Source organism: Streptomyces sp. NPDC005791 (genome assembly GCF_042871485.1).
Taxonomy (GTDB): domain Bacteria; phylum Actinomycetota; class Actinomycetes; order Streptomycetales; family Streptomycetaceae; genus Streptomyces.
Map to the genome: position 1 here is coordinate 227,212 of NZ_JBIAIP010000004.1, position 113,330 is coordinate 340,541.

105 protein-coding genes, 3 tRNA genes and 1 riboswitch (2 of these 109 only partly in view) are annotated in these 113,330 nt (G+C 68.6%); of the genes, 60 read left to right on the forward strand and 48 right to left on the reverse strand.

What is annotated here, in order from left to right; all coding sequences use genetic code 11:
- A protein-coding gene (locus tag ACFYSH_RS10575) for a metallophosphoesterase (RefSeq protein WP_388752006.1) crosses the window boundary here: on the forward strand, positions 1 to 383 show its 3' portion. The gene continues 691 nt to the left of window position 1, outside the view; the window shows 383 of its 1,074 coding nt (coding positions 692-1,074); the start codon falls outside the window, past its left edge; its stop codon occupies positions 381 to 383.
- A 178-nt stretch (positions 384 to 561) separates the two neighbouring features.
- A complete protein-coding gene (locus tag ACFYSH_RS10580; protein WP_388751856.1) occupies positions 562 to 1,386 on the forward strand; it encodes a hypothetical protein in 825 nt (274 codons plus the stop codon).
- Between the two features lie 90 nt (positions 1,387 to 1,476).
- Here ACFYSH_RS10580 and thiC read toward each other — a convergent pair whose 3' ends face one another.
- Entirely contained in the window at positions 1,477 to 3,261 is a 1,785-nt protein-coding gene (thiC, locus tag ACFYSH_RS10585) for a phosphomethylpyrimidine synthase ThiC (protein WP_388751858.1), read from the reverse strand.
- A riboswitch (TPP riboswitch) is annotated at positions 3,254 to 3,387 on the reverse strand. It overlaps the preceding gene by 8 nt.
- Before the next feature lie 71 nt (positions 3,388 to 3,458).
- On the opposite strand from thiC, the gene ACFYSH_RS10590 reads away from it, so the two are divergent.
- Entirely contained in the window at positions 3,459 to 4,814 is a 1,356-nt protein-coding gene (locus ACFYSH_RS10590; RefSeq protein ID WP_359463706.1) for a YibE/F family protein, read from the forward strand.
- 81 nt (positions 4,815 to 4,895) lie between these two features.
- Here ACFYSH_RS10590 and ACFYSH_RS10595 read toward each other — a convergent pair whose 3' ends face one another.
- From ACFYSH_RS10595 to ACFYSH_RS10610, 4 genes are all read right to left on the reverse strand, one after another.
- Positions 4,896 to 5,333, reverse strand: coding sequence for an SsgA family sporulation/cell division regulator (locus ACFYSH_RS10595; protein WP_073750747.1), 438 nt, complete (start codon positions 5,331 to 5,333; stop codon positions 4,896 to 4,898).
- A gap of 101 nt (positions 5,334 to 5,434) precedes the next feature.
- Positions 5,435 to 6,202 carry an IclR family transcriptional regulator gene (locus ACFYSH_RS10600; RefSeq protein ID WP_388751860.1) on the reverse strand — a complete coding sequence of 256 codons (768 nt, stop codon included), beginning with the start codon at positions 6,200 to 6,202 and terminating at the stop codon, positions 5,435 to 5,437.
- 277 nt (positions 6,203 to 6,479) lie between these two features.
- On the reverse strand, positions 6,480 to 6,689 hold the full coding sequence (locus tag ACFYSH_RS10605; protein ID WP_359464141.1) for a DUF5326 family protein: 210 nt from the start codon (positions 6,687 to 6,689) through the stop codon (positions 6,480 to 6,482).
- A 150-nt stretch (positions 6,690 to 6,839) separates the two neighbouring features.
- Positions 6,840 to 7,157, reverse strand: coding sequence for a cupin domain-containing protein (locus ACFYSH_RS10610; RefSeq protein ID WP_359463700.1), 318 nt, complete (start codon positions 7,155 to 7,157; stop codon positions 6,840 to 6,842).
- Positions 7,158 to 7,235: 78 nt separating this feature from the next.
- On the opposite strand from ACFYSH_RS10610, the gene ACFYSH_RS10615 reads away from it, so the two are divergent.
- The 4 genes from ACFYSH_RS10615 (at position 7,236) to ACFYSH_RS10630 (ending at position 10,510) form a co-directional block, all read left to right on the forward strand.
- A complete protein-coding gene (locus tag ACFYSH_RS10615) occupies positions 7,236 to 7,613 on the forward strand; it encodes a phage holin family protein (protein ID WP_359463698.1) in 378 nt (125 codons plus the stop codon).
- Positions 7,614 to 7,677: 64 nt separating this feature from the next.
- Positions 7,678 to 8,802: a cystathionine gamma-lyase gene (locus ACFYSH_RS10620; RefSeq protein WP_388751863.1), complete on the forward strand. Its 1,125-nt coding sequence runs from the start codon at positions 7,678 to 7,680 to the stop codon at positions 8,800 to 8,802.
- A 279-nt stretch (positions 8,803 to 9,081) separates the two neighbouring features.
- A complete protein-coding gene (locus tag ACFYSH_RS10625) occupies positions 9,082 to 9,978 on the forward strand; it encodes a LysR family transcriptional regulator (protein WP_359463692.1) in 897 nt (298 codons plus the stop codon).
- A 52-nt stretch (positions 9,979 to 10,030) separates the two neighbouring features.
- Entirely contained in the window at positions 10,031 to 10,510 is a 480-nt protein-coding gene (locus ACFYSH_RS10630; protein WP_359463689.1) for an NUDIX hydrolase, read from the forward strand.
- A 218-nt stretch (positions 10,511 to 10,728) separates the two neighbouring features.
- Here the strand turns inward: ACFYSH_RS10630 and ACFYSH_RS10635 are convergent, their stop codons facing one another.
- The gene (locus ACFYSH_RS10635; protein WP_359463686.1) at positions 10,729 to 11,973 is read right to left on the reverse strand and encodes an MFS transporter; all 1,245 of its coding nucleotides are present in this window, start codon (positions 11,971 to 11,973) and stop codon (positions 10,729 to 10,731) included.
- Between the two features lie 139 nt (positions 11,974 to 12,112).
- Here ACFYSH_RS10635 and ACFYSH_RS10640 point away from each other — a divergent pair, with 139 nt between their 5' ends.
- The gene (locus ACFYSH_RS10640; RefSeq protein ID WP_359463684.1) at positions 12,113 to 12,571 is read left to right on the forward strand and encodes a MarR family transcriptional regulator; all 459 of its coding nucleotides are present in this window, start codon (positions 12,113 to 12,115) and stop codon (positions 12,569 to 12,571) included.
- Between the two features lie 28 nt (positions 12,572 to 12,599).
- The gene (locus ACFYSH_RS10645) at positions 12,600 to 13,052 is read left to right on the forward strand and encodes a GNAT family N-acetyltransferase (RefSeq protein WP_359463682.1); all 453 of its coding nucleotides are present in this window, start codon (positions 12,600 to 12,602) and stop codon (positions 13,050 to 13,052) included.
- 120 nt (positions 13,053 to 13,172) lie between these two features.
- On the opposite strand, the gene ACFYSH_RS10650 is transcribed toward ACFYSH_RS10645, so the two are convergent.
- Both ACFYSH_RS10650 and dnaB read right to left on the reverse strand, forming a co-directional pair.
- The gene (locus ACFYSH_RS10650; protein WP_359463679.1) at positions 13,173 to 14,552 is read right to left on the reverse strand and encodes a serine hydrolase domain-containing protein; all 1,380 of its coding nucleotides are present in this window, start codon (positions 14,550 to 14,552) and stop codon (positions 13,173 to 13,175) included.
- A 209-nt stretch (positions 14,553 to 14,761) separates the two neighbouring features.
- Positions 14,762 to 16,219 carry a replicative DNA helicase gene (gene dnaB, locus ACFYSH_RS10655; protein ID WP_359464138.1) on the reverse strand — a complete coding sequence of 486 codons (1,458 nt, stop codon included), beginning with the start codon at positions 16,217 to 16,219 and terminating at the stop codon, positions 14,762 to 14,764.
- Positions 16,220 to 16,695: 476 nt separating this feature from the next.
- Between dnaB and ACFYSH_RS10660 the strand changes: the two genes are divergently transcribed.
- Entirely contained in the window at positions 16,696 to 18,033 is a 1,338-nt protein-coding gene (locus tag ACFYSH_RS10660; protein ID WP_388751866.1) for an MATE family efflux transporter, read from the forward strand.
- 115 nt (positions 18,034 to 18,148) lie between these two features.
- Here ACFYSH_RS10660 and rplI read toward each other — a convergent pair whose 3' ends face one another.
- The 4 genes from rplI to rpsF all read right to left on the reverse strand — a co-directional run bounded on the left by rplI (position 18,149) and on the right by rpsF (position 19,845).
- Positions 18,149 to 18,595, reverse strand: a complete 447-nt coding sequence (rplI, locus tag ACFYSH_RS10665; protein ID WP_014155197.1) for a 50S ribosomal protein L9 — start codon at positions 18,593 to 18,595, stop codon at positions 18,149 to 18,151.
- Positions 18,596 to 18,613: 18 nt separating this feature from the next.
- Positions 18,614 to 18,850, reverse strand: a complete 237-nt coding sequence (gene rpsR / locus ACFYSH_RS10670) for a 30S ribosomal protein S18 (protein WP_003967857.1) — start codon at positions 18,848 to 18,850, stop codon at positions 18,614 to 18,616.
- 42 nt (positions 18,851 to 18,892) lie between these two features.
- Entirely contained in the window at positions 18,893 to 19,483 is a 591-nt protein-coding gene (locus ACFYSH_RS10675; RefSeq protein ID WP_388751868.1) for a single-stranded DNA-binding protein, read from the reverse strand.
- 71 nt (positions 19,484 to 19,554) lie between these two features.
- Complete coding sequence (rpsF, locus tag ACFYSH_RS10680) at positions 19,555 to 19,845, reverse strand: 30S ribosomal protein S6 (protein ID WP_359463672.1); 291 nt, start codon at positions 19,843 to 19,845, stop codon at positions 19,555 to 19,557.
- A 287-nt stretch (positions 19,846 to 20,132) separates the two neighbouring features.
- Between rpsF and ACFYSH_RS10685 the strand changes: the two genes are divergently transcribed.
- The 3 genes from ACFYSH_RS10685 to ACFYSH_RS10695 all read left to right on the forward strand — a co-directional run bounded on the left by ACFYSH_RS10685 (position 20,133) and on the right by ACFYSH_RS10695 (position 22,913).
- Positions 20,133 to 20,489: a hypothetical protein gene (locus tag ACFYSH_RS10685; RefSeq protein ID WP_359463670.1), complete on the forward strand. Its 357-nt coding sequence runs from the start codon at positions 20,133 to 20,135 to the stop codon at positions 20,487 to 20,489.
- A 195-nt stretch (positions 20,490 to 20,684) separates the two neighbouring features.
- Complete coding sequence (locus tag ACFYSH_RS10690; protein WP_351273600.1) at positions 20,685 to 21,803, forward strand: peptidoglycan bridge formation glycyltransferase FemA/FemB family protein; 1,119 nt, start codon at positions 20,685 to 20,687, stop codon at positions 21,801 to 21,803.
- A gap of 78 nt (positions 21,804 to 21,881) precedes the next feature.
- A complete protein-coding gene (locus ACFYSH_RS10695) occupies positions 21,882 to 22,913 on the forward strand; it encodes an alanine racemase (RefSeq protein WP_359463666.1) in 1,032 nt (343 codons plus the stop codon).
- Between the two features lie 14 nt (positions 22,914 to 22,927).
- On the opposite strand, the gene ACFYSH_RS10700 is transcribed toward ACFYSH_RS10695, so the two are convergent.
- A complete protein-coding gene (locus ACFYSH_RS10700; RefSeq protein ID WP_388751871.1) occupies positions 22,928 to 24,433 on the reverse strand; it encodes a glycosyltransferase family 87 protein in 1,506 nt (501 codons plus the stop codon).
- Between the two features lie 128 nt (positions 24,434 to 24,561).
- Positions 24,562 to 26,889, reverse strand: a complete 2,328-nt coding sequence (locus ACFYSH_RS10705) for a transglycosylase domain-containing protein (RefSeq protein ID WP_388751873.1) — start codon at positions 26,887 to 26,889, stop codon at positions 24,562 to 24,564.
- A 756-nt stretch (positions 26,890 to 27,645) separates the two neighbouring features.
- Between ACFYSH_RS10705 and ACFYSH_RS10710 the strand changes: the two genes are divergently transcribed.
- From ACFYSH_RS10710 to ACFYSH_RS10720, 3 genes are all read left to right on the forward strand, one after another.
- The gene (locus ACFYSH_RS10710) at positions 27,646 to 28,347 is read left to right on the forward strand and encodes a helix-turn-helix transcriptional regulator (RefSeq protein ID WP_359463658.1); all 702 of its coding nucleotides are present in this window, start codon (positions 27,646 to 27,648) and stop codon (positions 28,345 to 28,347) included.
- A 62-nt stretch (positions 28,348 to 28,409) separates the two neighbouring features.
- Complete coding sequence (locus ACFYSH_RS10715; RefSeq protein WP_359463655.1) at positions 28,410 to 29,492, forward strand: inositol-3-phosphate synthase; 1,083 nt, start codon at positions 28,410 to 28,412, stop codon at positions 29,490 to 29,492.
- An 87-nt stretch (positions 29,493 to 29,579) separates the two neighbouring features.
- Positions 29,580 to 30,869, forward strand: a complete 1,290-nt coding sequence (locus tag ACFYSH_RS10720; protein WP_388751875.1) for an MFS transporter — start codon at positions 29,580 to 29,582, stop codon at positions 30,867 to 30,869.
- A gap of 105 nt (positions 30,870 to 30,974) precedes the next feature.
- Here ACFYSH_RS10720 and ACFYSH_RS10725 read toward each other — a convergent pair whose 3' ends face one another.
- Entirely contained in the window at positions 30,975 to 32,417 is a 1,443-nt protein-coding gene (locus tag ACFYSH_RS10725) for a CCA tRNA nucleotidyltransferase (RefSeq protein WP_359463649.1), read from the reverse strand.
- A 180-nt stretch (positions 32,418 to 32,597) separates the two neighbouring features.
- Between ACFYSH_RS10725 and ACFYSH_RS10730 the strand changes: the two genes are divergently transcribed.
- From ACFYSH_RS10730 to trxA, 7 genes are all read left to right on the forward strand, one after another.
- Positions 32,598 to 34,895 (forward strand): DUF6049 family protein, encoded by a 2,298-nt coding sequence (locus ACFYSH_RS10730; RefSeq protein ID WP_388751877.1) that lies wholly within the window; start codon positions 32,598 to 32,600, stop codon positions 34,893 to 34,895.
- 49 nt (positions 34,896 to 34,944) lie between these two features.
- Positions 34,945 to 37,104, forward strand: coding sequence for a murein biosynthesis integral membrane protein MurJ (gene murJ, locus ACFYSH_RS10735; protein WP_359463643.1), 2,160 nt, complete (start codon positions 34,945 to 34,947; stop codon positions 37,102 to 37,104).
- A gap of 129 nt (positions 37,105 to 37,233) precedes the next feature.
- Positions 37,234 to 38,949 (forward strand): serine/threonine protein kinase, encoded by a 1,716-nt coding sequence (locus ACFYSH_RS10740; RefSeq protein WP_359463640.1) that lies wholly within the window; start codon positions 37,234 to 37,236, stop codon positions 38,947 to 38,949.
- A 523-nt stretch (positions 38,950 to 39,472) separates the two neighbouring features.
- Complete coding sequence (gene sigM, locus ACFYSH_RS10745) at positions 39,473 to 40,171, forward strand: RNA polymerase sigma factor SigM (protein WP_359463638.1); 699 nt, start codon at positions 39,473 to 39,475, stop codon at positions 40,169 to 40,171.
- Positions 40,168 to 41,094 carry a hypothetical protein gene (locus tag ACFYSH_RS10750; protein WP_359463635.1) on the forward strand — a complete coding sequence of 309 codons (927 nt, stop codon included), beginning with the start codon at positions 40,168 to 40,170 and terminating at the stop codon, positions 41,092 to 41,094. The genes sigM and ACFYSH_RS10750 overlap by 4 nt, the downstream gene beginning before the upstream one ends.
- A 126-nt stretch (positions 41,095 to 41,220) precedes the next feature.
- The gene (gene trxB / locus ACFYSH_RS10755) at positions 41,221 to 42,192 is read left to right on the forward strand and encodes a thioredoxin-disulfide reductase (protein WP_359463632.1); all 972 of its coding nucleotides are present in this window, start codon (positions 41,221 to 41,223) and stop codon (positions 42,190 to 42,192) included.
- 41 nt (positions 42,193 to 42,233) lie between these two features.
- A complete protein-coding gene (gene trxA / locus ACFYSH_RS10760) occupies positions 42,234 to 42,569 on the forward strand; it encodes a thioredoxin (protein WP_359463629.1) in 336 nt (111 codons plus the stop codon).
- Between the two features lie 124 nt (positions 42,570 to 42,693).
- Here the strand turns inward: trxA and ACFYSH_RS10765 are convergent, their stop codons facing one another.
- The 9 genes from ACFYSH_RS10765 to rpmH all read right to left on the reverse strand — a co-directional run bounded on the left by ACFYSH_RS10765 (position 42,694) and on the right by rpmH (position 49,608).
- Entirely contained in the window at positions 42,694 to 43,311 is a 618-nt protein-coding gene (locus ACFYSH_RS10765) for a GNAT family N-acetyltransferase (RefSeq protein ID WP_359463626.1), read from the reverse strand.
- Positions 43,312 to 43,627: 316 nt separating this feature from the next.
- Complete coding sequence (locus ACFYSH_RS10770; RefSeq protein ID WP_359463623.1) at positions 43,628 to 44,728, reverse strand: ParB/RepB/Spo0J family partition protein; 1,101 nt, start codon at positions 44,726 to 44,728, stop codon at positions 43,628 to 43,630.
- A complete protein-coding gene (locus ACFYSH_RS10775) occupies positions 44,725 to 45,819 on the reverse strand; it encodes a ParA family protein (protein WP_359464135.1) in 1,095 nt (364 codons plus the stop codon). The genes ACFYSH_RS10770 and ACFYSH_RS10775 overlap by 4 nt, the downstream gene beginning before the upstream one ends.
- Before the next feature lie 293 nt (positions 45,820 to 46,112).
- On the reverse strand, positions 46,113 to 46,829 hold the full coding sequence (rsmG, locus tag ACFYSH_RS10780) for a 16S rRNA (guanine(527)-N(7))-methyltransferase RsmG (RefSeq protein ID WP_359463620.1): 717 nt from the start codon (positions 46,827 to 46,829) through the stop codon (positions 46,113 to 46,115).
- A 99-nt stretch (positions 46,830 to 46,928) separates the two neighbouring features.
- Entirely contained in the window at positions 46,929 to 47,438 is a 510-nt protein-coding gene (locus ACFYSH_RS10785; protein ID WP_359463618.1) for a R3H domain-containing nucleic acid-binding protein, read from the reverse strand.
- Between the two features lie 14 nt (positions 47,439 to 47,452).
- Positions 47,453 to 48,721 carry a membrane protein insertase YidC gene (gene yidC, locus ACFYSH_RS10790; protein WP_359463615.1) on the reverse strand — a complete coding sequence of 423 codons (1,269 nt, stop codon included), beginning with the start codon at positions 48,719 to 48,721 and terminating at the stop codon, positions 47,453 to 47,455.
- Between the two features lie 3 nt (positions 48,722 to 48,724).
- Complete coding sequence (gene yidD, locus ACFYSH_RS10795; protein ID WP_356430091.1) at positions 48,725 to 49,084, reverse strand: membrane protein insertion efficiency factor YidD; 360 nt, start codon at positions 49,082 to 49,084, stop codon at positions 48,725 to 48,727.
- Positions 49,081 to 49,452: a ribonuclease P protein component gene (gene rnpA / locus ACFYSH_RS10800; protein WP_359463612.1), complete on the reverse strand. Its 372-nt coding sequence runs from the start codon at positions 49,450 to 49,452 to the stop codon at positions 49,081 to 49,083. Before rnpA ends, yidD begins: the two co-directional genes overlap by 4 nt.
- A gap of 18 nt (positions 49,453 to 49,470) precedes the next feature.
- On the reverse strand, positions 49,471 to 49,608 hold the full coding sequence (rpmH, locus tag ACFYSH_RS10805) for a 50S ribosomal protein L34 (protein WP_014047156.1): 138 nt from the start codon (positions 49,606 to 49,608) through the stop codon (positions 49,471 to 49,473).
- 381 nt (positions 49,609 to 49,989) lie between these two features.
- On the opposite strand from rpmH, the gene dnaA reads away from it, so the two are divergent.
- The 9 genes from dnaA (at position 49,990) to ACFYSH_RS10850 (ending at position 62,634) form a co-directional block, all read left to right on the forward strand.
- Complete coding sequence (gene dnaA / locus ACFYSH_RS10810) at positions 49,990 to 51,762, forward strand: chromosomal replication initiator protein DnaA (RefSeq protein ID WP_388751883.1); 1,773 nt, start codon at positions 49,990 to 49,992, stop codon at positions 51,760 to 51,762.
- A gap of 966 nt (positions 51,763 to 52,728) precedes the next feature.
- On the forward strand, positions 52,729 to 53,859 hold the full coding sequence (gene dnaN, locus ACFYSH_RS10815; RefSeq protein ID WP_359464132.1) for a DNA polymerase III subunit beta: 1,131 nt from the start codon (positions 52,729 to 52,731) through the stop codon (positions 53,857 to 53,859).
- Between the two features lie 145 nt (positions 53,860 to 54,004).
- Positions 54,005 to 54,883 carry a phosphogluconate dehydrogenase (NAD(+)-dependent, decarboxylating) gene (gene gnd, locus ACFYSH_RS10820; protein ID WP_359463605.1) on the forward strand — a complete coding sequence of 293 codons (879 nt, stop codon included), beginning with the start codon at positions 54,005 to 54,007 and terminating at the stop codon, positions 54,881 to 54,883.
- Positions 54,884 to 54,962: 79 nt separating this feature from the next.
- Positions 54,963 to 56,093 carry a DNA replication/repair protein RecF gene (recF, locus tag ACFYSH_RS10825; RefSeq protein WP_359463602.1) on the forward strand — a complete coding sequence of 377 codons (1,131 nt, stop codon included), beginning with the start codon at positions 54,963 to 54,965 and terminating at the stop codon, positions 56,091 to 56,093.
- Positions 56,090 to 56,650 (forward strand): DciA family protein, encoded by a 561-nt coding sequence (locus ACFYSH_RS10830; RefSeq protein ID WP_359463600.1) that lies wholly within the window; start codon positions 56,090 to 56,092, stop codon positions 56,648 to 56,650. The genes recF and ACFYSH_RS10830 overlap by 4 nt, the downstream gene beginning before the upstream one ends.
- 402 nt (positions 56,651 to 57,052) lie before the next feature.
- Positions 57,053 to 59,122 carry a DNA topoisomerase (ATP-hydrolyzing) subunit B gene (gene gyrB / locus ACFYSH_RS10835; protein ID WP_359463598.1) on the forward strand — a complete coding sequence of 690 codons (2,070 nt, stop codon included), beginning with the start codon at positions 57,053 to 57,055 and terminating at the stop codon, positions 59,120 to 59,122.
- A gap of 46 nt (positions 59,123 to 59,168) precedes the next feature.
- The gene (gene gyrA / locus ACFYSH_RS10840; RefSeq protein ID WP_359463594.1) at positions 59,169 to 61,796 is read left to right on the forward strand and encodes a DNA gyrase subunit A; all 2,628 of its coding nucleotides are present in this window, start codon (positions 59,169 to 59,171) and stop codon (positions 61,794 to 61,796) included.
- A 93-nt stretch (positions 61,797 to 61,889) separates the two neighbouring features.
- Entirely contained in the window at positions 61,890 to 62,486 is a 597-nt protein-coding gene (locus ACFYSH_RS10845; RefSeq protein ID WP_359463591.1) for a DUF3566 domain-containing protein, read from the forward strand.
- A 71-nt stretch (positions 62,487 to 62,557) separates the two neighbouring features.
- Positions 62,558 to 62,634: transfer RNA gene (locus tag ACFYSH_RS10850), tRNA-Ile, on the forward strand.
- A 184-nt stretch (positions 62,635 to 62,818) separates the two neighbouring features.
- Here the strand turns inward: ACFYSH_RS10850 and ACFYSH_RS10855 are convergent.
- Positions 62,819 to 63,268 carry a hypothetical protein gene (locus ACFYSH_RS10855; RefSeq protein ID WP_359463588.1) on the reverse strand — a complete coding sequence of 150 codons (450 nt, stop codon included), beginning with the start codon at positions 63,266 to 63,268 and terminating at the stop codon, positions 62,819 to 62,821.
- A gap of 106 nt (positions 63,269 to 63,374) precedes the next feature.
- On the reverse strand, positions 63,375 to 63,734 hold the full coding sequence (locus ACFYSH_RS10860; RefSeq protein WP_388751887.1) for a DUF6344 domain-containing protein: 360 nt from the start codon (positions 63,732 to 63,734) through the stop codon (positions 63,375 to 63,377).
- 280 nt (positions 63,735 to 64,014) lie between these two features.
- Here ACFYSH_RS10860 and ACFYSH_RS10865 point away from each other — a divergent pair, with 280 nt between their 5' ends.
- Positions 64,015 to 64,149: a DLW-39 family protein gene (locus ACFYSH_RS10865; protein WP_003958712.1), complete on the forward strand. Its 135-nt coding sequence runs from the start codon at positions 64,015 to 64,017 to the stop codon at positions 64,147 to 64,149.
- Positions 64,150 to 64,469: 320 nt separating this feature from the next.
- The gene (locus ACFYSH_RS10870) at positions 64,470 to 65,807 is read left to right on the forward strand and encodes a hypothetical protein (protein WP_388751889.1); all 1,338 of its coding nucleotides are present in this window, start codon (positions 64,470 to 64,472) and stop codon (positions 65,805 to 65,807) included.
- Positions 65,808 to 65,813: 6 nt separating this feature from the next.
- On the opposite strand, the gene ACFYSH_RS10875 is transcribed toward ACFYSH_RS10870, so the two are convergent.
- Complete coding sequence (locus ACFYSH_RS10875) at positions 65,814 to 67,211, reverse strand: protein kinase (RefSeq protein ID WP_359463580.1); 1,398 nt, start codon at positions 67,209 to 67,211, stop codon at positions 65,814 to 65,816.
- A 99-nt stretch (positions 67,212 to 67,310) separates the two neighbouring features.
- Positions 67,311 to 67,859, reverse strand: a complete 549-nt coding sequence (locus tag ACFYSH_RS10880) for a DNA-binding protein (protein WP_103760647.1) — start codon at positions 67,857 to 67,859, stop codon at positions 67,311 to 67,313.
- 170 nt (positions 67,860 to 68,029) lie between these two features.
- Here ACFYSH_RS10880 and ACFYSH_RS10885 point away from each other — a divergent pair.
- Positions 68,030 to 68,102: transfer RNA gene (locus ACFYSH_RS10885), tRNA-Ala, on the forward strand.
- Between the two features lie 89 nt (positions 68,103 to 68,191).
- On the opposite strand, the gene ACFYSH_RS10890 is transcribed toward ACFYSH_RS10885, so the two are convergent.
- Both ACFYSH_RS10890 and ACFYSH_RS10895 read right to left on the reverse strand, forming a co-directional pair.
- Positions 68,192 to 69,097 (reverse strand): serine hydrolase, encoded by a 906-nt coding sequence (locus ACFYSH_RS10890; protein WP_388751891.1) that lies wholly within the window; start codon positions 69,095 to 69,097, stop codon positions 68,192 to 68,194.
- 2 nt (positions 69,098 to 69,099) lie between these two features.
- Positions 69,100 to 69,972, reverse strand: coding sequence for a LysR family transcriptional regulator (locus ACFYSH_RS10895; RefSeq protein ID WP_359463574.1), 873 nt, complete (start codon positions 69,970 to 69,972; stop codon positions 69,100 to 69,102).
- Between the two features lie 293 nt (positions 69,973 to 70,265).
- Here ACFYSH_RS10895 and ACFYSH_RS10900 point away from each other — a divergent pair, with 293 nt between their 5' ends.
- Positions 70,266 to 71,765, forward strand: coding sequence for a penicillin-binding transpeptidase domain-containing protein (locus ACFYSH_RS10900; RefSeq protein WP_359463572.1), 1,500 nt, complete (start codon positions 70,266 to 70,268; stop codon positions 71,763 to 71,765).
- A 54-nt stretch (positions 71,766 to 71,819) separates the two neighbouring features.
- Entirely contained in the window at positions 71,820 to 72,752 is a 933-nt protein-coding gene (gene bla / locus ACFYSH_RS10905; protein ID WP_359463569.1) for a class A beta-lactamase, read from the forward strand.
- A 135-nt stretch (positions 72,753 to 72,887) separates the two neighbouring features.
- Here bla and ACFYSH_RS10910 read toward each other — a convergent pair whose 3' ends face one another.
- On the reverse strand, positions 72,888 to 73,616 hold the full coding sequence (locus ACFYSH_RS10910) for a DUF5324 family protein (RefSeq protein WP_359463566.1): 729 nt from the start codon (positions 73,614 to 73,616) through the stop codon (positions 72,888 to 72,890).
- A gap of 358 nt (positions 73,617 to 73,974) precedes the next feature.
- Between ACFYSH_RS10910 and ACFYSH_RS10915 the strand changes: the two genes are divergently transcribed.
- Entirely contained in the window at positions 73,975 to 74,502 is a 528-nt protein-coding gene (locus ACFYSH_RS10915) for a peptidylprolyl isomerase (RefSeq protein ID WP_359463563.1), read from the forward strand.
- A 159-nt stretch (positions 74,503 to 74,661) separates the two neighbouring features.
- Positions 74,662 to 75,576, forward strand: coding sequence for a rhomboid family intramembrane serine protease (locus ACFYSH_RS10920; RefSeq protein WP_359463561.1), 915 nt, complete (start codon positions 74,662 to 74,664; stop codon positions 75,574 to 75,576).
- Between the two features lie 243 nt (positions 75,577 to 75,819).
- Here ACFYSH_RS10920 and crgA read toward each other — a convergent pair whose 3' ends face one another.
- Positions 75,820 to 76,074: a cell division protein CrgA gene (gene crgA, locus ACFYSH_RS10925; RefSeq protein ID WP_033296748.1), complete on the reverse strand. Its 255-nt coding sequence runs from the start codon at positions 76,072 to 76,074 to the stop codon at positions 75,820 to 75,822.
- Positions 76,075 to 76,252: 178 nt separating this feature from the next.
- Here crgA and ACFYSH_RS10930 point away from each other — a divergent pair, with 178 nt between their 5' ends.
- From ACFYSH_RS10930 to ACFYSH_RS10950, 5 genes are all read left to right on the forward strand, one after another.
- Complete coding sequence (locus tag ACFYSH_RS10930; protein WP_359464129.1) at positions 76,253 to 76,978, forward strand: DUF881 domain-containing protein; 726 nt, start codon at positions 76,253 to 76,255, stop codon at positions 76,976 to 76,978.
- A gap of 140 nt (positions 76,979 to 77,118) precedes the next feature.
- The gene (locus tag ACFYSH_RS10935) at positions 77,119 to 77,307 is read left to right on the forward strand and encodes a hypothetical protein (protein ID WP_124277875.1); all 189 of its coding nucleotides are present in this window, start codon (positions 77,119 to 77,121) and stop codon (positions 77,305 to 77,307) included.
- Positions 77,304 to 77,942 (forward strand): aminodeoxychorismate/anthranilate synthase component II, encoded by a 639-nt coding sequence (locus ACFYSH_RS10940; RefSeq protein ID WP_359463558.1) that lies wholly within the window; start codon positions 77,304 to 77,306, stop codon positions 77,940 to 77,942. The genes ACFYSH_RS10935 and ACFYSH_RS10940 overlap by 4 nt, the downstream gene beginning before the upstream one ends.
- Positions 77,939 to 79,303 (forward strand): class E sortase, encoded by a 1,365-nt coding sequence (locus ACFYSH_RS10945; RefSeq protein ID WP_388751896.1) that lies wholly within the window; start codon positions 77,939 to 77,941, stop codon positions 79,301 to 79,303. Before ACFYSH_RS10940 ends, ACFYSH_RS10945 begins: the two co-directional genes overlap by 4 nt.
- Positions 79,304 to 79,328: 25 nt before the next feature.
- Entirely contained in the window at positions 79,329 to 80,057 is a 729-nt protein-coding gene (locus tag ACFYSH_RS10950) for a class E sortase (RefSeq protein ID WP_359463554.1), read from the forward strand.
- A gap of 72 nt (positions 80,058 to 80,129) precedes the next feature.
- On the opposite strand, the gene pknB is transcribed toward ACFYSH_RS10950, so the two are convergent.
- From pknB to ACFYSH_RS10980, 6 genes are all read right to left on the reverse strand, one after another.
- Positions 80,130 to 82,136, reverse strand: coding sequence for a Stk1 family PASTA domain-containing Ser/Thr kinase (gene pknB / locus ACFYSH_RS10955; protein WP_359463552.1), 2,007 nt, complete (start codon positions 82,134 to 82,136; stop codon positions 80,130 to 80,132).
- Between the two features lie 172 nt (positions 82,137 to 82,308).
- Positions 82,309 to 83,763 carry a penicillin-binding transpeptidase domain-containing protein gene (locus tag ACFYSH_RS10960; RefSeq protein ID WP_359463550.1) on the reverse strand — a complete coding sequence of 485 codons (1,455 nt, stop codon included), beginning with the start codon at positions 83,761 to 83,763 and terminating at the stop codon, positions 82,309 to 82,311.
- Positions 83,760 to 85,160, reverse strand: coding sequence for an FtsW/RodA/SpoVE family cell cycle protein (locus ACFYSH_RS10965; protein ID WP_359463548.1), 1,401 nt, complete (start codon positions 85,158 to 85,160; stop codon positions 83,760 to 83,762). The genes ACFYSH_RS10960 and ACFYSH_RS10965 overlap by 4 nt, the downstream gene beginning before the upstream one ends.
- 21 nt (positions 85,161 to 85,181) lie before the next feature.
- Positions 85,182 to 86,669 carry a Stp1/IreP family PP2C-type Ser/Thr phosphatase gene (locus ACFYSH_RS10970; RefSeq protein WP_359463546.1) on the reverse strand — a complete coding sequence of 496 codons (1,488 nt, stop codon included), beginning with the start codon at positions 86,667 to 86,669 and terminating at the stop codon, positions 85,182 to 85,184.
- Positions 86,670 to 86,798: 129 nt separating this feature from the next.
- Entirely contained in the window at positions 86,799 to 87,317 is a 519-nt protein-coding gene (locus ACFYSH_RS10975; protein ID WP_359463544.1) for an FHA domain-containing protein, read from the reverse strand.
- Between the two features lie 10 nt (positions 87,318 to 87,327).
- Positions 87,328 to 88,185 carry a DUF3662 and FHA domain-containing protein gene (locus ACFYSH_RS10980; protein WP_359463541.1) on the reverse strand — a complete coding sequence of 286 codons (858 nt, stop codon included), beginning with the start codon at positions 88,183 to 88,185 and terminating at the stop codon, positions 87,328 to 87,330.
- Between the two features lie 315 nt (positions 88,186 to 88,500).
- On the opposite strand from ACFYSH_RS10980, the gene ACFYSH_RS10985 reads away from it, so the two are divergent.
- The 4 genes from ACFYSH_RS10985 to ACFYSH_RS11000 all read left to right on the forward strand — a co-directional run bounded on the left by ACFYSH_RS10985 (position 88,501) and on the right by ACFYSH_RS11000 (position 91,660).
- Positions 88,501 to 88,583: transfer RNA gene (locus ACFYSH_RS10985), tRNA-Leu, on the forward strand.
- 250 nt (positions 88,584 to 88,833) lie between these two features.
- On the forward strand, positions 88,834 to 90,291 hold the full coding sequence (locus ACFYSH_RS10990) for a DUF2252 domain-containing protein (RefSeq protein WP_359463538.1): 1,458 nt from the start codon (positions 88,834 to 88,836) through the stop codon (positions 90,289 to 90,291).
- 59 nt (positions 90,292 to 90,350) lie between these two features.
- Positions 90,351 to 91,271 carry a J domain-containing protein gene (locus tag ACFYSH_RS10995; protein WP_359463536.1) on the forward strand — a complete coding sequence of 307 codons (921 nt, stop codon included), beginning with the start codon at positions 90,351 to 90,353 and terminating at the stop codon, positions 91,269 to 91,271.
- 44 nt (positions 91,272 to 91,315) lie between these two features.
- Positions 91,316 to 91,660 carry a rhodanese-like domain-containing protein gene (locus ACFYSH_RS11000; RefSeq protein ID WP_359463534.1) on the forward strand — a complete coding sequence of 115 codons (345 nt, stop codon included), beginning with the start codon at positions 91,316 to 91,318 and terminating at the stop codon, positions 91,658 to 91,660.
- 79 nt (positions 91,661 to 91,739) lie between these two features.
- On the opposite strand, the gene ACFYSH_RS11005 is transcribed toward ACFYSH_RS11000, so the two are convergent.
- From ACFYSH_RS11005 to paaA, 5 genes are read right to left on the reverse strand one after another with little or no spacing between them, the layout of a single operon-like run.
- Complete coding sequence (locus tag ACFYSH_RS11005; RefSeq protein ID WP_359463531.1) at positions 91,740 to 92,798, reverse strand: 2Fe-2S iron-sulfur cluster-binding protein; 1,059 nt, start codon at positions 92,796 to 92,798, stop codon at positions 91,740 to 91,742.
- Positions 92,799 to 93,308 carry a 1,2-phenylacetyl-CoA epoxidase subunit PaaD gene (gene paaD / locus ACFYSH_RS11010; protein ID WP_388751900.1) on the reverse strand — a complete coding sequence of 170 codons (510 nt, stop codon included), beginning with the start codon at positions 93,306 to 93,308 and terminating at the stop codon, positions 92,799 to 92,801.
- Positions 93,302 to 94,003, reverse strand: coding sequence for a 1,2-phenylacetyl-CoA epoxidase subunit PaaC (gene paaC, locus ACFYSH_RS11015; protein WP_388751902.1), 702 nt, complete (start codon positions 94,001 to 94,003; stop codon positions 93,302 to 93,304). The genes paaD and paaC overlap by 7 nt, the downstream gene beginning before the upstream one ends.
- Complete coding sequence (gene paaB, locus ACFYSH_RS11020; protein WP_031090474.1) at positions 94,000 to 94,290, reverse strand: 1,2-phenylacetyl-CoA epoxidase subunit PaaB; 291 nt, start codon at positions 94,288 to 94,290, stop codon at positions 94,000 to 94,002. The genes paaC and paaB overlap by 4 nt, the downstream gene beginning before the upstream one ends.
- Positions 94,287 to 95,315 carry a 1,2-phenylacetyl-CoA epoxidase subunit PaaA gene (gene paaA, locus ACFYSH_RS11025; protein ID WP_388751904.1) on the reverse strand — a complete coding sequence of 343 codons (1,029 nt, stop codon included), beginning with the start codon at positions 95,313 to 95,315 and terminating at the stop codon, positions 94,287 to 94,289. The genes paaB and paaA overlap by 4 nt, the downstream gene beginning before the upstream one ends.
- A 115-nt stretch (positions 95,316 to 95,430) precedes the next feature.
- On the opposite strand from paaA, the gene ACFYSH_RS11030 reads away from it, so the two are divergent.
- From ACFYSH_RS11030 to ACFYSH_RS11040, 3 genes are read left to right on the forward strand one after another with little or no spacing between them, the layout of a single operon-like run.
- On the forward strand, positions 95,431 to 96,228 hold the full coding sequence (locus ACFYSH_RS11030) for a DUF5819 family protein (protein ID WP_388752009.1): 798 nt from the start codon (positions 95,431 to 95,433) through the stop codon (positions 96,226 to 96,228).
- Complete coding sequence (locus ACFYSH_RS11035; protein WP_359463525.1) at positions 96,225 to 97,508, forward strand: HTTM domain-containing protein; 1,284 nt, start codon at positions 96,225 to 96,227, stop codon at positions 97,506 to 97,508. Before ACFYSH_RS11030 ends, ACFYSH_RS11035 begins: the two co-directional genes overlap by 4 nt.
- The gene (locus tag ACFYSH_RS11040; protein WP_359463522.1) at positions 97,505 to 98,215 is read left to right on the forward strand and encodes a TrmH family RNA methyltransferase; all 711 of its coding nucleotides are present in this window, start codon (positions 97,505 to 97,507) and stop codon (positions 98,213 to 98,215) included. The genes ACFYSH_RS11035 and ACFYSH_RS11040 overlap by 4 nt, the downstream gene beginning before the upstream one ends.
- Before the next feature lie 39 nt (positions 98,216 to 98,254).
- Here the strand turns inward: ACFYSH_RS11040 and paaN are convergent, their stop codons facing one another.
- A complete protein-coding gene (gene paaN, locus ACFYSH_RS11045; RefSeq protein ID WP_359463519.1) occupies positions 98,255 to 99,955 on the reverse strand; it encodes a phenylacetic acid degradation protein PaaN in 1,701 nt (566 codons plus the stop codon).
- Between the two features lie 123 nt (positions 99,956 to 100,078).
- On the opposite strand from paaN, the gene ACFYSH_RS11050 reads away from it, so the two are divergent.
- Positions 100,079 to 100,669, forward strand: a complete 591-nt coding sequence (locus ACFYSH_RS11050) for a TetR/AcrR family transcriptional regulator (protein WP_359463517.1) — start codon at positions 100,079 to 100,081, stop codon at positions 100,667 to 100,669.
- Positions 100,670 to 100,685: 16 nt separating this feature from the next.
- Here the strand turns inward: ACFYSH_RS11050 and ACFYSH_RS11055 are convergent, their stop codons facing one another.
- Positions 100,686 to 101,207: an Lrp/AsnC family transcriptional regulator gene (locus ACFYSH_RS11055; RefSeq protein WP_359463514.1), complete on the reverse strand. Its 522-nt coding sequence runs from the start codon at positions 101,205 to 101,207 to the stop codon at positions 100,686 to 100,688.
- 209 nt (positions 101,208 to 101,416) lie between these two features.
- Here ACFYSH_RS11055 and pdhA point away from each other — a divergent pair, with 209 nt between their 5' ends.
- The 7 genes from pdhA to ACFYSH_RS11090 all read left to right on the forward strand — a co-directional run bounded on the left by pdhA (position 101,417) and on the right by ACFYSH_RS11090 (position 109,659).
- Complete coding sequence (gene pdhA, locus ACFYSH_RS11060; RefSeq protein WP_359463512.1) at positions 101,417 to 102,580, forward strand: pyruvate dehydrogenase (acetyl-transferring) E1 component subunit alpha; 1,164 nt, start codon at positions 101,417 to 101,419, stop codon at positions 102,578 to 102,580.
- Positions 102,577 to 103,608, forward strand: coding sequence for an alpha-ketoacid dehydrogenase subunit beta (locus ACFYSH_RS11065; RefSeq protein ID WP_359463509.1), 1,032 nt, complete (start codon positions 102,577 to 102,579; stop codon positions 103,606 to 103,608). Before pdhA ends, ACFYSH_RS11065 begins: the two co-directional genes overlap by 4 nt.
- Positions 103,608 to 104,939 (forward strand): dihydrolipoamide acetyltransferase family protein, encoded by a 1,332-nt coding sequence (locus tag ACFYSH_RS11070; RefSeq protein ID WP_388751907.1) that lies wholly within the window; start codon positions 103,608 to 103,610, stop codon positions 104,937 to 104,939. The genes ACFYSH_RS11065 and ACFYSH_RS11070 overlap by 1 nt, the downstream gene beginning before the upstream one ends.
- A 125-nt stretch (positions 104,940 to 105,064) precedes the next feature.
- The gene (locus ACFYSH_RS11075; protein ID WP_359463503.1) at positions 105,065 to 105,940 is read left to right on the forward strand and encodes an NTP transferase domain-containing protein; all 876 of its coding nucleotides are present in this window, start codon (positions 105,065 to 105,067) and stop codon (positions 105,938 to 105,940) included.
- The gene (locus ACFYSH_RS11080) at positions 105,937 to 107,454 is read left to right on the forward strand and encodes a molybdopterin molybdotransferase MoeA (RefSeq protein ID WP_359463500.1); all 1,518 of its coding nucleotides are present in this window, start codon (positions 105,937 to 105,939) and stop codon (positions 107,452 to 107,454) included. Before ACFYSH_RS11075 ends, ACFYSH_RS11080 begins: the two co-directional genes overlap by 4 nt.
- Positions 107,412 to 108,554 carry a potassium channel family protein gene (locus ACFYSH_RS11085; protein ID WP_388751910.1) on the forward strand — a complete coding sequence of 381 codons (1,143 nt, stop codon included), beginning with the start codon at positions 107,412 to 107,414 and terminating at the stop codon, positions 108,552 to 108,554. Before ACFYSH_RS11080 ends, ACFYSH_RS11085 begins: the two co-directional genes overlap by 43 nt.
- A gap of 118 nt (positions 108,555 to 108,672) precedes the next feature.
- The gene (locus ACFYSH_RS11090) at positions 108,673 to 109,659 is read left to right on the forward strand and encodes an NAD(P)H-quinone oxidoreductase (RefSeq protein ID WP_359463495.1); all 987 of its coding nucleotides are present in this window, start codon (positions 108,673 to 108,675) and stop codon (positions 109,657 to 109,659) included.
- 168 nt (positions 109,660 to 109,827) lie between these two features.
- On the opposite strand, the gene ACFYSH_RS11095 is transcribed toward ACFYSH_RS11090, so the two are convergent.
- The 3 genes from ACFYSH_RS11095 to ACFYSH_RS11105 form a co-directional block, all read right to left on the reverse strand.
- Entirely contained in the window at positions 109,828 to 110,382 is a 555-nt protein-coding gene (locus ACFYSH_RS11095) for a bacterial proteasome activator family protein (protein WP_359463492.1), read from the reverse strand.
- Positions 110,383 to 110,506: 124 nt separating this feature from the next.
- On the reverse strand, positions 110,507 to 110,749 hold the full coding sequence (locus ACFYSH_RS11100) for a hypothetical protein (protein WP_359463490.1): 243 nt from the start codon (positions 110,747 to 110,749) through the stop codon (positions 110,507 to 110,509).
- 398 nt (positions 110,750 to 111,147) lie between these two features.
- The gene (locus ACFYSH_RS11105) at positions 111,148 to 112,773 is read right to left on the reverse strand and encodes a protein kinase (protein ID WP_359463488.1); all 1,626 of its coding nucleotides are present in this window, start codon (positions 112,771 to 112,773) and stop codon (positions 111,148 to 111,150) included.
- 295 nt (positions 112,774 to 113,068) lie between these two features.
- Here ACFYSH_RS11105 and ACFYSH_RS11110 point away from each other — a divergent pair, with 295 nt between their 5' ends.
- Positions 113,069 to 113,330 carry the 5' end (the start) of a protein kinase gene (locus tag ACFYSH_RS11110; RefSeq protein WP_359463485.1) on the forward strand. The gene runs 1,346 nt beyond the window's last position, so the window shows 262 of its 1,608 coding nt (coding positions 1-262); the start codon lies at positions 113,069 to 113,071; its stop codon lies off the right edge, out of view.

The window sequence follows — 113,330 nt, forward strand, 5'->3', positions numbered from 1 at the left end:
ACTCCGACACGACCGCCTACCTCGATTACGGAACCACCATCGAGGACGTCAACGACACGGTGCACGCCATCCTCACGCGGAACGACGCCGATGAGTGCTGGGACCTCTTCCGGAAGCTCACCAAGCGGTTCGCCTTCCGCGACGAGGGCGGCACGGAAGCCGTCCGTGAACTGATGTCGACGTACGGTGGACGGCGCGTCGTCCACGGCCACAGCCCCATTCCGTACCTGCTCGGCGAGGTCGGACCGGATGAAGGCGAGGACGTGGCCCGGCCGGTGGTGGACGGCCCGCACGTCTACGCGGAAGGTCTGGCCGTCGCCATGGACGGTGGAGTGACCATGGCCGGAAAGCTGTTGGTCGCCCAACTTCCGCTGCGTGACTGACGGTCGTCGGGGAATGCGTCACGGCCCGGCACCGTCGGCGGCTGGGTCTATTTCCGGAAACCCCCTGTCACCCCATGCCGTAGGCGCTCTACCATCGGCGTATCAGTAGCAGGCTCTCCTCCGTTTCCGCCCGGTCGCCCGCCCCTACGGTCGATCAGGCCCTACGGAGCATCGGGGGATGCACATGAAAAGCGCTCCGCACCTGCTGGCCGAGGACCGCCCCGAGTACGAGCGGATCCTGGCCGACGCACTGCGCCATGCTCACGAACGACCGGATCTGGACGGCATCGGCGACCGTCTCAATCCGGAACAGCTCCGTACGATGGCGCTCGACGCCACGCCCCTGATCACGGCGGCGGCGGCCACCGAGTACGACCACTACGTGACGGTCCGCGGTGAGCTGCGCGGGCCGGGCGGCCCGGATGTCCAGGCCTCCGGCCCCGGGTCCGCCGCGGACGACTCCGACCCCACAGGCGCCGGCACACTCGCGGTGATCTCCGCCCTGGCGCCCGTCCTCGCGGGCACGGCCGCCCTCATATTCCTGCTGATCGGCTACTCCCTCCAGGCACTCAGCCCCGCCCCGGCCTTCGCCGGAACCATGGTCACCGCCGGGTGGTTCTTCGCAGCCGTCGCCGCCGCCGCCATCCTCGTCGCCGCCGTGGGCCTCCTCGTCACCGCCCTGCGCAACGGTGCCACCGCGCTGCCCGCCACGGACGAGGAGGAGGAACTGCCGGAGGACGTCGCGCGCGCCAGGGAGGCCTGGCGCCACGCCTTGCTGGAACGCGGCGTCCTGCCCTTCCTCCGGGACGCGCTGGCCGATCCGACCGCGGGCCCCGCCTCGCGGACCCCGCACCGTTCGGCCAACCGGATACCGAAGATCGGTTACAGCAGACCGGACTTCTCCGGGCCGGGGGGAGGCCCCTCGGCCGGCCCGCGCCCGACCTTCACCAGCCCCGACTTCACCAGCCCGGACTTCGGCGGCCCCGAACACCAGCCGGAGTGATCCGAGGGGCACGACAGGGCCCCGAGCCGGAACCCGGCGAGGCCCCGCGCCGGGCGCCACGGCGTGGCGCCCGGACCCGGCGTCCTGACGTCAGTCCACGACAGGCAGATAGACCCTGTTGCCCGCCGCTGCGAACTCCTTGGACTTCTCGGCCATCCCCGCCTCGATCTCGGCCTGTTCGTTCCCGTGCTCCCGACGGATGTCGTGGGAGATCTTCATCGAGCAGAACTTGGGGCCGCACATGGAGCAGAAGTGCGCCGTCTTCGCCGGTTCGGCCGGCAGCGTCTCGTCGTGGAACTCCCGCGCGGTGTCAGGATCGAGCGCCAGATTGAACTGGTCCTCCCAGCGGAATTCGAACCGGGCGTCCGAAAGGGCGTCGTCCCACGCCTGCGCTCCGGGGTGCCCCTTGGCGAGGTCCGCCGCATGAGCGGCGATCTTGTAGGTGATGACACCGGTCTTCACATCGTCACGGTTCGGCAGCCCCAAGTGCTCCTTGGGCGTGACGTAGCAGAGCATCGCGGTCCCCCACCAGGCGATCATCGCCGCACCGATGCCCGAGGTGATGTGGTCGTATGCGGGAGCGACGTCCGTGGTGAGGGGCCCCAGCGTGTAGAAGGGCGCCTCCTCGCAGATCTCCTGCTGCAGATCGATGTTCTCCTTGATCTTGTGCATCGGGACGTGTCCCGGGCCCTCGATCATCGTCTGGACGCCGCACCGCTTGGCGACGGTGTTGAGTTCGCCGAGCGTACGGAGTTCGGCGAACTGCGCCTCGTCGTTGGCGTCCGCGATGGAGCCGGGACGCAGCCCGTCACCGAGTGAGTACGTCACGTCGTAGGACGCGAGGATCTCGCAGAGCTCCTCGAAGTTCTCGTACAGGAACGACTCCTTGTGGTGTGCCAGGCACCAGGCAGCCATGATCGACCCGCCACGCGAGACGATGCCCGTCTTACGACGGGCTGTCAGCGGGACGTAGGGCAGCCGGACGCCCGCGTGCACCGTCATGTAGTCGACGCCCTGCTCCGCCTGCTCGATGACCGTGTCCCTGTAGATCTCCCACGTCAGCTCCTCGGCCCGTCCGTCGACCTTCTCGAGTGCCTGGTAGAGGGGGACGGTGCCGATCGGCACGGGGGAGTTGCGCAGCACCCACTCGCGGGTGGTGTGGATGTTGCGGCCGGTGGAGAGATCCATGACCGTGTCGGCGCCCCACTTGGTGGCCCAGGTCATCTTGTCCACCTCCTCCTCGATGGAGGAGGTGACCGCGGAGTTGCCGATGTTGGCGTTCACCTTCACCAGGAAGCGCTTACCGATGATCATCGGCTCGATCTCCGGGTGGTTCACGTTGGCGGGGAGGACCGCCCGGCCGGCCGCGATCTCCTCGCGCACGACCTCGGGTTCGGTGTTCTCCCGGATCGCGACGTACTCCATCTCCGGGGTGATCTCCCCCCGGCGGGCGTACGCGAGCTGCGTGACGGGCCGGCCGTCACGGCTGCGTCGGGGCTGGCGCGGGCGGCCCGGGAAGACCGCGTCGAGGTTGCGCAGCCCTCCGCGCGGCGAGGTGTGCCTGAGGCCGTCGTCCTCGGGGCGCGCGGGGCGGCCCGCGTACTCCTCGGTGTCCCCGCGGCCGATGATCCAGTTCTCCCGGAGCGGGGCGAGTCCTCGGCGTACGTCGGTTGCGGTGGTGGGATCGGTGTACGGCCCGGAGGTGTCGTACAGCGTCACGTCCTTGCCGTTGGTGAGGTGCACCTGACGGACCGGCACCCGGAGGTCCGGGCGCGAGCCCTGGACGTACCCCTTGTGCCAGCCGATGGACTTCCCGGCCTCGGCGTCCTGCTGGTTCCGCTTCGAGGCAGGCGTGCGTGCGTCCGCTGTGGTCATGAGACCTACTCCCTACGCCGGCATTACCCGGTAACAGGTTCGGCGGTCGGCGCAGCGTTTCCCGTAGGGATATACGGAGGTCAGCGCCCTCTCAGCCCGGTGCTCCGAGCTCCCGCGTGTACAGATGTCCCCCCACGCTAGCCTCCCTTCTGGCGTGCTGGCCAGAGGACCTCCCCTCTTCTTGGGATGATCGCCGGGTGACGTCTCCCGGAAGCGCCCCCGAATCCCCCGGCCCCGCATCAGGCAGCACGCAGAGTCATGCGCACGGCCACTCCCACAGTCACGGTCCTGCCGCGCCCGTGTCCAAGCACTTGCGTAAGGTCATCGCGGCCGTGCTGATCCCCTTCGCGACGGCCGTCCTGGTCGGCCTCGTGGCGTTCTGGCCCGGCGGTGCCCCGGCCCATGAGCGCACGGGTGTCGGCTTCGACCGGCAGACCCAGGACGGCCGGGTGACGAAGGTGGTGTCGGTCGACTGCGCGGACGTCAACGCCTCACAGGTACCGGCGACCGGCGACACCTCCACGGCCTCGGGGCGGGAAGCCGTCAACGAACAGACGGGGGAGTGCAAGAAGGCGACGGTCGAGGTGACGACCGGTGAGGACAAGGGCCGCACCTTCGTGGAGGTGGTCCAGCCCGATGCGCCCCGGCAGCTGCGGGAGGGTCAGGGAGTGGTCGTGGCGTACGCCCCTGACGCACCTCGGGACCTTCAGTACTCGGTGACCGATGTGGACCGCTCGTTCCCGATGGCGCTCCTCGCCGGGATCTTCGCCCTCGCGGTGGTCGTGGTGGGCCGACTGCGCGGGCTGATGGCGCTGATCGCGCTCGCCGTGTCCTTCGCCGTGCTGACCCTGTTCATCCTGCCGGCGATCCTGCAAGGTTCGAATCCGCTGGTCGTCGCGGTGATCGGGGCCAGCGCCATCATGCTGATCGCCCTGTACACCTGTCACGGGCTGACCGCCCGCACCTCGGTGGCGGTCGTCGGCACGCTCACCTCGCTGCTGCTGATCGGGCTGCTGGGATCGCTCTTCATCGGGTGGGCGAGCCTGTCCGGGAACACGGATGACAACACCGGCCTCATCCACGGCCTGTACCCGGACATCGACATGAGTGGCCTGCTGCTGGCCGGTGTGATCATCGGCTCGCTCGGCGTGCTCGACGATGTGACCGTCACCCAGACCTCAGCGGTCTGGGAACTGCACCAGGCCGACCCGACGATGGGCGTACGCGGTCTCTACCGGGCGGGCATCCGGATCGGGCGCGACCACATCGCCTCGGTCGTCAACACGCTCGTACTCGCCTACGCGGGCGCGGCGCTCCCCCTGTTGCTTCTCTTCTCCATCGCCCAGAGCGGCGTGAGCACGGTCGCCACCAGTGAACTGGTCGCGGTGGAGATCGTCCGGACACTCGTCGGATCGATCGGACTGGTCGCCTCGGTCCCGGTGACGACGGTGCTCGCGGCGCTGGTGGTCTCCGCGGACCGCACGGGGCTCGGCGCGGAAGCCGCAGCTCCTGCACCCGCACGGACCGGGAGGGGCCGACGCCGCAAGGCGTGAACCGGGCCACCGGGCACAGGGAACCGGGCCACCGGTGTTCGGTGTCGAGCAGGACCCATCTGTTCAGCAGGACCGATCTGTTCAGCCGGCGTTCTGTTCCTTGGCGAGGATGCGCCCCAGCGCCTCTTCGAGATTGCCGTCGAAGTCACCCAGCGTGTGCTCCTGCCCCAATGGCACCAGCTTGTCCGTCCGGTCGAGAAATGCCACAAGCGGCGCCGTACCGGCCCTGAAGAGCGCACGGTCCGCTCCGACCTGCAGGCGGATGTGCACATCCGACAGCCCTTCGGGCTCGGTCGGGCCGATGTGCACATCGCCGTCGCCGCTGGGGCTGTTGAGACCGTCGAGCAGCAGCTCCCGGCCGAATGCCCAGGTGACGGGGGCGTCACCTGGCAGGTGAAAGGTCATCCGGATCGCGTACGGATCACTGACCTCGTACCGGAGCTCCACCGGAATACGGAAGGAGAGCTCCTCGGAGACGAGGAAGCTCATCATGACCTCTGCTTGAACCGACTCGCGCATCGTTCAACCCCGCAGTAGATGAAACTGGCCAGGAATGATCCACCATGGCCCCATTGACGCCATCGTGGTGCACGCGATAGCAGATCACAAGGAGTGATTTTTCAGATACTGATAGAGAACACGAACGAGCGCAACAGGGCGGTTACTTCGCAGCGTAGTTGTTCGACTGCGGCGAGCAACCGTTCCTCTTGGTGTAGAGGGAGGGAAACAGCCATGGCCGCCACAGCGGAGCCGACAGTGATCGGAATAGCCCCACAGACCGTCCCCATGGCGTACTCCTGCCGCTCGATGACAGGTTCCGTACGCTTCAGCGATCCCAGCCGCTCCAGGAATGCCTGACGGTCCCTCACGGAGTAACGCGTCAGCGGCCGCACGGGGTGCCGGTCCAGGTGGTCCTCGCGCGCACGCTCGTCGAGTTGCCCGAGGAGGCATTGCCCGAGAGCGTGGGCATGCCCCGTCTCACGGAACGGGGCCCACTCGTGCACCGCGGGAGCCTCGGGAGTGTCGGCCACGGCGATCACCTCGATCTCCCCGTCCTTGTACAGGGCGCAGTACACAGGGGCACCGATGACGTCCGCCCAGTGCGCGAGCGAGTCGACGATGACGCCGGGCCGTGGAGTCGCGGGCCCTCCACCCAGTCTCTCGGCCGCCGCCCCGAACAGGAAGACACCGTTCTCCCTGCGCAGATATCCCTCATGGGTCAGGGTCCGCAGCAGGTGGTAGGCGGTGGGGAGGGGAAGCCCCGCCTCCCGGGCCAACTGCTTCGCCGGCGCCCCGTCCCGATGGGCGCCCACAGCCTCCATAAGCCTCAGCGCCCGCTGAACCGAACCGATCAACGTCGGGACAGCGGTACTCGATGCCGTGGTCACAGGTCACCCCCAGCCATGGTGACGGGCTCTCAGCCCTCCCGCGGGGGCCGCCCCCGCGGGCACGCCGCGAGCCTGGGGTCCGGAGACCGGATGGTCGCACGAACCACTGGGCAGGATGGTGGCGGACCGTCATTTCCCAGCCGGCGGCAGCGGTACGTCACTGTATCCGTACGTTCCGTCACGGGTGAGGTTTCGTCGTGGACTTAGCTCAGCTGGGCTAATCACCGGATCCGTGGCCTTCGCGCGTACCCCCGCCGCGCCCGCGCGCCCGGGTGCCTTACCAGTCCCTGCGCTCGGAAGAGGACATGAACTTCCGCACGACGAAGATCAGACCACCCACGAGCACGACGAACACCAGCACCTTGAACAGCAGCCCGATGACGAACCCGACCACGCTGGCGATCAGGCCGCCGAAGACGACTATCGCGATGAGAGGCACCGCGACCCACTTCACCCACCAGGGCATACCCGCGAACATCTCCCGCACCGCCATCGCCGTACCTCGTCTCTGTGAGTCCCTGCTTCGATGCTAGAGGCGTGCAGGGGGCCGACGGGGGCTCGGGAGCCCTTGAAGTCCCCTGAGCGATCCCCTAGGGAACATCGGGTCCGCACCCGCCGGTATCCCCGGTGGAGCCGCTCAGCCCTCCGGCGGAGAGAAGACCACCATCACCCGCAGGTCCTCGGTGATGTGGTGGAACTTGTGGACGGCACCCGCCGGTACGTACACGACGCTCCCCCGCCCCACCTGCGTGGTCTCCGTGCCGACCGTGATCGAGGCACGGCCGCTGACGACGAAGTACACCTCGTCCTGATGATGCGGCTGCTGTGGGTCGAGCGCACCGGCGTCCAGGGCGTACAGGCCGACGGACATGTTGCGTTCCCGGATGAACTGCAGGTAAGCACCGTCATTCGCAGCGCGCTCCGCCTCCAGCTCGTCCAGTCTGAATGCCTTCATCGTCCGTCCGCCCCTCGCATCTGTGCTGGTCCGTCCCGTCGGTGTCCGCCACCGATCATGTCTGCCACGATCAGACACATGAAGAATTTCGTAGTCAAGACGATCGCCAACGCGGGTGCGCTGGCAGTGGCCATCTGGCTGCTCCAGGACATCACGCTGACCGGTGACAACACCGGGCGCAAGATCCTCACGCTGATCCTGGTGGCGTTGCTGTTCGGCGTGGTGAACTTCGTCGTCAAACCTGTGGTGAAGCTGCTCACCCTGCCTCTGTTCATCCTGACGCTCGGACTGATCACGCTCGTGGTCAACGCCCTGATGCTGATGCTGACCTCCTGGCTGGCCGGTCTCGTCGATCTGAACTTCCATGTCGACGGCTTCTGGACCGCGGTACTGGGCGGTCTGATCATCTCGGTCGTGTCCTGGGCGCTCAACGTGGTACTCCCCGACGAGGACTGATCCACCCCTGATGACACAGTGCAGAGCGGACCGGTAGAGGCCGGGGAGAGACGAGGAAACGAACATGAGCACCACGGGCGACGGAACACGAGCTGTCCGGGCAGGCCTGCCCGAACCGGAGCAGTACGAGCCCACACTTCCCGGTCCGGTCTTCGCCGCGCACTTCCATCTGTCCGGCGACCCGGTGGGCCCCTACACCTACGGCCGGGAGACGAATCCGACCTGGACCCACCTGGAGCGTGCCATCGGGGAGCTGGAGGCTCCCGGGGAGCAGGTCGGCACCACGGTCTTCGCCTCCGGGATGGCAGCCATCTCGGCCGTACTGCTGTCCCAGGCGCGCACGGGAGACGTCGTGGTCCTGCCCGACGACGGCTATCAGGCACTTCCCCTGGTGCGGGAGCAGCTGGAGGCCTACGGCGTCGAGGTGCGGACCGCCCCGACCGGCGGCGACGCCCAGCTCGCGCTCCTCGACGGGGCGAGACTGCTGTGGATCGAGACGCCCTCCAACCCCGGGCTCGACGTCTGTGATGTACGCAGGCTCGTCGAGGCCGCGCACGCCGCGGGCGTCCTGGTCGCGGTCGACAACACCCTGGCGACCCCCCTCGGCCAGCGTCCCCTCGAGCTGGGCGCGGACTTCTCGGTGGCCAGTGACACCAAGGGCATGACCGGCCACGGGGACATCCTGCTGGGCCACGTGAGCTGCCGGGACCCACAGCTGACAGCCGGGGTACGACGCTGGCGCAAGGTCGTCGGCGCGATTCCCGGCCCCATGGAGGCCTGGCTCGCCCACCGTTCGCTGGCCACGCTGCAGTTGCGGGTCGACCGCCAGTGCTCCACCGCCCTGGCACTCGCCGAGGCCTTGGCCGAGCGCTCGGACGTGGCGGGACTCCGGTACCCGGGGCTGCCGGACGATCCTTCGTACCCGACGGCCGTCCGGCAGATGCGACGCTTCGGCTCCGTCGTCTCGTTCGTACTGGCGGACAAGGACACCGCGGAACGCTTCCTGACAGGGCTGCGCCTGGTCGACGACGCGACGAGCTTCGGCGGTGTACGCTCCACCGCCGAACGCCGGGCGCGCTGGGGCGGGGACGCGGTACCCGAGGGCTTCGTGCGGTTCTCCGTCGGCGCCGAGGACCCCGAGGATCTGCTGGCGGACGTGGCACGCGCGCTGGACGAAGCCGCGCGCTGAGCCGGGGCCCAGGGCCCTGGCAGGACCGGTCCGGGACGGGCGTCCCCGTCCACCGGGCCGGTCCTGCTCGGGACGAGCGGTCCGAGCCTCCCCCCTCATGACTCGGACCGCCCCGGTTCTTGCGCCGAGAACCGCTTGGACAAGGCTAGTTGACTCTGCGTCAGTGTCCAATCACAGTAGCGACAGCTACCTATCGACATATTTATAGTTGGGGCGGTTGCGAGAGACGGTGCGGGACGGCGCAGCGTCCGCCGAAGGGGAGGGGGGCAGGGGGCGGACATGGACCTGGCCCTGCTGCGCACGTTCGTCACGGTGCACCGGGCCGGATCATTCACCCGGGCCGCCGCCCTGCTGGGACTGTCCCAGCCCGCCGTCACCTCACAGATACGCACCCTGGAACGGCAGCTGGGCCGCCCGCTCTTCCTGCGCAAGGCCCGTGGGGTGACCCCGACCACCGTCGGCGACGAACTCGCTCACCGCGCCGCTCCCCATCTGGACGCGCTGGTCGACCTCGTCGAGGTGGGGCTCGACGAGGAATCGGGGGCAAGGACACTGCACCTGGCCGGGCCTCCCGAGTTCACCTCCGTACGGGCACTTCCCGCACTCACCCCACTGATCTCCCAGGGCCTCGCGCTACGCAGCACTTTTGTGGCGAACACCGAGGACACACTGGAAGGACTGGCCGCCGGACATCATGATCTGGCCATCACCACCGCCCGTCCGCGCGGTGGGCTGGTGACATCGACCACCCTCTGCGACGAAGAACACGTCCTGCTCGCCGCGCCCCGTTGGGCAGGACGCCTGGGGCCCGGTGCGCTCCGCCACAAGGGCTCCGTGCTGCTGGAACAGCTGCCGGTGGTCGAGGTGCACGAGAGCCTCCCCCTGGTCTCCCGCTACTGGGCGACGGTCTTCGACAGCCGCCCTGCGCCTTCCGCCGCCGTCATCGCACCGGATCTCCGCGCGGTGCTGGAGTGTGCGGCAGCGGGCGCCGGCCTGGCCGTGCTGCCGCGCTATCTCTGCGAGGACGCGCTGGAGCGCGGCGAAGTCGTGGCACTGCTCGATCCTCCGGTGCCGCCTCTGCGCACGTACTTCCTCCTCGCGAGGACCGGCACGCTCGGCCTGCCGCACATCGCCCGGGCACACGAGTGGCTGGTGCGCGCCGCCGTGGACTGGTGACCGGTCGGCCGACAGGAGTTTCAGATCGGGCTTCTCGGGCCACTCTCTTGCCATGACCGAACGTCCTGTGGTCAAGCGCACGGCACGCGCCGTCCTGCTCGACGGTGATGACCTCATCCTGATCAAGCGCACCAAACCAGGTGTCGACCCGTACTGGCTCACGCCCGGCGGTGGCGTCGAGCCGGAGGACGCCACCGTCGTCGACGCGCTGCACCGCGAGGTCGACGAGGAGCTCGGCGCCAAGATCATCGACGTGGTGCCCTGTTTCGTCGATACCGTCGAGCACATCGCCGGCGGGGGTGTCAAAGGCGTGAAGGTGCAGCATTTCTTCGTCTGCCGACTGGCTTCGATGGACCTGTCGCGAAGGCACGGGCCGGAGATCGACGAACCCTGCGGGGAGTACGAGGTCGTTCGCGTGCCCTTCAGCCGCGTGGGAATCGCGGCTGTACACCTCGTACCCCTGTCGCTCCGGCACTATCTGGACGCCAATATCGAGGGCGTTCGGGCGATGCACTCACCCGATCTGGGCTGAGGCCCGGAGCCCGGTGCGAGGCGTACGAGGAGCAGGGCCAGGCGCTCCGTACGCCGAGGCCGGTAGCGATGGGCGCTCCCGCTGCCGGACGACCGCGTGACGCTCGCTTGCCACGGTGTTTCACGTGAAACCTCTGCAGCGTCCTGTGCGCCCAAGCGTTCTGGTCGCGCAGACATCGTTCTGGTCATCGAGCTTTCGGTGACCGTGGCCCGTACCCGTCACCGCGATATCGGTGCTGAAGCGGTAGGGACCGACTCGTCGGCGCCGGGGGTTGCAGAAGGACCGGGAGAGTGCGCGGCCACCGGTCGGCCACCCGCGACCGCCCGGCGCTCCAGCGCACCGGAGAGCACCGCCAGAAGCAACGCCGAGGCGGCTAGTACGGCGCCGACCCAGTTGGGTGCGGTGTATCCGAACCCAGCCGAGATGACCATGCCGCCGAGCCACGCCGCGAGCGCGTTCCCGAGGTTGAAGGCCCCGATGTTCACGGCCGAGGCCAGGGTGGGCGCTCCGGCAGCATGGTCGAGAACGCGCTTCTGCAGCGGCGGTACGGTCGCGAAGCCGAGAGCCCCGATGAGGACGATGGTCACCGCGGCGGCGATCTTGTTGTGTGCGGTCAGCGTGAAGAGGGACAGGACCACGGCGAGCGCACCGAGGGACACGTACAGCATCGGCATCAGACGGCGGTCGGCGAACTTCCCGCCGAGCAGGTTCCCGCCGACCATGCCGAGCCCGAAGAGGACCAGCAGCCAGGTGACGGATGACGTCGCGAAGCCGGCGGTCTCCGTCATCATCGGGGTGATGTAGGTGATCGCCGCGAAGACGCCACCGAAGCCCAGAACCGTCATCGCCATGGCGAGCAGCACCTGGACATTGCGGAATGCGGCCAGTTCGTGACGGATACGCACCCCCTGAGGCTTCGGCTGCTCGGGCACGAGCTTCGCGACACCGAGCAGGCCCAGGACGCCCAGCCCCGCGACGACGAAGAACGTGACGCGCCAACCGATGTTCTGACCGATGAAGGTCCCCATGGGCACCCCGACGACATTGGCCACGGTGAGACCGGTGAACATCATGGCGATGGCACCGGCCTTCTTCTCCGGAGCGACCAGACCTGCGGCCACGACTGATCCGATACCAAAGAAAGCTCCATGGGCGAGTGAGGCGATCACCCGTCCGGCCAGCATCACGCCGAAGACGGGGGCGAGTGCGGAGACCACGTTCCCCACGATGAAGAGCCCCATCAGGAGCATCAGCATCCGTTTTCTGGTCACCCTGGTGCCCAGGACGGTCATCAACGGAGCCCCCAGGACCACGCCCAGGGCGTAGCCCGTCACCAGGAACCCCGCGGTCGGGATCGATACCTGGAAGTCGGCCGCGACATCGGGGAGCAACCCCATGATCACGAACTCGGTGGTGCCGATTCCGAATGCCCCGATGGCCAGGGCGAGAAGGGCGAGCGGCATGAAGGCCACCTTCCTACAACGTTGCGTCTGCACCTTACGAGCGTCCACAATAATTGCAGACGCTTGTTAATTGCAAGCGCGGGCTATTGCGTACGTGCCCTATCCTGGAGACAAGCAGCTCCCGTACGGAGGAGAGACCATGACAGCGACAGATCCCGCACTGACGGCCCTCGCCCAGAGCTGGTGCGCCCTCTCCTTGCTCCACGGGAAGATCGAGGCCCGCATCGAACGGGCCCTGCAGACCCACCACAGCCTCAGTGCGCGCGAGTTCTCCCTGCTCGACGTACTGAGCCGCCAGCACAGCGGCACGGGTGGTCATCTGCAGATGAAGCAGGTGGCCGATGCCGTGGTGCTGAGCCAGAGCGCCACCACCCGGCTGGTCACCCGGCTCGAGGACCGCGGGCTGCTCACGCGGTACCTGTGCGACACCGACCGTCGGGGCATCTACACGGACGTCACCGAGGCAGGTCTGGCGTTGCTGAGCGAGGCCAGGCCGACCAACGACACCGCGCTCCGCGCCGCTCTCGATGAGGCCGCCGAGAACCCGGAGCTCGCCCCGCTGGTCCGGACGGTCGAGGCGCTGAAGGTCCCCGCCTGAACCGGTGGGCTTGCGTAGTCTGCCGATCATGAGCGATCTCGACATACGTCCCGCTGCACTCATCGACGTTCCCGCCATCGTCGCCATGCTCGCCGACGACCCGCTGGGTGCGCTGCGCGAGTCTCCGGACGACCTCGCCCCGTATCACGCCGCCTACCGGCGGCTTGCCGACGACCCCAATCAGCACCTGGTCGTGGCCGTGCGAGGAGCCGACGTCGTGGGGACACTCCAGCTCACGGTCGTTCCCGGCCTGTCCCGGCGTGGCGCGACCCGTTCCGTCGTCGAGGGTGTCCGCGTCCATGCGGAGGAGCGCGGCAGCGGTCTCGGCACCCGATTGATCCAGTGGGCGGTCGATGAATCCAGGCGCCAGGGATGCCAGTTGGTCCAGCTGACCTCGGACGCCGCCCGTACCGACGCCCACCGTTTCTACGAGCGGCTGGGCTTCACCGCAAGCCACGTGGGCTTCAAGCTCGCGCTCTGACCCGCGGAGCCCATCCGTCGCCGCACCATGGCGATCCGGCTGGCTCCGCACTCAGGGCTGCCGCCGAGGTATCCGGTCGTACGGAGTCGGCGTTTCACGTGAAACGCCGACCCGCACTTCTCAGGTGGTGAGCCCTCGCCAACCGCCCTCGTCCACGCCACCGGGAATGGCCGCACTCCGGTCGTACGGCTCCCGCGTGAAGACGAATGAACCCAGGTCGAGGTGATCCACCGTGCCGTCCTCGGCCCGCACGACCCGGAGCGTCTCCCCCGCGTAGTAGCCGTTGAGCCCCCTCCAGGTCCCGTCAGGGCAAGCCTGGAACCGGGCGGCGCGACCCGCACCTCGCAACGGCTGCACCTCGAGACCCCTGTCCGCGAGCAGCTTCACGGCATGGACCTGAGTTCCCCAGTACCAGAGGCCGGTCAGCGCGAGCAGTTCCTCGTCGACCTCAGGCAGTGGGCGCCAGGGCTCCGGGATCCTCGGCTCCGCGTCGGCGACCAGCAGCAGGAGCTCCGCGGCGACCGTCCCGGTCAGCGGGCCGGAGGTGGCATTCGCGAGCACCACGGCTGCCACGTCGTCCTCGACGCTGAACCACAGCGTGGCCAGGAAACCGGGCAGCGAGCCTCCGTGGCCCAGCAGCGTGCGCTCCCCGCACCGTACGGCTTGGAGACCGAGGCCGTACGTGCCCGCCCAGTCGCCTGCCTCGGGCGGAGCAGCGGGAACCCGCATCTCCGCGACCGAGGACGCACACAGCACGCGGTCATCGCCCTGTCCCAGGAAGGCCGCGAAACGGAGCAGGTCGGTGGTGGTCGACCAGAGCTGACCCGCGGACGCCATCAGCCCCAGATCCTCGGCCGGCTCAGGCAGCATGACGTCGGCCCATGGGTGCACCGCCCAACCACCCGCATGCGGGGCACGCGCCTGGGGAGTCGTACGGTCCATCCCCAGAGGTTCCAAGATCTCACGGCGCAGCACCTCGGCCCAGGAGTCACCACGCAGTCTCTCGACGAGGGAGCCGAGCAGTGTGTAACCGGGGTTCGAGTAGTGATGGCGGTGGCCGGGCGGATGGATCAACGGCTTGTCCCCGAGCACATCCGCCAGTTCCGGGCGGGTGGTACCCGGCGTCCTCTCCCACCAGGGTGCGGGCGTCTCCGCCCCCAGCCCCCCGCTGTGACTGAGCAGTTGGTGCACGGTCACCTGTCCCACACCGGCGCCCGGCAGATGCTTCTCCAGGGGATCGCACAGATCCAGGAGCCCCTCGTCACGCAGGCGCATCACCAGCACAGCGGTGAACGTCTTGGTGATGGAGCCGATCCTGTACTGCGTGTCCCCATCGGGTTCGTGGCCGTCCACACAGCTGCGTGCACCGGTCCAGGCGATCTGCCCGTCCCGCTGCACCGCGGCGACAAGGGAAGGGGCCCGGCCCTGGGACTGTGCGGTGGCGACGCGGTGCAACAGCGCCCGTCGGGTGCTGGGAAGCAGGATTTCGGAAGAGGTCATGCCCAAGGATGTCCCGCACCGTACCGCCTGACGAACCCGTTTCTCGTCGACCTGGTAGATCGGCTCCCCTGTCGGCCGGGAGCCACCGCGGAGCCAGTCGTCCAGCTCACAGTAACTGCGCCCCGAGCTTCCTGATACGGCCGACCAGGTCCTCCGAGATGATCTCGGCATGCGGATCGGGAGACCGCCTGAGGCCGCACACGTCTGCGTCAGGTCTGGGCCATGTCCACGAAACGGGAGTAGTGGCCCTGGAACGCGACGGTGATCGTCGCCGTCGGACCGTTACGGTGCTTGGCCACGATCAGGTCCGCCTCACCCGCGCGCGGCGACTCCTTCTCGTACGCGTCCTCGCGGTGCAACAGGATGACCATGTCGGCGTCCTGCTCGATGGAGCCGGACTCACGCAGGTCGGAGACCATCGGCTTCTTGTCCGTGCGCTGCTCGGGACCACGGTTCAGCTGTGACAGGGCGATGACGGGAAGCTCAAGCTCCTTGGCAAGGAGCTTGAGGTTTCGCGACATGTCCGAGACCTCCTGTTGCCGGCTCTCGGCCCGTTTGGCTCCGCCGGACTGCATCAGCTGCAGGTAGTCGATGACCACCAGTTTGAGGTCGTTGCGCTGCTTGAGGCGACGGCACTTCGCACGGATCTCCATCATCGAGAGGTTCGGGGAGTCGTCGATGTAGAGCGGAGCGGCCGACACGTCCGGCATCCGCCGGGCGAGCCGCGTCCAGTCCTCGTCGGTCATGGTGCCGGAGCGCATGTGGTGGAGGGCCACCCGGGCCTCGGCGGACAGCAGACGCATCGCGATCTCGTTGCGCCCCATCTCCAGCGAGAAGATCACGCTCGGGAGGTTGCTCTTGATCGAGCAGGCGCGGGCGAAGTCCAGGGCGAGCGTGGACTTACCCATGGCGGGACGGGCCGCGATGACGATCATCTGGCCGGGGTGCAGCCCGTTGGTCAGGGCGTCGAGGTCCGTGAAGCCGGTCGGCACACCGGTCATCTCTCCGCTGCGGGAGCCGATGGCCTCGATCTCGTCGAGAGCGCCTTCCATGATGTCGCCGAGCGGGAGGTAGTCCTCGCTGGTGCGCTGTTCCGTGACGGCGTAGATCTCCGCCTGCGCCGAGTTGACGATCTCGTCGACGTCGCCGTCGGCCGCGTATCCCATCTGGGTGATCTTCGTGCCGGCTTCGACGAGACGTCGGAGAACAGCCCGCTCGTGAACGATCTCCGCGTAGTACGAAGCGTTGGCCGCGGTCGGTACGGACTGCACCAGCGTGTGCAGATACGGGGCTCCGCCGACCTTGGTGATCTCGCCGCGTTTGACCAGCTCGGCCGCCACCGTGATCGGGTCGGCCGGCTCACCCTTCGCGTAGAGGTCGAGGATGGCCGTGTAGACCGTCTCGTGGGCCGGTCGGTAGAAGTCGTGCCCCTTGATGATCTCCACGACGTCCGCGATGGCGTCCTTGGAGAGCAGCATGCCGCCGAGTACGGACTGCTCGGCATCGAGGTCCTGCGGAGGCACCCGCTCGAAGCCGGACGCGCCGCCGTCCCAGCCGCTCTCCCGGCCCCGCTCGTGCTGCTCTTCACGCCCCTTGCCCTCGCCGCGGCGCTGACGGGAAACGGGCAGACGGTCACTGGGACCGACATCGACCCAGGGATCGTCCAAAGGCTCGGGAATGCTCACCGGGCCACCTCCTCCCGTCCGCTTCGCGGACCTAGCCGTGCGACTCTTTCCTACGCCACGGCACCGACAATCAAGACGCCCGACTCCGGTTCCGGCGCGTCAAGTTCTGCGGTCTTCCTGGCCGGAACGGAGTGCGGGCGCCGCACCACGGTAGGCCGGTCCGCACCGTCAGCCAATCTGGTTATCCACAGGGCATGTGGACGACGGACCGGATGCTGTGGAGAACTCATCGGATCCTGTGCACGGACCAGGGGACAGCACTGTGGACAAACTCATACGCAGCCAGTCAGGACTCCTCTGACCTGGCCTTATGCAATCCACTGGCTGTGGGGGAGAAAAACTTTTTCCCGCAGCTCAAGATCACCGGAAACGACCTTCCACTGCACACGAAAACCCGCAGACAGTAAGGGTCCCAAGTCAATTGCATCTATTACCTGTGGAAGATTAGATTGGTCCCCATGATCCAGGCGTCCACGACCCAGCCGCCCTCCCGTCGCCGGCACGACCGCGAGATCGTCGCGCTCGCCGTACCGGCCTTCGGCGCGCTCGTCGCCGAGCCGCTTTTCGTCATGGTCGACAGTGCCATCGTCGGCCACCTCGGCACTCCCCAACTGGCCGGTCTCGCGGTGGCTGCGGCGCTGCTGACGACCGCGGTGAGCGTCTTCGTCTTCCTCGCCTACGCCACGACAGCCGCAGTCGCCCGCCAGGTGGGTGCAGGAGATCTGGCGTCCGCCATCCGCCAGGGAATGGACGGCATCTGGCTCGCTCTGCTGATCGGTGCGGCTGTCATCGCCGTCACCCTCCCGCTGGCGCCGTGGCTGGTCGACGCCTTCGGGACGTCGGACACTGCGGCCCCGTACGCCGTCACCTATCTGCGGATCTCCAGCCTCGGTATTCCCGCGATGCTGGTGGTGCTCGCAGCCACGGGAGTGCTGCGTGGACTGCAGGACACCCGGACACCGCTCTACGTCGCAATCGGCGGATTCGCAGCCAACGGCGCCCTCAACGTCGGACTTGTCTACGGCGCCGGGCTGGGGATCGCAGGGTCCGCATGGGGAACCGTCATCGCCCAGGTCGGGATGGCCGTCGTCTACCTGATCGTCGTCGTCCGCGGGGCCCAGCGGCACGGAGCATCCCTTCGTCCTGACGCCACGGGCATCCGGGCCAGCGCCCAGGCGGGCGTGCCCCTGCTGGTCCGCACGTTGTCGCTGCGGGCGGTCCTGATGATCGCCACCGCCGTCGCCGCCCGCCTCGGTGACACGGACATCGCCGCACACCAGATCATCCTGTCGCTCTGGAGCCTCACAGCCTTCGCACTCGACGCGATCGCCATCGCGGGGCAAGCCATCATCGGCCGCTACCTGGGGGCGAACGACGCCAAGGGCGCCCGCGAGGCATGCCGGCGGATGGTGCAGTGGGGAATCGTCTCGGGGGTGGCCCTCGGCGTGGTGATCGTGCTCGCCAGGCCCCTCTTCGTGCCGCTGTTCACGGGCGACACCTCCGTGAAGGACGCCCTGCTGCCGGCGCTCCTGGTCGTGGCGCTCTCGCAACCGATCTCCGGGGTGGTCTTCGTGCTCGACGGAGTACTGATGGGAGCAGGGGACGGCCGCTATCTCGCTTGGGCCATGGTCCTGACCCTGGCTGTCTTCGCCCCGGTCGCTCTCCTCGTCCCCACTTTCGGAGGAGGCCTCACGGCTCTCTGGGGGGCGATGACACTGATGATGACAGTCCGCCTGGTGACGTTGTGGATGCGCATGCGGTCCGGCCGATGGATCGTCACCGGCGCCACGCGCTGAAGCTCACACGACCGACCGTCACCCCCGAAGATCGATCACAGCAGGTTTCACGTGAAACGACGAAGGGCCGCACCCGGAGGTGCGGCCCTTCACCTAGCTCTGCTGAGCTGTGCCCTTAGGCAGCAACGACCTCGATACCGAGCTTCGCGGCAACCTCGGGGTGCAGCCGGACGGACACCTGGTGTCCGCCGAGCGTCTTGATCGGCGAGCCGAGCTCGACGCGACGCTTGTCGACGTCCGGACCGCCGGCGGACTTGATCGCCGAGGCGATGTCAGCCGGGGTGACGGAACCGAAGAGGCGGCCGGCGTCGCCGGAGCGAACAGCCAGACGGACCTTCACGGCCTCGAGCTTGGCCTTGATCTCGTTGGCCTGCTCGATCGTCGCGATCTCGTGGATCTTGCGGGCGCGGCGGATCTGCGCCACGTCCTTCTCGCCGCCCTTGGTCCAGCGGATGGCGAAGCCACGCGGAACCAGGTAGTTACGGGCGTACCCGTCCTTGACGTCCACGACGTCGCCGGCGGCACCGAGGCCAGTGACCTCGTGGGTGAGGATGATCTTCATGATTCGGTCACCCTTCCCTTATCGCGCGGTGGACGTGTAGGGCAGCAGCGCCATCTCACGGCTGTTCTTGACTGCCGTGGCGACGTCACGCTGGTGCTGCGTGCAGTTGCCGGTGACGCGGCGGGCACGGATCTTGCCGCGGTCGGAAATGAACTTCCGCAGCATGTTCGTGTCCTTGTAGTCCACGTACTGGGTCTTGTCCTTGCAGAACGCGCAGACCTTCTTCTTAGGCTTGCGCACAGGCGGCTTCGCCATGGTGTTTCTCCTGTGTGATCAAGAAGTGGGGTACGAGCAGCCCTAGAAGGGAGGCTCGTCCGAGTAGCCGCCGCCGGAACCGCCGGAGCCGCCGGAGCCGCCGGAGCTTCCGCCCCAGCCACCCCCGCCGCCCTGCTGGCCCCCGCCCTGCTGGCCGCCGGACGGAGCGTTCGTGGCCCACGGGTCGTCGGCGGGAGCACCGCCGCCACCCTGCTGGCCACCGCCACCGGGACCGCCGCCCCAGTTGCCGCCGCCCTGACCACCGCGACCTGTGGTCTTGGTGACCTTGGCCGTGGCGTTCTTCAGGCTGGGGCCGACTTCCTCGACATCCAGCTCGTAGACCGTGCGCTTGACGCCCTCACGGTCCTCGTAGGACCGCTGCTTCAGCCGGCCCTGCACGACGACGCGCATGCCTCGCTGGAGCGACTCCGCGACGTTCTCCGCCGCCTGACGCCAGACCGAGCAGGTGAGGAACAGGCCTTCGCCGTCCTTCCACTCATTGGTCTGCCGGTCGAAGATGCGGGGAGTGGACGCGACACGGAACTTCGCGACCGCCGCACCGGACGGGGTGAAGCGCAGCTCGGGGTCGTCGACGAGATTGCCGACGACCGTGATGACGGTCTCGCCTGCCATGGGTGAACCTCTCGGCGGGGATTGCTTCTGGCTGCTTGCTACTCGAACCCGATGACCACTGAGCTAGACGCTCAGTGGTTCTCGGGACGGAGGACCTTGGTCCGGAGGACCGACTCGTTCAGGTTCATCTGTCGGTCGAGCTCCTTGACGACCGCAGGCTCGGCCTGCAGGTCGATGACCGAGTAGATGCCCTCAGGCTTCTTCTTGATCTCGTAAGAGAGACGACGACGGCCCCAGGTGTCGACCTTCTCGACCTTTCCGTTGCCCTCACGGACGACGGAGAGGAAGTTCTCGATCAGCGGGGAGACTGCTCGCTCCTCGAGATCGGGGTCGAGGATGACCATCACCTCGTAGTGACGCATGTGGAACCCACCTCCTTTGGACTCAGCGGCCACGGTCGTTCCGTGGCAGGAGGGTCGTGATGCGTTGAGCATCAGTGTCTCCGAGTAAAACAGCCGCCACTGACAACGCCCGTCTTCGATGGTCGAGGGGAGCTGCAGTGCTGGCTCAGGGCAGACACCGGTGCAGACCGTACAGACTACCCGCAGACCGGCGTCCGGTTGAAATCCGGTGTTCAGGGGGCACAATCGAGACAGATGCGGTGTGAGTGGCACTACGCTCCACCGACCTTCCCGCCAGGAGGTACTCCATGGCACAGACAGTCCGCCCTGCCGGCGGCGGGACCGCACCCCGCCGGACGGCCAGGACCCGCCGAGCCACCGGTTCACTCTTCGCGACGGACGGCAAGCCGCATCCGCGGCAGGAAGCGCTGATGGTGGTGACCGGGGTCCTGGGTGTCCTCGCGTTCGTGACGGCGATGTTCCACAACCTGCATCTGCTCAGCTCCTGGGCCGGTCTGATCGGCATCCTGACCGGCGCGTACGGGCAGTACATCTCCAGGACCACCTGGGAGCGGTTCGGCCTGATCATGGGGATCGGGGCGTCCGCCGTCGGCTTCTACCTCGGCATGGCTCACGGCGGCCTGTTCGGCGGCGTCGTCACCTGACCGGCACAGTGGGGTGCCGGGCCCGGAGGACCGGGCCCGGCACCCCACGGAACGCACAGCCGGGTGATCCCGCGCGGGCGGCGTACCGGTCCGGTCCGGACGGGCCAGACCGGGCGCCCCTCGGTCACAGTAGGCTTCGGCGCGAGAGCCGGAGCCCCTGACCGATGGGGACACACCTGCCGAGGAGCGCCCCGCATGAGCCTGACCCTGAGGACCATCAGCCGAGAGCAGCATCTGGCGTACATCCAGAACCTGCCTTCGGCCAGTCACTGCCAGGTCCCGGCGTGGGCTGATGTGAAGACGGAATGGCGTTCGGAGAACCTGGGATGGTTCGACAAGAACGGCGAGATGGTCGGTGCCGGTCTGGTGCTGTACCGCCAACTGCCCAAGATCAAGCGCTATCTGGCGTACCTGCCCGAGGGGCCGGTCATCAACTGGTACGCCCCGAATCTGGACGAGTGGCTCCAGCCGATGCTCGCGCACCTCAAGCAGCAGGGCGCCTTCTCGGTGAAGATGGGCCCCCCCGTGGTGATCCGCCGCTGGGACTCGACCGCCATCAAGTCGGGGATCCAGGACCCCGACGTGAAGCGACTGCGTGACGTCGAGGCCAGTCACATCGAGCCGCGCGCCTTCGAGGTCTCGGACCGGCTGCGGAAGATGGGCTGGCAGCAGGGCGAGGACGGCGGCGCCGGTTTCGGCGACGTACAGCCCCGCTACGTCTTCCAGGTCCCGCTGGCCAACCGCTCCCTGGAGGACGTCCTCAAGGGCTTCAACCAGCTCTGGCGGCGCAACATCAAGAAGGCCGACAAGGCCGGTGTCGAGGTGGTGCAGGGCGGCTACGAGGACCTCGCCGAATGGCAGCGGCTGTACGAGATCACCGCGGTACGCGACCACTTCCGGCCGCGCCCCCTCTCGTACTTCCAGCGCATGTGGTCGGTCCTCAACTCCGAGGATCCCAACCGCATGCGGCTGTACTTCGCCCGGCACAACGGCGTGAACCTGTCGGCTGCCACGATGCTCGTCGTCGGCGGGCACGTCTGGTACTCCTACGGCGCCTCGGACAACATCGGACGCGAGGTCCGGCCGTCCAACGCCATGCAGTGGCGGATGCTCCGTGACTCGTACGCGATGGGCGCGACCGTCTACGACCTCCGCGGCATCAGTGACTCGCTGGACGAGACGGACCACCTCTTCGGCCTGATCCAGTTCAAGGTCGGCACCGGCGGGGAAGCCGTCGAGTACGTCGGCGAATGGGACTTCCCCCTCAACAAGCTGCTGCACAAGGCGCTCGACATGTACATGTCGCGCCGCTGACCTCGTTCCCACCCCCGTCCATCAGTCCCTCCCCTCGATCACTCACACCGCAGCCACCAGAAAGGTTCCGGGCCGGCCATGGCGCTCTCCCTCTACGTCGACACCGCGCGCTGGCGGGCGCACCAGAAGTCCGTGCTGGACCAGTTCCCCGGTCTCGTCCCCGTCTGCAAGGGCAACGGATACGGCTTCGGACACGAGCGGCTGGCCGATGAGGCGATCCGTGCCGGGTCCGACACGCTGGCCGTCGGGACCACGTACGAGGCCGCTCGCATCAAGGACTGGTTCAGCGGCGACCTGCTCGTGCTCACGCCATTCCGCCGGGGCGAGGAGCCGGTACCGCTGCCCGACCGCGTCATCCGCTCCGTCTCCTCCGTGGACGGTGTGCACGCCCTGGTGGGCGCGCGCGTGGTCATCGAGTGCATGAGCTCGATGAAGCGCCACGGTGTGAAGGAGGAGGAGCTCGGCCAGCTGCACGCGGCCATCGAGGACGTACGACTCGAGGGTTTCGCGCTGCACCTGCCGCTCGACCGCACGGACGGTTCGGACGCGGTCGAGGAGGTCATCGCCTGGATGGACCGTCTGCGCGCCGCCCGGCTGCCCCTGCACACCATGTTCGTCAGCCATCTGCGGGCCGAGGAACTGGCGCGGCTGCGGCAGCAGTTCCCGCAGACCCTCTTCCGCGCACGCATCGGGACGCGGCTCTGGCTCGGTGACCACGAGGCGACGGAGTACCGCGGCGCGGTGCTCGACGTCACGCGCGTCTCCAAGGGGGATCGTTTCGGCTACCGCCAGCAGAAGGCCGCGTCCGACGGGTGGCTGGTGGTCGTCGCCGGGGGGACCTCCCACGGTGTCGGCCTGGAGGCGCCCAAGGCCCTGCACGGGGTCATGCCTCGCGCCAAGGGCGTGGCGCGCGCCGGGCTGGCCACGGTCAACCGCAACCTGTCACCGTTCGTCTGGGCGGGCAAGCAGCGCTGGTTCGCCGAGCCGCCGCACATGCAGGTGTCGATCCTCTTCGTGCCCTCGGACGCCCAGGAGCCGAGGGTCGGCGACGAACTGGTGGCCCATCTGCGCCACACCACCACCCAGTTCGACCGCCTCGTGGACCGGTAGGACCACCCCTCCGCTCAGTCGGAGGCCGTCCTGTCCGCCGTACCCCACTCCACCCGCGGTCCGTCGGCCGCGGGTGTGTCATGCCGGGCCGGACCATGGTGCACCTGCAGGAGTGCCACCCGGTCCGGCGCCCCGTCGAGCACCCCGCCCGAAGGGTCGTCGGACCCGTCACGCCGGACGGGATCCCGGTCCGGCCGCAGGACGTCCCTGACGATCACGGCGCAGAGGTAGAGCGTGCCGAGCAGGTGCAGGATGACCGCGACCTGGTAGCCCTCCTGCGGCAGCCCTTGGTGCTTGTCGCCGCTCGTCGTGTACGCGAGGTAGAACCAGATCCCCAGGAAGTACATGACCTCGCAGGCCTGCCAGACGAGGAAGTCCCGCCAGCGGGGCCTGGCCAGCGCGGCCAGAGGGATCAGCCAGAGCACGTACTGCGGTGAGTAGACCTTGTTGGTCAGGATGAAGGCGGCCACCACCAGGAACGCGAGCTGGGCGAAGCGCGGCCGGTACCGGGCGGTCAGCGCCAGCCCGGCGATTCCCGCACACAGCACGACCATCAGCAGCACCGAGGCGGTGTTCACCGTGCTCACGTCGATGGGCCGGCCCGTGCGCTGGGTGATGACCAGCCAGAACGAGCCGTAGTCGATCTGCCGTTCCTGGCTGAACGTGTAGAACTTCTTCCACCCCTCCGGGGCGTACGCCATCACCGGAAGGTTCACCAGCAGCCAGGCCGCTGCCGCACCGAGGAGCGCCACCCCGTACTGCCGCCACTTCCCGGCACGCCAGCACAACACCAGCAGGGGGCCGAGGATCAGCACGGGATAGAGCTTGGCGGCGGTGGCGAGGCCGACGAGGATGCCGAAGGCGAGGTTCCTGCCGCGGGACCACATGAGCATCGCCGCGGTGGTCAGGGCGACGGCGAGCAGATCCCAGTTGATCGTCGCGGTGAGCGCGGCCGCCGGGGCGAGGGCGACCAGGAGACCGTCCCAGGGGCGGCGCCGGTGCGTACGGGCGACACACACCGCGATGATCACGGCGCAGATCATCAGCAGGCCGGCGTTGACCATCCAGTACATCTGTTCGCGCTGCTGCACGGGGTCCGAGGACGGGGTCAGCGTCAGCCAGGACGCGATCTGCATGAAGGCGCCGGTCAGGACCGGGTACTCGAGGTACGCCATGTCACCGCTGAGCCGGTCGACGTACGGCACGAGGCCGTCGGCGAAACCGCGCCCCACATAGAGGTGCGGGATGTCGGAGTAGCACGCGTGCGTGTACTGCGAACTGGTGCCGCGGAACCACGCCCAGTCGTAGCAGGGAATCTTCTGCACCATGCCGAGCGCGAACATCCCGATCGCCACCAGCACGATGACACGCACCGGTGTGAGCGGCCCCGACCCCACCCATGCCCAGCGGCCCACGGGACCGCCGATCAGCTCGCTGCCCGCTGCGGCGATCTCGTCCTGTCGCGTGGGCGGTACGACGGACGGCTCCTGGTGCACGCTCGTGTCTTCTGCGCTTGGCATGCCGCACATCCTGCCGTACGGCGCTGTGTGCGGGCGTGGCCCGTGTCCGGGACACACGAGAGGGCCGTCGGCACCTGTCAGGTGCCGACGGCCCTCGTCACGCGTGTCCGGGAGGCCCTGGGGCGGGGTCAGCCGCCACCGCCGAAGATCCCGCCGCGGCCGTTCTCCTCACCCTCGGTCGCGCCTTCGTCCGTTCCCTCGGTCGTCCCGGTGTCCGTCCCGCCCTCCGTGGTCCCGGTCCCGGCGTCGGTCCCGCCTTCGGTGGAACCTTCCGTGGTCCCCCCGTTGTCGTTGCCGTCGGTCGTCCCGCCGCCGTTCTGGTTGCCGTTCTTACACTCCCAGTCGAGCGGCGCACACGACGTCATGCTCGGCGAGGGGGTGATGGTCGACGGAGTCGGGGACGGCGACTTCGACTCCTCGGGCGACTCGGACTCCTCAGGGGTCGGGCTCGGCGACGGGGTGGGGCTGACCGCGCCGCCACCGAAGACCGTCTCGCCGTACGGCTCCGCCTTCGGGAACCTCACGACCTTCTTGCCCTTCATCGCTTCGGTCATGTAGTCGTGCCAGATCTGCGCGGGGAAGGAGGCACCGTGGATCGACGTCTCGCCACCGGTGCCGTACATCTCCAGGAACTCGCGGTCCTTGTTCTTCTCGTCGTCGTCCATCCGGAACATGCTGACCGCGGTCGACAACTGCGGGGTGTAGCCGACGAACCAGGCCGACTTGTTGCCGTCCGTGGTACCCGTCTTGCCGGCCGCATCACGGCCCGGGAGTCGGGCGGGCCTGCCCGTGCCGTTCTCGACGACGTTCTTCAGCACATCGGTGACGTTGTCCGCGATGATGCTCGGGAACGCCGGCTTCGTCTTCGTCTCGTGCTTGTAGATGACCTCACCCTTGTGCTTGACCTCGGTGACCGAGAAGGGCTCGCTCTGCTGTCCGCTGGTGGCGAAGGTGGCGTACGAACCGGCCATCCGGATGGCGCTGGGCGAGGACGTACCGATGGAGAACGAGGGAACGGTCGAGTTCGCCATGTAGTCGTCGTCACGCAGGCCCGCGTCGATGGCGGCCTGCTTCACCTTGTCGGTGCCGACGTCCATCCCGAGCTGTACGAAGGGGGAGTTGGCGGACTCCTGCATGGCGTAACGGAGGCTGATGTCTCCGTAGCTCTTGTCGCCGTCGTTGGTCTGGAGCCACTCCTCGCCCTCTTCGTTCTGCCAGACCGTACCGTCGTATTTGTTGATCCTCAGCTCGTTGTCGCCGTTGTAGGTGCTCTTCGGCGAGACAAGAACACGCTCCGACTCGCTCTGCTCGGGGCCGAGCTCGGGGTTGCGCTTCCCGTACTGCATGGCCGCTGCGAGCACGAACGGCTTGAACGTCGAACCGACCTGCGCACCGGTCGCGTCGGCGTTGTTGGTGTAGTGCTTCGTCGCGTCCTGACCGCCGTACGTGGCGACGATGGCTCCCGTGGCGGTGTCCACCGACGCACCGCCGAACTCGACGTGCGTGTCCTTGTCGGGACGCGCCTTTTCGTCGATCTCGGCCTCGTACACCTCCGTGATCGACTTCTCGAGCGCGGCGACCTTCTTCTTGTCGAAGGTCGTGTGGATCTCGTAACCGCCCCGGGCCAGTTCCTTCTCGGTGACGCCTTCCTCGTTGTGCGCGAGGAAGTACTTCGTGGCGAGGTCGACCAGGTACCCGGTCTGGCCACCGAGCTTGGCGTCCTTCCTCGGCGCGTCCGGCTCGGGGAATTCCTTGTACCCGGCGCGCTCCGCCGCGCTCATCCTGCCGTCCTTCACCTCTTCGTCGAGGATCCAGCTCCAGCGCGCCTTGGCCCGCTCGGTGTTCTTCTCGGCCGTGGCATTCACCGGGTCGACGTCGGGAGCGCCCGCGGGGTCGTAGTAGCTCGCGCCCTTGAGCAGCGTGGCCAGGAAGGCGCACTCGCTCGGAGTCAGCGCCGTCGCGTCCTTGTTGTAGTACGCACGTGCCGCCGCCTGGAGCCCCGAGGCGCCCCGCCCGTAGTAGGAGACGTTGAGGTACCCCTCCATGACCTTCTTCTTGGGCACGTTCTCACCGACCTTGAGCGTGATGAAGAGCTCCTTGACCTTCCGGCTCAGTGTCTGCTCCTGGGTGAGCATGGAGTTCTTCACGTACTGCTGGGTGATGGTCGAACCGCCCTGGGTGTCACCTCCCCTCGCCATGTTCCAGAAGGCGCGGGCGATACCCATGGGGTCGATGCCCCTGTCGTCCTCGAACGACTTGTTCTCGGCCGAGATGACGGCGTTCCGCATCGCTACGGGGATCTGGGCGTACTCGAGCGACTGACGGTTGACGGACCCACCGGTGGCGACCATCTGTGTGTCGTCGGCCCAGTAGTAGACGTTGTTCTGTGCCGTGGCGACGTCCTTGACCTCGGGCGGCACCACCAGGGCGTACGCGATGCCGGCCGCACCCATCATGAGACCCAGGAAGCCCAGGCACAGACCGGAGACCAGCCGCCACGACGGGACCCAGCGGCGGAAGCCGTACTTGCCGGCCCGCGGGTAGTCGACGAAGCGCTTCTTCCCGGAGTCGGCCCGACCTCGGTCGGATCCTTCGTGACCGCTGCCGTCGCCACCTCCCCGCCGCCGGCCTCCGCCGCGCTGCGCGGCGCGACGGGCTTCGGCGCGGCTGCCGTAGACCGGCTCCTCACCATGCGCGTCGGACGGTGATACTGAGGTAGCTCTGCGTGACGCATCGGTGCGGCGTCCAGCAGGCTGTTGGGCGGCTCGTCTGGCCGCTGCGCGCCCGCCACCTTGCGGTTGCGGCGTTTTGCGACGGTGCTCGCTCATCGAACGACTACTCCTCGGGCAGGCGAGAGCGCCTGGAAGCGGCAGTTGAGATCCGGTCCCCCCGAATTGCGGACAAGGCCCTGCGGAAGGCTTACCCGCAGTTCCGGCAGTCCGCGATTACTGACGCTCAGCGGCGTCTCACGGTTCCCGGTGGTCTGCATGCCGCACAGACTACGCACGGTCAAAAACCTCTGGGGACCGAACTTCACCTCAAATTACGCAAGTCGCTCCCTATGAATCGGGGATGTGACGCCGCTCACGAACCGCCCCCTTGTCGAACATCACGAGTCGATCTATCGTGCTGATGTATCGAGTCGATACATCAGCACGGCATAAGGTGGTCCCAGCGGCCTGCGGAAGCACCAGGCGGAGGAGGAGGCGAAGATGAGCAGACGCTCCGGCATCCTCGAATTCGCCGTACTCGGCCTGCTCCGCGAGTCCCCCATGCACGGCTACGAGCTGCGCAAGCGCCTCAACACATCGCTGGGGATCTTCCGTGCCTTCAGCTACGGCACCCTCTACCCCTGCCTCAAGACGCTGGTCGCCAACGGCTGGTTGATCGAGGAACCGGGAAGTGTTCCGGCTTCGCCACCCGCCGCGGGTCGTGGGGCAGCCCCCACGTCCTCGCTGGCCGGGCGGCGCGCCAAGATCGTCTACCGGTTGACGGCAGAAGGTAAGGAGCACTTCGAGGAGCTGCTCTCGCACACCGGTCCGGACTCCTGGGAGGACGAGCACTTCGCGGCTCGTTTCGCCTTCTTCGGGCAGACGGAGCGCGAGGTGCGGATGCGTGTGCTCGAAGGCCGCCGGAGCAGGCTGGAGGAGCGCCTCGAGAAGATGCGCGCCTCACTCGCCCGCACCCGCGAACGGCTCGACGACTACACGCTCGAGCTGCAGCGACACGGCATGGAGTCCGTGGAGCGCGAAGTGCGCTGGCTGAACGAGCTCATCGAGAGCGAGCGGTCGGGACGGGATCAGCGCCGATCCTCGCCCGGGAGCTCCAACCAGCACGACACATCAGGAGAAACGGGCGGCCTGCCCCGGCACCGGGACGACACCCGGCCGGATCCGTCCGACGACACGAAGTGACATCCCCGCGGATCCGCAAGGCGTCACCGGGGAACACCGAGAACACACAGGGAGCAATCGGCATGGGTTCGGTTCGCGTAGCCATCGTCGGCGTGGGCAACTGCGCCGCCTCGCTGGTGCAGGGCGTCGAGTACTACAAGGACGCCGATCCGGCCGGCAAGGTGCCCGGCCTGATGCACGTCCAGTTCGGCGAGTACCACGTGAGTGACGTCGAGTTCGTCGCCGCCTTCGACGTCGACGCCAAGAAGGTCGGCCTCGACCTCGCGGACGCGATCGGCGCCAGCGAGAACAACACGATCAAGATCGCCGACGTGCCGAACACCGGTGTGACCGTACAGCGCGGCCACACCCACGACGGTCTGGGCAAGTACTACCGCGAGACGATCGAGGAGTCCTCCGACGCCCCGGTCGACATCGTCCAGATCCTCAAGGACAAGCAGGTCGACGTTCTCGTCTGCTACCTGCCCGTCGGTTCCGAGGTGGCTGCGAAGTTCTACGCGCAGTGCGCCATCGACGCCAAGGTCGCGTTCGTCAACGCCCTCCCGGTGTTCATCGCCGGCACCAAGGAGTGGGCCGACAAGTTCACCGAGGCCGGTGTCCCGATCGTCGGCGACGACATCAAGTCCCAGGTGGGCGCCACCATCACGCACCGTGTGATGGCGAAGCTCTTCGAGGACCGGGGCGTCATCCTGGACCGCACGATGCAGCTGAACGTCGGCGGCAACATGGACTTCAAGAACATGCTCGAGCGTGAGCGCCTGGAGTCGAAGAAGATCTCGAAGACCCAGGCCGTCACCTCGCAGATCCGCGACCGCGACCTCGGCGCGGACAACGTCCACATCGGCCCGTCGGACTACGTGGCCTGGCTGGACGACCGCAAGTGGGCGTACGTGCGCCTCGAGGGCCGTGCCTTCGGTGACGTTCCTCTGAACCTGGAGTACAAGCTCGAGGTCTGGGACTCCCCGAACTCCGCCGGTGTCATCATCGATGCCGTGCGCGCTGCGAAGATCGCCAAGGACCGTGGCATCGGCGGCCCGATCCTCTCGGCTTCGTCGTACTTCATGAAGTCCCCGCCGGTCCAGTACTTCGACGACGAGGCCCGCGAGAACGTCGAGAAGTTCATCAGCGGCGACGTCGAGCGCTGATCCAGCCGCTCACGGCTGTTGCTGCACCCTGTGGGGGTCCTCGGGCAATCCGCCCGGAGGGCCCCCATGTGTGTGACCCTTGCACACATGCCTGTCGTACGTGATCTGGGCGTACTCCTGCGCCTTCGGAACTTCCGTCGCCTGCTCGCCGTACGACTTCTCTCCCAGTCGGCCGATGGCGTCTACCAGGTCGCGCTCGCCACCTATGTCGTCTTCTCACCGGAGAAGCAGGCAACGCCGGGTGCCATCGCGTCCGCCATGGCTGTGCTGCTCCTCCCGTACTCGCTGATCGGCCCGTTCGCCGGAGTCCTGCTCGACCGCTGGCTCCGGCGCCAGGTATTCCTGTACGGGAACCTGCTGCGGGCGGCGCTGGCCTGCTGCACGGCCCTGCTGCTCCTGAGTTCCGTTCCGGACTGGCTGTTCTACGCCTCCGCCCTCTGTGTCACCGCCGTCAACCGTTTCGTACTGGCGGGCCTGTCGGCAGCTCTGCCGCGCGTCGTCGACACCGAACGGCTCGTCCTGGCCAACTCCCTCTCCCCGACCGCCGGCACGCTGGCTGCCACCGCGGGCGGGGGAGTCGCGCTGGCCATCCGCCTGCTGACCGACGGGTCCGATGCCGCCGTGGTCCTGCTCGGCGCGGTCCTCTACCTTCTTTCGGCCCTGGCCTCCCTGACCCTGGCCCGCACGCTCCTCGGCCCCGATCGGGGCCTGCACCATGTGCCGCTGCGCGAGGCGCTCACCACTACCGCGCAAGGGCTCGTCGCAGGGTTGCGCCATCTGGCCGACCGACGGGACGCGGCCCACGCACTGGCTGCCATGTCTGTCATGCGCTTCTGCTACGGGGCGTTGACCGTGATGGTGCTGATGCTGTGCCGTTACGCCTGGTCCGACAACGAGTCCGACGGACTGGCCCTTCTCGGCCTCGCGCTCGGCGCTTCCGCTGGTGGGTTCTTCGTGGCGGCCGTGATGTCCCCGTGGGCGGTCGGACGCTTCGGGCGATACGGCTGGCTGGCGGGCTGCGCCGGGGCGGCCGCCCTCCTGGAACCGGCGCTGGGGCTCCCGTTCGCCCTTACTCCGATGCTGGCGGCAGCCTTCGTGCTCGGCCTCGTGACCCAGGGAGCGAAGATCGCTACGGACACCGAGGTGCAGACCTCCGTGGACGACGCCTATCGCGGCCGGGTCTTCTCGCTCTATGACGTGCTGTTCAACGTCGCCTTCGTCGCCGCTGCCGGGATGTCCGCGTTGGTGCTTCCGCCTGACGGGCGGTCCGTCGTCGTGGTGCTCACCGTGGCCGCGCTCTACGCCGTTGTCTCGGTGGCCGTGCTGCGTCGGCGGCGGGTGAGCCGCGCACTCCGGCACACCGGCATCAATGAGTGAGGGGGGCGTTGTTTCACGTGAAACAACGCCCCTCATCGCCTGCCTCCTGGTTCGCTTCCCGCGCCCTCGTGTTTCACGTGAAACGAAGCGGCTTGGCGGGAGGTCTCAGTCCTGCCGGGCCCACCATTCCTTGAGAGCAGCCACCGCGGCGGCGTGTTCCATCGGGCCGTTCTCCAGTCGCAGCTCCAGCAGGAACGAGTAAGCCTTGCCGATCACGGGCCCGGGCTCCACACCCAGGATCTGCATGATCTCGTTGCCGTCCAGGTCGGGCCGGATCGCCTCCAGCTCCTCCTGCTCCTGCAGCTGTGCGATGCGCTCCTCGAGGCCGTCATAGGTACGGGACAACGCGTTCGCCTTGCGCTTGTTACGCGTCGTGCAGTCGGAGCGCGTCAGCTTGTGCAGCCGGCTCAGCAGCGGCCCCGCGTCCCGCACGTACCTGCGCACGGCGGAGTCGGTCCATTCCCCGTCGCCGTATCCGTGGAAGCGCAGATGCAGCTCCACCAGCTTCGAGACGTCCTTGACCATGTCGTTGGAGTACTTGAGCTCGGTCATCCGCTTCTTGGCCATCTTGGCTCCCACCACTTCGTGGTGGTGGAAGGAGACGCGGCCGTCCGTCTCGAAGCGTCGAGTCCTCGGCTTCCCGATGTCGTGGAGCAGAGCCGCGAGACGCAGCACGAGGTCCGCACCGCCCTCCTCGAGGTCGATGGCCTGCTCCAGGACCGTCAGCGAGTGCTCATAGACGTCCTTGTGACGGTGATGCTCATCACTTTCCAGGCGGAGCGCGGGAAGCTCGGGCAGCACCCGGTCCGCCAGGCCTGTGTCCACGAGGAGCCCCAGCCCCTTGCGGGGGTGACCGGAGAGCAGCAGTTTGTTGAGCTCCTCCCGGACCCGCTCGGCCGAGACGATCTCGATGCGTCCCGCCATGTCCGTCATGGCCTTCACGACGGCGGGGGCCACCTCGAAGTCCAGCTGCGCGGCAAAGCGTGCGGCGCGCAGCATGCGCAGCGGGTCGTCGGAGAAGGACGCTTCGGGTGTGCCCGGCGTGCGCAGTACGCGCTGCGCCAGGTCGTCGAGGCCGCCGTGCGGGTCGATGAACTCCTTCTGCGGCAGCGCGACGGCCATGGCGTTGACCGTGAAGTCGCGGCGCACGAGGTCGTCCTCGATCGAGTCCCCGTAGGAGACCTCAGGCTTGCGCGAAGTCCTGTCGTACGCCTCCGACCGGTAGGTCGTGACCTCGATCTGGTAGCCGTCCTTCTGCGAGCCGACGGTGCCGAACGCGATTCCGACCTCCCAGACCGAGTCTGCCCAGGGGCGGACGATCTTCAGGACTTCCTCCGGGCGGGCATCGGTCGTGAAGTCGAGGTCGTTTCCGAGCCTGCCGAGCAACGCATCGCGGACCGACCCACCCACCAGGGCGAGACCGAATCCGGCCTCCTGGAATCGGAGAGCGAGGTCGTCGGCGACGGGGGACACCCGCAGCAGTTCGCTGACTGCGCGGTGCTGCACCTGACTCAGTGCACGGGGGCTGTCTTCGTTGGCGTTCGGCACAACAGAAAAGGGTACGTGCACCGACCGGCCCGGGCGTCATCGTTTCTCGCGGCCCTGCGAGACTCTCACGATCATGTGGCACGGTCCCCGGCACGCAGGCGTCCGGCACATCGTTACCATGCGGGGACGCAGAGACCGGCAGAGCCGGCACGAGCTGACGACGACGAGGGACGGATACGCGTGGCCGAGGCGGCAGACTTTCAGGGGATGAATCCCTCCCCTGCCCGCCGGTGGCTCCGGCGCACAGCCTCCTTGATCATCGGGGCACCGCTGATCGCCGGCCTCCTGGCCGGTCCCACGACACCCTCGGCGCAAGCTCAGGAAGCGACGAAGACCCCGACCGGCGCACGCACGGTCGATGTGTCCCTGGACACGCTCGCTCCCAGCGCACCGGTCGAAGGCGACACCCTCACCGTCTCCGGCACCCTGACCAACAAGGGCAGGAAGACGGTCACGGACGCCGAGGTGGACCTGCGCGTCGGCCCGCAGCTCTCGGGCAGAGGGGCTGTCGACGAGGCCGCCCAGCGCACCGGGTACCTGCCCGGCAGCGACCCGGCCAAGCTCGGTGGCACGTACACCCTGAAGGTTCCCGAGCTCATGTCCGGGGTCAGTCAGGACTTCACCCTCTCCGTCCCGGTGGACAAGCTGGACCTGGACACCGAGGGCGTCTACCAACTCGGGGTGTCCCTGACCGGCCGGACCACCGACAACGCCTACGACCAGGTGCTCGGCATCCAGCGGACCTTCCTGCCGTGGCAGCCGGAGGACACCAAGAGCAGGACGAAGCTCACTTTCCTCTGGCCGCTGATCGCATCGGCACACGTCACCGCCGAGACAGGCTCCGACGAACAGCAGACTCCCGTGTTCGCCGATGACGACCTGGCCCTCGAGCTCGCCCCCGGCGGCCGATTGGAGCAGTTGGTCTCCCTGGGGCGGCAGCTCCCTGTGACGTGGGTGATCGATCCCGATCTGCTGGCCTCGGTCGACGCGATGACGAAGAACTACCGCGTCAAAGTCGGTGACACCACCGTCGCCGGGAAGAACCAGGCCATCGCGAAGAAGTGGCTCTCGGATCTGCAGGCGGCCGTCAAGGACGGGAAGGTGGTGGCCCTGCCGTTCGCCGATCCCGATCTCGCGTCCATCGCCCATCGCGGCAAGAACGTCTCGGGTGCCCTCAGCCATCTTCAGACGGCGACCGAGGTCGCGGGGACGACGGTGGAAACCGTCCTTCATGTGAAGCCGTCCACCGACTTCGCCTGGCCGGTGGACGGTGCGATCGATCCCTCGGTCGTCGACGTCGCCACCTCGGCCGGTGCACACAAGGTGATCACACGCAGCGACAGTCTCAAGGAGACCGGCGGGCTGCCCTACACACCGACCTCGGCCAGGCCGATCGGCGGTGGCACCACCGCCGTCGTCGCCGACCACCGGCTCTCCACCACGTTCACCGGCGACATGTCCAAGGCCGGCGCCTCGACACTCGCCGTCCAGAGGTTCCTGGCCCAGACGCTGACCTTGACGGAGCAGGCGCCCGACAAGGAGCGCAGCATCGTCGTCGCCCCGCAGCGGACTCCCACCGCCGCCCAGGCACAGACCATGGCGCGCGCGCTGCAGGCCCTCACCACGGAACGCTGGACGCAACCCCTCGACCTGACGGCCGCAGCCGAGCAGCAACCCGACACACAGGCCACCACCAAGGTGCCCCGGGCCTCTCAGTACCCGAAGAAGCTGCGAAGTCAGGAACTCCCCACCCAGGCGTTCCAGGACATCAGGACGACACAGAACTCGCTCAACAGCTTCCAGGTCATCCTTACTCAGCCCGACCGGGTGGTCACCCCCTTCGGGAACGCGATCAACCGCTCCGTGTCGACGTCCTGGCGCGGGAAGTCGCTGGAGGCGCAGCGGTACCGTGATGCGGTCCGCACCTATCTGCAGGGCCTCACCAACGAGGTCCAGCTGATCGCGAAGTCGGATGTGACCCTGTCCGGGCGCAGCGCCACGATCCCGGTGACCGTGCAGAACAAACTGGTTCAGGGCGTCGATCACCTCGTTCTCCGTCTGACGTCGGGCAACGCCACTCGGCTCAAGCTCGACGACGGCGGAGCGGCCGCCCAGCGGCCCGTCGCCATCTCGGGCGGACACAGCCAGTCCGTGAAGTTCGACGCTTCGGCCAATGCCAACGGCCAGGCACAGGTCACCGCACGGCTGTTCACCACGGACGGTGCTCCGTACGGCGAAGCGATGACCTTCACGGTGAAGGCCTCGGAAGTCACCCCGACCGTGCTCCTGGTGATCGCCGGCGGGCTGCTGCTCCTGGTCCTGGCAGGCATCAGGATGTACACCCACCGCAAGCGCACCGTCGCCGGGAACGCAGCGGAGAACGGCGACGGCGAACCCGAGCAGCCGAGTGACCCCACGCCGGACACCGGTCCGGAAAGCGGGAAGCCGTCGGGCCCGGGTGAGAAAGTGGACCGTTGAGCGATGTCTGTCATGGCCTGTCGGCCGGGGACAATAAGGTGGGGTTTCGATGAACGCGCCGTACGACGGTGACCGCGGCCAGGGCGCGGGCGGAGCCGGTTCTTCCGACGGACCGCCGGTGCCGCCGGGCTTCGACCGGGGCGGGGAGGCACCCGACCCCTATCTGCAGCACGCGTACGACCACGACCCGTACCGTGCCCAGGACCTCGCCGCGCAGGATCCGGTGGCAGAGGCGCTGTACGACCGCGCTTCGCATCCTCCGCCGCCTCCGGGCACCTACCAGGAGCCGCCGGCCCTCTACCAGCAGCCTCCCGCTGCCCAGTACGCCCCCGACCCCCGGATCTGGGCCCAGACGCCGCCACCGGAGCCTGCAGGCCCCTCCCGGCACCTTCCCTACGGCGACCACGCCGCGACCACCCAGTACGTAGGGGTGGACGACCTGGTCACCCAGGCCTCCGGCGACCGTGGGGAGCAGGACGCCTTCGCTCACCTCTTCCGCGATCAGGAGGGCTCCGGCCGTCCTCCCGGCCCCCCTGCCGAGCCTGCGCCGGCTCCCGCTCCTGTGCCTCCGAAGTCCGGTGGCCGGGCCGCCGGGATACTGAAGTCCAGTGCGCTGATGGCGGCGGGCACCATGGTGTCCCGGCTCACCGGCTTCGTCCGCAGCCTCGTGATCACCGCGGCGCTGGGTGCGGCCCTGCTCGGTGACAGCTTCACCATCGCGTACACCCTGCCGACGATGATCTACATCCTCACCGTGGGCGGCGGGCTGAACTCGGTCTTCGTTCCCCAGCTCGTCCGGTCCATGAAGGACGACGAGGACGGCGGCGAGGCCTTCGCCAACCGGCTGCTGACGCTCGTCATGGTCGCCCTCGCTGTGATCGTCGCCCTGGCCGTCTTCGCTGCACCATGGCTCATCCACACGATGTCACCGACCATCGCGAACGATGCTGCGGCGAACAGCGTGGCTGTCACCTTCGCCCGCTACTGCCTGCCGACCATCTTCTTCATGGGCATCCATGTGGTGATGGGCCAGATCCTCAACGCCCGCGGAAAGTTCGGGGCGATGATGTGGACCCCGGTCCTGAACAACATCGTCATGATCTTCACCTTCGGCCTGTTCATCTGGGTCTACGGCACCTCGGCCGAGTCCCGGATGGGCGTGGAGACGATCCCGCCTGAGGGCGTCCAGCTCCTGGGTGTCGGCACACTGCTCGGCCTGGTGGTCCAGGCCCTGGCCATGATCCCGTACCTCCGCGAGGCCGGGTTCCGCTTCCGTCCCCGCTTCGACTGGAAGGGCCATGGGCTCGGCAAGACGATCAAGCTCGCCAAGTGGACCGTCCTGTTCGTGCTGGCCAACCAGGCCGGTGTCATCGTCGTCACGCAGCTGGCGACCTCGGCCGGAAAGCTGTCAGGCCAAGACGGCGCGGGCTTCCTCGCCTACTCCAACGCCCAGCTGATCTGGGGCATGCCGCAGGCCATCATCACCGTCTCGGTCATGGCGGCCCTGCTTCCCCGCATCTCACGCGCCGCGCATGACAACGACCCCGGGGCCGTCCGCGACGACATCTCGCAAGGTCTGCGCAACTCGGCGGTGGCCATCGTGCCGGTCGCCTTCACCTTCCTCGCGCTCGGCCTGCCGATGTGCACCCTGCTCTACGCGTCCAGCGGCACCGAGGCCGCACGGTCCATGGGCTTCATCCTGATGGCGTTCGGCCTCGGCCTCATCCCGTACTCCGTGCAGTACGTCGTGCTGCGCGGCTTCTACGCGTACGAGGACACCCGCACCCCCTTCTACAACACGGTCATCGTCGCAGCGGTCAATGCCGCGGCCTCCGCCCTCTGCTACGTGATTCTTCCGGCCCAGTGGGCAGTCGTAGGGATGGCGGCCTCCTACGGGCTGGCCTACGCGGTCGGCGTCGGCATCGCTTGGCGACGACTGAGCAACCGGCTCGGTGGCGACCTCGACGGTGCCCGTGTGGTGCGCACCTACGCCCGTCTCTGCCTGGCCGCGATCCCCGCGGCAGCCATCGGCGGCGGCGTGGGCTTCGCTCTCCTGACGACCCTGGGTGACGGAGCCGGCGGGTCGGTGGTGGCACTGGTCTGTGGCAGCGTCGTCCTGCTCGGCGTCTTCTTCGCCGCCGCGAAGAAGATGCGTATCGAGGAACTCAACGGCATGGTCGGCATGGTCCGGGGACGGCTCGGCCGCTGAATGCGCTCCGATCCGCACAACCATCGCTGGACACCGCGTGTCGTGCATAGCACCGGAGTGTGGGCACAATTGGCGTGACTGTGCAGAGCTGGCTGGCATCGCGCAACGGATGGGGAGGCAGGAACGACGGTGGCGGAACGTAGCACGGCTGCTGTCGACGTGGCCGACAACAGCGGCGACGAGCCGCTGACCGCCAAGGCGGACGCGGCCACGACCGACGGGACGGCACAAACCCAGGACGCAGAAGGCGCAAGGCAGCAGGACGCGACGAGCGGGCAGGGCAGCTCGGAGGCCGTACCGGCGTCGCCCGACCTGCACAGCGGGCACAAACTCGCCAGGCGCTACCGCCTCGAGGAGTGCGTCACCCGACTGGACGGATTCAGCAGCTGGCGCGCTGTGGACGAGAAGCTGCGGCGCGCGGTCGGTGTGCACCTGCTGCCTGCCGATCACCCGCGCGCGCGGTCGGTGCTGGCCGCGGCCCGCTCCTCCGCGCTCCTCGGTGACCCACGCTTCGTCCAGGTCCTGGACGCCGTGGAGGAGGACGACCTCGTCTACGTCGTCCACGAATGGCTGCCCGACGCCACTGAGCTCACAGCTCTGCTGGCCGGGGGGCCGCTGGAGGCCCATGACGCGTACCAGCTCGTGAGCCAGATCTCGCAGGCCATGGCCGCCGCACACCGCGAAGGACTCGCGCACCTGTGCCTCACACCCGGCGCCGTCCTGCGCACGTCGACCGGCCAGTACCGGATCCGCGGTCTGGCGGTGAACGCGGCGTTGCGCGGTATCACCGCCGAGCAGCCCCTGCGCACGGACACCGAGGCAATCGGCGCCCTCCTCTACGCCGCCTTGACCCGCCGCTGGCCCTACGAGAGCGACGCGTACGGCCTCTCCGGGCTCCCCAAGGACCTGGGCCTGATCCCCCCGGACCAGGTACGGGCAGGCGTCCACCGCGGTCTGTCCGAACTGGCCATGCGCGCGCTCGCCAACGACGGCGCCACGGCGTCGCGCCAGGAGCAGCCGTGCACCACCCCGGACGAGCTGGCGAAGGCCGTCGCGGCCATGCCGCGCGTCCTGCCCCCGGAGCCTGCGTTCACCGCGCCGCCCGAGTACCAGCGCACGACATACCAGCAGGGCACGTACGGGCGCCCATCGGCGCGCCCCAGCTCCGCCGCCCAGCCTGTCATCGCAGTGCCTCCGCCCCCTCTCCAGAGCCGTACGGGCAAGGCGCTCAAGTGGGCGGTGTCCGCGCTGCTCATCGCGGCGCTGGGCCTCGGTAGCTGGCAGCTGGCGGAGACCGTCATCAACCGGGGCAACGACTCCGGAGAGCCGGCCCCGACACCGACCGCCGACGACGGGGCCGACAAGAAGGCACCGGTCCAGCTCAAGGACCTTGATATCGCCGGAGCGAGGGAGTTCACACCCAACGGTTCGGGAATCAAGCAGCAGGAAGTGACGAACACCATCGACGGCCAGTCGGACACCGCCTGGATCACGCCGAGGTACATGGGTTACGCCAACTTCGGCAACTTGGCGAACCGCAAGGAGGGCAGCGGCATAATCGTCGACCTCGGGAGCGCGCAGGACGTCGCCGGCCTGGACATCACCATGTATCGAGGGCAGCAGAAGGCCGAGGTGCTCGCAGCCGACGAGGACGCTTCCGACCCCTCGTCCCTGTCCGACTTCCCCCACCGCCTCACGGACCTGGGGACGGTGGGAGGCACCGTGGAGAAGACTCTGTCCGAGCCGGTTCGGACTCGCTACATCCTGGTCCGCATCACGGAGCTGCCCTCCGACGGCTCATCGGGCTTCCGTGGCGGCATCTCGGAGATTTCCGTACTCGGCTGAACGAACGGGCCGGTGAGGAGCATGCTCACCGGCCCGTTCGGTGCCCCCGCCGCGGGATATCGCAGGTCCTTGCTGACTGACCGCGGAGACCGTGGTCGGACACCTGGGTGCCGCCGTTCACCGCGATGAGGAACCCGTCCGAAGCTTGACGCCAGGGTTTCTGGGAACAGCTACGGCACAGCTGGAACCGCCGCTCGGCTGAGGATCGAACCTGCAGGTGTCGACGCTCAGCTCCTCGATCCTGCCGCCAGGACACCACGCAGCCGCACGTGCCGTATCTGCTCCTCCGACAACGCCCACACCTGCAGGCGTCGCGGCTGAGATACTCATGGCCGCAGATCTCTTGCAGCCAGGCTTCTTCGTCTCCATGCTCTCTCGCTCGAACCGTGATAGACAGACCGGCACCCTGACCGGGCCGGCCCGACCAAGATCCAGAACCCGCGGTCAGACCATCCGCAGCAAGATCACGCAAGAGTGCTACTGATCGCCTGCAGGCAGGGGCTCAGGAGCAGGGAGGGGGACCGTGCAGCAATCAGACCCGCCCAGCGACCAGGACCTCCTGGCCCAGCACGTCGCCGGGGTCCCGGACGCCTTCGGTGAGCTCGTGCGGCGGCACCGTGACCGACTCTGGGCCGTGGCCCTGCGTACCCTCGGAGATCGTGAGGAGGCCGCTGACGCCGTGCAGGACGCTCTTGTCTCCGCGTTCCGCGCCGCCCACACCTTCCGTGGCCAGTCCGCCGTCACCACGTGGCTTCACAGGATCACCGTCAACGCCTGCCTGGACCGTGCCCGTAAGACGGCTTCGCGTAGGACGGCGCCGGTCGACGACACCGATCGACTCGATCAGCTCATGGAACCGCACGAATCCGCTGAGGCTCCCGCTGAGCGGCAGGACCTGCACCGCGAGCTTCTGGCCGCACTGGCCACTCTGCCTGCCGAACAGCGCGCCGCTCTCGTGCTCGTGGACATGCAGGCCTACCCCGTTGCCGAAGCCGCTCGCATTCTCGACGTACCGACCGGCACCGTGAAGAGCCGCTGTGCACGAGGACGGGCCAGACTGCTTCCCTTGCTGACTCATCTACGCAGCAACAGAGGTGCCGACGAGGACGGCCGCATGGAAAGGAACCGGACCCACGGGCCATCCGTCCCACCGGCGTCAGGACCGAAAGACTCAGGCAACAGCGACACTGCAGCGGTGAAGGGTGGAGGTGGGATCGCATGACATCCACAACCGACACGGCTCAGCACCCGGACGTCTCGGAGATCTCGGACCTCGCCGAAGGCCTCCTTCCCCCGGCCCGCGAGACGGTACTCCGCCGCCACATCGACGCTTGTGAAGACTGCGGCGACATCTACACCTCTCTCGAAGCGGTGCGCTCACTGCTGGGGACGGCGTCGCCCTTGAGCGAACCCATGCCCGAAGATGTCGCCGCCCGAATCGATGCGGCGCTGGCATCGGAGGCAGCGTCCGCAGCCAAGGTGGCCGGCACGGCGATTCCTGTTTCACGTGAAACATACGATCTGCCGACGGACGTCCCGGCCGCGCCCAAGCCTGTCGGCCACCCACGCGGAGCCACCGGCCCCGGCCGGAGCTCATCCCGCCGTCGGCGCCGCGCAATGATCCTCGGCACCGCTTTCGGGGCTGCGGCCATAGGCATGAGCGTCTTCCTGCTCCAGTCTCTGCAGCCGTCCCAGGATTCGGCCGACGCGACGGCCGACCGTGGAGTCAGCGCTGCGAAGAAGAGCCAAGGGGACTTCTCGCATGGCCCTCTGGAGGGCCATGTCCGGACGCTGCTGAGTGAGGCAACGGGTTCCGAGGAGACGTCCGACCACCCCCCGGCTCCGTCCCTGGACACCAAGTCGTCTCCCGGGAACCCGTCGCCCGACGTCATGTCCCCCCGCACTCCCCTCCGCAGCCCGATCGTGGATGTTCCCCCCTGCGTCACACAGGGAATCGGACGGAACGCGCCCGCCCTGGCCGTGGAAGAGGGGACCTATGAGGGGACAGCCGCGTTCCTGGTCGTACTGCCCCACGCGACCGACCCCACTCGTGTTCAGGCCTACGTCGTCGACGCGGCCTGCGTGCATTCCACACCTGCGGCAAAGGGACAGCTCCTGCTCACGCAGTCCTATACGCGCCCCTGAGGTCCATGCTGCTAGCTGGACCGGCACAGCGGGAATGCATGCCCCTTAGGATCCGTTGGGTGGGGTGAGAGTCATGGAACCGGCCCCAGTAGGCAGTAGGCAGTCCGCAGAGACGAGGAAGAACCCGTGAGCGACGTCCGTAATGTGATCATCATCGGCTCCGGGCCGGCTGGTTACACCGCCGCCCTGTACACCGCTCGCGCGTCGCTGAAGCCGCTGGTGTTCGAAGGTGCCGTCACCGCCGGCGGTGCGCTGATGAACACCACCGACGTGGAGAACTTCCCGGGTTTCCAGGACGGCATCATGGGCCCCGAGCTCATGGACAACATGCGCGCCCAGGCTGAGCGCTTCGGTGCCGAACTCATCCCCGACGACGTGGTCTCCGTCGACCTCTCCGGAGAAATCAAGACCGTCACGGACACCGCAGGCACGGTGCACCGCGCCAAGGCCGTCATCGTCACCACGGGATCCCAGCACCGCAAGCTCGGCCTGCCCAACGAGGACGCGCTGTCCGGACGCGGTGTCTCCTGGTGTGCCACCTGCGACGGCTTCTTCTTCAAGGACCAGGACATCGCCGTGATCGGTGGTGGGGACACGGCCATGGAAGAGGCGACCTTCCTCTCCCGGTTCGCCAAGTCCGTCACGATCGTTCACCGCCGTGACTCCCTGCGGGCCTCCAAGGCGATGCAGGAGCGCGCCTTCGCCGACCCGAAGATCAGGTTCGCGTGGGACAGCGAGGTTGCCGTGGTCCACGGCGACCAGAAGCTCTCCAGCCTCACCCTCCGGAACACCAAGACGGGCGAGACCTCCGAGCTCCCCGTGACCGGCCTGTTCATCGCCGTCGGCCACGACCCCCGCACGGAGCTCTTCAAGGGCCAGCTCGACCTGGATGACGAGGGCTATCTCAAGGTCGAGGCTCCCTCGACTCGTACCAACCTGAAGGGGGTGTTCGGCGCAGGCGACGTCGTCGACCACACCTACCGTCAGGCCATCACCGCTGCCGGCACCGGCTGCTCGGCAGCTCTCGACGCCGAGCGATACCTGGCCGCGCTCTCCGACGAGCAGCTCGCCGAACCGGAGAAGACCCCGGCAGTCTGACTGCTCCCCCAACCCACCCCCGCTAAGTTAAGGAGGTCGCCGTGGCCGGCGCCCTGAAGAACGTGACCGACGACTCCTTCGATGAGGACGTCCTCAAGAACGACAAGCCCGTGCTGGTGGACTTCTGGGCCGCCTGGTGCGGCCCGTGCCGCCAGATCGCGCCTTCGCTGGAAGCCATCGCGGCTGAGTACGGCGACGACATCGAGATCGTCAAACTGAACATCGACGAGAACCCGGCCACCGCGGCGAAGTACGGCGTGATGTCGATCCCCACGCTCAACGTGTACCAGGGCGGCGAGGTCGCCAAGACGATCGTGGGCGCCAAGCCCAAGGCCGCCATTCTCCGCGACCTCGAGAACTTCATCGTGCAGAAGTAGCGACTGGTTGTTTCACGTGAAACGGGCTCGCCCTTCGGGGCGGGCCCGTTGTGCATGTCCTGTCTTGCCTGCTGACGTCTTGCCGCTCTCGTTCTGCGTGCTTCCTCGATCATCGGCGCGACCGTCAGAGAGGCCGCAGCACCGGCTCCTTCTGGACGGCGCCCAGCAGTCGGTCCAATGCCAGCTCGACGTCTTCCTTCCAGGAGAGCGTCGTACGCAGCTCAAGCCTCAGCCGCGGGTACACGGGGTGAGGGCGCACGGTCTTGAAGCCGACCGCGAGCAAGTGATCCGCCGGCAGGACGCAGGCCGGTTCCTTCCAACGTGCGTCACCAAAAGCCTCGATCGCCTTGAAGTTGCGTCGCAGCAGGTCCTTGGCCACTGTCTGCACCATCACACGGCCCAGTCCCTGCCCCTGGAATCCTGGCGCAATCAACGAGGTCATCAGCTGCACGGCATCGGGGGAGACGGGGCTGGTGGGAAAAGCCGTGGCCCTGGGAACGTACGCAGGCGGAGCATAAAGAACGTACCCGGCTGGGACATCGTCCACGTAGACGATCCGCCCGCAGGAGCCCCACTCCAGCAGCACAGCGGAGATCCAGGCCTCCTTCTCGAATTCGGGCCTGCCCGCCTTTACCGCAGCTTCCCCGCTGACCGGGTCAAGTTCCCAGAAGACACACGAGCGGCAGCGTCTGGGGAGATCCGGAAGGTTGTCCAGTGTGAGCGGTACGAGCCGACGCCCCATGTAGGCGGTTCCTCACTTCCTTCGCCCGCCGCATCCCGCGCGGCTGCCAGCGCATTCCGTTCTCGGAACAGGCTGCCGACGAACCCCCCGACAGCGCCAAGCCCCAACCCGACTGATACCAGGTGGCTGCGATTCACTGATCGCACGGCCCCCGCCTCCTCTGCGGTGGATCACGATGATGGACCAAGGTGGTGGATACGCCATACAAGAACGCATCGTATCCACCTGCATGTGAAGGGGACACCGAGAGACGGCAAAGGGCGGGCCGCGTCTCGGAGAATCCCCGGACTCGGCCCGCCCACGCCGTCCGCCAGGGTCAGGCCTCGTCGGCCCCGGCCTGCTCCTCCTCGACGGCCCGTTCCAGCACGCGTCCCTCACCAGGGGCAAGACTGCCGAGAATGCGGTCCAGATCCTCCATCGAGGCGAACTCGACGACGATCTTTCCCTTCTTCTGTCCGAGGTCGACCTTCACCCGCGTCTCGAACCGGTCGGAGAGACGCGAAGCAAGATCAGTCAGAGCCGGTGCGACCCTGCCGCCGGCCCTGGGTCCACGTGGTTTCGCGGAGCTCGTGGGCTCGGATCCGAGAAGGCTCACGATCTCCTCGACCGCACGCACCGACAGCCCCTCGGCCACGATGCGGTGTGCCAGCCGGTCCTGTTCCTCGGAGTCGTCCACCGACAGCAGGGCCCTCGCGTGCCCGGCTGAAAGAACTCCTGCCGCCACCCTGCGCTGCACCGGCGGCGACAGCCGCAGCAGACGCAGCGTGTTCGACACCTGGGGGCGGGACCGTCCGATCCGGTCAGCCAGCTGATCGTGCGTGCACTTGAAGTCCTTCAGCAGCTGGTCGTACGCCGCTGCCTCCTCCAGTGGGTTCAGCTGAGCCCGGTGCAGGTTCTCCAGGAGAGCGTCGAGGAGCAGCTTCTCGTCATCGGTCGCGCGGACGATGGCTGGGATGCGCTCCAGACCGGCTTCGCCGCACGCCCTCCAACGGCGCTCACCCATGATGAGCTCGAAGCGGTCCTCGGCGACCTGGCGTACGACGACGGGCTGGAGGAGACCGACCTCCTTGATGGAGGTGACCAGCTCTGCCAGAGCATCCTCGTCGAAGACCTCGCGAGGCTGCCTGGGGTTGGGCGTGATCGAAGCGAGGGGAAGCTCAGCGAAGTACGCCCCGGCCACATCGGTCTGCCCTGCCGTGGTCTCCCTCTCTCCCACTGGCGGACTCGGCTCCGGAACCACCGCTCCGGAGGAGATCCCGGCCAGTTTCGCAGCGGCCACCCCCCGCGCGGAGGTCATGACGGGTGCCGAGCCCACGGCATGCGTACCGGATGCGGGGCCCGCGATCTGCTTCTCCTGTGGAGCTGTGGGAATCAGTGCACCGAGTCCACGCCCCAGCCCTCTACGACGCTCACTCACTGCATGCCCTCCGAATGGCTCTGCTGACTGTTCTGGACGCCTCTGTGGGCCGGCCCGCCCGTGGGAGCGTGCTGGGCCTCGTCATGCACTCCGACGCCTCTCAGCGCGATCTCACGGGCCGCCTCAAGGTAGGACAGGGACCCGCTGGAGCCCGGATCGTACGTCAGGACGGTCTGCCTGTAGCTCGGCGCCTCCGAGATACGCACGGAGCGCGGGATGCTGGTCCGCAGCACCTCCTTGCCGAAGTGGCTGCGCACCTCCTCTGCCACCTGTGAAGCGAGCCTGGTTCGGCCGTCGTACATGGTGAGCAGGATCGTCGAAACGTGAAGGTCCGGATTCAGGTGTCCTCGGACCAGGTCGACGTTGCGAAGCAGCTGGCCCAGGCCCTCCAGTGCGTAGTACTCGCACTGGATCGGGATGAGTACCTCCGCTCCAGCCACGAGGGCGTTGACCGTCAGCAGTCCGAGCGAGGGCGGGCAATCGATGAGGATGTAATCCAGCGGCTGGTCATACGCCTGGATAGCCCGCTGCAGTCGGCTCTCCCGCGCCACCAGCGACACCAGCTCGATCTCCGCACCGGCGAGGTCGATGGTCGCCGGCGCGCAGAAGAGACCTTCGACGTCCGGGACCGGCTGGACCACCTCGGAGAGCGGCATGCTCTCCACCAGGACGTCGTAGATGGAGGGAACCTCTGCGTGGTGGTCGATGCCCAGAGCCGTGGAGGCATTCCCCTGGGGGTCGAGGTCCACCACCAGGACACGCGCACCGTGCAGAGCGAGCGAGGCGGCAAGGTTGACCGTGGAGGTCGTCTTGCCCACGCCGCCTTTCTGGTTGGCAACGATCATGACGCGTGTCCGGTCGGGGCGCGGGAGCCCCTCACCGGCGCGACCCAGGGCTTCGACCGCCAGCTGAGCGGCACGGCCAATAGGTGTGTCGTCCATGGGTGGCGGTGTTTCACGTGAAACACCGTCCCCCAGGGACTCGGTACGGGGACCGGGGACCGGGTCGGTCATCGGTCCCGCGATGTTGGCGTCGGACCGCAAGGATTCACTCTCCTCGACTTCAGGCTCGCAATGAACAGAGCCTGCCATGCTTTCAGGGTCGTGAACCAGCGAGGCCGACTGTTCTGTGGATGAATCCGGTTCTGTGGACAACTCGGCAGCCCGTACGGGCTCGCGGTCGCGCGGCGCGGCGGCCACACGACCGCGACCGATGATTCCCTGCAGCAGAGAGCGACGTTTCACGTGAAACACGATGCCCTTGCAGCACAGCGGCGGTCTCTCGACACTCCGCAGGCGGAACATATCGCTGCTTGCATGGAGCATCGGCGCAAAGAGCTGCATGTACGCTGAAAACGCGCGGAACGGGCGTGTTCAGCTCCCGCTCATCGGCGGCGTCGCGTCCGGCCCACCCGTGCGGCCTTGGCTCGCTTTGCGGCGAACCTCACACCGCCCGGGCTCTCCCCGACCACCACACGCACCACTGTGGACGCGGGATCGACCAGACCTTCACCCACGTGCAGCACCTCGGTCTCCACCACTCCCAGCTTGCTCAGAGCGGCACGAGCTCCGTGGATCTCCTCCTCGGCCGTGCCCCCCTTGAGGGCCAGCATCTCTCCGTACGGGCGGAGTAGAGGCACTCCCCATCCGGCCAGCCGATCGAGCGGGGCCACCGCCCTGGCCGTCACCACGTGGACGGGCTGCAGGGTCCCCAGCACCTCTTCGGCCCGGCCGCGGACGACCGTCACATGATCCAGCCCCAGAAGTTCGACGACCTCCTGGAGGAAGTTCGTGCGACGCAGTAGCGGCTCCAGCAGCGTGATCTTCAGATCGGGGCGTACCAGCGCCAACGGGATACCGGGAAGACCCGCCCCCGAACCCACATCGCACACCGTGACGCCGGCGGGAACCACCTCGGAGAGCACCGCACAGTTCAGCAGGTGGCGCTCCCACAGGCGGGGCACCTCACGAGGACCGATCAGCCCCCGCTTTACGCCGGCGTCCGCGAGCAGTTCCGCGTACCTGACAGCCTCTGGAAAGAACTCACCGAATACCGCCTGCGCCTCCTTGGGCGCCTGAGGGAGCTCTGCTTCCTCCGTCACGGGGACCGTCCTTCCGTACCGCACTAGCACGCTGACTATCAGGCTGACAAAGATCGGCCCCGCCTGCGAACAGACGGGGCCGATCGTACAAGGATCCGGTCAGGCCGGGAGAACGACGACGAAGCGCTGCGGCTCCTCGCCCTCGGACTCGCTGCGCAGACCTGCTGCAGCGATCGCGTCGTGCACGACCTTGCGCTCGAACGGCGTCATCGGCTCCAGCTTCACCGGCTCGCCCGAGCTCTTGACCTCATCCGCGGCCTTGGCGCCCAGCGCGGCCAGGACCTCACGCTTCTTGGCACGGAAACCGGCGATGTCCAGCATCAGACGACTGCGGTCACCGGTCTCACGGTGCACGGCCAGGCGCGTCAGCTCCTGCAGCGCCTCCAGCACCTCACCGTCGCGTCCCACAAGCTTCTGCAGCTCACGCGCCGATTCACTGATGATCGAGACCGCGGCCCGGTCCGCCTCCACATCCATGTCGATATCGCCGTCGAGGTCGGCGATGTCGAGCAGGCCTTCGAGGTAGTCAGCCGCGATCTCCCCCTCCTGTTCGAGGCGGGTCAGAGTGTCGCTGCCCTCAGCGGCCGTGGTGGTGGTGCCTTCCGTCACGGATGGACTCCTTCTTACTTCTTGGACGGGTGCTTGGGCCGCTGCGGGCCCTTGCGCTGTCCGGACTTGGCTTGGCGTGAGGAGCCGGACGCGGCGGACTTGCCCGCCGGCTTCGGCTTGTCGTCCTGCGATGCGTCCCGCTTCTCCAGTGACGTCTTGGATTCCGCACCGGTGGAGCCGGAGTCCTTCGCCGTGCCGGGATGCGTGGCTGCGGTGTGACGCTTCGCCTTGGTCTGGCGCTTGGGCTGCTGTCGCTTGGCCGCTGCACCGCCTTCGGCCTCGAGGACCGCGGCTTCGCTCTTCGCGACCGTCCCGTCCTCCTGGGCGGCGAGACCCAGCTTGGCCAGGCCGGTGATGAACTTGCGCTCGATGTCGTTGCGGTCGGGGCCCTTGGCGACGATCCTCTTGACGGTGTTGCGCCGCGTCCTGCCCCGCACCTCGCCATGAGAGGTCACGCTCTTCAGCAGGCGGCCCAGGTACTGGTCCTGCGCCTTGCTGCCCGGCGTCGGGTTCTGGTTGATCACGTACATCTGCTGACCCATGGTCCAGACGTTCGTGGTCAGCCAGTACACGAGGACACCGACGGGGAAGTTGATGCCCATGACGGCGAAGATGACCGGGAAGATGTACATCAGCATCTTCTGCTGCTGCATGTACGGAGTCTTGACCGTGAGGTCGACGTTCTTCGTCATCAGCTGGCGCTGCGTGAAGAACTGCGAGGCCGACATCATCACGATCATGATCGCGGTCACGACACGGACATCGGTGAGGGAGGCGCCGAGCGCCTGGACCTTCTCTTCGCTGTCCATGAACTTCGCGGCCAGCGGAGCGCCGAAGATGTGCGCCTGACGGGCGCTGTCCAGCAGCGGCTGGTCGATGACGCCGATCGTCTTGCCCGAGGCGATGGCCGATAGCACGTGGTACAGGGCGAAGAAGAACGGGGACTGCGCCAGGATGGGAAGGCACGAGGAGAGCGGGTTGGTACCCGTCTCCTTGTACAGCTTCATCATCTCTTCGGACTGACGCTGTTTGTCGTTCTTGTAGCGCTCCTGGATCGCCTTCATCTTCGGCTGGAGCACCTGCATGTTCCGGGTCGACTTGATCTGCTTGACGAACAGCGGGATCAGGCAGATCCGGATCAGGATGACCAGGGACACGATGGACAGGCCCCAGGCCCACCCCGTGTCATCGCCGAAGAGAGCTCCGTACAGCTTGTGGAACTGGACGATGACCCACGAAACAGGTGTGGTGATAAAGCTGAACAGACTGGCAATCGTGTCCACTAATCAGGCTCCTTGAGCTTTGGGCGAGGTCTCTGTGGCCGGGCTCAGGGGTTCGGAGACCGACCCCCCGGAAGGCACATCGGCGGCGGAGTCCCCGCCCTTGCCGCCACGCACACAGCTGCGCAGCAGTTCGTGCCAACGCGGACGTTTGCGTGGCGGTACGTGATCCACGCCGCCGGGTGACCACGGATTGCATCGCAGGATGCGCCAGGCGGTCAGCGCTGTTCCCTTGATCGCACCGTGCCGGTCGATCGCCGTATATCCATAGTGGGAACACGACGGGTAGTAGCGGCAGACGGGCCCGAGGAGCGGGCTGATCGTCCACTGGTACAGCTTGATCAGAGCCAGCAGCGGGTACTTCATCGCGCACCCCCTCCCAGCAGCCGCTGAAGAGCGGCGTCCAGGTCTCGGGCCAGCTGTGCATGGTCGGCGTCACCCGCTCCGGGCAACGCTCGTACGACAACAAGGCTACCGGGGGGCAGCTGAGCCAGCCGATCACGGACCAGATGGCGAAGCTTGCGCTTCACCGCGGTGCGAACGACCGCTCCACCCACTGCCTTGCTGACAACGAAACCCGCACGTGGCGGGGGAACACTCTCCCCTGTCACGTGCGGGTCCGTAACACCGCTGCGTAGATGTACGACGAGTAGCGGGCGTCCGGCCCGACGTCCCCGGCGTACAGCGGCTGCGAAGTCCTCGCGCCGCCTCAGCCGATTCTCGGTAGGCAGCACGTCATGACCTGGCCGCGATCAGGCGGACAGGTTGGCGCGACCCTTGCCACGGCGGTTCGCGAGAATCGCGCGGCCGGCACGGGTACGCATGCGCAGGCGGAAGCCATGGGTCTTGGCGCGACGACGATTGTTCGGCTGGAAGGTGCGCTTGCTCACTCGGGGGCTCCAGAAATGATTCGTGTGTTGGCGGGACATCGCCTGGCTGTCACCGTGCGCCCACGAGGAACTCGCGTAAACGCCTTAGTGCACCGCTTCACAATCACAGATCGTGATGTTTGCCCATCGGAGGCAGGCGGCAGCAGCCATCGACAACTCGACCTGGTCACGGTACGCGCGGCTACGCCATCCGGTCAAACCGGGTCCTCGGCACCCCCTGCTGTACACAGCCTGTGGACAACAACTTGAACCGCGCGGGTCGGCCTGACTACCGTGGCTGAACTCCGGTTCTTTTCCTTCCCCCCTGCCGGGCCTCACCCGACCCGACCCATCCCGTCCCGGGAAGTACACATTCGTGGGACATGCGAGAGAGCGTGCCTTGTGGCTGACGTACCTGCCGATCTTGCCGCAGTGTGGCCGCGAGTGCTGGAACAACTCCTCGGGGAGGGCCAGCAGGGCATCGAGCCGAAGGACAAGCAGTGGATCGAGCGCTGCCAGCCCCTGGCCCTCGTCGCCGACACCGCACTGCTGGCCGTCCCCAACGAGTGGGGCAAGCGCGTCCTCGAGGGCCGGCTCGCACCGCTGATCAGCGAGACGCTCACCCGTGAGTGCGGGCGCCCGATCCGGATCGCGATCACCGTCGACGACTCCGCCGGCGAGCCTCCCGCGCCCCCGATGCACCAGCCCCGCCAGGGGCAGCAGGCCCACCGCTACCAGGGGCCGCAGCACGACGAGCCCTCGCGCAACGACGGCTACGACAGCTACGGCTCCAGGCCCTCCGACGACGGCATGCCTACGGCCCGTCCCGCCTACCCGGACTACCAACAGCACCGCCCCGAGCCCGGCGCCTGGCCCCGCACCCAGGAGGACCTCTCCTGGCAGCCGCGGCACGGCGGCTACCAGGACCGTGACCCGTACGCGAGCCCGCGCCCCCAGCAGCCGCAGCACGACTACCGTCCGCAGCCGCCCGAGCACCAGGGGTACGAGCCGCGTGACAGCCGCGACCGCCACGATCTGCAGGACCAGCAGCCCCAGCACCGCCAGGGCGGCCCGGGGACCGGAAGGAACGGCGGCGGCCCCATGGGCACGCAGTCAGCGCCTCCGCCCGGCACCGGTGAGCCGCACGCCCGGCTGAATCCGAAGTACCTCTTCGACACCTTTGTGATCGGGGCCTCCAACCGCTTCGCGCACGCGGCTGCGGTCGCCGTCGCCGAGGCCCCCGCGAAGGCGTACAACCCTCTCTTCATCTACGGGGAGTCGGGGCTCGGCAAGACCCACCTGCTGCACGCCATCGGGCACTACGCGCGCAGCCTCTACCCGGGCACCCGGGTGCGGTACGTGAGTTCCGAGGAGTTCACGAACGAGTTCATCAACTCGATCCGCGACGGCAAGGGCGACACCTTCCGCAAGCGCTACCGCGACGTGGACATCCTGCTGGTCGACGACATCCAGTTCCTGGCGAGCAAGGAGTCGACGCAGGAGGAGTTCTTCCACACCTTCAACACACTCCACAACGCCAACAAGCAGATCGTTCTGTCCTCGGACCGTCCGCCCAAACAGCTGGTGACCCTCGAGGACCGGCTGCGCAACCGGTTCGAGTGGGGCCTCACCACCGATGTGCAGCCGCCGGAACTGGAGACGCGCATCGCGATCCTCCGCAAGAAGGCGGTCCAGGAGCAGCTCAACGCCCCGCCCGAGGTGCTCGAGTTCATCGCCTCCCGCATCTCGCGCAACATCCGGGAGCTGGAGGGTGCTCTCATCCGCGTGACCGCCTTCGCGAGCCTGAACCGCCAGCCGGTGGACCTCGGCCTGACCGAGATCGTGCTCAAGGACCTGATCCCGGGCGGCGAGGACTCGGCTCCCGAGATCACCGCGCCGGCCATCATGGCGGCGACCGCGGACTACTTCGGGCTGACGGTGGAGGATCTCTGCGGGTCCTCGCGCAGCCGTGTCCTGGTGACGGCCCGCCAGATCGCCATGTATCTGTGCCGCGAGCTGACGGACCTGTCCCTGCCCAAGATCGGCGCCCAGTTCGGCGGACGTGACCACACCACGGTGATGCACGCCGACCGGAAGATCCGCGCCCTGATGGCTGAGCGGCGCTCCATCTACAACCAGGTCACCGAGCTCACCAACCGCATCAAGAACGGCTGAGGCAACCACAAGCGCACAGAGCTCCCCGGGCGCCCCGGGAGGACCGTACGACGTCCTCCCGGGGCGCCCTTCTGTGCCCGGGGCCGCTGAGAACGGGGCCGGAAAACCCACGGGAAGCGCCTCTGGAGGGCTCCGGGGGCCACTCCACGCACCCGGTCACGCTCAGATCCACGGCTTGCGGAAGGGCTGAGACCCTGCGCGGTGTTCGAATACGACCCTCGGACCAGCCCTTCTCCACAGAAGAACGGGGAATCCGGCGTCCACAGCCTGGGGACTGCGAAGTTGTCCAGATTGCGTCCACAGGCACGACTGCCGATACTCCATCAGGCCAGGTCACATGCCTGGGGATTTGTGGTCAACGAACATCCACAGCCTGTGGACAGAGATACCGTCCACAGGGTCACGATGCCGTTGTCCACCGTCGGCCCACAGGCGCGCCTGTGTTGTCCCCAGCTTCTCCACACCCCTGTCCACTGTTCGGCAACACAACACCCGCTTTCACCGCCGAGAGTGAAAGGCGTCACATAGGGACCCTCGGTTGAGCTGTGGGGAACCTGGGTAAAGCTGGGGACAGCCCTGGGGAGAAGTCACCCTGCCCTGTGCATCGGGTGTGCAGAACTTTCGCGTGTCCACAGAATCGCCTGGTTGTCCACCGGTGCCACCCACAGGGTCGGTGGACAAAAAACGGCGTCTGACCTGCGCAAATGACGTTATCCACGGTTTCCACAGGGCCTACTACTACTACCACTCAGAGTTAGCCAGGAATCCGCTTCGAAGTGGGGCCTGTGCACAACTCGAGCGGCGAGCTCGGCGAACCTCTTGGTGCGACTTGACCCCGAGCAGCAACGGCTGTCGGCGCCGTACGTCAGACTGGACCCCGGCGGCCTCCCCAGCCCATCGGCAGGGAGCCCCGGTCAGACGACGAAGGCCAGCAGGGCGAGCGAGCAACAGCAGGAGGCGGTTCCGGTGAAGATCCGGGTGGAGCGCGATGTACTCGCGGAGGCAGTGGCCTGGGTGGCCCGCAGCCTCCCGGCCCGTCCGCCGGCGCCCGTTCTTGCGGGCCTTCTGCTGAAGGCTGAGGACGGCGCCCTCAGCTTCTCGAGCTTCGACTACGAGGTCTCGGCCAAGGTCTCCGTGGACGCGGAGGTCGAGGAGGACGGCACGGTGCTCGTCTCCGGACGACTCCTCGCCGACATCTGCCGCGCCCTGCCGAACCGGCCGGTGGAGATCTCCACCGACGGTGTGCGGGCCACGGTGGTCTGCGGCTCCTCGCGGTTCACACTCCACACCCTTCCTGTGGAGGAGTACCCGGCGCTGCCGCAGATGCCGACCGCCACGGGCACCGTCCCGGGTGAGGTCTTCGCCTCCGCGGCGGCCCAGGTCGCCATCGCGGCCGGGCGTGACGACACCCTCCCGGTCCTGACCGGTGTCCGGATCGAGATCGAGGGCGAGACCGTCACCCTCGCTTCGACCGACCGCTACCGCTTCGCGGTCCGTGAGTTCCTGTGGAAGCCGGAGAACCCCGACGCCTCGGCCGTGGCCCTGGTGCCCGCCAAGACACTGCTCGACACCGCCAAGGCACTGACCAGCGGCGACACGGTGACTCTGGCGCTGTCCGGCTCGGGTGCCGGCGAAGGGCTCATCGGTTTCGAGGGCGCCGGCCGCCGTACGACCACGCGGCTGCTCGAGGGCGACCTCCCGAAGTACCGGACGCTCTTCCCCACCGAGTTCAACTCGGTCGCGGTCATCGAGACCGCCCCGTTCGTCGAGGCCGTCAAGCGTGTGGCCCTCGTTGCCGAGCGGAACACCCCTGTGCGGCTCAGCTTCGAGCAGGGCGTGCTGATCCTGGAGGCCGGTTCCAGTGACGACGCACAGGCTGTGGAGCGTGTCGACGCCGTGCTCGAGGGCGACGACATCTCGATCGCCTTCAACCCGACCTTCCTGCTCGACGGACTCAGCGCGATCGACTCCCCGGTCGCCCAGCTCTCCTTCACGACGTCGACCAAGCCGGCTCTGCTCAGCGGCCGGGCGGCCGTCGACGCCGAGGCGAACGACTCGTACAAGTACCTGATCATGCCGGTCCGCCTCTCCGGCTGATCCGGCGGTCGTTCCTGTCATGGCAGTTTCCGGCGGGCAGGCTCAGCGCAGAGCGGGCCCATCGTGCTGCACCCCGCCGTGCTGTCCCGGCCGGGCGTAGGCTCGGTCCTGGGTACGAATCGGCACAACGCGTAAGGAATCTCTGATGGAGCTCGGTCTCGTCGGCCTCGGCAAGATGGGCGGCAACATGCGCGAGCGCATTCGCCGCGCAGGGCACACGGTCATCGGTTACGACCGCAACCCGGACGTCGCCGATGTCCACAGCCTCGAAGAGCTTGTGGGCAAGCTCAAGGGTCCGCGCGTCGTGTGGGTGATGGTCCCGGCGGGTGCCGCGACCCAGTCCACCATCGACGAGCTGGCCGAGTTGCTCTCCCCGGGCGACGTCGTCGTGGACGGCGGGAACTCCCGCTGGACCGACGACGAGAAGCACGCCGTCGAGCTGGGTCTCAAGGGCATCGGCTTCGTCGACTGCGGCGTCTCCGGTGGAGTCTGGGGCCTGGAGAACGGCTACGCCCTGATGTACGGCGGAACCGAGGAGAACGTCGCCAAGGTCCAGCCCGTCTTCGACGCGCTCAAGCCCGAGGGTGACTTCGGTTCGGTCCACGCGGGCAAGGTCGGCGCCGGCCACTTCGCCAAGATGGTCCACAACGGCATCGAGTACGCGATGATGCAGGCCTACGCCGAGGGCTGGGAGCTCCTGGAGAAGGTCGACTCCGTCACCGACGTGCGCGAGGTCTTCCGTTCCTGGCAGGAGGGCACGGTCATCCGTTCCTGGCTGCTCGACCTGGCGGTCAACGCGCTGGACGACGACGAGCACCTCGACCAGCTCCGTGGCTTCGCCGCGGACTCCGGTGAGGGCCGGTGGACGGTCGAGGCCGCCATCGACAACGCCGTGCCGCTGCCCGCGATCACCGCGTCCCTGTTCGCGCGCTTCGCCTCGCGCCAGGACGACTCGCCGCAGATGAAGATGATCGCCGCGCTGCGCAACCAGTTCGGCGGCCACGCGGTCGAGAACAAGAAGTAGGACCCCGCAGGCCGCGGGAGCACACAGTCCGTGGCACAGCGGCACACAGCAGAGCACGCAGTCGGAAGGGTCGGCGACCATGCACGTCACGCATCTCTCGCTGGCCGACTTCCGCTCGTACGCCCGGGTCGAGGTTCCTCTCGACCCGGGCGTCACCGCGTTCGTGGGGGCCAACGGCCAGGGCAAGACCAATCTGGTGGAGGCGGTCGGTTATCTCGCCTCACTCGGCAGCCACCGGGTGTCGTCCGACGCACCCCTGGTGCGGATGGGCGCGGAGCGCGCCGTCGTACGCGCCGCGGTCACCCAGGGCGAGCGCTCACAGCTGATCGAGCTGGAGCTCAACCCGGGCCGCGCCAATCGGGCTCGTATCAACAGGTCCGCGCAGGTCAGACCGCGCGACGTCCTGGGGATAGTGCGGACGGTGCTCTTCGCCCCGGAGGATCTGGCCCTCGTGAAGGGTGACCCGGGCGAGCGCCGGCGCTTTCTGGATGAGCTGATCACGGCACGTTCCCCGCGGATGGCCGGTGTCCGCTCCGACTACGAGCGGGTGCTGAAGCAGCGCAACACTCTGCTGAAGTCCGCCGCCATGGCCCGCAGACACGGCGGCCGGTCGATGGATCTGTCCACGCTGGACGTGTGGGACCAGCACCTGGGCCGGGTGGGGGCGGAGCTGCTGGCGCAGCGGCTCGACCTGATCGCGACCCTCCAGCCGCTGGCGGACAAGGCGTACGCGGACGTCGCCCCCGGCGGTGGACCGCTGACCCTGGAGTACCGCAGCTCGGTCGGTCCCGATGTGGAGCCCGCGCGTCATCGCGAGGAGCTGTACGAGCAGGTGATGGCCGCGCTGGTGCAGGCACGTAAACAGGAGATCGAGCGGGGCGTGACCCTGGTCGGCCCGCACCGCGACGACCTGGTGCTGGGCCTGCGCGGAATGCCGGCGAAGGGGTACGCGAGCCACGGGGAGTCCTGGTCGTACGCCCTGGCGCTCAGGCTGGCCTCGTACGACCTGCTCCGGACCGAGGGCAACGAGCCGGTGCTGGTGCTCGACGACGTGTTCGCCGAGCTGGACGCGCGCCGTCGCGAGCGGCTCGCGGAGCTGGTGGCCCCCGGCGAGCAGGTGCTGGTGACGGCCGCTGTGGACGACGACGTACCAGGTGTGCTGGCCGGGGCGCGGTATGCGGTGTCCGCCGGGGCGGTGGAGCGGCTGTGAGCGGTTCGGACGAGCGGGGCGGGTCCACTCCGGGGCCGGTGAAGCAGCCCGAGGCGTCGGGCGTGGACCTGGCGCGCGTCGCCCTGCGTGCGGCGAAGGAGCAGGCCCGGGCCCGGGGCGCCGCGGCGCAGCAGAAGAAGCAGGCGAGACGAGGTGGCGGTCTGCGGTCGGGCGCCCGGTCCGACGGACGTGACCCGCTGCCGCTGGGTTCGGCGATCAACCGGCTGATCACCGAGCGGGGCTGGGAGACCCCGGCGGCTGTCGGCGGTGTGATGGGCCGCTGGCCGCAGATCGTCGGGGACGACCTGGCCAACCACTGTGTACCGGTGCGGTACGACGAGGACCCGGCCGAGCGGGTGCTGACCGTGCAGTGCGATTCGACGGCGTGGGCGACGCAGCTGCGGCTGCTGGCACCCCAGCTGGTGGCCCGCCTGAACACGGATCTGGGCCACGGCACCGTACGGATGATCAAAGTGCTGGGCCCTGGCGGCCCGCAGCGCAGATTCGGCCCGCTCCGGACGCCGGGGAGCAAGGGGCCCGGCGACACCTACGGCTGAGCAGGCCTTTTCCTTTTCCGGGGGCCTTGAGCACCAGCTGCGGCCGAAGACGGCACGGGGGCGGTTCACTCCCCTCTGTCCTGATTCGCCGACGCCCACGTGTTTCCGGTTTGCTCGAATATCTGACGATTTGGTCCGCGCGTGGGCTGTGTAGCGTCCCTCACCGTAGCGGGAGGTTGACAGGCCGAAGCGCGCAAAGCCCTCGTGAGCCTCCCGGGGGCCCGTCCCGAATATGGGGAGTCGTCAGCCGCTCGTCCAGGGCGGCACATGCGTACTCAGGCACCGGCAAACCCCCATTCATGTCAGCGCTACCGGTAGACTGATGGACAATCCCGCTTCCTCGCGGGAGTCGTCGATACAAGCCGAACGACGCAGCCGCTCCCGCCTGCCGGAGAACGGCCTGTGCTGTGCCAGAAAGGGCGCTTCGTGGCCGATTCCGGCAACCCCAACGAGAACATCCCGTCCACAGCCGGTGAGCCCGGCGAGGTCAACGCCTCGTACGACGCCAGCGCGATCACCGTGCTCGAAGGCCTGGACGCGGTCCGCAAGCGACCCGGTATGTACATCGGGTCGACCGGTGAGCGCGGTCTCCACCACCTCGTGCAAGAGGTTGTCGACAACTCGGTCGACGAGGCGATGGCCGGGCACGCGGACACCATCGACGTCACGATCCTCGCCGACGGCGGGGTGCGCGTGATCGACAACGGCCGCGGCATCCCGGTCGGCATCGTGCCGTCCGAAGGCAAACCGGCCGTCGAGGTCGTGCTCACCGTCCTGCACGCGGGCGGAAAGTTCGGCGGCGGCGGTTATGCCGTCTCCGGCGGTCTGCACGGCGTCGGTGTCTCCGTCGTCAACGCCCTGTCCACCCGGGTGGCCGTCGAGGTCAGGACGGACGGCTACCGCTGGACCCAGGACTACAAGCTCGGCGTCCCGACCGCTCCGCTGGCCCGTCACGAGGCCACGGAGGAGACGGGGACGACCGTCACCTTCTGGGCCGACGGTGACGTCTTCGAGACCACCGACTACTCCTTCGAGACGCTTTCGCGCCGCTTCCAGGAGATGGCGTTCCTCAACAAGGGCCTCACCCTCAAGCTCACCGACGAGCGCGAGGCGGCGAAGGCCACGGCGGGCGCGGACAGCGCCGAGGTGGTCGACGTACCCGACGAGGAGCCGACCCGCACGGTCACGTACCACTACGAGAACGGCATCGTCGACTTCGTCAAGTACCTCAACTCCCGCAAGGGCGAGCTCATTCACCAGTCGGTGATCGACATCGAGGCCGAGGACAAGGACCGGCTCCTCTCGGCCGAGATCGCCATGCAGTGGAACACGCAGTACTCGGAGGGGGTCCACTCCTTCGCCAACGCGATCCACACGCACGAGGGCGGTACGCACGAGGAGGGCTTCCGCGCGGCGCTGACCTCGCTGGTCAACCGCTACGCGCGCGACAAGAAGCTGCTGCGCGAGAAGGATGACAACCTCACCGGTGAGGACGTCCGCGAGGGTCTGACGGCGATCATCTCGGTCAAGCTGGGCGAGCCCCAGTTCGAGGGCCAGACGAAGACCAAGCTGGGCAACACCGAGGCGAAGACCTTCGTCCAGAAGGTCGTCCACGAGCAGCTGACGGACTGGTTCGACCGGAACCCCAACGAGGCCGCCGACATCATCCGTAAGGGCATCGCGGCCTCCACGGCCCGTGTCGCGGCCCGCAAGGCGCGCGACCTCACCCGGCGCAAGGGGCTCCTGGAGAGCGCCTCGCTGCCCGGCAAGCTGAGCGACTGCCAGTCCAACGACCCGACGAAGTGCGAGATCTTCATCGTCGAGGGTGACTCCGCCGGTGGTTCGGCGAAGTCCGGCCGTAACCCGATGTACCAGGCCATCCTGCCGATCCGCGGCAAGATCCTGAACGTCGAGAAGGCGCGGATCGACAAGATCCTGCAGAACACCGAGGTCCAGGCGCTGATCTCGGCCTTCGGTACGGGGGTCCACGAGGACTTCGACATCGAGAAGCTCCGCTATCACAAGATCATCTTGATGGCGGACGCCGACGTCGACGGTCAGCACATCAACACCCTGCTGCTGACGTTCCTGTTCCGCTTCATGCGGCCGCTGGTCGAGTCCGGGCACGTGTATCTCTCCCGCCCGCCGCTCTACAAGATCAAGTGGGGCCGTGACGACTTCGAGTACGCGTACTCGGACCGTGAGCGCGACGCCCTGGTGGCGCTCGGCAAGCAGAACGGCAAGCGGATCAAGGAAGACTCGATCCAGCGCTTCAAGGGTCTCGGCGAGATGAACGCCGAGGAACTGCGCGTGACCACGATGGACGTCGACCACCGTGTGCTCGGCCAGGTCACGCTGGACGACGCGGCGCAGGCCGACGACCTGTTCTCGGTGCTGATGGGTGAGGACGTAGAGGCCCGGCGTTCGTTCATCCAGCGCAACGCCAAGGACGTCCGCTTCCTCGACATCTGAGTCGGCCTCGAAAGCAAGCCGCAGCGCGAAAGGACTTTGACCAGCAATGGCCGACGAGAACACCCCTGTGATGCCCGAAGAGGAGCCCGCCGTCCCGGGCGTGGGCATGCGTGTCGAGCCCGTGGGGCTCGAGACGGAGATGCAGCGCTCCTACCTCGACTACGCGATGTCCGTCATCGTGTCGCGTGCGCTGCCCGACGTGAGGGACGGTCTGAAGCCGGTCCACCGCCGGGTGCTGTACGCGATGTACGACGGTGGCTACCGGCCCGAGAAGGGCTTCTACAAGTGCGCCCGCGTCGTCGGTGACGTCATGGGTACGTACCACCCGCACGGCGACTCCTCGATCTACGACGCGCTCGTGCGACTGGCGCAGCACTGGTCGATGCGCATGCCGCTGGTGGACTCCAACGGCAACTTCGGTTCCCCGGGCAACGACCCGGCCGCGGCCATGCGGTACACCGAGTGCAAGATGATGCCGCTGTCCATGGAGATGGTCCGGGACATCGACGAGGAGACCGTCGACTTCCAGGACAACTACGACGGCCGCAACCAGGAGCCGACGGTTCTGCCGGCGCGTTTCCCGAACCTCCTGGTGAACGGCTCCGCGGGCATCGCGGTCGGCATGGCGACCAACATCCCGCCGCACAACCTGCGTGAGGTCGCCGCCGGCGCGCAGTGGTACCTGGAGCACCCGGAGGCTTCGCACGAGGAGCTCCTGGACGCTCTCATCGAGCGGATCAAGGGCCCGGACTTCCCGACCGGCGCGCTGGTCGTGGGCCGCAAGGGCATCGAGGAGGCGTACCGCACGGGCCGTGGCTCGATCACGATGCGGGCGGTCGTCGCGGTCGAGGAGATCCAGAACAGGCAGTGCCTGGTCGTCACGGAGCTCCCGTACCAGACCAACCCCGACAACCTCGCGCAGAAGATCGCCGACCTGGTGAAGGACGGCAAGGTCGGCGGCATCGCTGACGTCCGTGACGAGACGTCCTCGCGCACGGGCCAGCGGCTGGTCGTGGTGCTGAAGCGCGACGCGGTCGCCAAGGTCGTTCTGAACAACCTCTACAAGCACACCGATCTGCAGTCGAACTTCGGCGCGAACATGCTGGCGCTCGTCGACGGGGTGCCGCGCACGCTGTCGATCGACGCCTTCATCCGGCACTGGGTGGCCCACCAGATCGAGGTCATCGTCCGGCGTACGCAGTTCCGGCTGCGCAAGGCCGAGGAGCGGGCGCACATCCTGCGCGGCCTGCTCAAGGCGCTGGACGCGATCGACGAGGTCATCGCACTCATCCGGCGCAGCAACACCGTGGAGATCGCGCGCGAGGGCCTGATGGGCCTGCTGGAGATCGACGAGCTCCAGGCGAACGCGATCCTGGAGATGCAGCTGCGCCGCCTGGCCGCGCTGGAGCACCAGAAGATCACCGCCGAGCACGACGAACTCCAGGCGAAGATCAACGAGTACAACGAGATCCTTGCCTCGCCGGCGCGCCAGCGTCAGATCGTCAGTGAGGAACTGGCGGCGATCGTCGACAAGTTCGGCGACGACCGGCGCTCCAAGCTGGTGCCCTTCGACGGCGACATGTCGATCGAGGACCTCATCGCCGAGGAAGACATCGTCGTCACCATCTCGCGTGGCGGCTACGTCAAGCGCACCAAGACGGACGACTACCGCTCGCAGAAGCGCGGTGGCAAGGGCGTGCGCGGCACGAAGCTCAGGGAAGACGACATCGTCGACCACTTCTTCGTGTCGACGACGCACCACTGGCTGCTGTTCTTCACCAACAAGGGCCGGGTCTACCGGGCCAAGGCGTACGAGCTGCCGGACGCCGGCCGGGACGCGCGTGGCCAGCACGTGGCCAATCTGCTCGCCTTCCAGCCGGACGAGCAGATCGCGCAGATCCTCGCGATCCGCGACTACGAGGCCGCGCCCTATCTGATCCTGGCCACGAAGGGCGGTCTGGTGAAGAAGACCGCGCTGAAGGACTACGACTCCCCTCGCTCGGGCGGTGTCATCGCGATCAACCTGCGCGAGACGCAGGACGGCAGTGACGACGAGCTGATCGGTGCCGAACTGGTCTCGGCCGAGGACGACCTGCTGCTCGTCAGCAGGAAGGCCCAGTCGATCAGGTTCACCGCGACGGACGACGCGCTGCGCCCGATGGGCCGTGCCACCTCGGGCGTGAAGGGCATGAGTTTCCGCGAGGGCGACGAACTGCTCTCGATGAATGTCGTCCGGCCCGGTACGTTCGTGTTCACTGCCACCGACGGCGGGTACGCGAAGCGGACCGCGGTCGACGAGTACCGCGTCCAGGGTCGTGGTGGTCTGGGCATCAAGGCCGCCAAGATCGTCGAGGACCGAGGATCGCTGGTCGGCGCGCTGGTGGTGGAGGAAGCGGACGAGATCCTCGCCATCACGCTCGGCGGTGGCGTGATTCGTACGCGAGTCAATGAAGTCAGGGAGACGGGCCGTGACACCATGGGCGTCCAACTGATCAATCTGGGCAAGCGCGATGCCGTCGTCGGTATCGCGCGCAACGCCGAGGCCGGTCGTGAGGCCGAAGAGGTCGACGGGACCGATGAGGCCGAAGGCGCCACGGTCGAGGCCCATGCCGAGAACGTGGTCGAGGGCACAGTCGAGGGCACGGAGCCCTCGGCCGGGGAGCACGAGGAGTAGAGCGTGAGTGGAGCCACGGGCGCCGGTTCGGCCGCTTCCGGAGCTGGAGCGAACGGTGCCCGTGGCCCTGCCACGGACTCCCAAGGGGGCACTGTGACGGACACTCGGGGACCGCAGCCGCAGTACGAGGGGTACGCGACCGGGCCGTTGCCCGGTGAGCGGGAGCCCTCAGCGGCCAAGGCGGGGCCCTACCACCCGCCCCAGGCGTACCAGTCGCCTGCGGGCGGTACGCAGGGCGGAGGCACACAGGGCGGTGAACAGGGCGCAGGCGGCACGCAGGCGGCCCGGCTGCCCCGGACAGGAGCGCGGACCACTCCGCGTACGCGTAAGGCGCGTCTGCGGGTGGCGAAGGCCGATCCGTGGTCGGTGATGAAGGTCAGTTTCCTTCTCTCCATCGCGCTCGGGATCTGCACGGTGGTCGCGGCCGCCGTGCTGTGGATGGTGATGGACGCGATGGGCGTCTTCGAGACCGTGGGCGGCACCATCAGCGAGGCCACCGGCTCGAACGAGAGCAACGGCTTCGATCTGCAGTCGTTCCTGTCGCTGCCGCGGGTCCTCATCTTCACGTCGGTCATCGCGGTGATCGACGTGGTGCTGGCGACCGCGCTGGCGACGCTGGGCGCGTTCATCTACAACCTGTCGGCAGGCTTCGTGGGTGGCGTGGAGCTCACTCTCGCCGAGGACGAGTAGGACGCCGGCTATCGATTTTGGGACTGGCCCCGACGTGCGCTAATCTTCAGAAGTCAGCGCAACAGCGCGGCGGGGCTATAGCTCAGTTGGTTAGAGCGCATCCCTGATAAGGATGAGGCCACAGGTTCAAATCCTGTTAGCCCCACCAGCACGAAGGCCCCCCACCGGAAACGGTGGGGGGCCTTCGGCGTCTGCGGGGGACCTCAGCCGATCAAGTGGACCTTCCAGCAGCTCGGCGAGCATCGTCACGCTTCCCGATGCGCAGCCCTGGAACCTGGACGGCGGTTGTCGGCCATCGTTCGTACGGCCCATGAGGTGACCGGGAGGAACTGTCATTCCATGCGGGCCACGCGCCACGCATCGTCCTGCCGGTCCACCAGGAATGTGGTGTAGCCGAAGGGATTGGCGCCCAGACGTACGGTGTGCCGGGTTCCCCGCTTCTCGGCTCGGGTGTCGTCATCGGTCAGTTTCATGGCTGCCACGGCTTCGCGTTCCGCGGCGGTCAGTGGGTCGGCCAGGTCCCGTACGGCGGAGGGGCAGTCGTCCTTCCCCTGCTGGGCGGTCAGGGCCGTGGCAGCGGGTTTCGTCAGGAGGCCACAGGCCTCAGCTCCGTCTCCTCGGCCAAGCGCCTGCAGCAGTGTGTCGGCGGCACTGGTGGCTGCGTCCTCGTCCGCCCGGGCTTCCCGGCCCGACGGTATGACGAACACCGCGAAGGTGATGCCGAACATGACGGCCAGGACACCGAGGAGGATGAACGTTGCTGCATGATCGCGTCTGCTCATGGCGCGGAGCCTATGAGGTGGGTGCAGGCCGTGGGTGCCGGGGCGCACGGAAAAGGCCCCCGCCGGTGAGACCGGATCAGGGGCCTGGGTGGCGTCAGCGGCGCCCTCAGGGTGGCAGCGGGGCCGAGTCCCCGCCAGGCGTGGCGCCCTGGGCGGGGCGGGTGCTGCTCGCCGACTGGGCGGCGTCCGGGGAGTCGGCCGACAGTTGGCGGACGGCCGGCGAGGAGCCGTGGGCCTCGGCGCGGATGCGCTGTTTCATCGTGGGGGGCAGCGCGCTGTCACGCGGAAGGGCCCATCGCACCGACGGGGTGGTCGCGGTTGCCGGTGCGGAACCCGTGTGCTTCTGGTTCGTGACCGTCGGCTCCGCGGCCGCGGCCTGAGCGGTGGCGAGGCCCAGCGACGCGAGAAGTGCGAAGAAGGCGGTGACGAAGGCGGTCCAGATGCTCTTGACCCTGAAGGTGCTCATGGCCCCTCGCTTTCAGGTGGTCCGGTTTGCTTACCTTTCCGATGATGTGGATCCGGCCCCGGGAAAGCGGGATCGACGCCCCCTGAGTGCCGATCTTCCGATGAACACCACTCTTATGGTTCAACCGGCTCGAAATGGTTGTCCGAGGGGTGGCGGGCTGTCCGGAGGGGGCCCGGAAGGGGCGCCGAGCGGGTTCCGGGGAGGTCACCGATCGGTATCGGTCGGTGTGTATAGTCGGGCGGCAGAAGTCCCTTACGTCAAGGAAAGACGAGGTCGCGCGGTGAAGAAGCTTCTCCTGGTCGCACTGGCCGCCATCGGCGGGCTCCTCGTGTACCGCCAGATCCAGGCGGATCGCGCCGAGCAGGATCTGTGGACGGAGGCGACCGACTCCGTGCCCGCAGGTTCAGGTGTGTGAGACGGAACAGTCTGATAGGAGCCCCGGCCGCCGAGCGGCCGGGGCTTTCTGCTGTCCACGGCCCGCTGTCGCGTGATCGTGCTCGCCGCGCCCTTGTGTTCACTTGAGCAAATCATGTGGTTGCTGGAGTGAAGTGATGGGGAGAAGCGGGCCCCTGGGGCGTGGCGGCCGTACGACCGGGGTCGCAGACAGCAGTGGTACGGGCAGGGGAGGATGGACCGGCATCGCGACGGCTGCCGGAGCGGGCGCCGCGGTCTCTGTGCTCGCCGGGCTCCTTCTCGTACACGGCGGGCAGACACGCAGACGACGAGGGGAAACGCGTGAACAGGCAGCGCAACAGGGGCCGGGTGACGCTCGCGACGATTGCGGCGGTGTGCGCGGTGGGGGCGCTGCCGGGGCAGGCGCACGCGGCCGACGGCCCTGCGACGTACACCTTCGATCCCGCGGCGGAAGCGGTCCGGGGGGCGGAGACGAACGCCGACGCGGCGGAGCTGAAGCCCGGGTCGGTCTACAAGAGCTCCATCGGGCGGGGCCAGAAGCTCTATTACCGTGTGGAGCTCGACGACACGACCGATGCGTACGTCTCCGCCGTCGCGGTGCCGAAGGCAGGCACCAAGGTCGCCTACGGGGACGGCATCACGATCAGCATCAGGGACCTGGACGACACCCGGTGCAGTTCCGAGGACGCGGACTTCGAGTCGGCGGAGTTCCCGCGCCCCATCACCGCGTACGCCCACCGGACGGTGGAGAAGGGCAGCAGCCTCTGTGAGGCGGGCGGCACGTACAACGTCCTGATCGAGCGGGAGAGCAAGGCGACGTCGTCCCCCGACGCCTGGGGCCTGGAGCTTCGCTTCGAGGCGGAGCCGGCGCTGAAGGACGCCGAGTCGCTGCCGACCGAGGCGCCGGAGGACTGGCCCTCCGCCTCACCGGTACCGCCGTCCGGCAAGCAGGAGCGGCCCGGGGGTAGCAGCTTCTACGAGGCCACCGGCCTGGAGTCCGGGGAGTGGGGGGACTCCATCGTGCCCGGGCAGACCCGCTTCTACCGGGTACCCGTGGACTGGGGCCAGCAGATCTTCGCCACAGCCGTGCTCAGCAACAGCAAGAAGTCCACGGAGTACCTCGGCAACGCCTTGGTGATGGCGCTGGACAACCCGGCGCACGGTCATGTGGACAACGCGATGCTGTCGTACTCCGGGGGGTCCAGCTCCGTGGCTCTGGACCCGCTGCCCCCCGTGGCGTACGAGAACCGCCACGCGGCGGGCACGGACACCAGCGCCATGCGGTTCGCCGGCTGGTACTACCTGTCGGTGACGCTGTCGCCCGAGGTCGCGGAGCACTACGGGGACGAGCCCATCGGGCTGACGCTCAAGGTGAAGGTCGTCAACGAGAGCAAGCAGTCGCCCTACCGGGGGGACGCGGGGATCTTCGGGGTCACCGACGACGACAGGGACATGGCCAGGAGCGGGGAGAGCGCGCCCGAGGCCGTCGAGAGCGCCACGATGACGATGGTGGGCGCGGCGGGCATCGGCACGGGGTCCGTGCTGGTGCTCGGCCTCGGTGTCTGGACGGTGCTGGCCAGGCGCCGGGCGACTCCCGCCGCTGTGCCGCCGGGTGCGGGCGGGCAGCCGCCGTACGGCGGCCCGCCGCAGGCCTGGTAGGACCGCTCAGGCCTGGGTGAGCGCCCAGATCCCCACCGCGAAGCAGAGCAACGCCACCACCAGCACCGGGACCGCCACCTTCAGGGGCGGTCCCGGCCGCCTGACGGAGGGCTGCGGCGGTGCGACGTCCGAGGGAGCCTGCGGGTTCTGGGCCGTGTAGGCGCGGGTGGACGCCGCCCCGTACGACACGGGGGCCGTGGCGGCCTGAGCGAGGTGCGGGTCGGGGGCGTAGGGGGACGCCGGATGCCCCGGCAGCGGGGCGGACGGGTTCTGCGGCGGCGCCGGGTGAGGTGCGGGGTGCTGCGGTGGCGGCGCGAGATGGAAGCTGCCCGTCTCCGACATCGACGAGGGTGGCGCGTACGGCTGTTGGCCCGGCGCGCCCGGCGGCTGTGCGTACGGCTGTTGCCCGGCGCCCTGCTGCGGGGCGTGCGGCTGCGGCGCGGGCGTGATGGAGCCGCCGACGGCCTGTGCGGGTGGCTGAGGCCGCTCGTCAGGCGCGGCGGGAGTGTCGGGAGCTCCGGGGTTGACAGGCCCGTCGGGGCCGTATCCCTCCGGCAGCGGGCCGATCTGGTCGAACACCTCCACCGGCTCGTCGCCGGGCCCGGCTTCCGGCAGCATGTCGACCGCTGCCGACAGCGCCTTGCGCGCGCCCGTGGCCGTACGGAAACGGGCGTGCGGGTCCGGTTGCAGCAGTCCGGCGAGTACCTGCCACAGAGGCTCCGGCACCCCCTGGGGCGCGCTCGGGGTGCCGTGTGTGGCGAAGTACTCGATCAGCGCCTTGGAGTCCGGCTTCTTGCCCTGGAGCAGGTAGAGCGCGACCAGACCGACGGCGAACAGATCCGCCGGGAAATCAGGTTCCGCTCCCATCATCTGCTCGGGTGCGAAGTAACCAGGTGTACCCACGACGTAGTTGGTCTCCGTCAGCCGCGGTTCGCCCTTGCGCATCGAGATACCGAAGTCGGAGAGCCGCAGATGCGGCCGGCCCGTACCGGTGGCCTCCATCAGGATGTTGGCCGGTTTGATGTCACGGTGCACGACCCCCTCGGCGTGCACCGTGGACAGCCCGGACAGCAGTTGATCGAGCAGGAGGCAGACGAACCTCGGGGGCAACGGGCCGTAGTCGCCGATGACATGGGCCAGCGAACCGCCGCTGACCACATCCATGGTGAACAGGACCTTGTCGTCGTCAGCGGCCCAGCTGGCCGGAGCGAGCACATGCGGGTGTTCGATCCGCAGCGCCTGCTCACGGACGAAGCGCAGCAGCGTGTGCGCATCGCTCTGCTGCAGTACCTTGGCCGCCACGTACCGGCGGCGCCGGTGGTCCCATGCGCGCCAGACCGCGCCGACCCCACCGCGACCGATCGGATCGACCAGTTCGTACCGACCAGCGAAGACCTCACCCATTGCGCTGCGCCCGCTCCCGTTCCCGTTGCGTTCGTCCCCCGGCCGCCGGGTCACCGCCACGGCTCCGCCGCCCCCGGGCCCCGGGGCCCGGGATCCGTCCTAGCTCTGGTGGCCTTCGTAGTGCGCGACCGCGTCCGCGGTGCGTCCTGCTCCGTACACCCGGAGGAACTCTGCCAGTTCGGGGTGTGCCGGGGCGAGGGAGTCCGCCGCATCGATGATGTCGCCGGCCGCCGCTACCGACCGCAGGAGCGACTGGATCTCGCGGACCACACGCCGCACGGTGGGTGCTCCACCGGTGGTCGAGGTCTGGCCGGTGTTGGTCAGCACCGAGCCGCCCTGCGACTTCTTGATCTCTTCCATCCGGTCGGTGGCCTCTCCCGCGCTGACGCTGCCGTCCGCCACCTGGCTGGCGAGCTCCTGTAGTGCCTGGACCCGCTGGACGACCGCGGGATTGCCGATCTTGGCGCGCTGCCCACTCATCAGCTGGGAGAGCATGGGGGCGGACAGCCCGAGCACCGCCGCGAGGCGTGCCTGGTTGAGGCCGAGGTCATCTATCAGCCTGCGGAAGAGCGCACCCAGCGGCTCCCCGTACCAGCTGCGTTGGAGCTCCCGGGCTCTAGCCGTCGCCTCTTGCTGTGCTGCGTCCATTGCGTCTCCCCATCGCTGCGGCTTCGCTGCTGCGAACCTCGTGATGCATCTTACGGAGAGCGGTTGCGGGCCGGGAGCCCCAATCATTTTGCAGGATTCGGGGGGACACCCGGTACTCTGTTCTGCGACGGACGTCGCGGCATGCATGTGTCCTGTGATGTCCGCTTTCCGGGGCCTTAGCTCAGTTGGTAGAGCGCTGCCTTTGCAAGGCAGATGTCAGGAGTTCGAATCTCCTAGGCTCCACTTGTTCCACTTCGATGCCCTCCGGCCTGCGCGACGCGGGTCGGAGGGCATTCTCGTGTCCCGGGCGGGACACCATCGCGTCCACGCTGTCAGGTGCCCTGGCGTCCCCGCAGTTCCTCCACGGCGGTCCGGGCCGCTGCGCCGATCACCGCGTCGGCGCGCGGCAGCTTGGTGTCGGACCGGGCGGCCTGGGTGAAGACCACGGCGGTGTACGTGCTTCCGTCGGAGAGTTCGACGACGCCCGCTTCGTGACGCATGGACCCGAAGCTTCCGGTCTTTCCGTAGACGGTGACGTCGTCATAGGGGAAGCCGGAGGCGAGCCGGTGCGTCCACGGCTGCTTGCGCATCACGTCGCGCATGAAGGCGCAGCGCTCTCGGGACGCGGCCTGGTCGGTCCAGATCGCTCGCAGGAGCCGTGCCATGTCCGCTGGCGTGGTGGAGGCCTTGAACGCCGGGTCGTACACGCCCGAGGCCACGACCGTGTCGTTGTCCGCCACCTGTGCCAGGGCCGCGTCCAGGGAGGGGGCGCCTGTCTCTGCGACCAGCTGGCTGAAGGTGGAGACGACTCCCCCGTGGATGTGGGTGTCGGGCATGTCCAGGTCGCGGCACACGGCGTCGACCACGTCCGGTCCGACGGCCCGGAGAACGGCGTCGGCCGAGGTGTTGTCGGAGATGGTCATCATCAGCACCACCATGTCGCGCAGCGACAGGGTGACGGGGTCGTGCAGGATCGAGACGCCTGTCGGACCGGGCACGCGTTCGTCGGGTTCCAGTGTCAGTCTGCGACTCGGGTCGATCAGCCCCGCGTCCGCGAGGCGGCAGAAGGCGGCCATAAGAGGCACCTTGTAGACCGACCCCATGGGCAGTCGTTCCCCGGGATCGATGGTCACCTGGGCCGACGGACGGTGCAGTTCCGCCACGTGCAGCCAGCCTCGGACACCCGCGTCGTCGAACATGCCGCGGATGGCGCGCTCCGCACTCCCGCTCCTCCTCACGCTCACTCCGCCGCCTTCCGGGCCAGGGCGTCCTCGATCAGCCGCGCTGTCTCAGCGATCTCCTGCGAACCCGGACGCCGGGGGTCCCAGGCCACCCGCAGACGCAGGGGCAGAGGTGGGTCCGTCGCCGTCCGCCGCTCGACCTCGGTCGCCGTCAACGTGGGGTCCGCCGTGACCAGCACTGCCTGACCTGCCGCCACCAGGGCGAGGCCGGCCCGTTCGTCGGAGACGACCACGGTGTCCACCCTGCGGCCGCGGCCGGCCAGGGTGTCGACGAAGAGGTCATGGGCCGCGGGCGCTTCGGCACGAGGCCTCACGGCGACGGGCAGCTGCGACGCATGGGCGTCTCCGGCGTCACTCCGTCCGGCCGGAGCGAGTATCCAGGTCGGCAGCAGGACCACCCTGCCTGCGGCGAGACCGTGCAGTACGGAGGGGTGGCGGATCACGGCGATGTCGAGGCGCCCGGCCGCGACGTCGTCGAGGAGCACGGAGGTCGATGCCGTGACCACGCCGATCCGTGTGCGTTCGCCGGCCCGCACCGGCGAGGCCGCCACGTCGGCCGCGAGGGGCGTGGGGACCTCGGGAGTCAGCCCGAGCCGCAGGCGCCTGCCGTCGGCGTTCTCACGGGCACCGGTCTCCCGGAGTTCCGCGAGTGCGGCCAGTGCTCTACGGGCGTGCGGAAGCAGCAGGCCGCCCTCCTCGGTGAGGGACACTCCTCGCTCGCGGTCGAACAGGCGGACCCCGAGCAGGGCTTCCAGTCTGCGCAGGCCCTGCGAAAGAGGCGGCTGGGTGATGCCCACCCGTTGAGCGGCGGCACCGAAGTGCTCTTCCTCCGCCAGGGCGACGAAGATTTCCAGATGCCGTTCCGTCAGCACTCTTCCTCCTGAAGTGCAGCGATACAGCCTGCGAATCGGCGTGATGTCGAGAGCGTATTCGACATGTGCGAGGGGTCGGGCTTGACTCCGGAAAGAGGGCTGATCAGGCCTGACCCGGAACGGAGAACACTGTGACGCGTGACCACAGCCGGAACAGTCCCGCCCCGCCGCGGGGGCGGTCACGGCGCATCGGGCGCCCGCTCGGCATCGTCGTGACCCTCCTTCTGCTGGCGGGAGGGGGTTATGCCGCCTACGGCCTCGTGGGCGGCGACACTCGTGAAGAAGACGCGCAGGTGGAGTCCGCCCGAGAGCCCTTGACGGCGTTCCTCGCCGCGTGGGCGGGGCACGACGCGCGGAAGGCGGCGGGCTACACCGACACACCCGACGGGGCGGCATCGCTTCTCACCTCGGTACTGACCAACCTGAAGCCCTCCAGGACCACCATCGACGACGGTGAGGGCCGGAGGGAGGGTCCAGGAAAGGTGCGCTTCCCCTTCACCGTGACCATGGCGGTACCGGGCGCGGGCGACATCACCTGGCGCTCCCACGCGCGGGTGAGCGAGACGTCGGGGACATGGGTGGTCGAGTTCGCTTCGCCGATGGTCCATCCGGACCTGGAGCCGGGGCAGACGCTCGCGCTCAAGAGTGCCGGCAGCAGGGCGCAGGTCCTCGACGCCCAGGGCGACCCTCTCCGTGCGGAAAGCCTCGTCGGAACCGTCGACCCGGTCAGCGGCGAGGGCGCCTCAGGCCTGGAGGCCCGCTACGACGATGTCCTGTCCGGGGGCGGCAAGGCGGGGGCGAGCAGATCCCTGGTGGTCGCGGACCGGCAGAGTGGTCTCCCGGTCAAGGAGCTCACCGAGACCGCCCCGGCCGATGGCCGCCCCGTACACACCACCATCGACCCACGCGTCCAGGAGGCGGCAGCCGATGCCCTGGCCGGGACCGAGGCCAACGCGGCGATCGTGGCCGTCGACCCGCGCAACGGCCACATCCTCGCGGCGGCCAACCGGCCCGGCGGATTCAACCGCGCCCTCGAAGGGCGCTATCCGCCCGGCTCCGTCTTCAAGGTCGTCACCGCAGCGGCCTTTCTGAAAGACGGCATGAAGGCGGAAAGCCCCGCACCCTGCCCCAAGTTCGCGCGGGTCGACGGACAGCGCTTCGAGAACCAGAAGCAGTTCGAGCTGCCGTCCGGCTCGACCTTCGCGGACGCCTTCACACAGTCCTGCAACACCTACTTCGTCGACGCCCGCGACCGGCTCTCCGACACCGACCTGCGTGACACGGCCCAGGCCTTCGGAATCGGAGGCCGCTGGGACGTGGGCACGACCACGTATGACGGCAGCGTTCCCGTCACCACGAGCGACAACGACAAGGCCGCCGCCACGATCGGGCAGGCGCGCATCCAGGCGTCCCCGCTGGTGATGGCGTCCGTCGCCGCCACCGTCAAGGCCGGGACGTTCACCCAGCCGGTGCTGGTGCCGGACGCGGTGAAGAAGAAGCACCGCGCTCCGGAAGAACTGGACGGCGACGTCGTGGGCGAACTCCGCGCACTGATGCGAGCCACGGTGACCTCCGGTTCCGCCCACGCGCTCAAGGCCTTGCCCGGTCGACCGCACGCGAAGACCGGCACGGCCGAGTTCGGCAGCGGCACACCCCCTCGAACCCACGCCTGGATGATCGGTTACCAGGGTGACTCCGACCTCGCCTGGGCGGTTCTCCTGGAGGACGGTGGTTCCGGCGGTGCCGACGCCGGTCCGGTCGCCGAGCGGTTTCTACGCAAGCTGGCCCGTTGAGCACAGGTGGGCCAGGTCCGGACGAAGATCTCAGAAGGGAAAAGCCGCAACCACATGAGTACCCGAACCGCTGTCTCCCGCCGAGCCGCGTTAGCCGCCATGGCGGGCATCGCGACTCTGCCACTTCCCGGGTGCACCAGCTCCCCGGCCTCATCCGGCCCGCGCCGGCCCGGTGCCGCACCCTCCGGCTCGGCGTCCTCCGCGCCCCGGACGGCGCGCGCGTTCGCCGAGCTGGAGCGGAAGTACGACGCCCGGCTGGGCGTCTACGCGCTGGACACCGGAAGCGGCCGGACCGTCGTCCACAGGCCCGACGAACGCTTCGCCTACGCCTCCACCTGTAAGGCACTGCTGGCCGGTGCCGTGCTCGCCAGGAACTCGCTTCGCCGGCTCGACCGGCTTGTGCGGTACAGCCGTGGTGACCTCATCAGCAACTCGCCGATCACCGAGCGGCATGTCGCCACCGGACTGAGTGTGCGCGAGCTGTGCGACGCGGCCGTCCGCTACAGCGACAACGCGGCGGCCAACCTCCTCTTCCGCGAACTCGGAGGCCCTCGAGGGCTGCAGGACGCCCTGCGCGGGCTCGGTGACGACGTCACCCGCTGCGACCGTTATGAGGTCGCTCTCAGTGATGCGGTGCCGGGCGACCTCCGAGACACCAGCACACCCCGCGCTCTCGTCGATGACCTACGCGCCTACGTCCTCGGTACCGCACTCCCCCCGGAGAAGCGCGCCGTGCTGACCGACTGGCTCAAACGCAACACCACCGGGGACCACACCATCCGCGCCGGCACCCCTGTCGGCTGGCAGGTCGGGGACAAGACCGGTACGGGCGGATACGGCACCCGCAACGACATCGCCATCGTCTGGCCACCCGGCGCCGCGCCCCTTGCCCTCGCCGTCCTCTCCCGCCGGGACACCAAGGACGCCGAACGCGACGATGCGCTCCTCGCGCGCGCTGCTGAAGTCGCTTTCGACGGTTTCACGTGAAACAGGTAGGCGCTCCGCTCTGTTTCACACGGCGCTCCGGTCGACGTGGAACAGCCGAAGGGCGCCGGCGACCGTGAGGTCTCCGGCGCCCCGTCCCGGTGTCGTATCCGGGCGGACGGGTCGGTGGCGGCTTCGTCAGGGGCGGCCGTCGTGGTGGCTGCCGTCCGTCTGGTCCGATCCGCCTTCGGCGTCGTCCTGCTTGGTCCGGACCTCCGGATCGAGTACGGTCCGGTCGCCGCTGCCGTCGACCGAGGTCAGAGGAGCACGCTCGTCGCCCACCTCGGTGGGGGCGGGCGGCTCGACCAGCCAGTCCGGGTTGGCCTGCTTGTCCCACCACTTCCAGGCGGCGAAAGCTCCGCCGGCCAGGAGGCCCAGCACGAGGAACCCCTTGGTCGCCCGTCCTGCCTTGGCTCGGCGTTCGTGCTTCCTGACCAGCTTCTGCACCTCCTTGGCCGTCACCTGGCCACGGAGCGCGGCCAGCGCGGCTGTGCTGCGGGCGGTGGCCTCCTCAGCCATGGGCCGGCTCGCCGCCACCGCGTACTCGACGCGCGGCACGGTGTAGTCCGCAGCGGTGCGGGCGGCGCTGCGCGTGCGGGTGGCGGCCTTGTGCGCGGCCTCGTCGACCTTGGGAGGCACATGGGTCAGCGCCTGTTCGATCAGTGGTGCGAAATGCGTGCCGTACTGGACGCGGGCCTGCGCGGCTGCCTTCGACACCTTGGGCGCGAGCCGTGCGCGAGCCTCCTGTGCGTAGTGCGCGGCCTGTTCCTTGGCCGTGTCGGCGTAAGGCGCCACCACTTCCGCGGCGTGCTGCGCGCTGTCCTTCGCCGAGTAGGTTGCGGCGCGCACGCTGTCGATGCGGGTCACGGGATCCTCCTCCTTGGTGGCGGGTAGGTACTCCGCCTATCCACCCAATTCGAAATCATGCCCGCTGAGGCCTTGAGCGCCATGTGAGACGGGCATCCGGGTCATGTGACTCATTCTCGGACAATGCCGGGCAAGGGGTGTGCGCCGACGACGATGCCATGGTTCGTGTCGGGCCGCTCCGTGTCGTCGCGCACGTGGCCGCGTGCCGATCCCGTCGATCCCGCGGTACGTGTGGGAGAAGTGCAGAAAACCGGGCAACAAGGTGAGCGCCGCACGCCCCGGGGCGATGACCGGGCTGGGGAGAGATGCTCCGTGCGACGATCGGTCGTCATCAGCGGGGACTTACGGAAGGCAGACCGTGGCCGAGCAGCTTTACGCCACTTTGAAGACCAGCAAGGGCGCCATCGAGGTCCGGCTCCTGCCGAACCACGCGCCCAGGACGGTCAAGAACTTCGTCGAGCTCGCCACGGGTGAGCGTGAGTGGACCAACCCCGAGACCGGCGGAAAGTCCACTGACAAGCTGTACGACGGCACTGTCTTCCACCGTGTCATCGGCGGGTTCATGATTCAGGGCGGTGACCCGTTGGGAAACGGCACAGGCGGGCCCGGGTACGAGTTCGCCGACGAGTTCCACCCCGACCTGGCGTTTAACAAGCCGTACCTGCTGGCCATGGCCAACGCCGGGCCGGGCACCAACGGGTCGCAGTTCTTCGTGACCGTGTCGCCCACTGTCTGGCTGACCGGCAAGCACACGATCTTCGGCGAGGTCGTCGACGAAGCGGGCAGGAAGGTCGTGGAGGCCATCGCCGCGGTCCCGACCAATCCGCGCACCAACCGGCCGCTCCAGGACGTGGTCATCGAGTCGGTCGTCATCGAGACCCGCTGACGCGGGCACCGTGGCCGGCCTGGGGGCCGCTGACCCGACAGGCCGCAGACCCGGCGCGGGAACCAACCGCCCTGTTCGTCCGTACTGTTACATAACGGGCGAGCGGGGCGGTCGCATGTGGGCCGCCTCCACGGAAGAGGACCGAAGGGGCCGTGACCGATGGAGCAGCAGCCGCCGGAAGACCAGGACAGGTCCGCGGCTGCGGGCGGGCCCCCCACGTGCTACCGGCATCCGGGCAGGGAGACGGGGATCCGCTGTGTGCGGTGCGAGCGGCCGATCTGTACGGACTGCATGGTGGAGGCCTCGGTGGGCTTCCAATGTCCGGAGTGCGTCCGTGAAGGGTCCGGTACGGGCCACCACGCTGCGGCGAACCGGCCTCGCACCCTGGCGGGGGGCGGCGTCGCGGGCGACCCACGGCTGATCACCAAGGTGCTGCTCGGTACGAACCTCGCCGTCTACGTCGCGGTCCTGATCGCCGAACAGTCCGGGTACCCGCTGGTCGACGATCTGCTGTTGTTCGGCCGTGCGTACCCGGGCGATCCGTCGGCCGGGTACGAAGGGGTGGCCGAGGGGCAGTGGTACCGACTGGTGACGTCGATGTTCCTGCACCAGCAGGTATGGCACATCGCGTTCAACATGCTGGGCTTGTGGTGGCTCGGCGGCCCTCTGGAAGAGGCCCTGGGGCGTGCCCGCTATCTCGCGCTCTACCTGCTCTCGGGGCTCGCGGGCAGCGCCCTCACCTACGTGATCGCCGACCCCGCGCAGGGCTCGCTCGGTGCTTCGGGTGCCGTCTTCGGCCTGCTGGGCGCCACGGCCGTGCTGATGCGCCGCATGAACTACGACCTGCGGCCGGTGATCGCGCTCCTCGTGGTGAACCTGATCTTCACCTTCAACCCATGGGGTGCGATCGCCTGGCAGGCGCACGTCGGTGGTTTGGTCGCCGGAGCGCTGATCGCCGCGGCCATGGTCCACGCGCCGCGCGAACGTCGGAATCTCGTGCAGTACGGCGCCTGTGCACTGGTTCTCGTGGCGGTCGTGGCGGTCGTTCTCGTCAGGACAGCAGTGCTCACGTGAGCGGAATCCGTTGCTCCCGGCGTGCGGTTGTCCACAGAGCGTGCCGGATCTTGTGCACGACGTGTGGAACAGGTGTACCCCTTGTCCCTGAACCGGGTTCCGCCAGCCAGGACAAGGGGCACACCCTCCCGTGATGCGAAAGTGTGTAGTCACACCGGCGTCAACATGGAGGCTAGTTATCCACAGATCGTCTGACCTTTTCCCCCGCCTGTGGATAACTCTGTGGGTAACTTCAGGGCAGAGCTACTTCCATTGGGTGGAGACGCCGAAGCCACCTGCGATGAAGCCGAAGCCCACGACGATGTTCCAGTTGCCGAGGGCGTCGACCGGCAGGTCGCCCTCGGTGACGTAGAAGACCACGATCCAGGCCAGGCCGATGAGGAACAGCGCCAGCATCACCGGCGCCACCCAGCTGCGGTTGGTCAGCTTTATGCTCGTCGACTGCTTCGCCGGCGGAGGCGTGAAGTCTGCCTTCTTGCGGATACGTGACTTCGGCACGAGGGACTCTCCTGTCGATGCGCTGCGTGACCGCGCAGGGATCTGTGGCTGGCGCCGGGGCGCAAGGGGGAAGGCTGCCTCCCCGGGGCGTCCGTTAGCGTAGTGCTTCCGTGGCGCCTAAGGAGATAAGGGTACGTTGAGCAATTCTGCCGAATCTCATCGAGGCCCGGCCCGGCGCATGTCCCGGTGGTCGGTCCAAGGCCTCACCGCTGCCGTTTTCGCACTGGCCGGACTGATCTTCGTGACCAGCGCCAATACGGCCAAGGGAACCGATATCCGTACGGACTCCTCTCTGCTGAAGCTCTCCGATCTCATCCAGCAGCGCAGCGAGAAGAACGCGGAGCTGGACGAATCGACCGCTTCCGTACGCGCGGACATCGACACACTCGCCCGGCGCGACGACGGGAGCACCCGCGCCGAGGACGCCGAACTCGCGGCGCTGGAGAAGGCCGCAGGCACCACGGAAGTCACCGGTGAGGCGCTCGCCGTCACGCTGAACGACGCCCCGCCGAACGCCACCGCCAACCCCGGGTACCCGGAACCGCAGCCCAATGACCTGGTCATCCACCAGCAGGACCTGCAGGCCGTCGTCAACGCCCTCTGGGAAGGCGGGGCCCGTGGTATCCAGGTGATGGACCAGCGGCTGATCTCGACCAGCGCGGTGCGCTGTGTCGGCAACACGCTGATCCTCCAGGGCCGGGTCTACTCGCCCCCGTACAAGGTCACCGCCGTCGGTGACCGGGGGAAGCTGAGGCAGGCGCTCGAGGACTCCACGGCGATCCAGAACTACCAGCTGTACGTGAAGGCGTACGGACTGGGATGGAAGGTCGAAGAGGACGACAAGCTGACGCTTCCCGGCTATTCGGGCACCGTCGACCTCCACTACGCACAGCCCGGGGAGTAGCCCGCCGGTCACCGTGGGCGGACGGGCTCCCGTGCGCACGCGCAGCGGGGGACGGACACCCGGCAGGCGGCTTTCCACAGCTGACCCACGCCCGTGCCCCGGCCGTTTAGTCTGGTGCCGTACCGAATGGAGGCAACAGCATGTACGGCTGGATCTGGCGTCACCTGCCGGGCAACGCATGGGTGCGGGGCTTCATCTCGCTCGTGCTCGCCCTGGCCGTTGTCTACGCGCTCTTCCAGTACGTCTTCCCCTGGGCGGAACCACTGCTTCCGTTCGGTGATGTGACGGTGGACGGCGAAGGTACCAGCGGAGCGGGGTCCGGTCAGTGAGCGCGCGCATTCTCGTCGTCGACAACTACGACAGCTTCGTCTTCAACCTCGTCCAGTACCTCTACCAGCTCGGTGCCACGTGCGAAGTGGTGCGCAACGACGAGGTGACCACGGCACACGCCGAGGACGGCTTCGACGGGGTCCTGCTCTCGCCCGGGCCTGGCACACCCGAACAGGCCGGCGTCTGCATCGAGATGGTGCACCACTGCGCGCGGAGCGGGGTCCCGGTCTTCGGCGTCTGCCTGGGGATGCAGTCGATGGCCGTCGCGTACGGCGGGGTGGTGGACCGGGCGCCGGAGTTGCTGCACGGCAAGACCTCCCCCGTACTGCACGAGGGCAAGGGTGTGTTCGCCGGCCTGCCGTCCCCGTTCACCGCGACGCGTTACCACTCCCTCGCCGCCGAGCCGACGACGGTCCCGCCCGAGCTCGAGGTCACCGCACGTACCGCCGACGGCATCATCATGGGTCTGCGCCACCGCGAACAGGCGGTGGAGGGCGTGCAGTTCCACCCCGAATCGGTGCTCACGGAGCATGGCCACCTGATGCTCGCCAACTGGCTCGAGCAGTGCGGTGACGTGGGCGCCGTCGGGAGATCGGCGGGGCTCGCCCCGGTGGTGGGCAAGGCCGCCGCGTGACCCCACCCCACCCCCCCGCAGGGCAGGAAGGCCCGTACGCGCAGGGAGCGTACGAGCCCGACGGCACGTTCGAGGCGGCGGTGGAGCAACTCGCGGATCCGCTGAACGATCCGTTGCCGCGGCAGCTCATGGATCCGCTGAACGATCCGCCGCCGGGGCAGCACGCCTCACCCTGGTTCCGGGCGGAGGCCGCCGGGGTCGATGGCGGGGTACTCCGGGAGACGCCTCAGGAGGCGGCCCAGGGGCCGGTGGAGCCTCCGGGCGAGTGGTACGACCCGGAGGGGTATCAGAGGGACTGGTACGGGCACCAGGGGCAGGCAGCGCCCGCTGGCCAGGTCGGCGGGCAGGCCGCGGCGGTGATTCCCGGGCCGGGAGACCCCGCCCCCGGGCCGGCCGCACCTGGCCCTGGCTCCGGGCAGCCCCTCCTCGACGTGTCTCCGGTGCGGAGCGACGAGACCGTCGCTCTGCGGACCGCCGAGACACGGAGTGTGCCGCGGCCCGCCGGCTCCGGGGCCTCGGCGTCCGCCCTCGGACCCTCACCGACGGGCGGCCGGGCCGAGCGCCGACGGGCGGCCAAGGGACGTGGCAGACGGCGGGACGAACCCGCGCGTGCCGTGGAGTCCGAGGTGTCGGAGCCCGCAGCCCCGATGTCGCGGCTGGAGGCCCGGCGCGCGGCCCGTGCCGCCAAGGACAGCCCCGCCGTGGTGGCCAGCCGGGTCGTCGGCGAAGTGTTCATCACCTTCGGCGTGCTGATGCTCCTGTTCGTCACCTACCAGCTGTGGTGGACCAACGTCCGCGCCGATCAGATGGCCGGCCGGGAGACGAACAAGATCCAGGACGACTGGGCGAACGGCGAGCGCAGCCCGGGTGCCTTCGAACCCGGTCAGGGGTTCGCCATCATGCACATCCCCAAGCTGGACGTGGTCGCTCCGATCGCGGAGGGCATCGACAAGGAGAAGGTCCTCGACCGCGGAATGATCGGTCACTACGCCGAGGGCAAGCTGAAGACCGCGATGCCTTCCGCGGAGCAGGGGAACTTCGCGGTGGCGGGTCACCGCAACACCCACGGCGAGCCCTTCCGCTACATCAACAAGCTGGAACCGGGCGATCCGATCGTGATCGAGACGCAGGACGCCTACTACACGTACGAGATGGCCCAGATCCTTCCGCAGACGTCACCGTCCAACGTGGCCGTGATCGACGAAGTCCCCGCGGGGTCCGGGTTCACCGGCCCGGGCAGGTACATCACGCTGACGACCTGTACCCCTGAATTCACGAGTACGTACCGAATGATCGTGTGGGGCAAAATGGTCGACGAACGACCGCGCAGCAAGGGGAAGCCCGACGCGCTCGTCGGCTGAACATCATCACGACAGGGACGGTGCGGTGGCAGCGAGGACCGAGCACGAAGAGCGCACCGACGAGCCGGTGACCCCGGTGCGGCGCAGGAGCCGGCATCCCGTCGCGACGGCGGTGAGCCTCTTCGGCGAACTGCTGATCACCGCCGGGCTGGTGCTGGGCCTGTTCGTCGTCTACTCGCTGTGGTGGACGAACGTCCTCGCCGACCGTGAGGCCGACAAGCAGGGCAACACCGTCCGCGACCGCTGGGCGGGCGGGCCGGGGGCCTTGGACACCCGCGACGGCATCGGCTTCCTGCACGTCCCCGCCATGAAGAACGGCGAGGTGCTGGTCAAGAAGGGCACCGACACCGAGACGCTCAACAACGGCATCGCCGGCTATTACACGGACCCGGTGAAGTCGGCCCTGCCCTCGGACGAGCAGGGCAACTTCTCGCTCGCCGCCCACCGGGACGGTCACGGCGCCAAGTTCCACAACATCGACAAGGTGAAGAAGGGTGACGCGGTCGTCTTCGAGACCCAGGACACCTGGTACGTCTACAAGGTCTACGCGGAGCTGCCGGAGACGTCGAAGTTCAACGTCGACGCGATCGCCCCGGTGCCCAAGGAGTCGGGCGTGGACAAGCCCGGCCGCTACATCACGCTGACGACCTGCACGCCGGTCTACACGTCGAAGTACCGCTACATCGTGTGGGGCGAGCTGGTGCGGACCGAGAAGGTGGACAGGGACCGCACGAAGCCGGTGGAGCTGCGGTAGCACCACGGACACGGACAGGGCCCCGGTCACCTTCGAGGTGACCGGGGCCCTGTCCGTGGTGCGCCGGGCGGGTCAGTCGTCCGAGCCGGGCAGGCCGCCGATGAGGTTGCCGTCCCCGCCGCCGTTTCCGCCGCCGTTTCCGCCCCCGATGGTGGTGAGGGTGACCGTGGAACCCTTGGCCACCTGGGAGTTCGGCCCCGGGTCGGCCTGCATCACCAGGGCGTTCGGCCTGTCGGACGAGTTGGGTGCGAGTGCGACCACGAGGCCGAGGCCTTCGAGCGTGGCCTTCGCCTGCTGGTACCGCTGGCCGGCGATGTCAGCCGGGACCGTGACCTGCTCGGGCTGTGCAGGGCCCTTGGAGACCTTCAGGACGATCTGGGCGTCCTTGGCCTGCTTGCTCGGCCCCGCCGGGGTCTGCCCGACGACCGTGTCCTTCGGCTCCGACGAGTCGACGTACTCCTGCTGGATGTTGGTGAACCCGATGCCCCTGAGCTGGGCCTCGGCCTCGGCATACGTGCGGTTGAGTACCGGCAGGTCCAGCAGGGCCTCCCTGGCCACCGTGATCGTGACCTCGGAGTCCTTCTCGGCCTTCGCACCCGGCTCCGGGCTCTGCTTGGTGACCGTGCCCGTGGTCGCCTCGGACTCGACCGATTCGACCTTCACCGTGAAGCCCTCGTCCTCCAGCTTCTTACGGGCACTGTCCTCGGACTTCTCCAGGACGTCCGGGACCTCGACCTTGGGGGCGCCGGTGGAGACGACGACCGTGACGGTCTCACCGGCTTCCATCTGGGCGTCCGCGGACGGGGTCTGGCTGCAGATCTTGTCCTTCGCCTGGTCCGCGCAGGGCTCCTTGGAACCGACCTCCAGTTTCACCTCGGCGTTGTCCGCGAGTCTCTGCGCCTCCGCGACCGTGGAACCGATCAGGTTCGGCGCGTCGAACTTCCCGTCGCCGCTCTCGGCGGAGCTGGTGACGTAACGGCCGATCAGGATCGCGCCGATGAGCACCAGGATGCCCGCGACGATCAGGAGGATCGTCGAGGTGTTGCTCTTCTTCTGGCGCCGGCGGGCCGGGCGGTCGTCGTAGCCGTAGCCGCCGTCGTCCGGATTGACCGGGGGCAGCATGGACGTCTGGGCGCCGCCCGGGTCCGCCGCACGCAGAGCGGTGGTCGGCTGGTCGTTGCCGTAGGCGTCGTACCCGCCGTAGCCCGCGGCGCCCATGGCCGCCGTGGCCGCGACCGGCTGGCCGTCGAGGCAGGCCTCGATGTCGGCGCGCATCTCGTCGGCCGACTGGTAGCGGTAGTCCGGATCCTTGGTCAGCGCCTTCAGGACGATGGCGTCCATCTCGGGCGTGATCTCGGGGTCGAAGTTGCTCGGCGGCTGCGGTTCCTCACGTACGTGCTGGTACGCGACCGCGACGGGCGAGTCACCGACGAACGGCGGACGGACCGCGAGCAGCTCGTAGAGCAGGCAGCCGGTGGAGTACAGGTCGGAGCGCGCGTCGACCTGCTCGCCCTTGGCCTGCTCCGGGGAGAGGTACTGGGCTGTGCCGATGACCGCGGCGGTCTGGGTCATCGTCATGCCGGAGTCACCCATGGCACGGGCGATACCGAAGTCCATGACCTTGACCTGGCCGGTGCGCGTCAACATGACGTTCGCCGGCTTGATGTCGCGGTGGACGATCTGGGCGCGGTGCGAGTACTCCAGCGCCTGGAGGATGCCGACCGTCATCTCGAGGGTCCGCTCCGGCAGCAGCTTGCGGCCGGAGTGCAGGAGCTCTCTGAGCGTCGACCCGTCGACGTACTCCATCACGATGTACGGGATGGAGACGCCGTCGACGTAGTCCTCGCCGGTGTCGTAGACGGCGACGATCGCGGGGTGGTTGAGCGAGGCGGCCGACTGGGCCTCACGGCGGAACCGTGCCTGGAAGGACGGGTCGCGGGCGAGGTCGGCCCGGAGTGTCTTCACAGCGACGGTGCGGCCGAGCCGGGTGTCGTGCGCGAGGTAGACCTCGGCCATGCCACCACGGCCGAGCACCGAGCCCAGCTCGTACCGGCCGCCGAGGCGACGCGGCTCTTCCATAACTGATCCAGCCCTCTCCGTCAGTCCCGACCGCACCCGTGTGTGGTCCGGCGGTGCGCTGTTCCGGGCATACGCTACCGGGCACCCCCGGCGTGATCGGCCCGCACCCGTCAGCTGATATCCGACCGGTATCCCAATGTGCTGGTGTGGACAGAAGTTGTGACGGGTGTCACTACTTTCCGTCGAGTACCGCCTTCATCACGTTCTTGGCGATCGGTGCGGCCAGACCACCACCGGAGATGTCGTCCCTGTTGGCGTTGCCGTCCTCGACCACCACGGCGACGGCGACCGGGGAGCCGCTGTCGGTCTTGGCGTACGAGATGAACCAGGCGTACGGCTTCTCGCTGTTGTTGAGGCCGTGCTGGGCGGTACCCGTCTTGCCACCGACAGTGACGCCGTCGATCTGCGCGTTGGTTCCCGTGCCGTCCTCGACCACGGTCTCCATCATCTGCTGCACCTTCTGGGCGTTCTCCGCCGAGAGCGGCTGGCTGAGCTGCTCCTTCTCGTGCGTGTAGATGACGTCGAGGTTGGGTGCCTGGCGCTGGGCGACCATGTACGGCTGCATCAGCTTGCCGTCGTTGGCGATCGCGGACGCCACCATGGCCATCTGGAGCGGAGTGGCACGGTTGGACGCCTGGCCGATGCCTGCCATGGCGTTCTGCGGCGGGTTGTCCTTCGGGTAGACGCTGGCGTCCGCCCGGACCGGGGTGAAGACCTCTTCGTTGAAGCCGAACTTGTCGGCCTGTTCGATCATCTTCTCGTTACCGAGGTCGTCGCTCATCTTGCCGAAGACGGTGTTGCAGGACCACCGCAGGGCTTCCCGGAGCGAGGCGTCCTCGCAGGGGATGCTGCCCTCGTTCTGCAGCAGGTTGGTCGACTGCGGGAGGCGCCAGGGCAGCGGGGAGTCCGTCTTCGCGTCGATGTCGGAGTAGAGGCCGTTCTCCAGCGCCGCCGCAGCCGTGACGACCTTGAACGTCGACCCGGGCGGATAGGTCTCCCGCAGGGTCCGGTTCAGCATCGGCTTGTCCTTGTCGGCCAGCAGCTTCTGCCGGGCCTCGGAGTCTTTCATCGAGTTGCCGGCGAAGACCGAGGGGTCGTACGAGGGCGTGCTGGCCAGCGCCAGAACGGCACCGGTCTGCGGGTCGAGCGCGGCGACGGCGCCCTTCTTGTCACCGAGTCCCTCGAAGGCGGCCTTCTGTGCGGCACCGTCGAGGGTGGTGACGATGTTGCCGCCGCTCTTCTTCTCACCGGTGAACATCGTCAGGGTGCGGTCGAAGAACAGGTCGTCGCTGTTGCCGGTGAGGATGCCGTCCTCGATGTTCTCCAGCTGCGAGGAGTCGAAGGCCTGTGAGGAGAATCCGGTGACGGGGGCCCACATGGGGCCGTTCTTCCAGACGCGCTTGTACTTGAAGTCACTGTCCGTGGTCTCGACCGAGCCGGTGACGGGTTCCCCGTCGACGATGATGTTGCCGCGCTCGTGGGCGTAGCGCTCGATCTGGACGCGGCGGTTGTGCTCGTTCGCGTTGAGCTCGTCGGCACGGACGTACTGGAGGTAGTTGGTGCGGACCAGCAGGGCGAGGACGAGGATGCCGCAGAACATCGCGATCCTGCGGAGCGGCTTGTTCACGGTCGGACCACCTGGGTCATCTCGGCATCCGGTGAAGGCGCGGGAGCCGGGGCCGGGCGCCGGGCCGTGTCGCTGATTCTGATCAGGATGCCGATGAGGGCCCAGTTGGCGATGACGGACGAACCACCCTGTGCGAGGAACGGCATGGTCATACCGGTCAGCGGGATGAGACCCATCACGCCGCCGGCGACGACGAAGACCTGGATGGCGAAGGAGCCGGAGAGGCCGATCGCCAGGAGCTTGCCGAACGGGTCGCGGGCGGCGAGTGCCGTGCGGACACCGCGCTCGACGATCAGACCGTAGACGAGCAGCACGGCCATCATGCCCGCCAGCCCGAGCTCTTCGCCCACCGTGGCGAGGATGAAGTCGGAGTTGGCGGCGAAGCCGATCAGGTCGGAGTTTCCCTGTCCGAGACCGGTGCCGAGGGTGCCGCCGGATCCGAAGGCCATCAGGGACTTGGCCATCTGCTCGCTGGCGGGGATCTTGCCCCAGCCCGCGAACGGGTCGAGCCAGGCGGTGACGCGGTCCTGGACATGTGGCTCGAACGTGGCCACACCGACGGCCCCGGCCGCGGACATCAGCAGACCGAAGACGATCCAGCTGGTGCGTTCGGTGGCGACGTACAGCATGACGACGAACATGCCGAAGAACAGCAGCGAGGAACCCAGGTCCGTCTCGAAGACCAGGATGAGGATCGAGAACGCCCAGACCATGAGGATCGGCCCGAGGTCACGGCCGCGCGGGAGGTAGAGCCCCATGAAGCGGCGGCTGGCCAGGGCCAGGGCGTCGCGCTTGACCATGAGGTAACCGGCGAAGAACACCGCGATGACGATCTTGGCGAACTCTCCCGGCTGGATGGTCCCGACGCCTGGGATGTTGATCCAGATCTTGGCGCCGTTCACGGCGGGGAAGAACATCGGCAGGATCAGCAGGATCAGCGCCACCACCATGGAGATGTAGGTGTAGCGCTGCAGGATGCGGTGGTCCTTGAGCGCGATGAGGACGCCGACCATCAGGGCCACGCCGACCGCGGAGAAGATCAGCTGCTTGGAGGCCGCAGGGGCGAACGTCTTGAGCGCCTGGAAGCGTTCCGACTGGTCCAGGCGCCAGATGAACGCCAGCCCCAGCCCGTTCAGCAGCGTCGCCAGCGGCAGCAGCAGCGGGTCCGCGTACGGGGCGAATCTACGGACGGCGATATGCGCTATTCCGCCGAGCAGGGCGAGGCCGAGGCCGTATCCGAGCATGCCGGCGGGCAGTTCGCCGTGGAGGGCGAGGCCCACGTTGGCGTACGCGAACACCGAGATCAGGACGGCGAAGGCGACCAGCGCCAGCTCGGTGTTACGGCGGCTCGGCGCGTCGATCGCGCCGATGGTCGTGGTGTTGGTGACAACGCTCATGTGCTGAAGGCCCCCTACGGCTTACTGCTTACCGCACTGCAGGGCCAGCTTCTTCTCTTCCTCCGAGAGGCTGGGGCCGGGAGTGGGAGTCGCGGTCTTGGTCCCCTTGGCGGGAGACGTGGCTGACGTGCTGTCGGAGGCGTTGCCGGTCTCGCCCTTGTCCTTGGCGGCATTGGCGTCCGCCTCGGCCGCGCGGCGCTGCGCGTCCTTCTCGCAGGCGGAGGCCTGTGCTTCGAGCTCGCTGATCTTCTTACGGGCGTCGGTGAGGCTGCCCTGGGAGATGGTCGCCTCGACCTGCTTGCGCCAGTAGGGCGGGAGGTACTTCAGTTCGATCTGGGTGTCCTCTTCGACCTTCGAGAGGGACACCCAGGCGAGGTCCTGGCTGATTCCGCGGAACAGCGCGACGTTGTCGTCCTTCGCGCCCACGTAGAACTGCGTCTGGGTCCAGCGGTATCCGCCGTAGACGCCACCGCCGATGACGGCCAGCGCGAGCACGATGTAGAACGACCTCTTCAGCCACGTGCGGCGGCCACGGGGCTTGACGAAGTCGTCGTCGGCGTACGAGCCGAAGGCGCTGTCCGGCCCGGAGCCGTAGCCCATGTCGTCGCCGCTCCCGGGAGGGCCGAAGCCTCCGGCCGGCGGCGGCACCGGGCGGCCGAGGCCGGCCGCCCGGCCGGCCGGGGTCTCCATGGCCCGGCCGTCGTTCGCCTGGGCGGCCTGGTTCTCGGCTACCGCACCGACGATGACCGGGGTGTCGTTGAGCTGTGCGGCCAGGGTGTCGTTGCTGTCGACGTCCAGGACGTCGGCGACGATGCAGGTGATGTTGTCGGGACCGCCGCCGCGCAGGGCGAGCTGGATGAGGTCCTGGATGGTCTCCTGCGGGCCCTGGTAGCTCGCCAGGGTCTCTTCCATCGTCTGGTGGGAGACGACGCCGGAGAGGCCGTCCGAGCAGATCAGGTAGCGGTCACCGGCGCGGACCTCCCGGATGGAGAGATCGGGTTCCACGTGGTCGCCGCTGCCCAGGGCCCGCATCAGCAGGGAACGCTGCGGGTGGGTGGTGGCCTCTTCCTCGGTGATCCTGCCCTCGTCGACGAGGCGCTGGACCCATGTGTGGTCCTGGGTGATCTGCGTCAGGACGCCGTCACGCAGGAGGTAGGCACGGGAGTCGCCGACGTGGACGAGGCCGAGGCGCTGACCGGTCCAGAGCAGGGCGGTGAGCGTGGTGCCCATGCCCTCCAGCTGGGGGTCCTCCTCGACCATGACGCGCAGCTGGTCGTTGGCCCGCTGCACCGCGGTGCCGAGCGAGGTGAGGATGTCGGAGCCCGGCACGTCGTCGTCGAGCTGGACGAGCGTGGAGATCACCTCGGAGCTGGCGACCTCTCCGGCCGCCTGGCCGCCCATGCCGTCGGCGATGGCGAGAAGGCGGGGGCCGGCGTAGCCGGAGTCCTCGTTGCCTTCCCGGATCATGCCCTTGTGCGATCCGGCGGCGAAGCGCAGGGACAAGCTCATGCGCACCTCGCCCGTCGGTTCGGGGTACAGCCGGTCTCGAGCCACACTGCCCACCCTCCGGTCGGGAGCCGGGCCGGGTCCGTCGTCAGGACCGCCGCGGCTCGCTCGCTCCGCTCGCTCATTGTCGTACTACTTCCGCAGCTCGATGACGGTCTTGCCGATGCGGATCGGCGCGCCCAGCGGAACAGGTGTCGGGGTGGTGAGCCGGGTCCGGTCGAGATAGGTGCCGTTGGTGGACCCGAGGTCCTCGACGATCCACTGGCCGTCACGGTCCGGGTAGATCCTGGCATGCCTGCTGGACGCGTAGTCGTCATCCAGCACGATCGTTGAGTCGTGCGCCCGGCCCAGGGTGATGGTCTGGCCCTGGAGCGCGACGGTGGTGCCGGTGAGCGTGCCTTCGGAGACGACCAGCTTGGTGGGTGCCCCGCGGCGCTGGCGCCCGGACTGCTGGCGCTGCTGAGGCGGCGCTGCTTGTTGTTGTTGGCGCCCTTGCTGCGGGCGGGCGTCACCGGCAGTGCGGCGTGAGCCGCGCTGCGTGACGCGCGTACCGAACAGGTCGCTGCGAATGACCTGGACGGCCACGATTACGAATAGCCACAGAACAGCTAGGAAACCTAGCCGCATGACCGTCAGGGTCAGCTCTGACATTGCCCCCGCTTCACCCTTCGGCTTGCCGGTAAACGATGGTGGTGCTGCCCACGACGATCCGCGAGCCGTCGCGGAGCGTAGCGCGGGTGGTGTGCTGTCCGTCCACCACGATGCCGTTGGTGGACCCTAGATCCTGGATCGTCGAGGGCGTTCCGGTCCGGATCTCACAGTGCCGGCGCGATACGCCGGGGTCGTCGATCCGCACGTCGGCGTCGGTGCTTCGTCCCATCACCAACGTCGGGCGGGAGATCTGGTGGCGGGTGCCGTTGATCTCGATCCAGCGCCGCACCTGGGCGTCCGGGACGGGGCCGGACGCGGCGGGCGGGCGCCAGTCGCTGGACGCGCCCCCGGAACGTCCGGCGCCCGGCGGCGGGGCCGCGGGCATGGGCGGGGCGGAAGTCGGCGGATAGCCGTAACCGCCCTGCCCCTGTGGAGCGCCGGGACGGTTCGGCTGGGGATGAGAAGCAGGGTTTTGCTGGCCCTGCTGTGACGTACTCGACGCCAGCGTCCGGCTGCGTACCCGGTAGAGACCCGTGTCGAGGTCGTCCGCCTTCTCCAGATGGACCTTGATCGGCCCCATGAAGGTGTACCGCTGCTGCTTCGCGTAGTCACGGACGAGGCCGGACAGTTCGTCGCCGAGTTGACCGGAGTACGGGCTGAGCCGCTCGTAGTCCGGGGTGCTGAGTTCGACGATGAAGTCGTTGGGCACAACGGTCCGCTCGCGGTTCCAGATCGATGCGTTGTTGTCGCACTCGCGCTGGAGGGCTCCCGCGATCTCGACCGGCTGCACCTCGGACTTGAAGACCTTGGCGAAGGTGCCATTGACCAGACCTTCGAGACGCTGCTCGAAACGCTTCATGACTCCCATGGGGCACCTCCTCCGGTGTCGTCGTCCCTGCACTGCTTACTGATCGTATCCACGCGTCGGGAAATCGGCTGGTTCCCCTTGTCTGCACAGTGGATGAGTGTCACCTCTCACACGGATCGTAGAGGTGACCTCCTGACAGTGTCCCGCACTCCGGGTGCACTCAGGAGGAGTGGGGCCGGGCTTTCCGCGTTCCCGGTTCCCCTCGCGAGTCCGCCGAAACAACGGATGTGAATCCACCCTGTCCAGCGTGCTAATCTTCCGGATGTCGCCAGGCGCTCACACCAAACGGTGAGAGAGTCTGAAAACACCACTCATGCGCGAGTGGCGGAACGGCAGACGCGCTGGCTTCAGGTGCCAGTGTCCTTAGGGACGTGGGGGTTCAAATCCCCCCTCGCGCACAACGGGCAGTCGCTTGCGATTGCCGGGTTGGTTCGACAGAACCCCCGCACCGGAGAGATTCGGTGCGGGGGTTCTTCGTTGTGTTCTGCGTGCCACTACGCGCGTGTCGTTTCACGTGAAACGTCGGATCCGCGCCATCGGGGTGTTTCGCGTGGCCCCTCATGAGGGCTGCGCCGTGTTACGGGCGGCTGTACGGTCATCCGCAGCTGATGTTGGCCGGGTGGACGAGGGCGGGGGAGGCGGCGCTCCATGGGCGAGGTCGATGTGACGGAGCCGGTTCAGCGGCTGGCGGGGGACGGACGCATTCCCGTCGTCCCCGGATTCGCGCGGCGGGTGGCCGGCGGGGTGCGGCCGCCCGGGACCGGGGAGGCGTCCCCGAAGACGGCCGGTAAGGCACTGAGGCATGCGGTGCCCCGGTCCGCGCACAGTTCCCTCGTCCTGCCCGCAGGACGGCCGGACGCGGTTCAGGCGGTCGAGGAGTCCAACCGTGACCGGGTGCCTGGCCTGACGCCGATACGGGTAGGACGGATGGCGGCGACGCCGTTCGCTTTCATGCGCGGCTCGGCCGGATTGATGGCCCATGACCTGGTGGGCACGCCGGTCACCGGGGTGGGCGCCCAGCTCTGCGGCGACGCGCACGCGGCCAACTTCGGACTGTACGGCGATGCGCGCGGAAACCTCGTCATGGACCTCAACGACTTCGACGAGACCGTGTTCGGACCGTGGGAGTGGGACCTCAAGCGGCTTGCCACCTCGCTGGTGCTCGCGGGCCGGGAAGCGGGTGCGGACGAGGTCACCTGCCGACAGGGCGCTTACGACACGGTGGGCGCCTACAGGCGCACGATGCGTCTGCTGGCCGGTTTGTCCGCACTCGACGCGTGGAACGCCATCGCGGACGAGGAACTCGTCTCGCACACCGACGCGAGGGACCTTCTCGGGACGCTGGAACGGGTTTCCGCCAAGGCGCGCAACAACACGAGTGCGCGCTTCGCCGCCAGGTCCACGGAGGACTGTGAGGACGGCGGGCGCCGCTTCGTCGACGCACCGCCCGTGCTGCGCCGGGTGCCGGACGAGGAGGCCGCTGCCGTCGCGGCGGGGCTCGAGGGTTACCTCGGGACCATCTCGGAGGACAGGGTTCCGCTGCTGGCGCGTCACGCGATCCATGATGTGGCGTTCCGGGTGGTCGGCACGGGGAGCGTGGGGACCCGGTCCTATGTGGTGCTCCTGCTCGACCACCGTGGCGAGCCGTTGGTCCTGCAGGTGAAGGAGGCTCGTCCGTCCGCACTGCACCCCTATCTTCCGCAGGTCGGCTTCGAGGTGCCGGTCGTGGTGCACGAGGGGCGCCGGGTGGTGCTGGGACAGAAGCGGATGCAGGTGGTGAGCGACATCCTGCTCGGCTGGGCCGAGGTCGACGGCAGGCCGTACCAGGTGCGCCAGTTCAGGAATCGCAAGGGCAGTGTGGATCCGGCCGCTCTCGCGGCCGACCAGGTCGACGACTACGGGCGGATGACCGGGGCGCTGCTGGCCCGGGCCCATGCGCACAGCGCCGATCCCCGGCTGCTCGCGGGTTACTGCGGGAAGAACGCGGAGCTGGACGCGGCGGTGGCCGATTTCGCCGTGACGTACGCGGACCGGACGGAGGCGGACCACGCCGAGCTCGTCCGGGCTGTCCGAGCCGGGCGGATTGCCGCCGAGCTCGGGGTCTGAGCGGGTCCTGCGGCCCTCGCGTGTCTTCGCGGTGCGAGCCATGGCCATACGCTGGACGGGTGACCCACGAAGCCGCCGGGGTGCCGACCACCCGGAACGACGAAGACCGGCAGAACCAGGACCGGCCGGACGAGCCGCAGCACGTGCACGACGCGCCGCAGGCGGGTCCCGCCGCAGGCGACGCGGCGGCAGGTGGGAGCGGTGCTCCTCGGCCTGAGGAGAGGCTGGCCAAAGCCGTCCGGGTTGCCGAGCAGGCGCTGATCGAGTTCGAGATCGCCGTGGAGACCTTCCGGGTCGAGGTGGAGAACTTTTCCCGGCTGCACCATCAGAAGCTCGGCCCGATGTACGCACGTCTGGACGAACTGGATGCGCAGATCGCGGAGGCGCGGGCCGCGAAGACCGGTGATCCCGAGGATCTGCGCAAGGCCCAGGAGGCGCGGGCGATCGTCATGCCGATGCCTGGCGTCGACGAGCTCTTCCACGACTGGATGGACTCGGACGGGCTCTCGCCCGAAGCGTCGGCCATGCTCACCGAGCAGCCCGTTCGGCCGCCGAAGCGGGTCAGGCCGGGTGAGGAGGCGCGCAAGCTCTACCGGGAGCTGGCCCGTCAGGCGCACCCGGATCTGGCGCCGGACGAGCAGGAGCGGACACGGCGGGACGCGTTCATCGCGCGTGTCAACGCGGCCTACGGACGCGGCGACGTGGAACTGCTGAAGGAGCTGGCCGCCGAGTGGGCGGCCGGGCCTGTGGCGCCGGAGCTGCAGTTGAGCGAGAGCGAGGAGCTCTACGCGCGGCTGGAGTGGCTCAGCCGTCGTAAGGAGCTGCTGACGGTTCTGGCCAAGGAGCTGGAGGACAGCGCGATCGGCTCGATGTTGCGGATGGCACCGGACGACCCCGACCGGCTGCTCGACGACATCGGCGAAAAGCTTCTGGCGGACGTGTCCCGGCGTGAGGACGAGTTGGCAGGGCTGGTGCAGTAGCGTTCCGGATGACCCGGCGCGTACGTACGAAAGAAGGCATATCCATGAATTTCGCTCCGCTGCCCTCGATGGACGTCGCGGCGGTGCCGTCCGACGGCTTCGTGCTGGACGTCCGGGAGGACGACGAGTGGGCGGCCGGGCATGTCGAGGGCGCGCTGCACATTCCCATGAGTGACTTCGTGGGCCGCTTCGGGGAGCTGACCGAGGCGATCGACGACGGCCGTCGCGTGCATGTGATGTGCCGCGTCGGAGGCCGGTCCGCCCAGGTCACGCAGTACCTGGTGCAGCAGGGCATCGACGCCGTCAACATCGACGGCGGCATGCTGGCCTGGGACGGCGCCGAGCGCCCGATGGTGACGGAGAGCGGAAACTCGGCTTTCGTCCTCTGAGGCCGTGAACGGTTGCGCACGGGGAGCCCGTGCGCACGGACACCCGTGCGCACGAGCATGAGGTGGTCCGTGCGGGCCGTCAGCGGTCGAAGTCGAGTTCGACTTCCGGGGTGACGGGGTGGGACTGGCAGGCCAGGACGAAGCCCGCGCCGGTCTCCTCCGGTTCCAGGGCGAAATTGCGGTCCATCCGCACCTCGCCCGAGACCAGGAAGGCCCGGCAGGTCCCGCACACTCCTCCCTTGCAGGCGTACGGAGCGTCCGAGCGACTTCGCAGCACCGTGTCCAGCAGCGATTCGCCGTCCTGGACCGGCCAGCTGCCCGATCGCCCGTCGAGTGTTGCCGTGAGTCTGCTGTCCGACGGCGCGGCCGCTCGGGCGACCGCCGACGCAGCCGTGCCCTCGGCGACGTGAAAGATCTCCTGGTGGATGCGTGACCGTTCGACGCCGAGTGCGTGCAGGGCCTTCTCTGCCCCCCGGACCAGGCCGAGCGGCCCGCACAGGAACCAGCCGTCCACGTCGGACACCGGCAACAGGGCAGGCAGCAGCCCGGTCAGCCGCTCACGGTCCAGCCGGCCCGAGGGCAGTCCGGCTGCTTGTTCCTCCCGGGACAGCGCGGTGACCAGCTGGAAGCGGTCCGGATAGCGGTCCTTGAGGTCTGCGACCTCGTCGAGGAACATGGTCGACGCAGCCGTTCGGTCGCCGCGGATCAGACAGAAACGCGCCAGGGGCTCCCGTGCCAGCAAAGTGGACGCCATCGACAGGACCGGTGTGATGCCGCTGCCGCCGACGATCGCGGCGAAGCGGCCCGGACGCGGATCGAGGACGAAACGGCCCGTCGGAGCCATCGCCTCCACCTGGTCCCCGACGGCCAGCTCCTTGAGGGCGTAGGTCGAGAACACGCCCCCGTCGACCATGCGGATGCCCACCCGGAGCAACGGTGCGCCTGGCTGTTCCGTGGCGGGTGCGCAGATCGAGTACGACCGCCGGATCTCGTCGCCACCGGCGCGGTAGCGCACGTTCAGGTGCTGACCGGGTGTGTGGCGGAAGGTCTCGCGCAGCTCGGCCGGCACGGCGAAGGTGACGGCCACCGCGTCGTCCGTGATCCGTTCGACCGCGCTGACCCGGAGCGGATGGAACATCTACAACTCCTTGAAGTGGTCGAACGGTTCGCGGCAGGCCTCACAGCGGCGCAGTGCCTTGCACGCCGTGGAGGAGAACCGGCTCAGCAGTTCCGTGTCCGTGGAGCCGCAGTGCGGACAGCGGACCGAGAGAGTCAAAGGCACCGGACCATTCGGCGCGCCCGGCCCACTTCCCGGGCGGGGCGGCGCTATGCCGAACTCCTCGAGCTTGCGACGCCCTTCGGCGCTGATGTCGTCGGTGGACCAGGCCGGCGCGAGGACCGTGACCACGGACACCTCCGCGACGCCGTGGTCGTGCAGCACCCGCTCGATGTCGGCGGACATGGCCTCGATGGCCGGGCAGCCGGTGTACGTCGGGGTGAGCCGCACGATGACCTTGTCCGCCCCGTCCACTCGCACACCGCGGAGCACACCGAGCTCGTCCAGAGTGAGGACCGGCAGCTCGGGGTCGGGCACGGAGCCCGCCAGCCGGTGGAGCTCGGCTTCCAGCGGAGTCTCGGTGGTCACCATGACGCCCCCGGGTGGCTGCGGTGCAGGTGCTGCATCTCGGCAAGCATCCGCCCGAACGGCTCAGTGTGCAGGCCCTGTCGACCCGCCCCTGCCGTCCAGGCCCCGGACTGGGGCCCTGACGGCAGGGTCAGGGTGGCCCGCCTCACCACGGAGGTGACGGCGGCCAGCCAACGGGCGCGCAGGGCGTGCGAGTCGACATCGACTCCCTCGACGGGCTCGAACAGTTCGCCGGTGTACCGCCACAGGGCGCCCAGGGCACGCTGCATGCGCTCATGGCTCTCCGCCGTGCCGTCACCGAGTCGCAGGACCCACTGCTCGGCGTGGTCCCGGTGGTAGGCGACTTCCCTGACAGCTTTGGCCGCGAGATCGGTGAACACACCCGCACCCGCCGCCAGTTCCTCGTACAGCAGGTGTTGATAGACGGAGAAGTAGAGCTGGCGGGCGATGGTGTGGGCGAAGTCGCCGTTCGGCTGCTCCACCAGCTGGACGTTGCGGAAGGACCGCTCCTCACGGAGGTAGGCCAGCTGGTCCTCGTCCCCTACCAACGAGAGCAGCATCCTGGCCTGGCCCAGCAGGTCCAGGGCGATGTTGGCCAGCGCCACCTCCTCCTCCAGCACGGGGGCGTGGCCCGCCCACTCTCCCAGCCGGTGCGAGAGCACCAGCGCGTCGTCGCCGAGGGCGAGGGCCGCGGTCACAGGTGCTTCACCCCTTCCGGGATCTCGTAGAACGTGGGGTGGCGATAGGGCTTGTCCCCGGCCGGTTCGAAGAACGAGTCCTTCTCGTCCGGCGAGGAGGCGGTGATCTCCGTCGAGGGAACCACCCAGAGGGAGACGCCTTCCGAGCGGCGCGTGTACAGATCGCGGGCGTTGCGCAGGGCCATCTCTGCGTCCGGTGCGTGCAGGCTGCCCGCGTGGGTGTGGGACAGCCCGCGCCGGGAGCGCACGAAAACCTCCCACAAGGGCCAGTCGGTCGAGCTGCTCATGCGGTCGCCTCCACGGGCTGGGCGGGCGCTCCGGTCGAACCGGGCGGTGCCGCGTGCTTGTCTGCGTATGCCGCTGCCGCGTCGCGGACCCAAGCACCCTCTTCGTGGGCCGAACGCCGCTGAGTGAGCCGCTGGTCGTTGCAGGGGCCGTTGCCCTTGAGGACTTCCTGGAACTCCGTCCAGTCGATCGCTCCGTAGTCGTGCTGTCCGAGCTCCTCGTTCCACCGGATGTCGGGATCGGGGAGGGTGAGACCCAGCGCCTGCGCCTGCGGGACACAGATGTCGACGAAGCGTCGGCGCAGCTCGTCGTTGGAGTGCCGTTTGATCTTCCAGGCCATCGACTGTGCCGAGTGCGCCGAGGAGTCGTCGGGCGGACCGAACATCATCAGAGAGGGCCACCACCAGCGGTTCACCGCGTCCTGCGCCATCTCGTGCTGGGCGGGGGTACCGCGGCTGAGGGCGAGCAGCAGCTCGTACCCCTGGCGCTGGTGGAAGGACTCCTCCTTGCAGATACGGACCATCGCCCGCGCGTACGGGCCGTAGGAACAGCGGCAGAGCGGCACCTGGTTGGTGATCGCGGCACCGTCCACCAGCCAGCCGATCGCGCCGACGTCCGCCCAGGTCAGCGTGGGGTAGTTGAAGATCGAGGAATAGCGCTGCCGGCCGGCGTGGAGTTTGTCGAGCAACTCCTCGCGGCTGGTCCCCAGGGTCTCGGCCGCGCTGTAGAGGTAGAGACCGTGCCCGGCCTCGTCCTGCACCTTCGCCATCAGGATGGCCTTACGTCGCAGGGAGGGCGCCCGTGAGATCCAGTTGGCTTCGGGCTGCATGCCGATGATCTCGGAGTGGGCGTGCTGTGCCATCTGACGGATCAGTGACGCCCGGTACGCCTCGGGCATCCAGTCCCGGGGCTCGATCCGGTCGTCCGCCGCCACCGAGGCGTCGAACGCCGCCATACGCTCCGCGTCCGCTTCCTCAGCCGTGCCCGCTGTCCCCTGCGTCGTACGGCCCGCAGTCCCTGCCGCCATCCCGAGCTCCCTACCGACCGATCGTTCGGTTCCTTGACTTCAATGGTGGGTCGGAGGCCCGTAGGGTGTCAACCCTGTGGATAACTGAGCGGTGATCGATGGTGATCGGGGCGGGATGGACGCGGACCACGGTGGGCGCACGGGAAACGAGAAGAAGCTCGTCTGGCCCGATGTGACGAACCGCCCGCACACGGATCAGGACGGGCCTGTCCCGGAGCCCGCCGGTCGCCGTCCGGGCGGAGGGCTGGGCGCGCTCCCGCTGCCGTACCAGGTCCCAGCGGCTCTCGCGCTGGCTGTCATGGGCCTGTTCGCCTGCGCGCACATAGCCATGATCTTTCTGCACGTCGCGCCGTCCAACACGCTGACGAAGCAGCACGGCGAGGTGGTCGACGACTGGGTCTACCCCGAGTTCGAGCAGAACTGGAAGTTGTTCGCCCCCAATCCGCTGCAGCAGAACATCTCCGTGCACGTACGGGCCGAGGTGGCCGACAACGGCGCCGACGGCAGCAGGGTCACACGCTGGATCAACCTCTCGCGTGACGACGGTGAGGCGATACGCGGCAATCTCCTCCCCAGCCACGTCGACCAGAACGGGTTGCGCCGTGCCTGGGACTTCTACACCGGGTCCCACGACAGCGAGAACCGCCCCAACGGCCTGCGCGGTGAGCTGTCCGAGCGCTACATCCGCCGCATCGTCATGCTGCGCCTGGCCGAGCACGGCTACGGTGGCACGGTGGAGCGCATCCAGGTGCGGTCCTCCGTACGCTCCGTCGGAGCCCCGACGTGGAGTGACGAGAAGATCAACACCCGGCCGGAGTACAGGGAGCTGCCGTGGTGGACCGTCACCCCGTCCGATCTCCCGGGGGCGACCACGGCGGACCGGGCCGCACAACCCTGGAAGGCCGAAGAATGAGCGCCCCAGCCCCGGCCCCCGCCCCGGCCCGTCGGCACGCCGACAACGCCGCCCGTTCGCTCGCCCGCGCCGTCCAGCGCGTCACGGCTTCCCCCCTCGGCTCCTACCAGAGCGCCGTCGTCCGGATCGGTGTGGCCGCCACCTGCCTGCTGTTCCTGCTGCGCGAGCTGCCTCACCGTCATGAGCTGTACGGCCCCGACGGTCCATGGAGCTGGGGCATGGCGCGCCGTCTCATCAGCAACAACGACGCCTTCACCGTCCTGATGTGGTCGGACAGCACGCTGTGGTTCGAGACCGTGTACGTGCTCACGTTGGTCTCGGCCGCGCTGCTGATGGCCGGCTGGAGGACCCGGGCCACGTCCGTCGTCTTCATGGTCGGGGTGCTCTCGCTGCAGAACCGCAGCATCTTCATGGGCGACGGCGGCGACAACGTCATCCACCTGATGGCGCTCTACCTGGTGCTCACGCGCTGTGCGCGGGTCTGGTCCCTGGACGCGCGCCGTGCGTCGCGGGACGCCGTACGGCGCGGAGAGGACGGCGGGCCGGGCCGTGACGTCGTGGGGCCGGCCCTGTGGACCGTACTCGGCTGTGTTCTCCTGCCCGCCACCTTCATGGGCGGATTCGGCGGCACCTGGTGGCTGCCGTCCCTCCTGAGCGTCCTGTGGCTGGGGAACGGTGGCTGGTGGGTTCTGAGCCGGTACGCGCCGGGCCATGAGCTGCGGGCCCTCTGCGACGTCCTGGCCAACTTCGCCCACAACGCCACGCTTCTCGTGATCATGGCCGAGGTGTGTCTGATCTACGCGACTGCCGGCTGGTACAAGGTCCAAGGATCCCGCTGGCAGGACGGCACCGCGATCTACTACCCGCTCAAGCTGGACTACTTCACCCCGTGGCCAGGGCTCTCCGGCCTGCTCGCGTCCAGCGCCCTGGCCATCATGCTGCTCACGTACGCCACGGTCATCGTGCAGGTCGCCTTCCCCTTCACACTGTTCAACCGGCGGGTCAAGAACGTCCTGCTGGTCCTCATGATCGGTGAACACGCCGGCATCTCCGTCCTGCTGGGGCTGCCCTTCTTCTCCATGGCGATGATCGCCGCGGATGCCGTCTTCCTGCCGACGGTCTTCCTGGTGTGGCTGGGAAACCGGGTGTCGTCCTGCCGGCACCGCCTGTTCGGCCGGACGGTGAGCAGGCTCCGACTGCCCGGACAGCGACGGGCGGCACCGGACGGCGAGGAGGCGACGCGCGGCGCCGGCGGCAGTGGCCATACGCTCGTCGGGTGACCAGCGAGACCGGCAGTACCGAAGAGCCCCCGGCGGCAGCCGTGCCCGACCCGACCGCGGAACCGATCCAGTACGACGACGGGTACGGCTCCGTCATCGGCGTGGGGCCGCACCCGCTGCCGTGGCCCGAGGAGGAGCGCTACGACCCCGAACTCCTCGCCCACGGTGACCGGCGCAACGTGGGCGACGCCTACCGGTACTGGACACGGGAGGCGATCGTCGCCGACCTCGACCTGCGGCGGCACGACTTCCATGTGGCGGTGGAGAACTGGGGCCATGACTTCAACATCGGGTCGGTGGTGCGCACCGCCAACGCCTTCCTCGCGAAGGAGATCCACATCGTGGGGCGGCGGCGCTGGAACCGGCGGGGGGCGATGGTCACCGACCGCTATCAGCATGTGCGGCACCATCCGGACACGGCGGACCTGACCGCGTGGGCGGAGGCGGAGGGCCTGCCGATCATCGGGATCGACAACCTTCCCGGGGCCGTGCCGCTGGAGCGGACGGAGCTGCCACGCCGGTGTGTGCTGCTCTTCGGACAGGAGGGCCCGGGGTTGACGGAGGAAGCGCGCAAGCACGCCTCGCTGGTGTGCTCCATCGCGCAGTTCGGCTCGACGCGGTCGATCAACGCCGGTGCGGCAGCCGCCATCGCCATGCACGCCTGGGTGCAGAGGTACGCGGACATCTCGGGCCCGGAGGGCCGGTGACCGGTGGAGCGTGACTCGCTCCACCGTCACCGGCACGCCCTAGGCCTGGCGGCGGACCTCCACCACACGGAAGCGGTTGGAGACGAACGCCCCGTCGCACAGCGCCGCGTTGGCCGCCGGGTTGCCCCCCGAGCCGTGGAAGTCGGAGAAGGCCGCCGTCTGGTTGACGTACACGCCGCCGGTGAGATTCAGCGAGAGCTGAGCTGATTCGTCGAAACAGACGTTCTCCACCGCACGCTCCACCTCGGCGGAGGTGGTGTAGGCGCCAACGGTCATCGCACCCTTCTCGCGGATCGTTCGGCGCAGGAGGTCGAGCGCGTCAGCGGTCGAGTCGACGGCGACCGCGAAGGAGACCGGGCCGAAGCATTCCGAGAGGTAGGCCGCTCCGTCGTCGGGCTTGGTGCCGTCGAGTTTCACGAGAGCCGGCGTACGGACCACGGCGTCGGGGAATTCGGGGTTCGTCACGGGGCGCGAGGCGAGCGCGACGTCCCCCAGGGCCGAGGCCCCTTCCAGCCGGGCCTTCACGTCCGGGTTCACCAGGGCGCCGAGGAGTCCGTTGGCGCGGGCGTCGTCGCCGAGGAGCCCGTTCACCGCGTCGGCGATGTCAGCCACCACGTCCTCGTAGGACTTGGCGCCCGAGTCGGTCGTGATGCCGTCGCGCGGGATCAGCAGATTCTGCGGGGTGGTGCACATCTGGCCGCTGTAGAGGGAGAGCGAGAAGGCCAGATTGGAGAGCATGCCGCGGTAGTTGTCGGTGGAGTCGATGACGACCGTGTTGACGCCCGCCTTCTCCGTGTAGACCTGGGCCTGCCGGGCGTTGGTCTCCAGCCAGTCACCGAAGGTGGTGGATCCCGTGTAGTCGATGATCTTGATCTCGGGCCGTACCGCCAGGGTCTTGGCGATGCCCTCGCCGGGCCGCTCGGCCGCCAGGGCGACGAGATCGGGGGCGAAGCCCGCCTCGGCCAGGACCTCGCGCGCCAGCTGAACGGTGAGCGCCAGCGGAAGGACCGCCCGCGGGTGCGGCTTGACCAGGACGGGATTGCCGGTGGCCAGCGAGGCGAAGAGGCCCGGGTAGCCGTTCCATGTGGGGAAGGTGTTGCAGCCGATCAGCAGGGAGATACCGCGCCCGGCCGCCGTGTACGACTTGTGCAGCTGGAGCGGGTCGCGCTTTCCCTGGGGCTTCGACCAGTCGGCGCTGCGCGGCGTACGCGTCTGCTCCTCGTACGCGTAGGCGACCGCCTCCAGGCCGCGGTCCTGGGCGTGCGGTCCGCCTGCCTGGAAGGCCATCACGAACGCCTGCCCGCTGGTATGCATCACGGCGTGGGCCAGCTCGTGCGTACGGGCGCTGATCCGGGCGAGGATCTCCAGGCAGACCAGGGCCCTCGTCTCGGGCCCCGCCGCACGCCAGGAACCCATGGCCGCGAGCATGGCGGGCAGCAGCGCGTCCGGGTCGACGTGCGGGTACTCGACGCCCAGCCGGGGCCCGTACGGCGAGACCTCTGTGCCGGTCCAGCCGTCGGTGCCGGGCTGGCCCAGGTCCAGCCGGGTGTTGAGCACGGCGTCGAACGCGGCCTTGCCCTCGGCAGCGCCGAGGCTGCCGGGGAGACCTCCCTCGCCGTAGGCCTTCGGGTGCTCGGGGTGCGGTGACCAGTAGGCGCGCGTGCGGATCGCGTCGAGGGCCTGGTCGAGCGTCGGGCGGTGGATCTCGGACAGCTTCTCGGGGGAAAGCTCGGCGGCCATGACGGACCAACTCCTCGTCGAGCCGGGCAGGGACGTGCTGACGGAGTTAGAGTAACCGAACGATCGGTCGGGACAAGGGGCCCCGAAGAACCTGTGGACAACGCATGGGGGAGGATCGCGGTCATGACCACGGCCAAGCGGGACACGTACACCCCGGAGACACTGCTGACCGTTGCCGTCCGGGTCTTCAACGAGCGCGGTTACGACGGCACGTCCATGGAGCACCTCTCCAAGGCGGCGGGCATCTCCAAGTCGTCCATCTACCACCATGTGGCGGGCAAGGAAGAGCTGCTGAGGCGGGCTGTGAGCCGAGCGCTCGACGAGCTCTTCGGCATCCTCGACGAGAAGGGGGCGATACAGGGGCGGGCCATCGCCCGGGTCGAGTACGTCACGCGCCGCACGGTGGAGGTGCTCCTGGCGGAGTTGCCGTACGTCACGCTGCTTCTGCGGGTGCGCGGTAACACGACGACGGAACGATGGGCGCTGGAACGCCGGCGCGAGTTCGACCAGCGGGTTTCCGAGCTGCTCGAAGCCGCAGTGACGGAGGGTGACCTGCGTGCCGACGTGGATATACGCCTGGCGACCAGGCTGCTCTTCGGCATGGTGAACTCGCTGGTCGAGTGGTATCGCCCGCAGCCGGGCGGTTCCGCGGAGGCCGAGCAGCTCGCCGACACCGTCGTCCAGCTCGCCTTCGAGGGCATGCGGGCCCGCTGACCCCGGGCGAACGGCCCTAGGCGAGCTCGGCCGGGCGGTCGGGGCGCGGGCCCAGGTCGGTCTCCTCGAACACCAGCAGGGTGCGGGTGGAGAGCACCTCGGGTATGGCCTGGATCCTGGTCAGGACCAGCTCGCGCAGCGCCTGGTTGTCCGGGGTGTGCACCAGGAGCAGGACGTCGAAGTCGCCGCTGACCAGTGCGATGTGGGTGGCGCCGGGAAGGGCCTGGAGCTGTTCGCGCACGGTGCGCCAGGAGTTCTGGACGATCTTGAGCGTGATGTACGCGGAGGCGGCCTGGCCCGCCCGTTCGTGATTCACGCGTGCGCTGAAACCGCGGATCACGCCGTCCTCCACGAGCCGGTTGATCCTGGCGTACGCATTGGCCCGCGAGACGTGCACGCGTTCTGCGACGGCCCGTATGGAGGCCCGGCCGTCCGTCCGGAGGATGCGCAGGATGGCGCGGTCGGTGGAGTCCAGCGGTCGAGGGGGCGGCGTGCGGACCGGGTCCCCGCTCCCGGCGGCCATTTGTTCAGCTTCCATCTGCCCGCGCCTCCCTGTTGTGGACGACCTGTCTCTATCCCAGGCTGTGGAGAACCGTTTGTCCACAGGCTGGAGGTGCCTGTAGCCAAATTGCGCCCACGACCGAACAATCGGTAGGTGAGGCACGACACGCCGTGCCCGGTACACGCCCCGACATTGCTGCAGATTTCGACCCCCTCGACAGATCTCGATGCCAGGAGGTGCTTGTCATGACGGTCCAGGAGCTCCCCGGCGCAGCCGCCTACCGGCCCACGCCGCCCCCGGCCTGGAAGCCGCTCACCGATCCCGCGCCGCTGCTCCCGGACGCCGAGCCGTACCGGGTGCTCGGTACGGCCGCCGCGGCCGGCGCGGACCCCGAACTGCTGCTCAGGCTCCATGCCGAGCTGGTGCGCGGGCGCCGGTACAACGCGCAGGCCACGGCACTGACCAAGCAGGGCAGACTCGCGGTGTACCCGTCGAGCACGGGCCAGGAGGCCTGTGAGATCGCGGCGGCGCTCGTGCTGGAGGACCGGGACTGGCTCTTTCCCAGCTACCGCGACACCCTCGCGGCGGTGGCGCGTGGCCTGGACCCGGTCGAGGCTCTGACCTTGCTGCGCGGTGACCGGCACACGGGCTACGACCCGCGTGAGCACCGCATCGCCCCGCTGTGCACCCCGCTGGCCACCCAGTTGCCGCATGCCGTGGGCCTGGCGCACGCGGCCCGCCTCAAGGGTGACGATGTGGTGGCCCTCGCGATGGTCGGCGACGGCGGTACGAGCGAGGGTGATTTCCACGAGGCGCTCAATTTCGCGGCGGTCTGGCGCGCCCCGGTCGTCTTCCTCGTGCAGAACAACGGCTTCGCGATCTCCGTGCCCCTGGCCAAGCAGACCGCGGCACCGTCCCTCGCCCACAAGGCCGTGGGGTACGGCATGCCGGGACGCCTGGTCGACGGCAACGACGCGGCCGCGATGCACCAGGTGCTGGGCGAGGCGGTGGCACGGGCCAGGCGGGGTGAGGGGCCGACGCTGGTCGAAGCGGTCACGTACCGCATGGACGCCCATACGAACGCCGACGACGCCACCCGTTACCGCGTAGACAGCGAGGTGGAGGCGTGGCGCGCGCACGATCCGATCAGGCTCCTGGAACGGGAGCTCACCGGGCGCGGGCTGCTGGACGAGGACGGCATCGCGACGGTGCGGGAGGCGGCGGAACGGATGGCGGAGGAGCTGCGGGAGCAGATGAACGCCGATCCGGTGCTCGACCCGATGGATCTGTTCACCCATGTCTACGGCGAGCAGACCGGGCAGCTGAGGGATCAGGCCGCACGGCTGCGGGCCGAGCTGGACGCCGATGACGGTACGCATGACGAGCACGGCGCGAAGGGTGGGCGATGAGCACCGTTGCCGCGACGGCCGGTGAACGGACCGGCAGGGCCAGGCCGGCCACGATGGCGCAGGCCCTAGGAAGAGCGCTGCGCGACTCGATGGCGGAAGACCCGACGGTGCATGTCCTCGGGGAGGACGTCGGCACCCTCGGTGGTGTCTTCCGCGTCACCGACGGCCTGGCGAAGGAGTTCGGCGACGAGCGCTGCACGGACACACCGCTGGCCGAGGCCGGCATCCTCGGCGCGGCCGTGGGAATGGCGATGTACGGGCTGCGGCCCGTGGTGGAGATGCAGTTCGACGCCTTCGCGTACCCGGCGTTCGAGCAACTGGTCAGCCATGTCGCCAAGATGCGGAACCGGACCGGGGGCGCCATGCCGCTTCCCATCACGGTGCGGGTGCCGTACGGCGGCGGGATCGGCGGGGTCGAGCACCACAGTGACTCCTCCGAGGCGTACTACATGGCGACGCCCGGTCTGCACGTCGTCATGCCGGCCACGGTCGACGACGCGTACGGGCTGCTGAGGGAGTCGATCGCCTCCGACGACCCGGTGGTCTTCCTGGAGCCGAAGAGGCTCTACTGGTCGAAGGCCGACTGGTCGCCGGACGCGCCCGCCCAGGTCGAGCCGATCGGGCGTGCCGTGGTCCGGCGTCCCGGCCGCAGCGCGACCCTGATCACCTACGGGCCGTCTCTCCCGGTGTGCCTGGAGGCAGCAGAGGCGGCCACGGCCGAGGGCTGGGATCTCGAGGTGGTGGACCTGCGCTCGCTGGTGCCCTTCGACGACGACACCGTCGCCGCGTCGGTCCGCCGCACGGGGCGCGCGGTGGTCGTCCACGAGTCCTCCGGTTTCGGCGGTCCCGGTGGGGAGATCGCGGCGCGGGTGACCGAGCAGTGTTTCCACCATCTGGAGGCGCCGGTCCTGCGCGTCGCCGGGTTCGACATCCCCTACCCGCCGCCCATGCAGGAGCGGCACCATCTGCCGGGCGTGGACCGGGTGCTCGACACGGTGGCCCGTCTTCAGTGGGAGGCGGAGAGCTGATGACGCAGGTGCTCGAATTCAAGCTGCCCGACCTGGGCGAGGGGCTGACCGAGGCCGAGATCGTGCGCTGGCTGGTGGAGGTCGGTGACGTCGTCGCCATCGACCAGCCGGTCGTCGAGGTCGAAACGGCCAAGGCCATGGTGGAGGTGCCCTGCCCCTACAAGGGTGTGGTCACCGCACGGTTCGGCGAGGAGGGAGCGGAACTGCCGGTGGGGGCGCCCCTGCTGACGGTGGCGGTCGGGTCCATGGAGCCGGTGGCGGGAGACGAGCCTCCCGGCGCGTCCTCCTCCGGCAGCGGTGCCGGAAGCGGGGCGTCCGGCAATGTGCTGGTCGGTTACGGCACGGGGGCACCGGCTGCTCGCAGACGCCGGATCAGGCCCGCCTCGTTCGCGGCGGGGGGTGCACCGACGGCAGCAGCCGTGGAGGTGAAGGAGCCACAGGGACCTGTTGCCGTGATCTCGCCCCTCGTCCGGAAGCTGGCGCGGCAGCACGGTCTGGATCTCCGGCAGGTCACCGGTACAGGACGGGACGGGCTGATCCTGCGCGGTGATGTGGAGTCCGCGATCACGGCCGCGGATGAGAAGCGGGCAGCAGGCTCCGCCGCGGTGGCCGTACCGGAGCCGGACACCTCGGCCGAGCGGATTCCGCTGCGCGGGGTCCGGGGCGCGGTCGCCGACAAGCTGTCGCGCAGTCGGCGGGAGATTCCGGATGCCACCTGCTGGGTCGATGCCGATGCCACCGAGCTGATGGCGGCGCGGGCCGCCATGAACGCCGTCGGTGGTGCCGCGTCCGCACCGAAGGTGTCGGTGCTCGCACTGCTGGCCCGTATCTGCACGGCCGCTCTGGCCCGGTTCCCCGAACTCAACGCGACAGTGGATGCCGATGCCCGGGAGGTCGTGCGGCTGTCCGGAATCCATCTGGGCTTCGCCGCCCAGACGGAGCGAGGGCTGGTCGTTCCCGTCGTCCGGGACGCGCACACCCGGAACGTGGAGTCGATCGGGGCGGAGATCACCCGGCTGACCGAGGCAGCCAGGGACGGGAAGCTGACCCCGGCGCAGCTCACCGGAGGGACGTTCACGCTGAACAACTACGGGGTGTTCGGCGTCGACGGTTCGACCCCGATCATCAACCACCCGGAAGCGGCGATGCTCGGCGTCGGACGCATCATGCCGAAACCCTGGGTGCACCAGGGCGAGCTGGCGGTCCGCCACGTCGTCCAACTCTCGCTCACCTTCGATCACCGGGTCTGCGACGGCGGCACAGCGGGTGGCTTCCTGCGGTACGTGGCCGACTGCGTGGAACAGCCGGCGGTGCTGTTGCGCACCCTGTAACGGCGACGGCGACGGCGACGACGACTACGGAGACGGGGACGGAACGAGGCGTCACCGGGCCGGGCTTCTTGTGAGTTCGGCCCCAAGGGGGGCCGACGGGGGCGGGCGGCACGCATACTCGGGACATGACCGCGTATGACGCCATCGTCCTTGCCGGAGGGGCCGCGAAGCGCCTCGGCGGGGCTGACAAACCAGGGCTCCGCGTGGGCGGCCGTGCGCTGCTCGACCGGGTGCTCGCCGTATGTGCCGACGCCGGTTCCACCGTGGTGGTGGGCGGCCGCAGGCCCACCGTGCGCCCGGTCACCTGGACACGTGAAGTGCCGCAGGGCGGCGGACCGTTGGCCGCTCTCGGCGCCGGCGTACGACACACGGACGCGGAGAGCGTCCTGGTGCTCTCCGCGGATCTGCCCTTCCTGGGGGAGACGACTGTGCGCTCGTTGCTGGCCGCGGCGGAGCCGGGGGGCCGAGAAGGAGCCCTGTGCACCGATCAGGACGGTCGGGACCAACCGCTGGTAGCGGTCTACCGGGCGGAGCCGCTGCGCCGTGAACTGGCTCTCATCGCCACGGAACACGGGAGCCTCGCCGGTCTTCCGCTGCGGCTGCTGACGGCCGAACTGGACCTGGCCCGGATCCAGGCCGGTCCACTGGCTTCGTTCGACTGCGACACCTGGGAAGACATTGCTGCCGCCAGGGCGCGGATCAGGGAGCATGGGACCGTGCTGGACGAATGGATCACCGCAGTCAAGAACGAGCTGGGCATCACACTCGACGTCGACACCGACGTCCTGCTCGACCTCGCCCGTGACGCCGCGCACGGCGTGGCCCGGCCGGCCGCGCCGTTGACCACCTTCCTGGTGGGGTACGCGGCGGCGATGGCGAGCAGTGGGAAGAGTCCGGAGGCCGCCGCGGAAGCGGTGGCCGAGGCTTCCCGCAAGGCCACCGCCCTGGCGCTCCGGTGGGAGGAGGAAACGGAGGCCGGCAGCGGGCCCGGTACGCCATGACCACGCCCGGAGGTGAGGCGCGGACGGCCGCAGAGGAACGGGCAGCCGAAGGAAGAAGGGCAGCCGAGGAAGAGCGGGCAGCCGAGGAAGAGCGGGCTGTCGAGCAGGCTCTGGCTCTCGTCGGACGGCAGCCGCAGGCAGCGCAATCCTCGCCGGACCGGTACGACACGTCTGCTCCGGATCCCTCGCCGACACCGACGCCATCGGCATCACCCCTGCAACCCCCGGCCTCGGGCCCTTCCCGGCGACACGGAACCTCGCCGGGCAGTGGCTCCCCGTCCTCTCCGCACGCCCACCGGGCCGGTGCCACCGCCTGGGCCGGGGCGCGTGACCTGGCGGAGCGCCTCGGCCGTACCGCTTCCCTGACCGCCCACCGGCTGCCGCTGAACCGGGCTCTCGGGCACGTACTGGCCGAAGCCGTGGTCGCGCTCACCGATCTGCCGTCGTTCGACACCTCGGCCATGGACGGCTGGGTCGTCGCGGGACCGGGGCCCTGGTCCGTGCAGGGCGGGGAAGGGCTGCTCGCCGGACGCGGAACCACGAAGCCGCTCCCCGACGGGCAGGCGTTGCGGATCGCCACGGGCGCACGTCTGCCGGCGGACGCCACCGCCGTGATCCGCAGCGAGCACGCGCACCACGACGAGGCCAAAGCGCTGTTGCACGCTACCCGTGAGGTCGTCCCTGGCCAGGACATCCGTCCCCGAGGCCAGGAATGCCGGTCCGGTGACGAGCTCCTGCCCGTGGGAACCGTGGTGACCCCGCCCGTTCTCGGACTGGCGGCAGCCGCGGGCTACGACGCTCTCGTCGCCGTACCGCGGCCCCGCGTGGACATCTTCGTCCTGGGCGACGAGCTCCTCACGGCGGGGCTTCCACGCGAAGGGCTGATCCGGGACGCGCTCGGCCCCATGCTGGGTCCCTGGCTCCGCGCGTTGGGGGCCGACGTGGCCGAGCCCCGGCGGCTCGGCGACGATGCCGAGTCACTCCGTCAGGCCCTCGTCTCCTCCGATGCCGATCTGATCCTCACCACAGGTGGTACAGCCGCCGGCCCGCTGGACCATGTCCACCCGGTTCTGGCCCGGATCGGGGCGGAACTGCTGGTGGACGGGGTGGCTGTGCGTCCCGGTCATCCGATGCTTCTCGCGCGACTCGCCGAGGGCGGCCCCTGCCTGGTGGGTCTGCCCGGAAACCCCCTGGCCGCGGTGTCCGGCCTGCTGACGCTGGCCGAACCCCTGCTCCGGGGGATCGCCGGCAGGCTCCCGCAGGACCGTTACCACGTGCCCGTTCGCGAGGACGTGCATGGACACCCGCATGACACCCGGCTGATCCCTGTGGTCCATCGCGACGACAGTGTCGTGCCCCTCCATTACAACGGGCCCGCCATGCTCCGCGGGATCGCGGCCGCGGACGGGTTGGCCGTGGTGCCGCCCGGCGGGGTACGGTCCGGCACCGAGGTACAGATCCTCGATCTACTGTGGGCCTCGGCATCGCCGTGGACGGAAGGGTGTTTCACGTGAAACTTCCCGGCCACGACGCGATGGCCAGGCGGGCGGACGAACACGTCGTCCCGACGCGCGTGCTCCTGCCCCGGCGGGTGGTGGACAGACCCCTGCGCCAGGTGGCCAAGCGGCTGGCGATGGCCCTCGCGGTGCTGGCCATGACGGTCTTCATCGTCTGGGCCGACCGGGACGGCTACCACGACAACGCCGACGACAAGGTCGACTTCCTCGACGCCGTCTACTACGCGACGGTGACGCTGTCGACGACCGGCTACGGCGACATCGTCCCGTACAGCGACCCGGCCCGGCTCGTCAACGTCGTGCTGGTGACGCCGTTGCGCGTGCTCTTTCTGATCATCCTGGTCGGCACCACTCTCGAGGTCCTGACGGAACGGACCCGGGAAGACTTCCGGCTGAATCGTTGGAGAACCAACTTGCGCGAACACACCGTGGTCGTCGGCTTCGGCACCAAGGGCCGCTCGGCGATCCAGACGCTCTGTGCCACCGGCCTGGGGAAGGATCAGATCGTCATCGTCGATCCCGCCGGCAAGGTGATCGAGGCGGCCAACGCCGAGGGGTTCGTGGGTGTCCTGGGCGACGCGACGCGCAGCGACGTGTTGTTGCGCGCCGAGGTCCAGAAGGCTCGTCAGGTCATCATCGCCACCCAGCGCGATGACACCGCCGTGCTGGTGGCCTTGACCGCGCGTCAGCTCAACAAGGGCGCGAAGATCGTGGCAGCCGTGCGGGAGGAGGAGAACGCGCCACTGTTGCGGCAGTCCGGTGCTGACGCTGTGATCACCAGCGCGAGCGCGGCGGGCCGTCTGCTGGGGCTGTCCGTCCTCAGTCCCAGCGCGGGCACGGTGATGGAGGACCTCATCCAGCAGGGCAGCGGACTCGATCTCGTCGAACGTCCGGTGATAAAGGCCGAGGTCGGCAAGAACGTCCGGGAGACGGACGACCTGGTGGTCAGCGTCCTGCGCGGCCACCGGCTGCTCGGGTACGACGATCCGGCGGCCAGCCCCCTGCAGCTGACGGACCGGGTGATCACGATCGTGCGTGCCTCACCGATCCACACGCTGCCGACGAACCATCCGCACCAGCCCAATCAGCGCCTGTAGAAGCGGCCGCCGAAGCAGGTGCGGAAGCGGCCGCGGAAGCAGCCTTAGGGAATGGGCCCGGGACACGGCGCGGGCCGGTCGCCCCGTCCCGGACTTCGCACGGAGTAGCCTCGCGCCCATGTATGCGATCACGATCCCCGAACCCGGCGGTCCCGAAGCGCTCGTATGGGCCGAGGTCCCCGATCCTGTACCAGGCGAGGGCGAAGTTCTCGTCGAGGTCGTGTCCAGTGCGGTGAACCGGGCCGATGTCCTGCAGCGGCAGGGCTTCTACAACCCGCCGCCCGGCGCGTCCCCCTACCCCGGCCTGGAATGCGCGGGCCGCGTCGTGGCGCTCGGCCCCGGCGTGACCGGGTGGTCCGTGGGCGACGAGGTGTGCGGACTGCTCGCGGGCGGCGGGTACGCGGAGAAGGTCGCTGTGCCGGTCGGCCAGTTGCTGCCCGTACCGGACGGGGTGGACCTGGTCGAGGCCGCCGCACTGCCCGAGGTGGCGGCGACCGTCTGGTCCAACGTGTTCATGGTGGCCCACCTGCGCCCCGGCGAGACCCTTCTCGTCCACGGCGGGTCCAGCGGGATCGGCACGATGGCCATCCAGCTCGCCAAGGCCGTCGGCGCGCGTGTCGCGGTGACCGCGGGTGGTCCCGAAAAGCTGGCGCGCTGTCAGGAGCTCGGCGCCGACATCCTTATCGACTACCGCGAGCAGGACTTCGTCGAGGAGCTGCGCCAGGCGACGGACGGTGCGGGCGCGGACGTCATCCTCGACATCGTCGGGGCGAAGTACCTGGACCGGAACGTACGCGCGCTGGCCGTGAACGGCCGCCTCGCCATCATCGGCCTGCAGGGCGGCGCCAAGGGAGAGCTGAACCTGAGCGCCCTGCTGAGCAAGCGAGCCGCTGTCACGGCGACGTCGCTGCGCGCGCGGCCGCTCGCGGAGAAGGCCGCGATCATCGCGGCGGTGCGTGAGCACGTGTGGCCGCTGCTCGCCGACGGCGTCGTCCGGCCCGTCGTGGACCGCACGATGCCGATGGCGGACGCGGCGGAGGCTCACCGGCTCATGGAATCCAGCAGCCACATCGGCAAGATCCTCCTCGCCGCGCCGACGTCCTGACGCGAGCGGCTGCCCGCAGCGGACGCGACACGAGAAGCGACCGGCCGGCCGCGTTCACACATCATGGGCAAGCACCGGGGCCCGGCACACGCGAGGTGTGCCGGGCCCCGGTGCGTACCGCGGTCGGTGGAACCGAATGCTGCGGGACTGGGAGCTGGAGGGGCCGGGCTACAGGTACGGGCCGGAGCGCGCCGGTCCGTGCGGATCGACGCCGCCTTCCACGTCCTCATGCGCGACGCCCGGAGGAAGGGCACGGCGCATCTGCTCCAGCTGCGCACGGGCCGCCATCTGCTGGGCGAACAGCGCTGTCTGGATCCCGTGGAAAAGGCCCTCCAGCCAGCCCACCAGCTGTGCCTGCGCGATCCGCAGCTCGGCCTCGGAGGGGACGGACTCCTCGGTGAACGGCAGCGAGAGCCGTTCCAGCTCCTCCACGAGCTCCGGCGCCAGACCGTCCTCGAGCTCCTTCACCGAGCTCGCGTGGATCTCCTTGAGCCTGACCCGGCTCGCCTCGTCGAGAGGAGCCGCCCTGACCTCCTCGAGAAGCTGCTTGATCATGCTGCCGATGCGCATGACCTTCGCAGGCTGCTCGACCATCTCCGTCACCGGGATCTCGCGCGACTCGTCGTCACCGCCACCGCCACCGCCGCCGATAGCCATTCCGTCCTGCCCCACCACGAGGACTTGGGGGTGCTCCTGCGACCGTTCATTCCTCGGCATCTCCATGACGCCATTGTCGCGTACACCTGCGGCACGGCGCGGCGGTGCCCCCGGAAAGGATGCTCCACGGCTGTATCGGGGGTCGAGGGCGCCCTGGTGGGAGTAGCGGGGCCCCTTCTGGCAGAGGGGGTCAGTTGGCGCGTCGCATGCGGACGGCCAGAAACGCGAGCCCCAGTCCGACCAGCGCGATGCCGCTGCCCAGCGACACGTCCCGCACATGGCGCAGGCCCGGCTCGTCCAGCGCCTGCCGCTGTCGTGCTGTCTCGCCGGGCTCCGGGAACGCCTCGGGCGGCGGCGTGAAAGCGGGCACCTCTGCCGGGTCCGGGTCCGGCGGCACCTCGTCCGCCGCGGCCTCGGAGCTGGCGGCCTCCACGGGAGTGAGCGACCGTCCGGGCCGCGCCCGGCCCTCACCGGCCTGCCGCCCTGCGAGGGGTGCTTCCCCGGGGGAAGAGCCAGGGGATGGGGAGAGACCCCTGCCCGGGGCCACCGACGGCGCCAGGCGCCGCGGTCGTGCGTCGTCCCCCTGCGCCCAGGCGATCGGTCCGAGTGCCGTCCCGGCCGCCATCACCAGGCAGGCGACGCACCGTGACGACCGTGAAGCCCGGAGTGCAGGAGACATGGGATCAGCGTCACATGCCTCGATATGTCCGGCATCCCGAGTGCGTCAGGAAGCCGGGCCCCGATCCCGGCACGGGGCCGGCCCGTGGCCCGGGCCCCGATCCCGGCGTGGGACCAGCCCGTGGCGTCGCGCGGAGCGGTGGGGACAGCCGATCAGGCCGGGTCGCCCGTCGCGATCCGGAGTTCGAAGTGGGCGCCCCGCTCCGGCACGGCCGTGCCCGGGGTCGGGAACTGATCGATGACCTGGTCCTCGGCGTAGGTGTTGCCCTCCACCTCGATGACCTTGACCGTCCAGCCCGCTTCGCCCGCGCAGGACTTCGCGGAGTTGATGTCCTTGTAGACGAAATTGGGTGCCTGGACCTTCGCCGGATCGTTCGTGTCCTCCGGGGCGTCGGTGCAGGCATCCTCCTTCATCGTCCGGTTCCGCTCCGGGGGCTTGTGCTCGCCGGCGACGGAGGACTCGCCGGTACCCGGGTCGTCGCCCTTGCCGTTCTCCGATTCACCGTTCATGTTCAGGAAGGCGATCAGGCCGCCGATCGCGACCAGCGCGACCACGATCGACCCCACGACGACCGGCATGTTGCGCTTGGATCCCCCACCGCCCGGGCCTCCCATGGGCTGCGGGGACATCGAGTACGGCGGCGGGGTCTGCTGCTGCCCCGGGTGCGCGGGAGTCCCGTACGGCTGGGCCGCCTGCGGGTAGCCGTAGCCCGGCGTGGGCGCCGGGGTCGGTACGCCGTACGGGTACGGCTGCTGCTGGGGGTGCGGCTGGTACGGCGCCTGCACGCCCTGCGACGCGGGGGTCCCCTGGTCGACGGGCGGGAAGACCGCCGAGCCGACGCCCGAACCGCTGTTCGCCGGGGCGCCGCCGCCGATGATCACCGGGGCGCCCGCCGGGCCGCTCGCGCTCAGCACCCGCGCGATCTCGTCCTGCATCGCCGCGGCGCTGGGGAAGCGCTCGTTCGGGTTCTTCTTCAGCGCACGGGCGACGAGGGCGTCCATCGCGGGCGTGATCGCACGGTTGATGCTGGACGGGGCGACCGGCTCCTCCTGCACGTGCGCGTACGCGATGGCGAGCGGGGAGTCCGCGTCGAACGGGATGCGGCCCGTCAGCAGCTGGAAGAGCATGATGCCGACCGAATACAGGTCGGACCGGGCGTCGACGCCGCGACCGAGCGCCTGCTCCGGCGAGAGGTACTGCGGGGTGCCGACGACCATGCCGGTCTGGGTCATCGAGGTGACGCCCGACTGCATGGCCCGGGCGATGCCGAAGTCCATGACCTTGACGACACCGCGCTTGGTCATCATCACGTTGCCGGGCTTGATGTCGCGGTGGACCAGGCCCATCTCGTGGCTCGTCTCCAGGGCGGCCAGCACATCTGCTGTCACCTTGAGGGCCTTCTCGGCCGGCATCGCGCCGTACTGCTGGATGTCCGAGTGGAGCACGGAGCCGAGCGGCTGTCCCTCGACGTACTCCATGACGATGTACGGCATCACCGCGCCGCCGAGCTCGTCCTCGCCCGTGTCGAACACCGAGACGATGTTGGTGTGCTGCAGTTTGGCGACGGCCTGGGCCTCACGCCGGAACCGCTCGCGGAAGGACTGCTCGCGCCCCAGCTCCGTGTGCAGCGTCTTGATGGCGACCTGCCGGTCGAGGGCGGAGTCGTACGCGAGGTAGACGGACGCCATGCCGCCTTCGCCGAGCAGGTCGCGCAGCTGGTAGCGGCCGCCGGCCACGGAACCGCCCGCGTAGCGCCCCTGTGCGCCGTCGTGGCTCATGACTTGCTCCCCCTCGGCGCCCGACGGACGCGATCATCCCTATTACCGGCCAAGTCTGCCCGAGGGGTACGACACGTCAAGCCAGGTGCCCGTTCCGTGACCCTACGCACAAGAAGCGTCTCGGAAGCGTTACAGGAAGCGCATGGAATTTGCGCGTACGGCGCGCGAGCCGATTGGATGGCCCGTCACTCTGAAAATCCGGCGTGTCGGCCAGAGGCTGTAGCGTGACGTGGCAAATGCAGCAAGGCACCGTGAGAACCCGCGGACGCGCGGACAGATACGACGGCGAGGACTGATGGCACCCGAATCCGAAGCAAACGGCGGCGGGTTCTCGGATGGCACCGACTCCTGGGGTGTCGGCGGTGTGGTCGGAGACGGCCGTTACCGCATGACCCACCGGCTGGGCCGCGGCGGCATGGCCGAGGTCTACGCCGCGGAGGACGTCCGTCTGGGACGCACGGTGGCAGTGAAGCTGCTCCGTTCCGACCTTGCCGAGGACCCGGTCTCCAAGGCACGTTTCACCCGCGAGGCACAGTCGGTCGCGGGGCTCAACCACC

Excerpts from the sequence above, each read along its gene's own strand:
- ACFYSH_RS10690 (WP_351273600.1), top strand. The coding sequence starts at position 20,685 with ATGAGCCTGACCCTGAGGACCATCAGCCGAGAGCAGCATCTGGCGTAC.
- ACFYSH_RS11095 (WP_359463492.1), bottom strand. The coding sequence starts at position 110,382 with ATGGAGATGCCGAGGAATGAACGGTCGCAGGAGCACCCCCAAGTCCTC.
- rpsR (WP_003967857.1), bottom strand. The coding sequence starts at position 18,850 with ATGGCGAAGCCGCCTGTGCGCAAGCCTAAGAAGAAGGTCTGCGCGTTC.
- recF (WP_359463602.1), top strand. The coding sequence starts at position 54,963 with ATGCACGTCACGCATCTCTCGCTGGCCGACTTCCGCTCGTACGCCCGG.
- ACFYSH_RS10675 (WP_388751868.1), bottom strand. The coding sequence starts at position 19,483 with ATGGCAGGCGAGACCGTCATCACGGTCGTCGGCAATCTCGTCGACGAC.
- ACFYSH_RS10620 (WP_388751863.1), top strand. The coding sequence starts at position 7,678 with ATGAGCACCACGGGCGACGGAACACGAGCTGTCCGGGCAGGCCTGCCC.
- ACFYSH_RS10705 (WP_388751873.1), bottom strand. The coding sequence starts at position 26,889 with ATGATGGGTGCGGCCGGCATCGCGTACGCCCTGGTGGTGCCGCCCGAG.
- paaD (WP_388751900.1), bottom strand. The coding sequence starts at position 93,308 with ATGGTGACCACCGAGACTCCGCTGGAAGCCGAGCTCCACCGGCTGGCG.
- ACFYSH_RS10625 (WP_359463692.1), top strand. The coding sequence starts at position 9,082 with ATGGACCTGGCCCTGCTGCGCACGTTCGTCACGGTGCACCGGGCCGGA.
- ACFYSH_RS10615 (WP_359463698.1), top strand. The coding sequence starts at position 7,236 with ATGAAGAATTTCGTAGTCAAGACGATCGCCAACGCGGGTGCGCTGGCA.
- ACFYSH_RS11065 (WP_359463509.1), top strand. The coding sequence starts at position 102,577 with ATGAGCACCGTTGCCGCGACGGCCGGTGAACGGACCGGCAGGGCCAGG.
- ACFYSH_RS10710 (WP_359463658.1), top strand. The coding sequence starts at position 27,646 with ATGAGCAGACGCTCCGGCATCCTCGAATTCGCCGTACTCGGCCTGCTC.
- paaA (WP_388751904.1), bottom strand. The coding sequence starts at position 95,315 with ATGGCGGCAGGGACTGCGGGCCGTACGACGCAGGGGACAGCGGGCACG.
- pdhA (WP_359463512.1), top strand. The coding sequence starts at position 101,417 with ATGACGGTCCAGGAGCTCCCCGGCGCAGCCGCCTACCGGCCCACGCCG.
- thiC (WP_388751858.1), bottom strand. The coding sequence starts at position 3,261 with ATGACCACAGCGGACGCACGCACGCCTGCCTCGAAGCGGAACCAGCAG.
- ACFYSH_RS10965 (WP_359463548.1), bottom strand. The coding sequence starts at position 85,160 with ATGAGCGTTGTCACCAACACCACGACCATCGGCGCGATCGACGCGCCG.
- ACFYSH_RS10935 (WP_124277875.1), top strand. The coding sequence starts at position 77,119 with ATGTACGGCTGGATCTGGCGTCACCTGCCGGGCAACGCATGGGTGCGG.
- ACFYSH_RS10975 (WP_359463544.1), bottom strand. The coding sequence starts at position 87,317 with ATGTCAGAGCTGACCCTGACGGTCATGCGGCTAGGTTTCCTAGCTGTT.
- rplI (WP_014155197.1), bottom strand. The coding sequence starts at position 18,595 with ATGAAGATCATCCTCACCCACGAGGTCACTGGCCTCGGTGCCGCCGGC.
- ACFYSH_RS10640 (WP_359463684.1), top strand. The coding sequence starts at position 12,113 with ATGACAGCGACAGATCCCGCACTGACGGCCCTCGCCCAGAGCTGGTGC.
- ACFYSH_RS10860 (WP_388751887.1), bottom strand. The coding sequence starts at position 63,734 with ATGAGCACCTTCAGGGTCAAGAGCATCTGGACCGCCTTCGTCACCGCC.
- ACFYSH_RS11080 (WP_359463500.1), top strand. The coding sequence starts at position 105,937 with ATGACCACGCCCGGAGGTGAGGCGCGGACGGCCGCAGAGGAACGGGCA.
- ACFYSH_RS10920 (WP_359463561.1), top strand. The coding sequence starts at position 74,662 with ATGGAGCAGCAGCCGCCGGAAGACCAGGACAGGTCCGCGGCTGCGGGC.
- ACFYSH_RS10875 (WP_359463580.1), bottom strand. The coding sequence starts at position 67,211 with ATGGGTGAGGTCTTCGCTGGTCGGTACGAACTGGTCGATCCGATCGGT.
- ACFYSH_RS11105 (WP_359463488.1), bottom strand. The coding sequence starts at position 112,773 with ATGAGCCACGACGGCGCACAGGGGCGCTACGCGGGCGGTTCCGTGGCC.
- gnd (WP_359463605.1), top strand. The coding sequence starts at position 54,005 with ATGGAGCTCGGTCTCGTCGGCCTCGGCAAGATGGGCGGCAACATGCGC.
- ACFYSH_RS10630 (WP_359463689.1), top strand. The coding sequence starts at position 10,031 with ATGACCGAACGTCCTGTGGTCAAGCGCACGGCACGCGCCGTCCTGCTC.
- ACFYSH_RS11030 (WP_388752009.1), top strand. The coding sequence starts at position 95,431 with ATGGACGCGGACCACGGTGGGCGCACGGGAAACGAGAAGAAGCTCGTC.
- ACFYSH_RS10645 (WP_359463682.1), top strand. The coding sequence starts at position 12,600 with ATGAGCGATCTCGACATACGTCCCGCTGCACTCATCGACGTTCCCGCC.
- bla (WP_359463569.1), top strand. The coding sequence starts at position 71,820 with ATGAGTACCCGAACCGCTGTCTCCCGCCGAGCCGCGTTAGCCGCCATG.
- ACFYSH_RS10635 (WP_359463686.1), bottom strand. The coding sequence starts at position 11,973 with ATGCCGCTCGCCCTTCTCGCCCTGGCCATCGGGGCATTCGGAATCGGC.
- ACFYSH_RS10580 (WP_388751856.1), top strand. The coding sequence starts at position 562 with ATGCACATGAAAAGCGCTCCGCACCTGCTGGCCGAGGACCGCCCCGAG.
- ACFYSH_RS11000 (WP_359463534.1), top strand. The coding sequence starts at position 91,316 with ATGAATTTCGCTCCGCTGCCCTCGATGGACGTCGCGGCGGTGCCGTCC.
- ACFYSH_RS10990 (WP_359463538.1), top strand. The coding sequence starts at position 88,834 with ATGGGCGAGGTCGATGTGACGGAGCCGGTTCAGCGGCTGGCGGGGGAC.
- ACFYSH_RS11035 (WP_359463525.1), top strand. The coding sequence starts at position 96,225 with ATGAGCGCCCCAGCCCCGGCCCCCGCCCCGGCCCGTCGGCACGCCGAC.
- ACFYSH_RS10855 (WP_359463588.1), bottom strand. The coding sequence starts at position 63,268 with ATGAGCAGACGCGATCATGCAGCAACGTTCATCCTCCTCGGTGTCCTG.
- ACFYSH_RS10750 (WP_359463635.1), top strand. The coding sequence starts at position 40,168 with ATGACATCCACAACCGACACGGCTCAGCACCCGGACGTCTCGGAGATC.
- paaN (WP_359463519.1), bottom strand. The coding sequence starts at position 99,955 with ATGGCCGCCGAGCTTTCCCCCGAGAAGCTGTCCGAGATCCACCGCCCG.
- ACFYSH_RS11055 (WP_359463514.1), bottom strand. The coding sequence starts at position 101,207 with ATGGAAGCTGAACAAATGGCCGCCGGGAGCGGGGACCCGGTCCGCACG.
- ACFYSH_RS10930 (WP_359464129.1), top strand. The coding sequence starts at position 76,253 with ATGTCCCGGTGGTCGGTCCAAGGCCTCACCGCTGCCGTTTTCGCACTG.
- pknB (WP_359463552.1), bottom strand. The coding sequence starts at position 82,136 with ATGGAAGAGCCGCGTCGCCTCGGCGGCCGGTACGAGCTGGGCTCGGTG.
- ACFYSH_RS10595 (WP_073750747.1), bottom strand. The coding sequence starts at position 5,333 with ATGCGCGAGTCGGTTCAAGCAGAGGTCATGATGAGCTTCCTCGTCTCC.
- ACFYSH_RS10700 (WP_388751871.1), bottom strand. The coding sequence starts at position 24,433 with ATGCCAAGCGCAGAAGACACGAGCGTGCACCAGGAGCCGTCCGTCGTA.
- ACFYSH_RS11075 (WP_359463503.1), top strand. The coding sequence starts at position 105,065 with ATGACCGCGTATGACGCCATCGTCCTTGCCGGAGGGGCCGCGAAGCGC.
- yidD (WP_356430091.1), bottom strand. The coding sequence starts at position 49,084 with ATGAAGTACCCGCTGCTGGCTCTGATCAAGCTGTACCAGTGGACGATC.
- ACFYSH_RS10880 (WP_103760647.1), bottom strand. The coding sequence starts at position 67,859 with ATGGACGCAGCACAGCAAGAGGCGACGGCTAGAGCCCGGGAGCTCCAA.
- ACFYSH_RS10650 (WP_359463679.1), bottom strand. The coding sequence starts at position 14,552 with ATGACCTCTTCCGAAATCCTGCTTCCCAGCACCCGACGGGCGCTGTTG.
- ACFYSH_RS10980 (WP_359463541.1), bottom strand. The coding sequence starts at position 88,185 with ATGGGAGTCATGAAGCGTTTCGAGCAGCGTCTCGAAGGTCTGGTCAAT.
- ACFYSH_RS11005 (WP_359463531.1), bottom strand. The coding sequence starts at position 92,798 with ATGTTCCATCCGCTCCGGGTCAGCGCGGTCGAACGGATCACGGACGAC.
- ACFYSH_RS10715 (WP_359463655.1), top strand. The coding sequence starts at position 28,410 with ATGGGTTCGGTTCGCGTAGCCATCGTCGGCGTGGGCAACTGCGCCGCC.
- ACFYSH_RS10610 (WP_359463700.1), bottom strand. The coding sequence starts at position 7,157 with ATGAAGGCATTCAGACTGGACGAGCTGGAGGCGGAGCGCGCTGCGAAT.
- gyrA (WP_359463594.1), top strand. The coding sequence starts at position 59,169 with ATGGCCGACGAGAACACCCCTGTGATGCCCGAAGAGGAGCCCGCCGTC.
- ACFYSH_RS10765 (WP_359463626.1), bottom strand. The coding sequence starts at position 43,311 with ATGGGGCGTCGGCTCGTACCGCTCACACTGGACAACCTTCCGGATCTC.
- ACFYSH_RS10695 (WP_359463666.1), top strand. The coding sequence starts at position 21,882 with ATGGCGCTCTCCCTCTACGTCGACACCGCGCGCTGGCGGGCGCACCAG.
- paaB (WP_031090474.1), bottom strand. The coding sequence starts at position 94,290 with ATGAGCAGCTCGACCGACTGGCCCTTGTGGGAGGTTTTCGTGCGCTCC.
- rpsF (WP_359463672.1), bottom strand. The coding sequence starts at position 19,845 with ATGCGTCACTACGAGGTGATGGTCATCCTCGACCCCGATCTCGAGGAG.
- ACFYSH_RS10660 (WP_388751866.1), top strand. The coding sequence starts at position 16,696 with ATGATCCAGGCGTCCACGACCCAGCCGCCCTCCCGTCGCCGGCACGAC.
- ACFYSH_RS10775 (WP_359464135.1), bottom strand. The coding sequence starts at position 45,819 with ATGGCAGGCTCTGTTCATTGCGAGCCTGAAGTCGAGGAGAGTGAATCC.
- ACFYSH_RS10720 (WP_388751875.1), top strand. The coding sequence starts at position 29,580 with ATGCCTGTCGTACGTGATCTGGGCGTACTCCTGCGCCTTCGGAACTTC.
- ACFYSH_RS11090 (WP_359463495.1), top strand. The coding sequence starts at position 108,673 with ATGTATGCGATCACGATCCCCGAACCCGGCGGTCCCGAAGCGCTCGTA.
- ACFYSH_RS10685 (WP_359463670.1), top strand. The coding sequence starts at position 20,133 with ATGGCACAGACAGTCCGCCCTGCCGGCGGCGGGACCGCACCCCGCCGG.
- ACFYSH_RS11070 (WP_388751907.1), top strand. The coding sequence starts at position 103,608 with ATGACGCAGGTGCTCGAATTCAAGCTGCCCGACCTGGGCGAGGGGCTG.
- ACFYSH_RS10970 (WP_359463546.1), bottom strand. The coding sequence starts at position 86,669 with ATGAGCTTGTCCCTGCGCTTCGCCGCCGGATCGCACAAGGGCATGATC.
- ACFYSH_RS11050 (WP_359463517.1), top strand. The coding sequence starts at position 100,079 with ATGACCACGGCCAAGCGGGACACGTACACCCCGGAGACACTGCTGACC.
- murJ (WP_359463643.1), top strand. The coding sequence starts at position 34,945 with ATGAACGCGCCGTACGACGGTGACCGCGGCCAGGGCGCGGGCGGAGCC.